We start from the raw sequence: 115,343 nt of genomic DNA, 5'->3' as shown, positions 1-115,343 counted from the left end.
ACCCCAGGATGGTCGGCGATATATCGCTCCAGTTCGCACAGGTAACTGCGGAAGTTGAGCTGGGTCTTGATTCGCTGCCCGTGACCATCGAGCACCCAATGCCTGGCTGCACCGAGTTGCGGCCCGAGGTCACCGTCGCCCCAACCGGCATGGGTCTTGTCACCGGGGAAGGCGAAGTCGGCACCGAACAGGGTAATGTGCGCCGCGCCGATTTTCACCGCCAGGTCCACTGCCGGATGGATGACACTGCCACCATGATGGAGCTGGCCTCGTGGCAACTGGTGACGCAATGACTGGTACATCGGGCTGGCGGAATACGCGGCATACCGTTTGCCCTGCCAGGCCTCCACTACCTGCGGATCGACCATGGGCATATAAACCAAGCGGATATCCGACGTGCCTTCGGACGGCAGATGCCGAGCCGAGATGCGCTGATCGATGCTGACCACGATGTCGGGGTGAATCCCGTGGTTAAGCAGCGGTCGGTAGGCGGTATCGACACAGATAAACAAAGGTCGCTTCGCCTGATTGCGCAGTGCCTGTAATGCTTCGAAATGCAGCTCCAGGCTCGGCCCGGTGGCGATGACGAATACGTCCTGGCCTTGCCACGTACCGAACAGTTCAGCCACATCGCCATCGGTCGGCAGTCGTTTCAGGCTGGCCTGCAAACGCTCGACGATCTCCGGCGCCTGGGGGGCGAATTCACGATTATTGAAGGTCAGGTGAGTTTCGCTGATCAACCGGTCGCGAATCTTGGCATTGAAGTCATCCGCCAGCACCAGCTCTGATGGCAAGGCGAAATAGGGCAACTGAATCTCGGGAAGATCCCCGGCAAAAAGCAGTTCCACCCGAGGATCACTGAGCCAGGGCTGCTGATCGATCAGTTGCAGCACCAGCGAAAACACCGCGCCATTGAGGATGTGCACATATAAACGTTCGAGCCCGGTACGCTGCAGCAAATCCATGGGCAGATCGCCCAAACCGGTGCCGTAGACGTGCAGCACCTGGCTGTCGGCCGGCAGGCTGTCGGCCTGAAGCCTGGCCTCACGGGTACGGTCATGACGGCTGGTCAGCTGGATCCCGTTGATGCTCAGGGTCGAGCCCAGGCCCTCTACCAGATCAGCCTGCAACGCATTCGTGTCTTCAATCAGCAAACGCGCATACAGTGCCGGCCAGCGGCGCTGTATGACTTGTGCGTTGCGCTCAAAGAACTCGCTCATGGGGCCTCGCTTTTCATTGGGGCAAAAAAATAGCGCTCAAGGTACACCTTGAACGCTTTTTTTTGTGCCTGATTTTTATGACCGGGATGCGAGTGGCTCAGGGGCGATAGATGATCGCCGAACCCCATGACAACCCGACACCGAAACCACTGATCGCAATGCGATTCCAGTTGGAGTCCAGCACGTGCTTCTCCAACAGCAGCGGGATGCTCGACGACACCGTGTTGCCCGTCTCGACCATGTCTTTGACAAACTTGGCAGGGTCGCCTTCGAAGCGGCGCGCCACGGCATCGACGATCGCCGCACTGCCCTGGTGAATGCAGAAGGCATCGATATCGTCAGGGTTCAGCCCCGAATCGTCGAGCAATTGGTGCAAGTGCGCCGGGACTTTAAGCAGCGCGAAGTTGAAAACCTGACGGCCGTTCATGTAGAACACCCCGTCCGTGACTTTCAGGTGCGGCGCACCGGAACCGTCGGTGCCGAACTTGGCCTTGCCCAGTTCCCACACAGGCTGTTCGCCCATCCAGGTCACCGTGGCGGCATCGCCAAACAGCATGGTGGTGTTGCGATCTTCCGGGTCGACGATCTTGGAGTAGGGATCGGCGGTGATCAGCAAGCCATTTTTCAGGCCTGCTGCCTCCATGAAGCCTTTGAGCGCGTAAATGCCATAGACGTAGCCGGAGCAGCCCAGGGAAATATCGAACGCCGCCACGGTCGTTGGCAGGCCCAGTTTGTCCTGAACGATGGCCGCGGTGTGCGGCAGGCCTTCTTCGTCGCCGTTCTGGGTGACGACGATCAGCGCGTCAATGGATTCACGTTTCAAATCGGGATTGTTGGCGAACAGCGCGTTGACTGCTTCGACACACAGGTCCGAGGTTTCCTGCCCGGCGTCCTTGCGCGGCAGGAAGGCCGAACCGATCTTGCCCAGGATGAATTCTTCATCCTTTTCGAATTTTGCACCTTGTGCGTAATTGTCCACGCCGGCTACAGGAACGTAGCTCGCAATGCTTTTTATGCCAATCATTACGGCTTCCCAATAATAAACAGCCCAATACCACCGCTCGCAAGGAATCGAGGGGCGCCGACAAACAGAGAAAAGCGTCGCCCCCAAGGCAGCGACAACGGGAAGAATAAAAGGCCATCACTGGGCCAAACAGGCACCAGGCGCCACCTTCCCGAGCAATACAATACAGTGAAGATGCCCGTTATGACTCGCAGGTCACTCTATTTTGCCGAATCAACCCCGAATGGGGTTATTCGACAAGGGGCCAATCCAGCGGCGTGCCACGCTTGATGGCGTGGCGGGCGCGGCGTCCCAGAAGGGTTTGCGCGTGCTTGGGGGCCAATCCCAGGCCTGGACGGATAGCACGCAGGTTCTCCGGGGTGAAGGGCTCGCCGGCTGCCATGTCCCGTGTGACGTACAGCGAACGGCGAAATACCAGGGACTTGCGTTCGGCTTCGGTAGCGCCGTACTGCACCTGCCCCATGGCCTGCCAGGCTCGCTCGGTTTCAATCACCAGGCTGGCCATTTGCTCAGGTTCCAGCGAGAAACTGGCATCCACACCGCCGGCTGAACGGTCGAGGGTGAAATGCTTCTCGACCACCGTCGCCCCCAACGCTACCGCCGCCACCGACACCCCGACGCCCATGGAGTGGTCGGACAGCCCCACCTGACAGCCAAACAAATCGCGCAGATGTGGAATCGTGCGCACATTGCTGTTGGCCGGCGTTGCCGGGTAAGTGCTGGTGCATTTGAGCAACACCAGATCCTTGCACCCGGCCTCACGGGCGGCACGCACGGTTTCGTCGAGTTCGGCGATGCTGGCCATGCCAGTGGAGATAATCAAGGGTTTACCGGTCGCAGCGACCCGGCGAATCAAGGGCAAGTCAGTGTTTTCAAAACTGGCGATTTTGTACGCCGGCACGTCCAGGCTCTCGAGGAAATCCACCGCGCTGTCATCGAATGGCGTGGAGAACGCCACCATGCCCAACGCCTTGGCGCGGGCGAAAATCGGAGCGTGCCATTCCCATGGCGTGTAGGCCTTTTCGTACAGCGCGTACAACGAAGTACCCGACCAAAGGCTGTCTGGATCCTTGATGAAGAATTCGCCTTCGCACAGGTCCAGCGTCATGGTCTCGGCGGTATAGGTCTGCAGCTTCAACGCATGCGCGCCGGCCTTGGCCGCAGCTTCGACGATCTGCAACGCCACCTCCAGGGACTGATTATGGTTGCCACTCATCTCGGCAATGATGAACGGCGGCGCGTCAGCACCGATCAAGCGGTTGCCGATCTTGAAACTGGTCATGGGCGGTGATCCTTCAATACGCGCGTGAACGCGCAAACACTCTGGGTGAAACCGGCTTCGCGAAAGGTCTTCAGCGACGGCTGGTTGGTCGGCAGAATCTCGGCGGCAAGGGTGTCCAGTTGCGGCCAGCGGGCGGTGACAAAGTCTTCGCCCCGTGACAGCAGTGCGCGGCCCCAGCCCAGCCCGAAACGGCCTTCGAACAGATAAATTGAAACCCTGGCTTCATGACCATCAATGTCATAGCGCAACACACCGATCGGGCCGTCATCGGCTTCGGCGATCAGCAACAGGCGCTGGTCATTTTTCAAACTCGCGGCCAGCCAGGTTTGGTGCGCCGGCCAGTCAATGACGCCGGAGTCCAGTGATGAATGCCGCACCGCCTCTGCATTGCGCCCTTCGAACAACAACTGCGCATCCTCAAGCTTTGCCGGGCGCAGTTGCAAAACCGCCCCGACCAGCGCCGCAGCCACACGTTGTGCACCACGGCCATCAACCAGTTGCCGTGAACGATCGGCCAGGCTCTGGCGAAGCCCCTGATTGCCCGCTATAAAAGCGACGGCCTGACGCAACTGCTCGACGCTGACGTACTCGCGCGCTCCGAGGAACACATGGGCCCCGCAAGCGCCCATCACCTCACCGTTGGCCTGCTGGTTGTTCGACACCGCAATGCAGATCGTCGGCAGCCCCATGGCCGCCCTCTCCCAACTGGTTCCACCACCGGCACCGATAAACAAATCCGCTTCGGTCATCAGCCTGTAGAAGTCGCTGACAAAACTGTGCAGGCGCCAGTTGGGACGGTCGGCCGCCAACACCTGCATCTGTTCCCAGGCCGGATTGTCGGCACCGGCGACGAAATCGACCTCCAGCTCATGGAAATCAGCCATTGCCAACATCGCGTGGTGGGTCTGCATCGCCACATCGAACCCGCCGAAATTGACCAGTACCCGCCTGACCCGAGGCTTGATCTCGATGGCTGGGCAGCGAAACTCATCGCGCAGCATGGCAAAGCGTGGGCCCAACAGCGTCCGGCAACCCGATGGCAACAACGAGCCATAGGCCTGTGGCGTGCCTGACAGGTTCTGATTGAGCAACAGATCGACGTCGTACCGACGGGTCGCGAGATCATCCACCGCAGCGATGCGAGGCGCCAGGCGACGCGCAGCCGTTTGCCAGTGATGGTCGAGGCCATAGTGATCGACCAGTATCCAGTCGAACGCCGCATGATTTTCCAGCAGATGAGCCAATGCCTCGATGTCCGCCTGCCAGGGCAGTAAGGATTCGATGGCCTGTTGCGGGTCTTCATCAGGGTAGCGATCGGGTAGCGCGAAGGTTTCAAAGCCTTCGGCTGCCAGACTGTCCAGCCGATGCCCCGGTAACCGGCGACAGGCGAAAGCCACATGAGCCCCGTGTTTGCGCAAGGCTCTGGCCAGTGGCAAACAGCGGGCGATGTGGCCACTGCCAATGGTCGGCGAGGCATCGGAGCGAATCAGCACTCTCATTGCAGTTCACCGCCTCTTTTCAGCGCGTCATACAGGTATTCGGCGCGCGTCCAGTCTTCTGCGGTGTCGATGTCTTGCACCAGGTGACGCGGCAGAATCACCGGCAGGCTCGCGGGCGAAAACAATGCGTCGCCGCGCAACCAGGCTTCGCTGCGCCCCCAATAGAACTGCCCGGCGTCCTGATACGCCTCGCACAGATCCTGGGAACGGGTGTTGCGAAACTCCGGATAGAGCGCGGTCAAGGCGCCTTGCGCATCGAGGGTCAGGGCACGTTGCACCGGGAAGCCAAACCCGGCCACGGAAAACGCGAATGACTTGTCAGGATGCTGCATCAGCAACTCATACCCCTGACGCAGATAACGTGCCTGCAACAGTGGCGCGGTGGCGTAGAGGCAACAGGCAAAATCGAACGTCTCGAGCTGCTGCAAGGCATGGGCGATCACCGCCGCCGTACCGGTGAAATCATCGGACAACGACGCCGGCCGCATAAAGGGCACCTCGGCACCGTGGGCCCGCGCCACCTCGGCGATCTCGGCGTCGTCAGTGCTGACGATCACCCGGTCGAACAGCGCCGACTCCAGCGCTGTGCGGATCGAACGGACGATCATCGGCACGCCGTCGAACGGTTTGAGGTTTTTGCGCGGAATTCGTTTGCTACCGCCCCGGGCCGGAATAATCGCAACGCAGCTCAAGACTCTTTACTCCTCAAGGACCAGCCGACGCAGGTGCTCGACCACGTGGTCCTGTTGTTCATCGCTCAGCAACGGAAACAGCGGCAGGCTGATGGCCTGCGCGTAATAACGCTCGGCCTGTGGGAAATCACCCTCGGCAAAACCCTGCTCGCGATAGTACGGCTGTAGATGCACCGGAATATAGTGCAGGTTCACCCCGACGCCGGCCGCCCGCAAGCCTTCGAATACCTGGCGATGACTCAAGTTGATGGCATCCAGATGCAACCGCACGACATACAGATGCCACGCCGATTCGGCTTCGGACTGAGCGCCGGGAAGGGTCAATGGCAGATCCGCCAGCAACCGGTCGTAACGCGCCGCCAGTTCGCGACGACGCTCGATGAAGCCCTCAAGCTTACCCAATTGCGACAAGCCAAGGGCCGCTTGCAGGTCGGTGATGCGGTAATTGAAACCCAATTCCACCTGCTGGTAGTACCACGGGCCGTGGCTGGCCTCGGTCATTTGCTGCGAATCGCGGGTCATGCCGTGGCTGCGCAAACGTTGCAGACGCTCGGCCAGCTCCGGCCGATTGGTCAACACCATGCCGCCTTCGGCACTGGTGATGATCTTCACCGGATGGAAACTGAACACGGTCATCGCCGCGAATTCGCCACAACCCACCGGCCGCCCGGCATAGGACGCACCGACGGCGTGGGACGCGTCTTCAATCACGGTAAAACCATAGCGCTCGGCCAGTTCGGCAATGCGGCGCATGTCGCAGCTCTGCCCCGAGAACGCCACGGCCACCAGCACTTTGGGCAAGGTCCCGTCGCGCTCGGACTGCTCCAGCTTCAACGCCAGTGCATTGGCGTCGAGGTTCCAGGTGAGTGGATCGATGTCGACAAAATCCACGTCGGCACCGCAGTAACGACCGCAGTTGGCCGAGGCCAGAAAGGTGTTCGGCGTGGTCCACAAACGGTCGCCCGGCCCCAGTCCGGCGGCCAGACAAGCAATGTGCAGCGCCGCCGTGGCGTTGCACACCGCCACGGCAAAATCCGCCTCGCAACGTTCGGCCATCGCCTGTTCGAAACGCTCGATGGTCGGCCCCTGGGTCAACCAGTCGGACTGCAACACGGCAACCACCGCATCGATGTCTGCCTGATCGAGGCTTTGCCGACCGTAGGGAATCATGCCGACAGCCCCGCATGCAGCTCGGCGATCTGGCCGACCGAGAGAAACTTCGGATTGGTATCGGAGCGATACTCGAAGTCCTCGCTGACAGGTCGGCCCCGCTCGCCCAGCTTGTCCACGGCAAAATCCACGTCGACGCTGGTGAAACGGATCGACGGCTGAATCGTGTAGTGATCGGCGAACTCCAGGGTCATGCGCGCGTCATCCAGCGGCACCATCAGTTCATGGAGCTTTTCTCCCGGACGAATGCCAACGTGTTTATGCGGCAGATGCTCGGCCATGCCCAGGGCCAGATCGACAATGCGAATCGACGGGATCTTTGGCACGAACACTTCGCCACCGTGCATGCGGGCGAAGCTGTCGAGCACGAACTGCACACCGTGGTCCAGGGTGATCCAGAAGCGGGTCATGCGCTCATCGGTGATCGGCAACTCTTTCGCGCCCTGCGCAATCAGATGGCTGAAGAACGGCACCACCGACCCCCGCGAGCCGGCGACGTTGCCGTAGCGAACCACGGAAAACCGGGTTTGCTGTTCACCGGCAATATTGTTGGCGGCGACGAACAGTTTGTCCGAAAGCAGCTTGGTCGCGCCGTACAGATTGATCGGGCTGGCGGCCTTGTCGGTGGACAGTGCCACGACTTTCTTCACGCCGTTGTCGATGGCGGCGGCGATGATGTTTTCCGCGCCATTGACGTTGGTGCGAATGCACTCGGTCGGGTTGTACTCCGCCGCCGGCACTTGCTTGAGCGCAGCGGCGTGCACCACATAATCGATGCCCCGCATGGCCTGGCGCAAACGCTCGGCATCGCGCACGTCACCCAGGAAGTAACGCATGCACGGTGCATTGAACGTCTGCTGCATCTCGTACTGTTTGAGCTCATCGCGGGAGAACACCACCACGCGCTTGGGCTGGTATTGCTCCAGCAAACGGCGGATGAAGTTACGCCCGAACGAGCCGGTGCCGCCGCTGATGAAAATGGATTTACCGTTGAACATGCCTTGAGTCCTATTACCTGTCAGCCAGGCTTAAGCGAGCAACTGCGCCCAGTTCACACTGGAAGCTTCGCGAAGGGTAAAGCCCTTGCCGGTCAGGGCCAGGTTCTGGTTGTAGGCGGCATCCTGTGCAAAGCGTGCCTGCCATTTATCACGCAGGGCTGCGGCCAATTGAGGTTCATCTGGCAACAGTCCCGGATGGAGCAGCTGGGCTTGCGGGCACCACACGGTCAGGTAGCCGGCGTCGGCGACTTTCAGGCACAGGTCGATATCGGCAAACGCCTCGTCGAAATGTTCTTCGTCCAGACCACCTACGGCCTGGTACACATCCTTGCGGATCATCAGGCAGGCACCGGACACCGCCGAATAGTTCTGCTCCACCTGATGGCCGAACAGATAGCCCTTGGCGTCTTTGCGTTCGCCGACAAACGCCGAGCCAGCCACGCCATTGAGACCCAGAATCAAACCGGCCTGGGTCGTCACACCACGAATATCCATCAGCTTGGCGCCGACGATACCGACCTCCGGACGCTGCGCCTGGTTAAGCAGGGCGTCGAGCCAGTTGGCGTTGAACACTTCGGCCTCGGCCGACAGCAACACCAGGTATTCACCCTTGGCTTCGTTGACCGCCAGGTTGTGCAGCGCCGAAGTGCTGAGGCGCTGACCGCTGCGCAAGATACGAATACGCTCGCCCTTGCCTTCCAGGCTGCTCAACCAGGCCAGCAGCTCAGGTGACTGGCTGTGGTTGTCGGCGATCAATACTTCATGACGCTGGTATCGGGTGCGTTGCAGCACGCTGACCAGGGCCCGTTGCAGAGGCTCCAGATTGTCCTGGCTGTGCAGGATGATCGAGACCTGCGGACGCTCGGCGTGCTGGTAATCGATTTGCCAGGTCTGCGGCAACGTCGAGCTGACTTGACCGCGGTAACCACGGTTCGCCAGATGGCGCGTGAGCACACGGCGCTCCTCGCTGTTCTCCTCTTCGACCGGCGCATTGGCTATCAGCAATGGCTCGGCCAGGTGCGCCAGACCGTTCAGGCCACCGTCTTCAATCAAACGCAGCAAAAGGTCGAACTCCAGCGCGGCAGGGAACTCTGGCGAGTAACCTTTGGCTTGAACCAGCACATCACGCTTGATCAACCAGTGCCGTGCCATCAAGGACGGGACGGTTTGCAGCAAATCGAGGTTCACCCCCGGACGGAATACATCCGTCAGGGCACCATTGGCCTTGCGCTGGATTTCGTCCATGGCCACTGCGCGGATACCTTCTGCCCCGAGCAATTCAAGGCTGGCACGCAGCAAGCCGCTGGGGGTCAGTTGATCACCGGCCTCAGCCAGCAGGATCCAGTCGGCGCTCGACTGATTCACCACCTGGTTGATGCGCTCTACATAGTTGGTGGTGCTGACTTTGACAAAGTGCACGGTGTCGCGCACGGACGTGGAGGCCGGCAACTCGCCCGTGGTGAAGACCATGACCTTGAAGGCCCGGCAATGACCATTGACCAGGCTGTCGAACGTCGCCTGCAACTTGAACATGTCCGCTTCCAGGTCCAGCAGCAAGATACCGAACTGCGGCCCGCCATTGTGCGCGGCCAAGTGGCTGGCAATCGCCGGTAACTGCCCGGCTTCGGGATTGCGTGCGTCGAGCCAGTCGAGCAGGCGGCCGGACGGCATCTTCTTGAACAGCGCGCGCTCGTCCTGCCTTGGCAACGAATCCAGACGCTCGGCCCAGGCCTGCAGCTTGATCCCTTCGGCCTCTTCCTCGGTCCCCATCAATGATTGGGCAAGACCCTTGACCACCGAACGGTTGAACCGGTTGAGTCCGTAGGCCTCCCACAGACGGGCACGCAGCGTGCGTTCATTGTCATTGGGCTGGACCCGCATCAGCTCGGTCTGGCGAAGCAGGATGCCTTCCAGCTCCTGGAGCTGCAAACGACCGGCGGGCATGGCGTGCAGCAAAAATTCGAACTCGGTCAGCAGGTCGAACATCGGCTTGTTGTAGAACGGCATTTCGACGAACTGCTCGGGCCCGAACGTACGAACGGGCTCACGCCCCGGCTCGGTCCACACTGATCGGAAAATCATATTGCCTTTGAGCGAGCGGCCTTCGAGCAGGCATTCGGCCATGGCGGCAAAACTGTCCAGCGCAATCTGTTTGACCCGGGCCGGATCCTGATCGCCCAGTTGCGTCGGCAAGGACGCCAGGAACTCGGCAAACTGGTCACGCTCGGCAACCGATTTTGCATCCTTGTAGGTCAGCACGGTCAAGACGTTGGTGTTGTGTTCCGAGGCGCCATAGTTGATCTCGCGCACGGCAAAAGGAATCGGTAGCACCCGCGCCTTGGCACAAGCCAGCAGGAAGTACGTATGGCCAATTTCCTGCCACTCGAAACTGGTGCCGGCCGGTAACAGGCTGTACCACTGTTGCAGCAGATCGGTGCGCGTCACCGCATAGAACGGCGGCAGGAACTGGCCCATGAATTCCATGAGCCGAACCTCAGGCTGCTGCGCGTTGTAGTCTTCCTGGACGCGCTTGTCGCGACGGTAGTAATTCACTTCCGTGGCGCGTGCCAGGTACATCATCCCGTAGCCATGACACAGGCCGTAATCCGGGTTGGCTTCGAGAAACTCCAGCGACTCGGTCAACGCACCGTGCAACAGGAAATCGTCATCGGCGGCAAACACCATATAGGGCGTGGTGACCTGATTGACGCCGTAGGTGATTTTGTCCTGGAAGCCCTTGTAGGTGTACTGCGGCAAATGGCGATAGTCGACCGACGGGAAGTCCTCGGCCATGTGCTCGTCGCCTTCGACCGAGGAGTCCAGCACCAGCACCGTGCAGGGATAGTTGCTGTAGTACTGCAAGGTACGTCGCAGGAACGCGTTCCGGTTGTGGGAAATCACCACCACCGTCAACCGCTCGTCCAGCGGCGCGACATTGTTTTGAGTACTGTTTTGCACTTGCATCTGTCTATCCCCACAACCGGCCAATCGCCAGGAACCTGAACTGTTTTTGATTAACGAACGCGACGCAGGTAGCCGTCCGGCGCCACGGAGATCAGCAGCTTGTTTTGCATTTGCTGGTCGATTTCGAAGTCCTTGTTTTCCTCCAGGTACTTCCACACCGCCGTCTTCGGGTTATCGCCCGGGCCCCATGGACGGTCCGGAAAGAAGTCGGCCGGCATGTCTTCAACCACGGTGTCCATCACCACGCAGTAGCTGTCCACCGAAACCAGGGGTGCGTAGAGGCGCAACTCTTCCAGCACGTGGTCGTGGGTGTGGTTGGAGTCGAGTACCAGGATGACTTTCTTGCCTTCGGCGGCGGCGCGCACCTGGGCGGCAATGGCAGGGTCGATGCTCGAGCCTTCGATCATCTTGATGCGCTTGCTCATCGGGTGGCTTTCGATGGCTTCGCGGTTGTGTGCACGGATGTCCAGGTCAATACCCAGTACTTCGCCGTGACCTTGCAGCTCCAACAGCGAGGCGTAGTAGATGATCGAGCCGCCATGGGCGATGCCGCATTCAATCACCAGGTCCGGTTTGACCTGCCAGATGATTTCCTGCATCGCCATCATGTCTTGCGGCAACTGAATGATCGGCCGCCCCATCCACGAGAAGTGGTAGCTGTATTTGTGTTTGGCCGATTCGTTGAAGAAATCCTTGGCCAGACCCACGAGTTTCTGGTCGTCGCCCTGACGGGCGATTTCTGCCTGGCACTCGGCTTCGAAGGCTTTATTGATGGTGTTGTCGGTCATTTTAGAATCTCAATAGTCACTGGAACGAAGCGCTGTCGACGGCGTGATAGACGTAGCGTCCATCGGTCATCCGCCTGATTTCTTCGAGGTAGTTGGAATTCATCACAAACAGGTTGGCACCTTCAGGCAAGGCGTCCATGGCCTCTTGCGGCGAAGACACGCGCACGCCGCTCAAGGGCAGGTAGCGCCCTTGCTTGGCCGGGTTGATATCCACGACGCGATCCACCGCCACACCAGCCCGTTGCAGAAACAGCGAATAGATCACGCCTTTGGACGACGCCCCCCAAATCGCCGAACCCTGCCCGGGTGCGGCCTGGATGATCTGCACCGCACGCTCGAGGCTGGCGGTGAAACCCTCGGGCAACACCAGGCGTGACACCGGTTGTTCGGGGGTCAGGCGCAGTGTCGCCAGGTCGGCGACGACGTACAGGTACTGGCCGCCAAACAGGTGGCCGGCCTCATGTACCGTGCCGAACATCCGGCGCAGATCATCGAGGCGGAAATAGTTGACGTGCTCGTAAAACAGGTCGAACCAGGCTCGGTGTTCAACGATCCAGTCCAGGCAAGGCACTTCGATGTAGATCTGCCCGCCCTGATTGGCCTCGGCCATCTGGGCCAGAAAGCCCACCGGGTCCTGGATGTGCTCCAGTACATGACGCAGCACGATGGCGTCCGCCGCCAGACCGAGGCCACGGGTGAAGGGCGCCTTGATCACATCGGCGTTATCGCCTTCGTAGGCCGGATCGATACCGGTGATGGCATACCCCAGGTCCTTCAGCAGCTCCAGGAAATAGCCTTTGCCGCAGCCGACTTCGATCAGTTCCTGGCCCTTGAAGTGCCGGGCAATGATGCCTTCGACATCGCTCAGGTGTTTCTGGAACTGGCCGGAGTGCGCCTGCTCGTTCTGATAGTCGGCATCGTAGCTGAGCTTGTCGGCGTCGAACGCCGCGTTGAAGATCAGACCGCTGCGCTCATCCTGCACCAGCAACATGTCGGCACTGGCCGACGCCTTGGCCGATTCCGGATCGGCAAAGGTGCGGTTCTGCAACACCGGCAGGTCGGTGACCCGATACAACTCGTGCCTCATTGCTCTGCTCCCAATAACTGTTGCAAGCGCTCGGTCACCGCCCAGAACGCCAGCGGTTCGTGGGTCGGATACGGGTAGTGGCCGAGGTTCAGGCCGATAGTCGCGCCGCGTTCGCGCAAGCGCTGTTCGACCAGCGCCCGCACCGAAACCGGTTGGCCGCTGGCGCAGTTGATCGTGCCGTCGAAATCACGCTTGTGCAGGATCGCGGCGAGGTGCGCGGTGGCCGTTTCAATCGCCAGGAAGTCCCGCAGCTGTTCACCCGCCGACATGTTGAACGTCACGTCGCCGGCGTCGATCGCCCGGTCCAACGCCGCCAACAGGCTGTTGGGGTTCTGCCCGGCGCCGTGCAGATAAAACAGCCGCGCCCACTGCAGCGTGAACGGATGCGCCTGCTGCAGGTTTTGCAAAAACAGGTGCAGGGTGTGTTTGGCCAGACCGTAGGGATTGGCCGGCTGCGCTTCGTTCTGCTCGCTCAGCGGACCACTCTGCATGCCGTACTCGAAGCAGGTTCCGGTCACCAGCACCTGCTTCACGCACGCCTCTACCGCCCCTTTGATGAAGCGGTAGTCGGCCATCAGGTTGTGCTCGAAATGGAACAGTGCCCGATAGTTCGGCAACCCCGGCCATGCCAGGTGCGCCAGTGCATCGACGCCCTCGGTCAGCGCGCCGATATCCAGACTCGCCGCGTGAATATCCGCGCTCACGAACTCGACGTCATTGATCCACGGCATGCTCGCGGCGGTTTGCACATTGCGCGCGACCGCTCGCACCGTGCAGCCACGGGCCAACAATGCCGCAACCAAATGGCGACCGACAAACCCGGTGGCCCCGGTGACCAGAACCTTCACAGCACGGTCAACTCAGGCACGGCAATCACGAAACGGCCATCCCACTGCCGTACCTGCGCGAGCTGCTGGCTGACTTCGTGCAACAGGTTCCACGGCAGCACCAGGACGTAGTCCGGTTTTTCGATTTCGATCTGCGCGGGCGAAACGATTGGAATGCGGCTGCCCGGCAAATATTTGCCCTGCTTGTGCGGGTTGGCATCGGCGACCCAGGCCAGCAGGTCCGGCTTGACCCCGGCGTAGTTGAGCAAGGTGTTGCCCTTGGCGGCGGCGCCGTAGCCGACCACACGCTTGCCATCGGCCTTGGCCTGCAACAGGAAGCGCAGCAGCTCGTGCTTGATGCGCTCGGCGGCCGGCGCGAGGCTTGTGTAGTACTCGGGGGTCTTCACCCCGGCGGCGAGTTCGGCCTGCAACTGTTGCCAGACCGCCGGTTGCACTTGACGACGTTCGCCATCCTGACGCTGGACGAAAACCCGCAGCGAACCGCCGTGGGTCGAGAGCTGACTGACGTCGAATACTTCCAGGCCATTACGCTCGCACAACGTTTGCACGGCGGTCAGTGACAGATAGGAATAGTGCTCGTGATACAGCGTGTCGAATTGCTGTCCGGCCATCAGCGTCAGCAGTTGCGGGAACTCGAATGTCGCCACACCCGTCGATTTGAGCAGGGTCGCGAAACCGCCAAGGAAATCATTGATGTCTGGCACATGCGCCAACACGTTATTGGCGGCCATCAGGTCGGCGCCCCAGCCTTCGCTATTCAACTGCGCGGCGGTGTCGCGACCGAAAAACAGCTCGCGAATCTCCAGGCCTTTTTCCCGTGCCGCTTGTGCGGTGCTGCGGGTCGGCTCGACACCCAGGCAAGGAATGCCGCGCCCGGCGACGTACTGCAACAGGTAACCGTCGTTGGCGGCAACTTCCACCACACGGCTGTCGGCGGTCAGGCCGAAACGCTCGACCATCTCGGCCACATACTGCTCGGCATGGGCCAGCCAGGTGCTGGAGAACGAACTGAAATAGGCGTACTCGGCATCGAACAGGCTGTCGGCGCGGGTGTAATCCTCGGTCTGCACCAGCCAGCACTGCTGACACACCGCGACCTTCAAGGGCACCCACTGCTCGGCTTGCTCCAGCTGATCGGCACGCACGTAGGCGTTGGACGGCGGCGAGGTGCCGAGATCGATCAGCGGCAAGGTCAACGGAGTCCCGCAACCACGGCAATTCATACACGCACTCCAGCAAAGTGTTCATCGAGCAAGGGATGGCTGGAATCCCGCGCCGACAGATTATTGACAGGCAACGGCCAGGCAATCGCCAGCCGCGGATCGTTCACCGACAACCCGCCTTCGTGCGCAGGCGTGTAATCGTTGCTGTGCAGATAAAGCAGCTCGGCATCGGCACTGAGGGTCTGGAAGCCGTGGGCGAACCCGGCCGGGATCAGCAGGCTGCGCCCATCACCGGCGCGCAGGTGCTCGGCGTGCCAGTGCAGGAAGGTGTCGGAGTCGGGGCGCAAATCCACCGCCACGTCCCACACTTCACCGCGCAGGCACGTGATCAACTTGGCTTCCGGCGCATGGGCGTTCTGGTAATGCAGGCCGCGCACCGTGCCGCGTTCGCGGGTGCAGGAATGGTTGATCTGGCGGATGTGAAACGCCTGACCGAAGGCGCTCAGGCTGCCCTCGCAAAACAGCCGGGCGAATTGCCCGCGCTCGTCTTCGAAGCGTTTGTGCTGCACGCTGAACAGCCCGTCCAGTGGCAATGCCTTCAACAGAAATTCGCTCACAACGCGCCTCGGTACAGATTCAACTGGCTCAAGGTGATGGCGCGCATGTCATCGCCGTTCTGCCACGCCAGATGCCAATCCAGGGTCTGGGTCAGGCATTGCTGCAACGACCAGCGAGGTTGCCAGGCCAGCAATTGACGGGCGCGACTGCTGTCCAGGCGCAGCAGGCCGGCTTCATGTAAGTCGCTCGGCTCGATGCGCAGCCCGCGGGCTTGCGGCCAGCGATGGGCGAGCAACTCGACGACTTCGCCGACGCTGCACATATCCGCCTCACTCGGGCCGAAGTTCCACGCACCCGCGAAGTGCGGGCCTTGCTCATACAGGCCGGCAGCCAGTTGCAGATAACCGGCCAGTGGCTCAAGCGCGTGTTGCCATGGACGCACGGCGTGGGGGAAACGCAGGGTCACGGGCTCGTTCGCCGACCAGGCCTTGAGCACGTCGGGAATCAAACGCTCCGGCGCGAAATCACCACCGCCCAGCACGTTGCCCGCGCGGGCCGTGGCCAGGGCCAGGCCGTGCTCGGCATGACGCTCGGCCGGGAAGAACGAGGCCGCGTAAGACTGTGCCAGCAACTCGCAGCAAGCCTTGCTGCTGCTATAAGGATCGTGTCCGCCCAGTGCTTCGTTTTCGCGGTACGGCCACAGCCATTCCTGATTGGCGTAGACCTTGTCGGTGGTCACCAGCACACAGGCACGGACGCCGCCGACCTGGCGGATGGCTTCCAGCAGGTTGAGGGTCCCCATGACGTTGCTGGAGTAAGTCCCCAACGGGTCGCGATAACCCTCGCGCACCAGTGGCTGGGCCGCCAGGTGCAGAACGATTTCCGGCTGGGTCTCGGCGATCAGTTCCAGCAAGGCGCCGAGGTCACGCAGGTCGCCTCGCTGATCGTTGATGCCTTCGTGCACGCGCGCCAGTTCGAACAGGCTCGGTTCGGTGGACGGATCGAGGGCAAACCCGCTGACCTCGGCCCCCAGGCTCTGCAACCACAACGTCAACCAACTGCCCTTGAAACCGGTGTGGCCGGTGACCAGAACCCGCTTGCCGCGCCAGAACTGCGGGCTCAGTCCCATTGCTTCCATGGGGCCTCCCCGCTCTGCCACAACGACTCCAGGTGGTTCTTGTCACGCAGGGTGTCCATCGGGTGCCAGAAGCCTTCGTGCTGGAAGGCCTGCAACTGTTGTTCGCTGGCCAGCTTCGTCAGCGGTTCGGCTTCCCATGAGGTGTGATCGGCGGCGATGTAAGGCAAGACCTTTGGCGAAAGGACGAAGAAGCCGCCGTTGATCCAGCCGCCGTCGCCACGCGGTTTCTCGGTGAAACCCAAGACCCTGTCGCCATCGCGCTCCAGGGCGCCATAGCGTCCCGGCGGTTGTACCGCAGTCACGGTGGCGAGCTTGCCATGGCTCAGGTGGAAGTCGACCAGGGCACCGATGTTGAGGTCCGAAACGCCGTCACCGTAGGTGAAACAGAACGCTTGCTCGTTTTCCAGATAACGCGAAGCGCGACGCAAACGCCCGCCGGTCATGGTTTCTTCCCCGGTGTCGATCAGCGTGACGCGCCATGGCTCGCTGTAGTTCTGGTGAACATCCATGCGGTTGTTGCACATGTCGAAAGTGACGTCGGAGGTGTGCAGGAAGTAGTTGGCAAAGAAGTCCTTGATCGCATAGCCCTTGTAGCCAAGGCAGATCACGAAATCATGAATCCCGTGAGCGGAGTACTGCTTCATGATGTGCCAAAGAATTGGCTTGCCGCCGATTTCAATCATTGGCTTAGGCTTGAGGTGCGACTCTTCGCTGATCCGCGTACCGAGACCACCTGCCAGAATTACTGCCTTCATCCTCTCCCCTCTTGTTCGTCACAGGGCTCAACCAAGCTTGATCAAGCTTTTGCAGGCCGCCGGGCTAAAACATTGGCCGTGTCCGGCGCGCGCGGGCTGGCCGCAAGCGCTCGTTTTATGGCGATATAGGGACGACTTGCAGGAAGCGCGCCAGCTCTTGAGGCAGGCGGCCAGGCAGGGTACAGGCGGCGCTCTTGATGCACCTTCGGGCATAAAAAAACGCAGCCGAGGATGAGTCGACTGCGTTTTGTTGTGCGCTGCCTGAAAGGATCAGTCCGGCAACCACCCCCACAACCAATGCTGGAGGTTATCGCCGCGCAGCATGAAATCGCGGTGCACTGCCTCGCGCAGTTCATCGCCCATGCGATAGCTCGCATCGGGATCGGCCAGGTGCATGCGGATCGCCTGCAGCCATTCCTCGGTGCTGTTGCTGTAGACCCTGGTGCACGGCAAGTGGCCGCGATAGGCCGCAGTGTCGGTGCAGATCACCGGGTAACCGCAGGCACCGTACTCCAGCAGGCGCAGGTTGCTCTTGCAGTCGTTGAAGATGTGGAACTCCAGCGGCGCCAGTGCCAGGTCGAGGTTCAGGCTCGCCAATTTGTACGGGTAGCCTTGAAAGCCCGTGGTGGAATGAAACTCGTGAATGTACGGCCGCAACGCCTCCGGGCACATGCCGAAAAAGACCCACTCGACTTCATTCGCCAATTCACGCACGACCTCGGCAATGATTTCCAGGTCACCGGTGTGGCTGGTGCCGCCGCCCCAGCCGACACGCGGCTTGCCAGACGTTCGGCGCCGACTGGTCAACGTGGCCCAAGGGACCGGCGAGAGCATGTTGGGCACCACGCGAATATCACTGTGCATGCTCGACAGGGCATCGGCCAGCGGCTGGGTAGTGACCACCACGCGATCGCACAAAGCGATGCCTTCGCGCAGCATCTGCTCGGTGTTCACCGGCTTGTTACGGGCATGGGTATTCTTTTTCGGCGCGCTGACAACGTAGTCGTCGAGCTCGAAAATCCGCAGGGCGCCGGAGTATTTCTTCATGCGCAGAATGTCACCTGCCGCGCCTTCGCTGTAGCGCCCTTGCAACACGATGGTGTCCGGCGACAAGCGCTCGATCTCCACGGTCGACGGCGACTCGTAAGCCACTCTGGCGATCACCCGGCCCGCCGCCTGAAGTTCTTCCAGCGGTGCAGTCACCCGGTAAATGCCAACCGCCGTGCTGTTCACCGGCAGGCCCAGGACCAGCGGCAAGGCGCGGGTGCAAAACGGGTTCCAGTTGTGGCGCAGCGAAGCCTCCAGACTGAAACTCGAAACGCCAAGGCTGAGTGCCGGACTGTAGGCCGGATCCCTGGCGATTTTCGGCAGCCACTTGCAGTAGAACGCTTCCTGCTCCCGCTCTTGCTCCCGCTCCAGCAACGCTTGCGACGAGCGCCGGGCCGGCACAGCCTCGTGGGGCATCAGCACGACACTGGCATAAGGGGTCCAGACCACCAGGTAACCGGCCTTGCTCGCCCGCAAACACAGATCGACGTGGCTCAAATCCAGGCTGAACGTCCTGTCGTCAAAGCCTCCCACTTCGTCGAGTGCCTGCTTGCGCAGCATCAGGCAGTGATTGCTCACTGCACTCCAGTTCTGAGTGACATGCAGGCGCTGCATGTAGCCACGGGACCCGGCCGCCTCGCCCTGGAACGGCGAACCCACGGGGCCCGCCAGCCCGAGGATCAAACCGGCACTGACAATCGTGCCCTCGGGGCTGAGAATCCGCGCACCGACCACGCCCACTTCAGGACGCCGGGCATGATTGAGCAATTCGTCCAGCCAGTCGCCGTCGCCAATCACCGCTTGCGCACTGAGCAGCAACAGGTACTCGCCACGCGCCTGCTCCGCGGCAAAATTGTGAATGGCGGCGTCATTGTCATCACCGGCGTAACGCAGTACCCGCAACATCGCGGCACCCATTTGCGCCATCGCCGCCAGCCAGTCGAGCATGGCCTGGTCATCGGTCCCGCTTTCGACGATCAGGATTTCGTACTGGGTGTAAGCGGTGCGCTCGATCACGCTTTCAATGCAACGCTGCAAGGCGTAGAGCGAATCCGCTGTGCGCACGATGATCGACACCAGGGGCCGGGCGCCGTGCGAATAATCGATGCGATTGATCAACGGCAGCTCTTCATGCCGGATAGCATGGGCCACGCCCAAACGGTCCAGGTGCGCACTGACCATCCCGGCATTGCGATCGATCACAGCGGGCAATGACAACCAGTTGGCGTAGGTCAGGCTCGATTCAACTTGTATTTCGGCGATGTGCTCGATGGTCTGCGGACCGGCTTCCTCCACCAGACGCCACAACAGGTCATGGGGCGCCAATTCGCCATGGGCCGGATCGAACCCGCCCAGCGCCATGAAGCGCTGACGTTCGAATGCCAAGGTGCGCCCGACGTAGGGATAAGCACGCATCAGATCGAGGTTGAAGTCCGGCTTGAACACCGGATCGATGGACTCCCCGTCGAACAGCGCACCCTCGTCGCTGTAGGCACACAGGATGCCTGGAGAACCGGCAACCCGTTCGGCCAGAATCAATAGCGCAGACTCGCGCAAGGTGTCGCCGGCCCGAAGCAGATAAAACCAGTGGGCGCCCTCCAGTTGCGGCACGACAGCATTGAGCTGCTGTGCCCACTCGGCCTGCCAGGGCAACTGCACCACGCGTTCACCGGCGACATCACTCGCGTCGGACAGCACGACCACCGCTTGCGGCGCATAGAGCTGGGATTCGATGCTCTTCAGCGTCGTTTTCAGTGCCGCACTGTCGGCATCACTGTCGATCACGATCGGCACGATTTGGGGCTTGAACGCCCAGGTGTCGACACGTTGCGGCATCAAGCGCCGCTCGACGTCCGAGAACCTGCGGACCGCCAGCCATTCACGGTAGAAATCGGCGTAACTGCCACTCTCCCCACCCACCCGGCCATTCACCACGGTGTTGCGGTTGCCCAGAATTCGCACGACGCACAACTCTTCCCAGGCATGGGGCTGATCGCTGATTTTCGCCAGATCGATGAAACGCACCCAACCCGAAGCCGGCGCCGACTCGCCACTGCGAGCCGCCAGCATCTGAGTCAACCAGCTCCACTCCTGGAGGGTGGCCTTGACCATCTCCGGGGTTTTGCTCAGACGCTCCGGGTACAAGCGCTCTGTACTGAGCACGGTATTGAGCGAAACCAGATTGCCGCGGCGCATCAGGCACACGAACAAGGCGAAATCGAGCATGGCCACAAACCCGGCGCCTTCCTGGATCAGCGCTGGCAACAGCTCCAGCACATCGGCGCGGCGCATCAGGGTCGAGCTGAAATTGCCGATGAAATTCTTCGGCGTGCCTTCGAAGATCGCCAACATGTCCTCACCTTTGAACAAGGCGTCATTTGGCGAGAACCGGCAGTTGTCGACCCGCGATGGCAGGATGAAGTTGCCGGCGTCACTGAACATGCGCAGAGCGAGCACCAGATTGACATCGGCATGATCGATCAACACCTGCGCCTGCAAGGCGATGCTGGGCGAAAACAGGCGATCGTCGTCGCACAAGACCTTGATGAACTCGCCCCGAGCCTCTTGCACGCAACGCAGTACGTTTTTCTGCAGGCCCAGACGCTGAGGATTGCGCAGGTAGCGAACCGGGTGAGCCTGCTCGGTAAACGACTCGACGATATCGCGAATCTCATCACCCACGGAGTCGTCACACACGACGATTTCGATGGGCTGATAAGTCTGCGCGAGCGCACTCTCGAGCGCCTGGCTGAAAAAACGCGGGTTGAACGCAGGAATAACGATGCTGACGAGGGGATGTTGATTCACGGCGAGAAACTCTCGAGCGGCGGGTTTCTACCCTTTCGGGCAGAAACTCCGGAACCGCTTAGGAAAAGACGGCTGGCAACTCGACAGGCGCAAACTCAGACTTTGTTGAACAAGCCCAACTGAGCAATCTTGCTGAAGGCCAGTTGCGAGGCCTGCAACATGGTCTGCTGCAACGTCAGGCGGGTCATCACTGCGGCGGGATCGGAGTCGCGAATCGCCGATTGGGTCTGGGTGTTGGCCAGCACCAGGCTCTGGTTGGTGTCCATCTGATTCTCCAGCGCCTGGCCACGACCACCGACCGAACTCAAGGCGCTGGACAGCTGATCGGTGCCGCTCGCCAGGTTGGCGATGCCCGAGGCCAGCGAGGCTTGCAGCTTCTGGGTGGCAATCGCGTTGCCGTTGGTGGGCGTATTCAACGCCGTTTTCAACTGGCTCACGGTATCCAGAATGTTCTGGGTTTCGTGCGTGTTGACGGCCACACTGAACTGATCGCCGGTATCAGGCACAGGGGCGGCGGTGAAGGTGAAACTCACGCCCGACGCCGTGGCAACGCTACCGGCCATGGTGCCACTGGACACCGGCTTGCTGTTGGCGGTCAGGGGGGCTGCGTACAGATCGAAGTCGGTCGCCGAAGTGAACTTGATCACCGCTGCCCCCGACGGAAAACTGGCGTGGTAGTCGGTGGCGTTGGTGATGCTGCTGGTGGTCACCTGTGCGGCCGTCGGGTTGCCCGGGCTGCGGGTGGCCGTGAACGTGTCAGGCTTGGCGGCCAGGGTAAAGGAGTGCCCTGGCAGCACCGCACCAGGTACGTCACCGGCGCCCAGGTTGATATTCAGCGTCAGGTCGACACCACGGAAACTCACACTTTGCCCGGTCTTGCTGGTCGGATCGAACGCGCCGCCCTGGCTGGCTTCGGCCGTCACATCATTGCCGGCAGCGTCGGTGATCTTCAGTTGCGTGCCGCTGACGAAGTCCACGGTGTAGGGCTCGCCACTACGGAATTTGTTGTTGTAGCTCACGTTCGACGACACCTGGCCATTGGACAGGGTCACGCGCCCGTCATCCACGGGCGGCGAAGTCATGGTGACCTGGCTGCGACTGGTGTTGAGTGCCTGCTGGAACGCGTCCCAGCCTGTACTGTTGGTGGCCATCGACATCGTATCGCCAACGGCCAGGTCAAGGGTCACCTGGTCGCCGTTGTAGCTGTAGGTGCCATCGTTGTTGCGCGTGAATGGCACGGTATCGCCCTTGGAACCGGCGAAGATGTATTTGCCATTCTCATCCTTGCTGTTCATCAGGCTGAGCAGTTGCTCTTCGATCTGCCCCAGTTCCGAAGCGTTGGCCTTGCGGTCCTCATCGGTGTAACCGGCGTTACCGGCACTGACGGCCAGTTCCTTGGCGCGCTGCAGCACATTGTTGATGCTGGTCATCACCGCTTCGGTCGCCCCCAGGGTCCCCTTGATGGTGGTGGCATTGGCCTGGTACTGATCAAGCATCGAAGCCTGCTGGCCCAACTGCAGCAGGCGCGAGGCACCCACCGGATCATCGGCGGCGGTATTGACGCGAACGAGGCTGCTGGCCTCTTCGCTGCTCTTGACCACGTTGGCGAAGTTACGCTGGTAGTTCGCAGCCGAGGACTCGTAAAACTGGGCGGTAGAAATGCGCATGGGCTACGACTCCTTAAAGACTGTTGATCAGTGTGCTGAAGATTTCCTGCGCAGCCTTGATGATCTGCGAAGACGCGGTGTAGTACTGCTGATACTTGACCAGGTTGCCGGTTTCTTCGTCGAGATCGACACCCGACAGCGAATCGCGAGCGCTCTTGGCGTTCGCCAGGATGGCGTCGGTCGCCGCGCTGTCGAGCTTGCCCTGAGCAGCCTTGGCACCGACACCCTCGACCAGTTTGCCGTAGGCATCGGTCAGGGAAATGCCCTTGCTGGCGGAACCGGTGTCCACGGTCTGCGCGGTTTGCAGGCCCGCCAGTGCGGTGCCGTTACGGTTGTCCAGCGTGCCCGGCTGACTGAGCGAGACGTTGATCGCGGCGCCTTTGAGAGGCGCGCCGGCGATGGTCATGTCGAAGTTCGCGGTGTACTGGGTCGCGGGCGCCGGCGGGATCGGTGCACCCGTGGCATCCTTGAGCGGTATGCTCAGGCTCAGGGTGTTGTTCTCGCCGGGCTTGATGGTGCCACTGCTGATGACGCCGCCGTTGGCATCCAGGAACTGATAGGTCTGGCTGGTACCGTCGGCAGATACGTCACCAAACACCACCTTGGTCGGCGTGGAGTTTTTCAGGCCGTTCTGCATCGCGGTGGTGGTGGCCGGGTCGTAGATGTCGAACTTGGTGGTCAGGGTCGGTTGACCGCTGGCCGGAATCGTCAGCGTGCCGCTGGAGCCCGGCGCAATCGCTGCGCCCAGGGGTGCCGCGATGGCCAGGCGCTTGGAGTCGGTCATCTCGGTCTTGATGTTCGTCGCCGCATTGCGGGTCGGGGTGATCTTGAAGGTATCGCCGGCGGCGGCGGTGTCGCCGGGAGCGGGAGTGCCACCCGTCAGCGTCAGGGAGAAACCGTCAATGACCGGCGGCGGTGTCGTCGTCGTGTTGAAGGCGCCCATGGGCGTGTTGTCCGGCAGGCGCTGAACGGTGTAGTCGGTGGCGCTGGTGAACGTGACCTTGTAATCATTGATGGTCAGTTTCCCGCTGTCCTCGATGCTCACGTTGAAGTTGCCGGTACCCGGCGAGTTGCCGATGGTCGCGATACTGCGCTGAGAGATCTGGGCCGCACTGTTGATGCTGTTGAACAGCGTCGAACCGAAGTCACCGTTCTTGTCGATGCCCTGGGCCTGAAGGGTGTTCATCTGATCGGCAACGACCAGCGCCACGCGCCCCAATTCGTTCATGGCCGGGTCCAGCACGGTGCTGCGATAACGCAACAGACCGCCAATCTCACCACCGGTCATGATCGCCGTGATGTCAATGGTGCTCGAGCCGCGATTGAGCTGCAGCGCCAGGCGACCCGGATCGTCCTTGCTCGGCACCGCCTCGAGTTTGTTTACCGTGTTGCCCATGACCAGCGGCTGTCCGCTGCCCAGGTAAATGTCGAGGCTGCCTTCACGCTCCACCACTTGCGCACCGGTGAAGGTCGACAGTTGGCGCACGGTTTCGTTACGGGCGTCGAGCAGCTCGTTCGGCATGCCGCCGGTACTGGAAACTTCGGAGATCTTCTGGTTCAACTGCGCCACGGTTGCGGCCAGTTTGTTGACCTGATCCGCCATGTTCGTCAGGTTGCCGTTGATATTGGCATTCTGCTGGGACAGCTGCGCGGACATCGAATTGAAGCGGTTGCTCAAGGCCTGGGCATCGCTGAGCAGCAATTGACGGGAAGCGTCGTCACCGGGTTTGGCATTGACGTTCTGCACCGAAGCAAAAAACTTGGTCAGTGCGCCGTTCAAGCCGGTGCCACTGTCCGAAAGCAGTTTGTCCAGCGGCGTCACCTGGCCCAGGTACGCGGCCGAGTCACTGTTGAGCGAAGTGGTGGTCTGCAACTGCGCATCGAGGTAGCTGTTGTACACCCGACGCACATCGGCCAGCGTGGTGCCGGTGCCGATGTACACATTGCCGAACTGCTGCGAGGCCTTGGTGCCCTGCACTGTTTGCTGGCGTGAGTACCCGGCGGTGTCGACGTTGGCAATGTTGTTGCCGGTGGTCATCAACGAGGATTGGCCAGCGGCCAGACCCGACATTCCGATGTTGAGCAAACTCATGGTTCAGACCTTATACCTTGTGTCTATAAAGGCGTCGTGGAAGCGCCCGCCGCGGCGTAGTTCTGGTAGCTCGTCATTTGCCGGGCTATCTGCGAAATCTTGCTTGCGTAGTTCGGGTCGGTTGCGTAACCGGCCTTTTGCAACTCGCGTACAAACTGTTCCGGGTTATCGGCCGACTTCACGACATCTTGATAACGATTGTTCGATTGCAGCAGCGTCACCAGGTCGTGGAAGCTGTCCTTGTAAGAGGCGTAGGAACGGAACTCGGCCGTCTCCTTGACCATCTCGCCGTTCCTGAATTCGCTGGTGATCGCCCGCGCCGAATCGCCCTGCCAACTGCTGCCGGTCTTGATGCCGAACAGGTTGTGACTGCTGCTGCCATCCTGGGCGCGCATGACCGATTTACCCCAACCGGTTTCCAGGGCAGCCTGGGCCACCAGGTAACGCGGATCGACGCCGATGCGGTCGGCAGCTTCCTTGGCCATCGGTAGCATGGTGTTGACGAATTCGTCGGCGGAACTGAAGGCTTTCTTCGCCGGCGCCAGGGGAATCTGGGCGATGGCGCGACCGTGAATCTGCAAGCCACCGCCGGCAGCGACCTGGGCATTCGCCAGCCAGTCGCCGTTGAACAGAGGGCCCGTACCGGTCGGCGTGGTGCGCTCCGGCAATGGGGTCTTGTTGACCGCCGCGACCGCCGCCGTGGTCGCCGGCGTGGCGGAAGGCACCAGGCCTGCCAGCAGCCGATCCGCCAGTTTCGGCGGCAATGCCAGGCGACGCTGATTGATCATTGCCATGTCATTGCGGTGCGTGCCCTCGCCTGTCGGTGCCTTGACCGAACGCGAAGCCCACAGCGGACGCTCGCCATTGACCCGCGACAGCGGGCCATTGGTGGCCACCGTACCGGCGGCCACTGGCGTTTGCGCGGCGGCCTTGGCAGCCTCCTGCTTGGCGGCAGACAAGGCGGCCGCCTCACCCGGCGCCAGCGGCTTGTTCTTCGACATCTGGCGCATCAGCACGTCCGCCAGGCCAATACCACCGCCCTCGCGGGACATGGAAACGGCCAGTTGCTGGTCGTACATTTCCTGATACTGCTTGGCTTCAGGCGTGTTGAGGGGGTTGTCCTTTCCCAGCGCTTCGGTGGCCGAGCGCATGGACTTGAGCATCTCGCCGAGGAACAGCGATTCGAATTCCTGCGCGACCTTGCGCATGTTCGCGTCACTGTTCTTGTCGCCGACCTTGAGCTGATTCAGCCGGTTCAGGTCGGAAAACGCACCCGAATCGCTGCTGCTGACCCGACCGCTCTTGTACATATCCATGTTCGCCGTCCTCAGATCACGATCAGGTCGGCCTGCAAGGCGCCGGCCTGTTTCAGTGCTTCGAGAATGGCCATCAAGTCACCCGGCGCTGCGCCGACCTGGTTCACCGCACGCACGATTTCGTCGAGGGTGGTGCCCGGACCGAACTTGAACATCGGCTTGGCTTCCTGCTGGGCGTTGACCCGCGAGCGCGGCACGACCGCCGTCTGGCCATTGGACAGAGGCCCGGGCTGGCTGACGATCGGGTCTTCGGTGATGGTTACGGTCAGGCTGCCGTGGGTGACGGCGGCCGGGGATACCTTGACGTTCTGCCCGATCACGATGGTGCCGGTGCGGGAGTTGATGATGACTTTCGCCACCGCCTGGCCCGGATCGATTTCAAGGTTCTCGAGAATCGACAGGTAGTCGACACGCTGGCTCGGGTCCAGTGGCGCGGTGACACGAACCGAACCGCCATCGATGGCCTGGGCCACGCCCGGGCCGAGCATGTCGTTGATCTTGTCGACGATGCGCTTGGCCGTGGTGAAGTCGGAACGGTTGAGGTTCAGGGTCAGGCTGTTGCCCTGGTTGAAACCGCTCGGCACCGCTCGCTCGACCGAAGCACCACCCGGGATGCGTCCGGCCGACGGAACGTTGACCGTAATCTTCGAACCGTCACGCCCTTCGGCATCGAAACCGCCGACCACCAGGTTGCCCTGGGCCACTGCATAGACGTTGCCGTCGATACCCTTGAGCGGCGTCAACAACAACGTACCGCCGCGCAGGCTCTTGGAGTTACCGATGGACGAAACCGTGATGTCGACCTGCTGACCCGGCTTGGCGAACGCCGGCAGATCGGCACTGATCGACACCGCCGCGACGTTCTTCAACTGCACGTTGCCCGAACCTGGCGGCACCTTGATGCCGAACTGCGAGAGCATGTTGTTGAAGGTCTGCAGGGTGAAGGGCGTCTGGGTCGTCTGGTCGCCGGTACCGTTAAGCCCGACCACCAGGCCGTAACCGATCAACTGGTTGGAGCGCACGCCGGAAATGCTGGCGATATCCTTCAGGCGCTCGGCTTGAGCGTTGAAAGCCGCGGACAGCATCAAAGCGGCAACGATGAGACTTCTGAAATTCAACGTAGCCACCTAGAAAGGGAACAGCGGGCTGAGGAAGAAACGGTCGAACCAGCCTGGCTGACTCGCATCGGCAAACGAACCGGTGCCCGAGTAGGTGATGCGCGCATCGGCGACACGGGTCGACGACACGGTGTTGTCGGTAGAGATGTCATCGGCGCGAACCAGGCCGGCAATCCGCACCAGCTCATCGCCGGTGTTGAGGGTCATCCACTTCTCGCCGCGCACCGCGATAATGCCGTTGGGCAACACATCGGCAACGGTCACGGTGATCGAGCCCGTCAGGGTATTGCCCTGCGCCGCCTTGCTGTCGCCCTTGGTCGCGCGGTCGCCTTCATACGCGGCGTTCAGGCTCAGGTCGCCATCACCGAACGGGTTGTTGGTGTTGGGCGTGGAGCCGAACAGCGAGGTCAGGCCGATGCTGGTCTTGCTGTTCTTGCCAATTTGCGAGTTGGCGTTTTTGCTGGCCTGGGTCTTCTCGTTCAGGGTGATGGTGATGATGTCACCGACCCGGAACGCCTTACGGTCGCTGTACAGGTTCTGTTCGAAACCGGCCTGATAGATCGAGCCGTTGTTCGCCGCCGCCGGCAACGGCGTGCGCGGCAACACCGGGGCGTAGTAAGGGTCATTGGGCTTGGGTGTCGCAGGCACGCAACCTGCGAGCGCGGCTATCCCACTCAGTGCCAGAACAGATACATAGCGTTTCATGACCCTACCTCACGGTGTTGCAGGCGGCCTCATGGCCGCCTCATAGACTTGATTACAGATTCTGCGTTACGAACGAGAGCATCTGGTCGGCGGTGGAAATCACCTTGGAGTTCATCTCGTAGGCACGCTGAGTGGTGATCATGTTGACCATCTCCTCAACGGTGCTGACGTTGGAGGTTTCCAGGGTGTTCTGCAGCGTGGTACCGAAACCGGCCAGGCCAGGGGTGCCGACTTGCGGTGCGCCACTGGCGGCGGTTTCCAGGAACAGGTTGTTACCCACCGCTTGCAGGCCGGCCGGGTTGATGAAGTCGGCGGTTTGCAGGTTGCCGATCACCTGGGCAGCAGGGTTGCCGGCCACGGTGATGGACACGGTGCCGTCGCGGCCGACGGTGAAGGTCTGGGCGTCGTTCGGAATGACGATGGCCGGCTCCAGGGCGAAGCCGCTGGCGTTGACGATCTGGCCGTTGGAGTCCAGGTGGAACGTACCGTCACGGGTGTAGGCCGTGGTGCCGTCCGGTTGCAGGATCTGGAAGAAACCACGACCGTCGACGGCCATGTCCAGTGGCTGATCGGTGGTTTGCAGGCTGCCGGCGGTGAAGTTTTTCTGGGTGCCGACGATGCGCACACCGGTACCCAGTTGCAGACCCGACGGCAGCTCGCTGTCCTGGGTCGACTGGGCGCCTGGCTGACGCTTGATCTGGTAGAGCAGGTCCTGGAACTCGGCACGGTCACGTTTGAAACCCGTGGTCGACACGTTGGCCAGGTTGTTGGAAATGGTGGTCAGGTTGGTGTCCTGGGCGGACAGACCGGTTTTGGCAACCCATAGAGCCGGAAGCATTCGATTCTCCTCGTGCGCCTGTTTTACGGCGCGACGTTATGGTAATTAGCTGATCTGCAAGACCCGAGCCATGGCCTGGTCGTCTTCTTTGGCGGTGTTCATCATCTTGATGTGCAGCTCGAACTGCTTGGACAAAGCCAGTACCGAGGTCATTTCGTCCACGGCATTGACGTTGCTCGACTCAAGGAAACCGGACACCAGCTTGACGTTGGCATCGGCTTGCGCCGGCTTGCCGTCCTTGGTGTGGATCGATCCGTCCAGGCCCTTGGTCATGTTCTTGATGTCCGGGTTGACCAGCTTGATGCGGTCGACTTCCGCCATGACGCGGGGACCTTCGCCCATCGCCCGGATGCTGATGGTGCCGTCCTCGCCCACTTCGATCTGCTGCTCGGGCGGCACGGCGATCGGGCCGCCATTGCCGATCACCGGCATGCCGTTGCCGGCGCGCAGCACACCCAGGGCGTCCACCACCAGGCTGCCGGTGCGCACGTAGCTTTCACCGCCATCAGGGTTCTGCACGGCCAGCCAGCCGTTGCCTTGCACGGCGACATCGAGGTCGCGGCCGGTTTCCACCAGGGCGCCCGGGGAGAAGTCGGTGGCCGGACGTTCAGACATGGCAAACGCACGCGCCGGAAAGCTGTCACCGAACACCGGCATCGAACGCGCCTGCTCCAGATCTTTCTGGAAACCATTGGTGGAGATGTTCGCGAGGTTGTTGGCATGAGCCTTTTGCGCCAGTGCATTCTGGCTGGCGCCGGTCATTGCCACGTAAAGGTACTTGTCCACACTCTTTCCTCTGCCTGCCGGACGTTTGCCGCCCACTGCTGTACTGATCAGCCACAAGCAATTTGCAGACCAATTTGATTTCGGCGATGCGAGACCCCGTAAACAAAGGACTTGAGGGGTTCTGAGGGGATCAGGGGAATTGTGTCGGAGACGAAAAACCGGCGGTGTCATGCCGGTGGGTGGCAAGGCTTGACCTGGGTGATGGCCACTACCGCTATCGCGAGCAGGCTCGCTCCTACAGTTGGATCGCGTATTCCCTGTAGGAGCGAGCCTGCTCGCGATGAGGCCGGCATTAATAAAGTAAGCCCTCGGCTATGACTCGCTCTTGCCAACCTCATACTCGCGCAACTTGTTGGCAATGGTGGTATGGGATACCCCCAACCGCTTGCCCAACTGCCGGCTGCTTGGATGCTCGGAATACAACCGCTCCAGCACCGCTTTTTCAAAGCGTCCGACAATCTCGTCCAGCCCACCCTCCAGGGAAAAATCCCCCAGCGGCTGGCGCACGCCATAGTCCGGCAAGCGAATGTGTTCTGCCTTGACCGTGCCGCCGTCGCACAGGGAAACGGCCTGGAACAGCACGTTCTCCAGTTGCCGCACGTTGCCCGGCCAATGGTAATGACTGAGCCGATCCATGGCCGCCGGGGCCAGTTTGGGCAGCGGACAACCAATCTGTCGGCTGGCCTGATCGAGGAAGTGCTCCACCAGCGGCGGCAAACCGTCGAGGCATTCACGCAGTGGCGGGATGTGCAGCGACAGCACATTCAAGCGGTGATACAGGTCCTGACGAAACTCGCCACGGGCGCACAATTCGGACAAGTCGACCTGGGTCGCACAGATCACCCGCACATCGAGGTAAACCTCTTCATCGCTGCCCACACGACGGAAGCAGCCGTCCTGCAAAAAGCGCAGCAGTTTCACCTGCAACCGAGGACTCATTTCGCCGACGCCATCGAGAAACAGCGTACCGCCCGCCGTCAGCTCCAGCAGCCCAAGCTTGCCTTCGGCCCGCGCGCCCTCGAAGGCACCGGGGCCGTAGCCGAACAATTCAGTCTCGGCCATCGACTCCGGCAGACCCGCACAATTGAGCGCCATCAACGGCGATTGCCCACGTGGGCTGGCCAGATGGCAAGCCCGCGCCAGCAACTCTTTGCCGGTGCCGGTTTCGCCTTCTATCAAAAGCGGCGCATCCAGTGGCGCCATGCGTCGTGCTTCACGCACTACCGCAGCCATCACTTTCGAGCTTTGAAAGATGCTGTCGAAGCCGCGCAGTTCCTGTTTGCGCACGTTGTAGATGCGCTCGCCCACCCGGTCGGCGCGGTGCAGCGTCAACACCGCACCGGCCATGGCCTCGCTGTCATCGTGCTCCGATTGCAATGGCGCGATGTCGGCCAGAAACACATCACCCTTGACCTTGACCCGCAGCCCGTTGATCCGCGACTTGTTGGCACGCACCAGTTCCGGCAAATCGAAATCTTCGGCATAGCGCGACAACGGAATCCCTGGCACTTCATCGACACGTACGCCGAGCAACTGCGCCGCTGCGCGATTCGCCGCGACGATGGAGCCACCCATATCAATCGACAGCACCGGGAACTCCAGGGCGCCGAGCAAAGCGTTGAGCTCCATGTGCCGACGCTCGCTGGGCATCAACCCTACGCGCTTGACACCGAAGACCCCGGCAATCGCCTCGAACTTCGGGCGCAACGCCTGGAACTGGATGTTGATCAGGTTGGGACAGTGCAGGTAGATCGCATTGCCGTGCTCGCCCCCCACCTCGCCGCGGGCGACGTTGATGCCGTACTCCACCAACAGATTGAGAATGTCGCGCAGGATGCCGATGCGGTTCTGGCAGTGGACTTTGATACGCATATAAAGGCCCGAAAAAACGGTGAGATTGGTGTGCAACCTTGTAGGAGCGAGCCTGCTCGCGATGGACGTTAACGAAAACGCGTTCTTCCTGAATAAACGCGGTTCCCTCGACTCCATCGCGAGCAGGCTCGCTCCTTCAGTGATTATTTTCTGCTGAGGCGCTCAGATAGTCGTCAAGATTATGTGACAGTTGAACGGCTTTTCCCACCTGCCAATCTCAACATCTGCGCGACAACCGGCGATACGTAACGAAAACTTTACGATTAATAAGGCGTTTTCCTGCGCAAGAGGCGGAACACCGGCTGCAAAGCGGCGAACAATGGATTATTCCTAGGTCCATAGCAGTACATAACAAGAACGAATCCCCCTAGCAGGAGAGCAGCATGAAGCAGACGCAATACGTGGCTCGCGAGCCCGATGCGCATGGTTTTATCGACTACACCGCCGAAGAACACGCGGTGTGGAACACGCTGATCACCCGCCAACTGAAGGTGATCGAAGGGCGTGCGTGCCAGGAATACCTGGACGGTATCGAAAAACTCGGTCTGCCCCACGACCGCATTCCGCAACTGGGCGAGATCAACAAGGTTCTCGGTGAAACCACCGGCTGGCAGGTTGCGCGCGTTCCCGCGCTGATCCCTTTCCAGACCTTTTTTGAATTGCTCGCCAGCAAGCAGTTTCCAGTGGCGACCTTTATTCGCACCCGCGAAGAGCTGGACTACTTGCAGGAGCCGGACATTTTCCATGAGATCTTCGGCCACTGTCCGCTGCTGACCAATCCATGGTTCGCTGAATTCACCCACACCTACGGCAAACTTGGCCTGCAGGCTTCCAAGGAAGAACGCGTGTACCTGGCGCGCCTGTACTGGATGACCATCGAATTCGGCCTGCTCGATACCCCGCAAGGCCAGCGCATCTACGGTGGCGGCATCCTGTCTTCGCCGAAAGAAACCGTGTACTGCCTGTCCGGCGAACCTGAGCATCAGGCGTTCGATCCACTGGAATGCATGCGCACGCCGTACCGCATCGACATCCTGCAGCCCCTGTACTTTGTCTTGCCGAATCTCAAGCGCCTGTTCGACCTGGCCCACGAAGACATCATGGGCATGGTCAAGCAAGCCATGCAGATGGGTTTGCACGCACCGAAGTTTCCGCCAAAACCAAAAGCCGCCTGAACCGCTGCTTTTACGATCAAGTGAGTCTGTCAGTAATTTGCGCTTTGCTTTAGCGTGAGCACACTGGCGACCGATTTCCATTTTTTCGATTTCAGGAATTCATCATGTCCACATTGAACCAAGCCCACTGCGAAGCCTGCCGCGCCGATGCCCCACAAGTCAGCGACGAAGAACTGCCGATCCTGATCAAGCAGATCCCGGACTGGAACATCGAAGTACGCGACAGCATCATGCAACTGGAAAAAGTCTTCCTGTTCAAAAACTTCAAACACGCACTGGCGTTCACCAACGCTGTCGGCGAAATCTCCGAAGCCGAAGGTCACCACCCTGGCCTGCTGACCGAGTGGGGCAAAGTCACCGTGACCTGGTGGAGCCACTCGATCAAAGGCCTGCACCGCAACGACTTCATCATGGCTGCACGCACTGACGAAGTGGCCAAGACAGCAGAAGGACGCAAGTAATGCACTTCGACGCCATCGGCCGGGTGCCCGGCGATCCGATCCTCGGCCTGATGGAGGCCTATGCGCAGGATCCGAACCCGCGCAAGTTCGACCTTGGCGTCGGTGTCTACAAGGATGCCCAGGGCCTGACGCCGATTCTTGAGTCGGTGAAGCTGGCCGAGGCGCGGCTGGTGGATGGCCAAAGCACCAAGACCTACATTGGCGGCCATGGCGAACCCGCGTTCGGCAAGGTCATCAATGAATTGGTGCTCGGCGCTGACTCAACGCTGATCCGCGACAAACGTGCCGGCGCCACCCAGACGCCGGGCGGCACCGGTGCGTTGCGCCTGAGCGCCGACTTCATCGCCCAGTGCCTGCCCGGCCGCGGCGTGTGGTTGAGCAATCCAACCTGGCCTATCCACGAAACCATTTTCGCCACGGCCGGGGTCAAGGTCAGTCACTACCCGTACGTCGGCAGCGACAACCGTCTCGACGTCGAGGCGATGCTGGCTGTGCTCGACCAGGCGCCCAAGGGCGATGTGGTGCTGCTGCACGCCTGCTGCCATAACCCGACGGGGTTCGATCTGTCCCATGACGATTGGCGTCGGGTGCTGGACGTCGTGCGTCGGCGCGAACTGTTGCCGCTGATCGACTTCGCCTACCAGGGCTTTGGCGATGGCCTGGAACAGGACGCCTGGTCGACCCGGCTGTTTGCCGCCGAGTTGCCGGAGGTGTTGATCACCAGTTCCTGCTCGAAGAACTTCGGCCTGTACCGCGATCGCACCGGTGCCTTGATTGTCTGTGCAAAAAACGCGGACAAACTGGTGGACATTCGCAGTCAGCTGGCCAACATCGCCCGCAACCTGTGGTCGACGCCGCCGGACCATGGCGCTGCCGTGGTGGCGACCATTCTTGGCGATCCGCAGCTGAAACAGCTGTGGACCGACGAAGTGGAAACCATGCGCTTGCGGATTGCCCAGCTACGCAGCGGTCTGCTGGAAGCGCTTGAACCCCATGGGTTGCGCGAACGCTTTGCACACATCGGCGTGCAGCGCGGAATGTTTTCCTACACCGGATTGACGCCGGATCAGGTCAAGCAACTGCGCGATCACCACAGTGTGTACATGGTCGGCACAGGCCGGGCGAACGTGGCCGGGATTGATGCCACGCGTCTGGATCTGCTGGCGGAGGCGATCGCCAAGGTCTGCATATAACCCTGTAGGAGCGAGCCTGCTCGCGATGGACGCCAGAACACCGCGGGGTGTCAAACACCCTGCGTTATCGTTGACGTTTTTCGCGAGCAAGCTCGCTCCTACAGTTATTTCGACCTGTCTATACAAGCCCATCCGTCGAAACAAATGGATATAAAAGTCTATTTGTCATTTCCCGTGCTGTATCCTTAGCAAGCTTTCTAAAAGCGCGGATCTACCAGATCTGTCAACAGACTTAGCGAGGAGCGCGACTATGCACGAGATTCCTAATCTCCCCTTCCCAAGCCTGCACGTACCTGAGCAGACAACCACGCAACAAGCCGGTGCCCAAAAGCCCCAGCCGAAAGAAGCCACTGACAGCCGCCAGGCTGACAGCGAAGACTGAAACACCCGCCGTACAGACCGTGTGGAAAGCGCTAACATGCGCTTTCCACACTGCCTGAACCGTGAGCCCTCCCCCATGACCGATGAATTCAGCGAAGAGCAAGCCAGCGTTCTGATCGGCACCGCCGAGAAAATGATCGAGATCTGGAACCGCCTCTCTCCCGAAAAACAAGCTGCGTTACTCGCCCGCTTCGGCAGCGAAGAAAATGCGCTCGCCGCCCTGGTCACCACGCAACTGGTAGCGCCCGCCAAGCCCTGACGGATCCGTCAGGCAAATAGTTTTACTTTTTACCCTCCACGAACGTTTGCACCGTTATCATAAGCAGCCTATCTAATCCTGCTTTCCCGTGGACTTCTCCCCATGTCAGAAAACCAGCGCCCCCTGGCGGTCACGCTGCAAGTTGTCTCCATCGTCCTGTTCACCTTTATCGGCTACCTGAATATCGGCATTCCCCTGGCGGTATTGCCCGGCTACGTCCACAGCGACCTGGGCTTCGGCGCGGTGATTGCGGGGCTGGTGATCAGCGTGCAATACCTCGCCACCCTGCTCAGCCGTCCCTACGCCGGGAAGATCATCGATAACAAGGGCAGCAAACTGGCAGTGATGTATGGCCTGGCCGGTTGCGGTTTGAGCGGCGTGTTCATGCTGATTTCGGCATGGACCCACAACCTTCCCATGCTGAGCCTGCTCAGCCTGCTGCTCGGCCGCCTGGTGCTCGGCAGCGCGGAAAGCCTGGTGGGTTCCGGCTCCATTGGCTGGGGCATCGGCCGGGTCGGTCCGGCGAACACCGCCAAGGTCATCTCCTGGAACGGCATCGCCAGCTACGGCGCACTGGCGGTCGGCGCTCCGCTGGGCGTATGGCTGGTCGGTCAACTGGGCTTGTGGAGCATGGGCGTGAGCATTGTGCTGCTGGCCATGCTCGGGCTGCTGCTGGCCTGGCCAAAAACCGCCGCGCCCATCGTGGTCGGTGAACGCTTGCCGTTCATGCACGTGCTTGGGCGGGTGCTGCCCCACGGTTGCGGCCTGGCGTTGGGCTCCATCGGTTTCGGCACCATCGCCACGTTCATCACCCTGTATTACGCCACCCGGCACTGGGATAACGCGGTGTTGTGCCTGAGCCTGTTCGGCGCCAGCTTCATCGGCGCGCGGCTGTTGTTTGGCAACCTGATCAATCGCCTGGGAGGCTTTCGCGTGGCGATTGCCTGCCTGTCGGTGGAAACCCTGGGCCTGTTGCTGCTGTGGCTGGCACCCGATGCCCACTGGGCACTGGCGGGCGCGGCGTTGAGCGGCTTTGGCTTCTCCCTGGTGTTTCCGGCGCTGGGGGTGGAAGCGGTCAATCTGGTGCCCGCGTCGAGTCGTGGTGCGGCCGTCGGCGCTTATTCACTGTTCATTGATTTGTCGTTGGGGATCACCGGGCCATTGGCCGGCGCGGTGGCGGCGGGGTTCGGTTTTGCGTCGATCTTCCTGTTCGCCGCGCTGGCCGCGATCAGCAGCCTGATGCTCTGCATTTACCTGTACCGGCAGGCGCCGAAGCATCGCGAAGCCCGCGGCTAGAAATCAACCTTGCCGCGCCCGGCCTTGATGTTGCCGCGTTTGCTCTTGGATTCGAGCCGACGGGTCTTCGAACCGAGGGTCGGCTTGGTCGGGCGGCGCTTCTTTTCGACCTTGGTGGCACTGAGTATCAACTCGACCAGACGCTCCAGCGCATCGGCGCGGTTCTGCTCCTGGGTACGATATTGCTGGGCCTTGATGATCAACACCCCTTCGCTGGTGATGCGACTGTCGCGCAACGCCAGCAGCCGCTCCTTGTAGAACTCGGGCAAGGACGAGGCCGGGATATCGAAGCGCAGGTGCACGGCGCTGGAGACCTTGTTGACGTTCTGCCCACCGGCGCCCTGGGCGCGGATGGCCGTCAACTCGATCTCGGCATCCGGCAACTGCACGTTGTTGGAAATCACCAGCATGGCAAATCACTACCTCAGGTCTATGCGTCATCTAAACAAAAATGCCCGTATCTGGCGATACGGGCATTTTTTGTTTAGCCAGGGTGCTTATTCAGCAGCCGGCTCTTGCGGCTTGCGGCGCTTGAGCGGGGCCATGCCGTCCTTGCTGACCAGCGACGGCGCTTCGGCCTTCGGACGGTTGGCGCTCTTGCGCTTGGTCGGTGTCTTGGCGGCGACTTTTTTCTTGTCGCCCTTGGCGTCGGTCTTTTTCTTCTTCACACCGACAGCCTTGCCCGAGGCCTTGACCTTCTTCGGTCCGCCGTAGGTGCCTTTGACTTCCTTGATGGTGCGGCGCTCGAAGCTTTGCTTGAGGTAGCGCTCGATGCTCGACATCAGGTTCCAGTCGCCGTGGCAGATCAGCGAGATCGCCAGGCCATCGTTGCCGGCGCGGCCGGTACGACCGATACGGTGGACGTATTCGTCACCGCTGCGTGGCATGTCGAAGTTGATCACCAGGTCCAGGCCATCGACGTCCAGGCCGCGAGCCGCAACGTCGGTCGCCACGAGGATCTTCACCCCGCCCTGCTTCAGACGGTCGATCGCCAGTTTGCGATCTTTCTGGTCCTTGTCGCCGTGCAGCACGAATGCCTTGTATTCCTGTGCCACCAGGCGCCCGTAGATACGGTCAGCCATGGCCCGGGTGTTGGTGAAGACGATGGCCTTCTGATAGGTCTCGTTGGCCAGCAACCAGTTGACGATCTGTTCTTTGTGCTGGTTGTGGTCGGCGGTGATGATTTGCTGACGGGTGGTTTCGTTCAGCTGGCTGACCGCGTTGAGCTGCAGGTGCTCGGGGTTGTTCAATACCTTGGCGACCATCTCGCGCAGGCCCGAACCACCGGTGGTGGCGGAAAACAGCATGGTCTGCTGACGATTGGTGCACTCGTCCACCAGACGCTGCACGTCTTCGGCGAAGCCCATGTCGAGCATGCGGTCGGCTTCGTCGAGCACCAGCACTTCGACTTCCTTGAGGTCAAGGTTGCCGGCGTTCAGTTGCTCGATCATCCGGCCCGGCGTACCGATCAGGATGTCCGGCACCTTGCGCAGCATGGCGGCCTGGACCTTGAAGTCTTCACCGCCGGTAATCAGGCCGGACTTGATGAAGGTGAACTGCGAGAAGCGCTCAACTTCTTTCAAGGTCTGCTGGGCCAGTTCGCGGGTTGGCAGCAGGATCAGGGTCTTGATGCTGACGCGGATTTTGGCCGGGCCGATCAGGCGGTTGAGGATCGGCAAAACGAAGGCGGCGGTTTTGCCGCTGCCGGTTTGCGCTGTCACCCGCAGGTCACGTCCCTGGAGCGCCAGCGGAATAGCCGCTGCTTGCACAGGCGTTGGCTCGACAAATTTCAGTTCGGCCACGGCTTTGAGCAGGCGTTCGTGCAGGGCGAATTCGGAAAACACGGGTGCTACCTCGAAGAAATACAAAAAATCAGCTGCATAGGGTAACGGTTTCGAGCGCGTAGGCCGAGTTTCTTTATGCAATCGACAGCAAACAGTGGCTTTTTTGTTGCCTGATTTGTCCCGGAACGTAATACAAAGCGTCTTAAATGCTCTAATCGCCCGTCGCGCCTTACAGAAGAATCGTTTCTCCCATGGATATCAAACAGCTCTGGCTCAACGCCCAAGACCTTTGGGGTGCCCTCGATCAGCACCCGCTCCTGCATGCCAGCCTGGTATTGGTCGTGCTTTTGGTGATCGCCCTGGTGCTCGGACGAGTGGCACGCTATCTGATTCTGCATGCCAGCCGAATGCTCGGTCGTCAGCCTGCCTTGCACTGGATCAACGACTTTCGCCACAACAAGGTGTTCCAGCGCCTGGCACAGATGACGCCGTCGCTGGTGATCCAGTTCGGCCTGCACCTGGTGCCGGAGCTGAGCAAAACCGCGATGATCTTTCTCGGCAACGTGGCGCTGGCGTTCACCATCCTGTTCCTGATGCTGGCGGTGAGCGCGCTGCTCAGTGCCTTGCTCGACATCTACGCCCGCACTGAGCACGCGCGCACCCGCTCGATCAAAGGCTACGTGCAACTGACCAAGATGGTCTTGTATGTGTTCGGGGCAATCATCATCGTCGCCACCCTGATCGACCGCTCGCCGTTGTTGTTGCTGTCGGGTCTGGGTGCCATGTCGGCAGTGATTCTATTGGTCTACAAGGACACCCTGCTGTCCTTCGTTGCCAGCGTGCAATTGACCAGCAACGACATGCTGCGGGTCGGCGACTGGATCGAAATGCCACAGGTCGGCGCCGATGGCGATGTGGTGGACATCACCCTGCACACGGTGAAGGTGCAGAACTTCGACAAGACCATCGTTTCCATCCCGACCTGGCGCCTGATGTCCGAGTCGTTCAAGAACTGGCGTGGCATGCAGCAATCCGGTGGTCGACGGATCAAGCGCAGCCTGTTCATCGACGCCAGCGGTGTGCGATTCATCCGCGATGACGAAGAGCAGAAACTGTCCCAGGTGCATTTGCTGACGGACTACATCAGCCGCAAACAGGCTGAACTCAAGGCCTGGAATGAAGCCCAGGGCAACGTCGCAGCCATGTCGGCCAACCGTCGGCGCATGACCAACATCGGGACATTTCGCGCCTATGCCCTGGCGTACCTGAAGAGTCACCCGGAGGTCCAGCCGAACATGACCTGCATGGTTCGGCAGATGCAGACCACAGCCCAGGGCATTCCGCTGGAAATCTACTGTTTCACCCGCACCACGGCATGGGCCGATTACGAGCGAATCCAGGGGGATATTTTCGACTACCTGCTGGCGGTGCTGCCAGAGTTCGGGTTAAGCCTCTATCAGCAGCCCAGCGGCACGGATTTACGCGCCGGCTTGTTGCCGGCAGTGCTGGGTGCCAGCCATATTCCCGAGCCGGAAAAACACATCATGTAGCACCCGTCTTGCGGCGCGCATCATCAATGGCGCCGTTGCGGTCATAATTTATCGAGCACCCACTGTTGAACGGCGGCTGTATCGTTTATATCCCCGTCAAAAATGAACCGGGGATCATAACTTTGATTATTGCCTCGCGTTCGGCCTCTCCATACCTTTAACGGTAGCCAGAACCGGGCGCCACTCGGCAACGTTTGAGCGCCAATATCGATATAAAGCGTATCGGCGCTCGTGGGTAAACCAAAATGAATAACCCCCGGAACAGCAAGCACGACGTCCGCAAAATCGAGACAGGCACTTGCGCAAAATGAGTCAGTCACCAGTGCAAGCTGACCGTTGAAACCCTGGTCATTGGCGCCTCTCGCGCCCTCTTGATCAACCGAAGAAGTGCCCGGCTGTCGCAACCAGTCTTTTTTCTGGTGAAGGGCAGATTCCATCGATCGGGTTAAACCGAAAACAAACCTATACGGCTCACTGTTTTTCCCATAGTCGCTTTCCATGGCAGTGAGCGCTTTATTGAGCGTTGAGAGCGCAAAAGGCGAAACACGCCACATCGCATACGCATGAGAAGACTCATCCAGGCTTTTTACCCGCTGCGAGCCTAATAGAGCAGACAGTATTTCAGCCCCCACCAAACTGTTACCGCCGCGATTACCTCGTGTATCAAGCACCACCACCCTGGCATCATCGATACGCTTGATGGCTTCGAGCATTTTATCGAGGGAAGCATTCTCGGCGGCTGACGGCATGAAGTTTGATGCCTGTATCCAATACCGCCCGCCTCCCAGATCCTGGAGGGTTTGGGGTGGTTGTGGCTGACGCAGTAAAGCTTCCAACTGCCCGTGATCTTCTTGCCATAACAGAGAAAAGTGTTGCCTTGTTCCATTAGGGTGAACAACCAGACAACTTTTTGACAAGACCCTCGCCAGCACGGGGTAACTGGCATCATCGACCGTTAACTGTTTGGCCAAATGCATCCAGGTCGACGTTAGGTTCAGTCTGCGATCAACATAAGGCGATATATCGCTCTCCAGCATCTCGCGGACTGGTTTGTTATCACAGGCTATAACCCTGGAACCTAGCGGCGGTAACGGCACAGGCCAATTTTTAGCGACGTGCTTTACGACGAAATTCTGCCCCTGTATATCCAGAAGAAAGCCAGCCCAGGAAGAATTCCCTGAATTGTTTTGACTCAGGCCAAGGTGTCCGTCCTTGAAGCCGGCAATGTAAAAATCAAGTACGGCTTGGGAGTCTTTCCTTGAATTGACACGTTTGGACAGCTCACTCGCTTCCACAAAGCCCTGTTCAACCCAGTCTGTAAACGCCTGGTTATTACTGTCCAAGACGCCAGGATGAGCAGTGACGACCAGTTGCCGCATGACCAGAAGGTCATTGATCGTTGATTGCTTCCAATCTTTTGTACCCGCTTGTTCAGCCAACACAGCTTCTGGAATTGACACCATCAAGCCAGCCCACAGGCAGACACCCACAGCCATTGTTTTGCACGCATATTTCATGCTGCCATTCCCTTGGTTCTTCCGCTGTCCATGGCTTACCAGCCTGCTTGCGGGTCCAACTGCCGCACCCTGCGGCAGCGCCTACACGAATTTGGCTACGCGCCGGATGCCCAAACGACTGATCCACACCGCCAGCAGAATCACACCACCGCCAAGGAGCAACCGTCCCAGTTCTTCATGCTGATTCCAGATCAGCAGATTGATCAGCAATCCGACCGGCACATGCAGGTTGTTCATCACTGCCAATGTTCCGCCATTGACCAGGCACGCGCCTTTGTTCCACCAGTACAACCCCAAGGCAGTCGAGACCAGGCCGAGGAACAGCAGCACGCCCCATTGCAGCGGTGCTTCAGGCAGGAAGTTCTGTTTGCCGAACAACAGAAATGCCGGCAATGCCACCGCCAGCGCGCCCAGATAGAAGTAGCCGAAGCGCCGATAATGCGGCAGGTCGCTCGGGTGCCGCGCCACCAGATGCTTGTAGAGCACCTGCCCGGCGGCATAGGTGAAGTTGGCCAGCTGCAGCAACAGAAAGCCCATGAAGAAATCCGGGTTGATCCGGTCATATCGAATCACCGCCGCGCCCGCGACCGCCACCAGTGCAGCGATCAATGCCCAGGGATTGAAGCGGCGATTGAGCGCATCTTCGATCAGGGTTACGTGCAACGGCGTGAGGATGGTGAACAACAACACTTCCGGCACCGTCAACACACGGAAACTCAAGTACAGGCAAACGTAAGTCACACCAAACTGCAACGCGCCGATCAGCAACATGCCGCGCATGAAGGCCGGTTCCACCGAGCGCCAGCGCGTCAGTGGAATGAACACCAGCCCGGCCAGCAGCACGCGCACCAGTACCGCGAAGTAACTGTCGACATGACCGGCAAGGTATTCGCCGATCAGACTGAAGGAAAACGCCTGGATCAGCGTGACAAAAAGTAGATAGCCCATGCTCGCCTCGTTTCGAATGGCGGCGACGATAGCGGTTTTTGTCTTTCACTGCGAATCATCAGGCAACACACAAATTCCCTTGTGGGAGCGAGCCTGCTCGCGAAGAGGGAGTGTCAGTTGACATCATTGTTGCCTGACCCACCGCATTCGCGAGCAGGCTCGCTCCCACAGGGGTGAAGTGGATACTCCGTAAATCCCGGGCAAAAAAAAGCCCGATCTCGCTAAAGCGTTCAATCGGGCCAGGGCACTCAGGAGCAATAAGTGCAAAGGGAGGTTCGATGCGCGTACAGGCTTGAAGGGTTGCGCCAGGTCACTAGACCATCCAGTGATTATCTGGCGATTAACCGGTCAGGCCACCTGCGAAAGCTTGGCATTGGCCTGGTTCAGGCCCTTTTCCTGGAAGCCACCGCCCAGGTTCATGCCTTCGGCGTGAATGAACGTGACGTCGTGGATGCCGATGAAGCCCATGACCTGACGCAGGTAGGGTTCCTGGTGATCCGATGGCGCGCCGGCATGGATGCCGCCGCGAGCGGTCAGCACATAGGCGCGCTTGCCATTGAGCAAACCCTGGGGACCGGTTTCGGTGTACTTGAAGGTCACGCCGGCACGCAGCACATGATCGAGCCAGGCTTTGAGGGTGCTCGGAATGGCGAAGTTGTACATCGGTGCGGCCATGACCAGCACGTCGGCGGCCAGCAATTCGTCGGTCAACTGGTTGGAGCGTTCCAGGGACAGTTGTTCGATGTCACTGCGCTGATCGGCAGGTTTCATCCAGCCACCCAGCAGATTGATGTCCAGGTGCGGCACCGGGTTGACGGCCAGGTCACGAACGGTGATCTGGTCCTGAGGATGCGCGGCTTTCCACTGGTTGATGAAGGTCTGGGTCAGTTGACGGGAAACCGAGTCTTGCTGACGGGCACTGCTTTCGATGATCAGAACGCGGGACATGGGATGTAGGCTCCATCTGAGAATGCTGTAAGTCGATGGAGTGAAGGTTAAACAGAGTCATATCGATGAAAAAGCGCAAATAACTGCTATAACCCATCAATAAATTCGTTTATAAGCGGAGCATAGCCAGCTGGCCTGCTCCGCTGGAGGTCATTTCGGCTTGCAGGTCATGCTGATGTACAGCTTGATGATTTTGCGATTGAACTTGGCTGACAGGTCGGCGCTTTTGCCGGCATCCAGATTGACCCTGCGCGTCTTTGGCGATTCGGGGCCATTGCGGAACACCACCGCGCATTCGGCAGGGATCTCACCATAGTTGTTCACGGTGATCGAACCCAGATCGTAATCGGAGGCGTAAGTGGTGTAGTCGATCTTCAGGCCATTGAGTTCTTTTTGTACATCGATCGGATAAGCAAACGCAGTCAGCGGCAACATCGCCAGCAGCACAAAGCCTGATTTAAAAAAAAACAGTTTTTTCATTCAGCAGTCTCCAATAAGAACTGCGCAGCTTAGGACAAGAGGAGCTCCACATGAAAGCGCCCCGCGTGACCCTTGATCAATGGCGAACGCTTCAGGCCGTGGTCGACCACGGTGGTTTCGCCCAGGCCGCCGAAGCGCTGCACCGCTCGCAATCGTCAGTCAGTTACACCGTGGCGCGCATGCAGGACCAGCTCGGCGTGCCGCTGTTGCGCATCGACGGGCGCAAAGCGGTGCTCACCGAAGCCGGTGGCGTGCTGTTGCGCCGATCCCGGCAACTGGTGAAACAGGCCAGCCAGCTGGAAGACCTGGCCCACCACATGGAACAAGGCTGGGAAGCCGAAGTGCGCCTGGTGGTCGACGCCGCGTACCCCAACGCCCGCCTCGTCCGCGCGCTGACCGCGTTCATGCCGCAAAGCCGCGGCTGCCGGGTGCGTCTGCGCGAAGAGGTGTTGTCAGGCGTCGAGGAAGTATTACTGGAAGGCGTAGCCGATCTGGCCATCACTGGCTTTAGCATTCCGGGCTATCTTGGCGCGGAATTGAGCGACGTCGAATTCGTCGCGGTCGCCCACCCCGAACATCCCCTGCACCGCCTGAACCGTGAACTGAATTTCCAGGACCTGGAAAGCCAGATGCAGGTGGTGATCCGCGACTCCGGTCGCCAGCAACCGCGAGATGTCGGCTGGCTCGGCGCCGAACAACGCTGGACCGTCGGCAGCCTGGCCACCGCCGCCACCTTCGTCAGCAGTGGCTTGGGGTTCGCCTGGTTGCCCAGGCACATGATTGAACGCGAACTTCGAGAAGGCACGCTCAAGCTGCTACCGTTGGATCAGGGCGGGAGCCGCAACCCGAGTTTTTACCTGTATTCGAACAAGGACAAACCGCTCGGGCCGGCAACCCAGATCCTCATCGAACTGCTGCGCACTTTCGACACTGCGCCGCTGGACGCACCTTTCGCGGCCCCTGAACAAGCCTGACACGGAGTGTACCCATGGCCTATTTCGAACACGAAGGTTGTAACCTGCACTATGAGGAATATGGCCACGGCACGCCGTTGCTGCTGGTCCACGGCCTGGGTTCCAGCACGCTGGACTGGGAAAAACAGATCCCCGCGCTGGCGACGCGCTACCGGGTGATCGTCCCCGATGTACGCGGTCACGGTCGCTCCGACAAACCTCGCGAGCGCTACAGCATCGCCGGGTTCAGCGCCGATCTCGTCGCACTGATCGAGCATCTGAATCTCGGCCCGACCCATTACGTGGGCTTGTCCATGGGCGGCATGATCGGCTTTCAACTGGCCGTGGATCAGCCGCAATTGCTCAAGAGCCTGTGCATCGTCAACAGCGCGCCCGAAGTCAAACTGCGCAGCCGCGATGATTACTGGCAGTGGTTCAAACGCTGGAGCCTCATGCGCGTCCTCAGCCTGCGCACCATTGGCGAGGCGCTGGGCGGCAAATTGTTCCCCAAGCCCGAGCAGGCGGATTTGCGACAAAAGATGGCCGACCGCTGGGCAAAAAACGACAAACATGCTTATCTCGCCAGCTTCGATGCAATCGTTGGCTGGGGGGTTCAGGAACGACTGTCGAAGGTGTCCTGTCCAACCCTCATCGTCAGCGCCGACCGTGACTACACACCGGTCTCGCTGAAGGAAAACTACACAAGACTGCTGCCCGATGCGCGGCTGGTGGTGATCGCCGATTCCCGTCACGCCACGCCGCTGGACCAGCCCGAACGCTTCAACCAGACACTGCTCGAGTTTCTCACCGCAGTCGATACCACCCCACTCAGGATCACTGACCCATGCTGAAAAAAATCGCCCTCGCCGCCGGCTCCGTTCTGTTTGCCGCCAACCTGATGGCGGCAACGCCTGCCACGGCGCCGCATGTCCTGCTGGAAACCACCAATGGCCCAATCGAAATCGAACTGGACCCGGTCAAGGCCCCGATCAGTACCAAGAACTTTCTTGATTACGTGGACAGCGGCTTCTACAACAACACGATTTTCCACCGCGTGATTCCGGGCTTCATGGTCCAGGGCGGCGGCTTCACCCAACAAATGCAGCAAAAAGACACCAAGGCGCCGATCAAGAACGAGCACAAGAACGGCCTGGCCAACGTTCGCGGCACCTTGTCCATGGCCCGTACCTCGGTGCCGGATTCGGCCACCAGCCAGTTCTTCATCAACGTCAAGGACAACGATTTCCTCGATCAGGGTGACGGCTACGCGGTGTTCGGCAAAGTGGTCAAAGGCATGGATGTGGTCGACATCATCGTCAATACGCCCACCACCATGCGTGGCGGCATGAAGGATGTGCCGGCCGACCCGGTGTTCATCAAGTCGGCCAAACGCATCGACTAAGACTAAGCTGGACAAGGATGTCCGAGCTTTTGCCGGTTTAACCGGCAAGGCTCAAACCGTTTAAAGGAGTGCCCGTTCGCGGGTGGAAAACCGATGCTTTATCGCCGTTTTGAAAAACTGATCGACATCTTTCGCGATGCCCCGACAGCCGCTCCCCCGGACCGGGTCCTGCCCTTCTATACCTATTACCTCAAGCAGGTCTGGCCGAGTTTCGTGGCCCTGCTGATCGTCGGCCTGTTCGCCGCGCTGATCGAAGTGGCGCTGTTCAGCTACCTGAGCCGCATCATCGACCTGGCACAGGGCACCCCAAACGCCAACCTTTTCAAGGAACACGGCGTTGAACTGGCCTGGATGGTGGTGGTGGCGCTGATCCTGCGTCCGGTGTTCGTCGGGCTGCATGACTTGCTGGTGCACCAGACCCTGAGCCCCAGCATGACCAGCCTGATCCGCTGGCAAAACCACAGTTACGTGCTCAAGCAGAGCCTGAATTTTTTCCAGAACGACTTCGCCGGGCGCATCGCTCAACGCATCATGCAGACCGGCAACTCCCTGCGCGATTCGGCCGTGCAAGCGGTGGATGCGCTGTGGCACGTGCTGATCTATGCCATCAGCTCGCTGGTGCTGTTCGCCGAAGCCGACTGGCGCCTGATGATCCCGTTGCTGACCTGGATCGTTACCTTTATCAGCGCCCTCTACTACTTCGTACCCCGGGTCAAGGATCGCTCGGTGGTCGCTTCCGATGCTCGTTCCAAACTCATGGGGCGGATCGTCGATGGCTACACCAACATCACCACCCTGAAGCTGTTCGCCCACACCCATTTCGAGCAGCAATACGCCCGCGAAGCGATCAAGGAACAAACCGAAAAAGCCCAACTCGCCGGCCGTGTCGTCACCAGCATGGACGTGGTCATCACCAGCATGAACGGCCTGTTGATCGTCTGTACCACCGGGCTGGCCCTGTGGCTGTGGACACAGTCACTGATCACCGTGGGCGCGATTGCCCTGGCCACCGGACTGGTGATTCGTATCGTCAACATGTCCGGGTGGATCATGTGGGTGGTCACCGGCATCTTCGAAAACATCGGCATGGTCCAGGACGGTTTGCAGAGTATTTCGCAACCGGTCAGCGTGACCGACCGCGACCAGGCCAAACCGCTAAACGTGGCCCGTGGCGAAGTGCGCTTCGAGGACGTGGACTTTCACTACGGCAAGCAGAGCGGGATCATCGGCGGGCTCAACCTGACGATCAAACCCGGTGAAAAGATCGGCCTGATCGGTCCGTCGGGCGCCGGCAAGTCGACACTGGTCAACCTGCTGCTGCGCCTCTACGACGTGGAAGGCGGGAAGATTCTCATCGATGGCCAGAACATCGCCGACGTCAGCCAGGAAAGCCTGCGCGAACGCATCGGCATGATCACCCAGGACACGTCCCTGCTGCATCGCTCGATCCGCGACAACCTGCTTTACGGCAAACCCGACGCCACCGATATCGAACTCTGGGAGGCGGTGCACAAGGCGCGGGCCGATGGCTTCATTCCCACCTTGTCGGATGCCGAAGGCCGCATCGGTTTCGATGCCCATGTCGGTGAGCGGGGGGTGAAACTCTCCGGCGGCCAGCGTCAGCGGATCGCCATCGCCCGTGTGCTGCTCAAGGACGCGCCGATCCTGATCATGGACGAAGCCACCTCGGCACTGGATTCGGAAGTCGAAGCGGCGATCCAGGAAAGCCTGGAAACCCTGATGCAGGGCAAAACCGTGATTGCCATCGCCCACCGGCTCTCGACCATCGCCCGGATGGACCGCCTGGTGGTATTGGAAAACGGCAAGATCGCCGAAACCGGCAACCATGCCGAACTGCTGGCCCTGGGCGGTTTGTATGCGCGGTTGTGGCAGCACCAGACGGGTGGGTTTGTCGGGATCGATTAACTATCACCAATAACCCTGTGGGAGCGAGCCTGCTCGCGAAAGCGGTGTATCAGTCGACAAACTTGCTGTCTGACACTCCGTCTTCGCGAGCAGGCTCGCTCCTACAATGGTTTGTGTGAAATTCAGCCCTGCCGATATGGCAACGCCATCCGCGCATCCTCGGCATAGGCCAGCACACCCACCCGTTCCTGATGCAGGAAATCTTTGACCGCGGCTTTCAAGCCTGGATGACGCAGGTAATGCCATGAATGGGTGATCACCGGTTCGAAGCCGCGAATCAACTTATGCTCACCCTGGGCGCCGGCGTCGAAGCGCTGGAAGCCGTTGGCAATCGCGTAGTCCATGCCCTGGTAGAAACAGGTTTCAAAGTGCAGGCGATCGAACTCCGCCAGGCAGCCCCAATAACGGCCATAAAAACTGTCACCCCCCACCAGACTGAACGCCATCGCCACCGGCCGAGCACCCTGTTTGGCCAATACCACGCGTATCGACTGCGGCATGCGCTCGGCCAGCAAGCTGAAAAACGCTCGTGTCAGATAGGGTCGTTGCCGACGCACTGCGTAGGTATTGGCGTAGCAGGCATAGACAAAATCCCACTGCACCTGGGTCAGTTGCCGACCTTCAAGCCATTCGAACTCAAACCCCTGCCCCGCCACTTGCTCGCGCTCTTTGCGCATCTGTTTGCGTTTGCGTGAACTCAGGGCATCGAGGAAATCCTGGAAGTCCCGATAGCCGCGATTGTGCCAGTGATACTGACAGCCGATGCGTTGCAACCAACCCGGTTGTTCGGCCAATGCGGCATCGGTGAACGGGTCGGTGAAATTGATGTGGGCGCTGGAGAGTTGTTCAATCTCCAGATAGCCCGGCAGGCTTTTCAATAATTCAAAACCGTCTTCCACGCTCGCTGCCAGCAAACGCGGACCGCTGACCGGGCTGAACGGCACGGCGGTCAGGAGCTTGGGGTAGTAATCAATGCCGGCGCGCTCACAGGCATCGGCCCAGGCGTGGTCAAACACGTACTCGCCGTAGGAGTGCCATTTACGGTAGCTGGGCAATGCCGCGATCAGTCGATCGCCTTCGACATGCAGCAAATGTTCAGGCTGCCAGCCGGAATGAGGGCCCACGCTGCCGCTGTCTTCCAGTGCGCTCAGGAACGCGTGACACAGAAACGGCTGAGTCTCGGGCACCAGGGCGTCCCACGTGTGCGGGTCGATTTCGGACAGATTTTGCAGGCGTTGCAACGGCATCACCATCCTCACTTATTCGTGGTGTGAAAGCCCCGCGAGTATCGCCTATCGCCATCCTTTGCACACGATCAAATCGACGACAGCGCTCTAGCTCAATAGTTCGGGACGACTTTGTATCGTCATCGACATGCCATCACATTGCCACCGCTCTGTCATAAACCATCGCGATACTGGCGCCTGTTTTTAGAGCGCCGGGTTATACCCGGTCACTGTTTTCCGTCCATCAATGGTCGGTTGTGCCCTGGATGGCTCAGTCATCCACTCTCATCTTCGGAGATTGATATGCGTCTTGCTTCCACGAAAACTGCGGCGGCCCTGTGTGGTGGCCTGCTGCTGGCCATGAGTGTTCCGGCCAGCGCCGCAGTCGACGCCAAACTGCTCGACATGCTTAAGGCTAACGGCTCGATTACCAACGCGCAGTACAGCGAACTGCAAGCCGAGCTGGCCAGGGACCAAAAAGACCAGCAAATCGCCCGCCAGGCTCAGCAAGAGACCAATGAGCAGATCGCGGCAACCGCGAAGAAAACCAATGAGCTGAGCACCTTCGACCAGAAACTGGCCTGGGCTGCCAAGACCCAATTCAAGGGCGACGTGCGTTTCCGTCAGGAGACCGTCAAGAACGATGGCGTTCCCAACAACAAAGACCAGGATCGCCAACGCATTCGTGTCCGCCTGGGCGCCTACAGCGAAATCAACCCGCAAGTCGATACCGGTATCCGTATCGCCACCGGCAACAACGACGACCCTCGCTCCACCAACCAGAGCCTGGACAACTACTTCGACAAGAAGCAGATCTGGCTGGACCAGGGTTACGTGGATTACCACCCAGACGCCATCAAAAACCTGCACGTGGTTGGCGGCAAGATGCCACAGCAATGGGTGAGCATGGGCGACGTCATCTGGGATAGCGACATCAGCCCGGAAGGTCTGTCGCTGTCGTACAAGTACCCGCTGAGCGGCAGCACCGAGCTGTTCGGTAGCGCCGGTCACTACACCCTCAAGGACAACGTCGACGGCGAGGGCGTGCAGTTCAAACACGACCTGCGTCTGTATGCGGGTCAGTTGGGTGCGCGCTTCGCCCTCACCGACAACCTGAAGTTCACCTTGGGTGGCAGCATCTACAGCTACGACAACGACGACAACATCACCCCGGTCCCAGGCGTCATCCCAGGTCAGTTGGCTATCAACGGCAACAGCCCGAACGAACAGTTCAAGCTGTACGAAGGTTTTGGTCAGCTCGACATCGGCGGCCTGCCAGTACCGCTGTCGCTGTACGGTCAGTACGTCGACAACAAAGATGCCAGCAACGATCAGGACACCGCCTGGCTGGCCGGCGTCAAGACCAAGTTCTACGGTTTCGCAGTGGACTACAACTACCGCGACGTACAGCGTAACTCTGTAGTTGGCGCCTTCACCGACTCCGACTTCGCCAACGGCTTTACCGGTTCGCGCGGCAGCAAGCTGAAAGTGAGCTACGAGCTGGACAAGAACTTCGCCCTGGGTGCCACGTACTTCATGGCGACCTCCGACCAGACCAACGCCAACATCAACAAGAAAGATTCGGACATCAACACCCTGCAACTGGATGCCGAAGCGAAATTCTGATTTCCCGCTATACGGCTCGGGCAAGGAAGCCCGAGTCGCTTTTACAGCCTGGCGTTGGTCTGACGGTCCCCATCATCCGTCCGCCGGATCAACGCGAGTCTGTTTTCTTCTTCCCCTGCGTAATCCTTCCTGACTCAGCGACGGTCTTCGACCCGGGCCTGACTCTTGCTCCAGTCGGTCAACAAGCTGTACGCCACCGCCAGCAACGTCGGACCAATGAACAGACCGATGAAGCCGAATGCAATCAACCCGCCAAACACCCCCAGCAGCACGATCACCAACGGCAAATTCCCGCCGCGGCTGATCAGGTAGGGCTTGAGGACGTTGTCCACGCCGCTGATGATGAATGTGCCCCAAATGCCGAGGAACACCGCCAGCCCGTACTCCCCTTTCCAGACCAGCCATGCCGTGGCCGGAATCCACACCAGTGGTGGCCCCATGGGAATCAGGCTGAGCAGGAACGTGGCGATGCCGAGCACCAGCGCCCCCGGCACTCCGGCAATCAGGAATCCGATCAGCGCCAGCACCGCCTGGGCCGCAGCCGTGCCGATCACTCCGTTGACCACCCGTTGCACCGTGCCCGCCACCAACTCGATGTAATAACCGGCACGGTGACCGATCAGGCGCTCCAGCAAGCTATGAACAAACGCCGCCAGCCGTGGCCCGTCGCGGTAGAAAAAGAACACGAAGACAATGCTCAAGGTCAGTTCGAGAATACCGCCGCCAATCTGCGCACTGCGCGCCAGCAACCAGTTCCCGACCTGCCCGAAATAGGGCTTGAGCGACACTATCATCGCCGCGCCCTGCTGATCGACACTGTTCCAGATCCCCACCAGACGCCCGCCCACCAACGGAACGCTGCCCAGCCAGACCGGGGCCTCTGGCAGGCCATCGACCTGCACATCCTTGATGAACGCCACGGCATCGCGGACATGATCCGCCAGGTTGAACCCCAGCCACACCAGTGGTGCCGCCACCAACACCATCCAGCCCACAGTCAACAGCGCTGCCGCCAGGGATTCGCGGCCATTGAGCCAACGGGTCAGCAGGCGCATCAACGGCCAACTGGCAAACGCCAGCACCGCGCCCCAGAACAACGCAGACCAGAACGGCGCCATCACCCAGAAACTCGCACCGAACAGCACCACGAGCAGGATCTGCACCAACAGCCGATCGTTATTGATCATTGGAAATCTCGAATAAATCAGTCAGCAAAAGAGTAGGCGAACGCTTCGACAAGCGTTCACCTGATAAAGCTTATCGCAGCAGTTCAATGTGCAGGCCAGAGCCTTCGACACGACCGGTTTCCGTCCGCGCCGCACGCACGCCCTGGTCGATCAACGCCTGACGCCAGGCTTCGGCATTCGGTCCGGAAACACTGACCCGTAGCGTCGTGTCCAGATTCAGGCCTCGGGAGATCAGGCGCAACCAGGTGTCATCAGGCGCCTGGGTCAGGTTGGGGAAATCGAGTTCGCCCGTGCTTTTGAGTTCACGCAGCAAGGTCGCGGAGGTCGGCAGCAGAACACCCAGCGGTGCGGCAGCGTCGAATTGCTCAACGTGCAGGTAGGCTTTGCGATTGCCGCGGGTGATGCTGTAAAGCGCCACCAGTGTGTTGTCTTTCGGTGCCGCCAGGCGCAACAGCAGGTACGCCTGTTCGTTGTCCGAGCCGTAGAGTTTGGCGTTGCCGAACACCTCGTTGGCCCACAGGCTGCTCTCGCCGCAATCACGGGCCTGGCACCAGAACAGCAACTGGGCGTCCTGCTTCTGCAACGCTTCGCGAGCAGCGGTGAAGGCGTCGATGGATGAATGTTCCGGCGGCAACTCATAGGTTACCGACGTGGTGCTGCCACGGGCACTGACCTGGCCATCGAAGCGTAACTGGCCGCTGATCTTGCGGATCGAACCGAGCGGATAAATCCGTTCAAGTTCGGCCGCCGGGCGATAGTCGATGATCTGTGCATCGGCCATGCGGGGCAGGATCGGCAGGTCCTGACTGCCAGGTAGATCAGCGGCAAACAACAGGGGACTGAAACTGCACAGCACCAGCAGATTGAGGGAACGCATCGATAGACTCATCGGATCAGCATGGCCTGGGCACCCTTGACGACGCTGGCGTCATCGGTGCGTTCAGGAATCAGCAAACCACGCTGCACCGCTGGCCGCGCTTCCAGGGTCGCCATCCAGCGTTGCAACGCCATCAGTCCATCCACCGGAACACCGGACCACTCGTAGCCTCGTACCCAGGGGAACGTCGCAATGTCGGCGATGCTGTACTCGCCGGCCAGAAACTCGACGGTTTGCAGGCGCGTATCGAGCACTTCGTAGAGGCGTCGGGTTTCATGCTGATAGCGATCGATGGCGCCCTGGAGTTTTTCCGGAAAGTAACGGAAAAACACGTTGGCCTGGCCCTGCATCGGGCCGATACCGCCCATCTGGAACATCAGCCACTGCAACGCGACCGAGCGCCCCTTGGGGTCGGCGGGCAATAATTTGCCAGTCATTTCAGCGAGGTAAATCAGGATGGCGCCGGATTCGAACACGGCGAAATCGCCGTTGGCGCGATCGACAATCGCCGGGATCCGGCCATTGGGGTTGATCTTGAGGAAGTCCGGGGACTTCTGTTCCTTCTTGTCGAAACTCAAGGCATGCACAGTGTAAGGCAGGCCGAGTTCCTCGAGCACGATAGAGACCTTGTGGCCATTCGGGGTCGCAGCGGTGTACAGATCTATCATGGTTGTCTCCCATTTCAACCCGCCCAGCCTCGACAGTTGCCCGGTGCAAGTCAAGGAATGGCGAAGAACCGATTGAAACAGTCTGCGACAAGATCGGCACCGGGCTCGTCATTCAGGTGCAAATGATGGCCGCCTGGCAGCTGTTCACGGCTAAAGGGTAGACGCTCCAGCAATTCGGGATGTTTGGCGAGCATGCCATCGGCGGCAACCACCAGTTTTGCAGGGCACGCGACGCGTTGGACGAAGGCCATGGCCTGCTCGGTGGTCAGCCGCAGTGGCGATGGCAGCGTGAGGCGATTGTCGGTGCGCCAGGTGTAACCGCCCGGCACCGGCATCAAGCCACGCCGGGCCAGCAACTCGGCGGCTTCGCGGCTGACCGCCACCAATCCCTTCATGCGTGCCTCGATGGCCCGTTCGAGGGTGCTGTAGACCGGTTTGCTCTTCTCCCGCAGATCCAGTTGCGCCTGCAGGGCCATGCCCATGCGCTCGGCAGCATTTTCGCCTTTGTCGGTAGGAGGAATGACGCCGTCGATCAACGCCAGATGCGTGACACGCTCCGGCAATGACCCGGCAATGATCAGCGAAGCGATCGCCCCCATGGAATGCCCCATCAGTGCAAACCGTTTCAAGCCCAGCTGTTCGGCGACTTGCAACACATCGTGGGCATAGTCCCACATGGCATAGCCGGCACCGGCCGGGCGATGCCCGGAGTGACCGTGGCCGGCCATGTCCAGGGCAATGATGCGCAGGCCTTTGAGCTTCGGCGCCAGCCGGGCGAAGCTATTGGCATTGTCGAGCCAGCCGTGCAGGGCAATCACCGGCAACCCGTCTTCGGGGCCGAACAGGTGTGCCGCCAACTCGATGTGCGGCAGGCTCAGGCGGATTTCTTCGACGACGTTGCTCATGCGCAATCCTGCTGGCGACCGTCCCAGCGACTGAACAGGTTTTTCAGCATCGCGGCAGTGTCCTGAGGCCGTTCAAGGGGAAACATGTGGCCCCCGGGCATGGTCAGGGTTTCGCCCAGCGGCATGCGCCCAACGGAACTGGCTTGATAGCGCATCACCACCCGGCTCTTGCGGCCGCGAACCAGTGCCAGTGGCACTTTCAATTGCCCGGTTCGGCCAGGGCTGGTGTGGGGCACGCCACGGTAAATGCTGATTTCCGTGGCCGGGTCAAAACGCAGGCGCAACTTGTCGCCGACCTGCTGCAAACCGTATTGCAGATAGGCGTCGAAACACTCCGGGTCGAAACCGCGAAACAGGGTTTTGCCGGCGAAATAACGACGGGCGCTTTCGAGATCGGCGAACTCTTCGCGTCGCCCCAGGGTACGGCCAGCGGGCGTCAGTTTGTCGATGAAACCGAATCGCTTGGCTGCGCGGATCACCCATTGGTCGGCACGGGACAGTACCGGCGAGTCGAGCATGACCACGCCGCGATACAACTCGGGGCAACGCAACGCTGCGTGCAGATGCAGTACACCGCCGAAGGAATGGCCAACGCCCCAGACCGGCTCGGCCTGTTGCTGCACGTGATGGATCAACTCATCCACCAGGTTGTACCAGTTGTCATCCGCCGGGAACCGCGGGTCATGGGCATGCTGCTCCAGATGCGACACCTGATACTCGGGCGCCAGCGCCGCGAACAATTTGCCGTAGGTACCCGAAGGAAAACCATTGGCGTGGGCGAAAAATATCTGTTGCGACATAACCGGCAAATCCATGAGCGAGATCAGGCGTTGATTGTCCGTAAGACCGCGTACTACAGCAATGACCGTAACTGACAGGAATGATGACAGTCCGGCCATGGTGATGCCCCCTGTAGGAGCGAGCTCGCTCGCGATGAACTAAAGAACGCCGCGGGGTGTCAGGCTCTCAGCGTTTTCGTTAACGACCATCGCGAGCAAGCTTGCTCCTACAGGTGCGGGTCAACGGGCAGGCGGATTTTCACCCAACGGCACCACCGCCATGGTCAACCTCGACACGCAACTGGCCTTGCCCTCGTCGCTGGTCAAACGGATATCCCAGACATGGGTCGTGCGACCGATGTGAATCGGCCTGGCCACTGCCGTCACCCGCCCGCTGCGCAAGCCACGCAGGTGGTTGGCGTTGATTTCCAGGCCCACGCAGTAAAACTTGCTGGCGTCGATGCACAGGTAGCTGGCCATGGAGCCGACAGTTTCCGCCAGTACCACCGAAGCGCCGCCATGCAGCAAGCCGTAAGGCTGGTGGGTGCGGTGGTCGATGACCATGCTCGCGGTCAGGGATTGATCATCGAAGGCTTCGAAGCGGATATCCAGCACTTCGCCGATGGTGTTTTTCTGGATTGCGTTCAACTGTTCGATGTTGGGAGTGGTACGCCACAGGCTCATCGCTGAATTTCCTTGTTGGTCTATGCGTGCCTCAATCCTGCCACAGCACCGCTTCGCTATGCTCGCTCCATTCTTCGAAGCGCGCGCCATAGGCGGCTTCGATCACGTTGCGCTTGATCTTCAGGGTCGGCGTGAGGAAGCCGTTCTCCACGGCCCAGCTGTCCTTGACCACCACCAGCCGCCGCAATCGCTCGTGCTTATCGAGGACCGCATTGACCTCTTCCAGCAGCTTTTCCAGGCTGGAGCGCAAGCCGGCGCGGGCTGCTTCCCCTGCATCCTGCTGCCCCACGGCCGAGAGCACGCACAAGCCCAGCGGCGCACTCAAGCCATCGCCCACCACGCACACCTGCTCGATGCGGGAATGCACCGCCAGGCGGTTTTCGATGGGCGCCGGCGCCACGTACTTGCCTTTGCTGGTCTTGAAGATTTCCTTCAGCCGTCCGGTCAGGCGCAGGTTGCCTTCGGCGTCTTCCTCGCCTTTGTCGCCAGTGCGCAGGAAGCCGTCCTCGGTCAGGGTATCGGCGGTTTTCTGCGGTTCCTTGAAATACCCAAGCATGGTGGCGCCGCTACGCACCAGCACCTCGCCCGACTCATCGATTCGAACCTCGACCTCCGGGCAGGGCTTGCCGATCCAGCCGGGTTTGTTCTGGCCGGGCAGACAAATGTGCGAGTAGCCACAGCTTTCCGTCATGCCATAGACCTCCAGCACGTCCAGCCCGAGTTTGCGATACCACAGCAGCAAGGTCTGCGGCACGGGAGCGGCGCCCGACAACGCCACGCGCAAGGCGTCGAGGCCCAGCCCGGCGAGCACCTTGTGCCCGACCCGCTTGCCGATGATCGGCAGGCCAAGCAGGAAGTCGAGGCGTTTTGCCGGGATCTTGCTGTAAACACCCATCTGGAATTTGGTCCAGATACGCGGTACGCCGAACAACGCCGTCGGCCGGGCGCGCCGCAGGTCGGTGAGGAAGGTATCGAGGCTTTCGGCAAAGAATACGGTCTGCCCGGTATAGATCGACGCCAGTTCGACGAACATCCGCTCGGCAACGTGACACAGTGGCAGATAGGAAAGCAGTCGATCCGACTCATTCAAGCCGAACAATTGCGTGCCGTGAGTGGTGGCGAATCCCAGATTGCCGAAGCTGTGCATCACCCCTTTGGGCATGCCCGTGGTGCCGGAGGTATAAATGATGGTCGCGAGTTGATCGGCGCCGGGTTTCGGGTCGTCCTGAATCGGCGAGCTGTGTTGCAGGTCGGCCCAGCTGAAATCGAAGTCCCCCGGCGGATGCAGCGGCAGGCTGATGGTTACAAGGTCCGGGTTGACCCCACGGGACATGCCGGGCCAGTCGTCGAGCTTACCGATAAAGGCCAGCGCCGCTTCGGAGTGCTCCAGCACCTGGGCCACCGACTCGGCCGTCAGGTTTGGGTACAAGGGCACTGAAACATGCCCGGCCATCCAGATCGCCAGGTCGGCAATGATCCAGTGCGCACAGTTTTTCGAGATCAGGGCGATGTGACTGCCTTGGGGCAATTCCCGCGCCCGTAGCCAGTGCGCCGCGCAGCGGGCCTGATAACCGACGTCGGCCCAGGTCAGAGTCTCGACCTGGCCGTCACCGACAGGCTGGACCAAAAAGCGCTGGCGCGGATGACGCGCCTCCCGCTCGTAGAACACCTCCAACGGCAAACGAAAAGCAGCAGACATGCGACTCGCTCCTTTATTTTTGTTGTGGAGCAAGCGTAGCCAACCAAGCAAGTGCTTGGTTAGCTATTTCATACATTTTTTCAGGCGAAGCAGTACCTGTAGGAGCAAGGCTTGCCCGCGATGGCGATCTTGAAGACGCCATCGCGGGCAAGTCGGATCGCCGCCCGCTTGCTCCTACAGGAATCAAAAGCAAAATCAGGTTACGGGTGCTTGATGCTGTTGAGCTTCATCGCCCCGATCAGCAGCTCATTGCTTTCAAGCTCGGCCAGGCCGGCGGTACTGACTTTTTCTGGCGGATGGCCGGTACCATGTTGCAGGTAACTGAGCAGATTCCCCACCAGTGGATTATGAGAAACCAGCAGCACATTGGTCACCGACTTCAGTTGATCGGTGACCCTGTCGGGATCGAAATCCGGGGTCAGCCACTCAACGGTGCGGATTTCCGGTTCGAAACCCAGGGCATCTTTTACCAGGTGCGCGGTCTGCTGCGCTCGCATATAAGGACTGGCATAAATCGCTGTCAGCGGCTGGCCAACCAGGTTGGCGGCGGTGCGCAGCACTTCTTCACGACCGTTGGCCGTCAGTTCCCGTTCCGAATCGTGGGGCTTGGAGCCGTGTGGTTCGGCTTCACCATGACGCAATACCCAGAGTTTCATAGCTTGGGTTCCTCATCTCGGGCCGGATGCGGGGCTGGCGCCACGACATGCGGTGCCTCACCTTCCGGCGTACGCGGCGTCGGCCAATCGGCGAACGGCCAAGGCTTCTGGTCGCTGTGAAAACTGCCGAAACGACCGATCTGCGCCAGGAACTGGCTCAGGCTGTCGCCGAAGTTCATCAGGCTGGCGCTCGGGGCGCCATAAATCAAACGATAGATCAACTGCACCAGCACCACAGCGCCAAGGATGAACTGCGCCACTTGCCAGACCAGCACAAAGACAACCATCCAAAGCACCCGCAGCAGGATGGACTCGTATTTGGCTTCTACTTTTTGATCGCTCATGTCTCGCTCCGTTCCTGTTGCGTTGAGGGCTCAGTTGAAGCCGCTGGTGGAAATAAAGTCGACGTCGGTCTTCGGTTCGCCGCGCATCAGCAGGCCGATCACCTGTTCAAGCGTGCGCCCTTCGAACAGGATAGCGTGCAGCCCGGCGACCAGCGGCATGTAAACGCCCACTTCCTGGGCCTTGGCCTTGAGCACCTTAAGGGTGTTCACGCCTTCGGCCACTTCACCCAAGCGGTTGACCGCTTCCTCCAGGCTCAAACCCTGGCCTAGGGCGAACCCGACCTGATAATTGCGACTCTTTGGCGACGAACAGGTGACGATCAAATCACCCACGCCCGCCAGGCCGAGGAAGGTCATCGGGTTGGCGCCCTGGTTCACAGCGAAACGGGTCATTTCCGCCAGAGCCCGGGTGATCAACATACTCTTGGTGTTCTCGCCCATGTCCAGCGCCACCGCCATGCCGGCGATGATCGCGTAGACGTTTTTCAACGCTCCGCCCAACTCGACGCCGAAACGGTCGCCACTGGCGTACACACGAAAGGTACGGCCATGCAGGACGGCTTGAACCCGTTCACAGAGTTCTTCGTCCTCACTGGCCACCACCGTGGCGGTCAACGCATGTTCGGCGATTTCACGGGCCAGGTTCGGCCCGGACAACACGCCGATACGCGCTTGTGGGGCGATCTCTTCGAGGATCTGGCTCATCAGTTTGAAGGTATGGGCTTCGATGCCCTTGGTCAGGCTCACCAGCAGCTTGCCCCGCAGCAATTCGGCGTGCGGCGCGAGCACCGAGCGCAACGCGCTGGAAGGCAATGCGACGAAACTCAGGTCGCAGGCTTCCAGGGTGGCTTGCAGGTCGGTAACCGCCGTCACGCCGGGCAGTATCTTGATACCTTTGAGGTAGCGCGGGTTCTCGCGATTGACCCGGATGGCCTCGGCCTGTTCGGGGTCACGCATCCACTGCAGGACTTGATGACCGTTTTCGGCCAGCAGGTTAGCCACGGCGGTACCAAAACTTCCGCCTCCCAGGACCGCAATCGGGCGCTGTTCAGTCATATGCAATCCGTTTATCCAATACCAGTGGCAATGTCGGCATTATACGGAGCCCCCCAGTGGCGGCCAGCCCCTGTGTCAATTACCCGCGCATGAGCAAAGAAGTCCGATAAAACCGAGGAAAGTGCTGACATCGTGACTGGAAAAGTCATCCGGCTCGGTTAACATGCGCGCCAATAATTAATAACAAGGACGTGTTGTGTCATTGGGCTCGCCTTCACCCCGCTCGCCACTGGTACTGGCGCTGGTCTTCAGTTCGCCATTGCTCGCTGACGACCTGTTCCTCGACAGCGATCCGTTGCCGCAGGTGCTCACGGCCACGCGCCTGAAACAGTCGCCGGCCGCGGTCCCGGGAAGCATGACGGTGATCGACAATGCCCTGATCACTGCCACCGGCGCCCGGGATATCAGCGAGGTGCTGCGCCTGGTGCCGGGCATGATGGTCGGCAATATCAGCGGCAATCAAGCGGTGGTGAACTATCACGGGACCAATGCCACCCAGGCACGGCGCATGCAGGTACTGATCGATGGCCGCTCGGTCTATCGTGCCGGACTGTCCATCGTGGACTGGAGCGACATCCCGGTGGCCATGGAAGATATTGAGCGCATCGAGGTATTCCGCGGTCCGAACACCGTCAGCTATGGCGCCAATGCCCTGATGGCGGTGGTCAATATCATCACGCGCCACCCGGCCGACAGCCACGGTACGCGAATGAAAGTCACGCGTGGCCAACGTGGCATCGACGACTTTTATGCCAGCCAGGGCGTAGGTTGGGATGACGGCGATTTGCGCCTGTCGTTGTCTGGCCAGCAGGACGATGGTTTCGACACCGATCGCAACGGCGCCGATTACCACGATAGCCGCCGATTGAACCGTTTCAGCCTGGACGTCAGCCAGGCACTCAGCGAACGGCAAAGCATCGATTGGCAGTTGAACGCCAAGGAAGGCAGCAACCAGCGGCCGTATACCTACCGCCCGGTGTTTTCCGGGATTACCAATTCTGGTAACAATTCCGACGCCACCGCCAAGGACTACGCCGGCTCGCTGCGCTGGAACCTCGACATCAATCCCGACCACAGACTGTACATCCAGGGCACGGCCCAACACTGGGACCGCCAGCAAACCTGGCGCGCCTGTGATGCCGAGGTCTCGTTCAGCCCGCAGTTGACTGAGCTCTGGCAACTCAACCCGAACTACACCGAACGCCTGGCACGCAACATCGAGCAATTCATCGGTCCCGGCGCGCCCGCCGGCGATCCTGCACAGCAGGCATTGGCCAACCAGGTACTCGACCAATGGCGCAGCGGTGCTCGACAGACGGTTTGCGGTGACATCGATCAAAGCACCCGGGAAACACGCTACGACCTCGAACTGCAAGACACCCTGAGCCTGTCCGATAGCCTGCGCCTGGTCAGCGGCCTGAACTATCGTTACGACCGGGCTGACTCCGAGACCTACTTCAATGGCACCCTCGATGACACTACCTGGCGGACATTCGGCCAACTCGAATGGCGTGCCAGCGAACACTGGCTATTGCAGGGCGGAGCCATGTTCGAAGACACCCGTTTGATCGGCAGTTCGCTGACCCCGCGCATGGCGGTCAATTACCTGATCAACCCGCGCCACGGTTTGCGTGCGGTGTACTCCGAGGCGATTCGTTCTCCGGACATGTTCGAGAACAGTGTCAACTGGAGTTACCAGGTCACCCAGCTGCAGCCCGGCGCGTTTGGACAGTCCAGTGCCCGCTATTTCGTCAAGACACGCGGCCCCGGCAACCTTGATCAGGAACACATGCGATCCCGTGAACTGGGCTACAACGGCTACTTTGCCGAATGGGGGATGGCCGTCGATGTGAAGCTGTTCCATGACGAAATCACCGGAATGATCAGCGAGCCGTTACGCAACAATCAGTACATTGCGAGCAATGCCAATTCGGCACGCTTTTCGGGAGCTGAAACCCAGTTCGACTGGAGAATCGACAATGCCGACCGACTGCGCCTGACCTATGCCTACGTCGATGCCGACGCGAGCAACCCGCTGGACGCACAACAGACCGCACGCAACAGCGGTTCCGCCGGTTGGCTGCGGGATTGGGGCCATGGCTGGAACAGCGCACTGTTCTACTATGGCGACGACGCCCTCAACGACTATCGCTTCGAACGTGTCGACACACGCATCGCAAAACGCATCGGCCTGGGCAAGGCGAGCCTGGAGCTGGCCGGCGTGATGCAGCAACGCCTCGACAACCAGCCCACCACTTTCGTCGACAACAATTACGATGAACGTCGGGTGATGTATTTCAGCGCGGAGCTGGTCTTTTAAGATGAATCATTGTCCGCCACGCAAGACGCCAGGTGTTGGCCACCTGCTGGCGATGCTGTGCCTGGTGATCAGTGGCTGGCTGGCTTGCCTGTCAGCCGGCGCCGCGGACATCCTGTTGACCGGCGCCGAAGACAGCCCGGGCGTGCAATCCTTCGTCCAGGCACTGCGCGCATTGCGCCCTGGCGATCGCGTACGGTTCCAGCCGCTGGCCGACCTGCCATCACCCGGAAAAATCGCGGACGATGTCCGTTTGATTCTGCTCGACCTGCCGAGCCTTGACTGGCGCCTGCAAGACGCCCAGGGCCCTGCGACACTGGTGCTGCGTATCAGCCGTTTGCAAGCGCGCCAACACCTGGGCGACAGCGTGCCCCCACACCTCAGCCTGTTGTGGAGCGACCCGCCGCTGGAGCGCCAATTGCGCCTGACCCGAACGCTCCTGCCCCAGGTCAAGCGTGTCGGTGTGCTATACGACAGTCACAGCGAATTTCTGTTGAAAGAGCTGCGCCGGGCCGCTTATCCGCTCGGGCTCGAGGTGGTCACCGAGCGCTGGGACAACATCCAGGACAGTCGTCCATTGCAAACCTTGCTCAATAGCAGTGACGTGCTGCTGGGCCTCGATGACCCCGATCTGTACAACCCGAAAACCGCAAAAAACCTGCTGCTCAGCAGTTATTCGCGACAACTGGCGCTGATCGGCCCCAACGCCGGGTTCGTCAGGGCCGGGAGCCTGGCCAGCACCTACAGCGATCAGAGCGATTGGCTGGCGATTCTCGATGAATTGCTCGACCAGCCACCCGCCACGTGGCCGCGTACGCACTACCCGCTTCGCTTCAAAGTCTCAAGCAACCCGCAGGTGGCACGTTCATTGGGTATTGAACAGATAAACGAAGCCTCTGTCGCAACACTGTTGGCTGAAAGAGAACGCCGTCCATGACCTTCCGTCGCCGTTGGGACATCAACACCCGCACGCAGTTGATTAGTCTGGGCCCTGCCCTTTTGCTGACCTTGCTGCTGATCAGCTTCTTTACCTTCGTGCGGATCCAGGACCTGCGCCAGGAACTCAACCACACCGGTCAACTCATCGCCAACCAATTGGCCCCGGCCACTGAATACGGGGTGATTTCCGGCAACAACGAGGTGCTGGAAAGTCTGCTCAAGGCCACCTTGGCAACGCCCAACGTACGTTTTCTGGAAATCCAGGACAATGACAACCGGATTCTGGTGTATGTCGAGCAACCGTCGGCCAGCCATACCCACCCGCATCAGGTCGAAGTGTTTCAGGCGCCGGTACGGCTGCAGCGGATCCCGCTGCACAATGATTTTTTCCAGGACAGCAAAATCGCCACCAGCGGCCCCGCCGAGGATTACCTGGGCCGGGTGATCGTCGGCCTGTCCAGCGATGCCTTCAGTCAACGCCAGCAGGAAATTCTATTCAAGGCCGCGATTCTGGCGCTGTTCGCCCTGCTGTTTACCTTCGTCCTCGCCCGACGCCTGGCGGGAAGCCTGTCGCAACCGATCCGCGACATCGGCAATGCGGTCAAGGCGATCCAGGACGGGGACTACAAAACGCCGTTGCCCATTGTGGACGACACCGAACTGGGCGCCTTGTCGCAACACATCAATAACCTGGCCAGCGGTCTCGAACAGGCCAGTCGCGAACAGCACCAGGCCATGGCGCAATTGATCCAGACCCGTGAAGAAGCGGAAAAAGCCAACAATGCCAAGTCCGACTTCCTTGCCATGATGAGCCATGAACTGCGCACACCGATGAATGGCGTGCTGGGCATGTTGCAGCTGCTGGAAACCACCGAAATGACCCCGGAGCAGGTCGAATACGCGGCGCTGGCGTCGGAGTCCACCGAGCATCTGCTCAAAGTCATCAACGATATTCTGGATTTCTCGCGCATCGAGCGCTCGGAACTGGAGCTCGAACACATTCCGTTCAACCTCGCCGACTTGATCGGCAGCTGCGCCCAGTCGTTCCAGCACAGCGCCGCGCAACGCGGGCTCGATCTGCAATTGCAGATCGCGCAAGACATGCGCGAGTTGCAGGTCCAGGGTGACCCGACGCGGATCCGGCAGATTCTGGTCAACCTGATCGGTAACGCACTGAAGTTCACCGAGCAGGGCCGTGTGTCTATCGAACCGCAGTGGCAGTCGCTGGATCATGAACTGGTGTGGTTCACCTGTACCGTGCGCGACAGCGGGATCGGCATTGCGACCGAAAACCTGGAATTGATGTTCAACGCGTTCCAGCAGGCCGACAGTTCTATTTCAAGACGTTACGGCGGCACCGGCCTGGGCCTGCCGATTGCGCGTACTCTCGCCGAGCGCATGGGCGGCACCCTGCGCGCCCAGAGCGAAGAAGGCCGTGGCTCGGTATTCACCCTGGAAATCCCGCTGGCACTTCATCAGCAGCCACTGCAGGTTCCAGCCCCGCGGGCACCGACAGGCAATGGGGATGGCGATGGCCGCAATGTGTTGCTGGTCGAAGACAATCCGGTCAATCAGACGGTCATCGAAGCCATGTTGCGCAGCCTGGGCTTTACTGTCAGCGTCGCCGCCGATGGCGCACAGGCGGTGCGCAGTGCCGAGAGCCTGATTTTCGAAGCGGTTCTGATGGACTGCCGATTACCGATCATCGATGGCTACGAGGCCACCCGACAGATTCGCCAACTGCCTGGTTGCACCGACTTGCCGATCATCGCCCTGACCGCCAATGCCTTGCAGGGCGATCGCGAAGCCTGTTTGTCGGCGGGGATGAACGATTATCTGGCCAAGCCCTTCAAACGCAATGATCTTCAGCAGATTCTGCAGCGCTGGGTGCAGTAGTACAGGCCTTTCGAGCATCTGCGACTGGCGTGAAAGGCGAAAGTGCGGCAGTCTTAGGCACCCGAACAGGCCCGAAAAGGGGCTTGAATAATAATTTCAGTGCACAAGTGTACATTCATGTCCTTGGTGCTGTGACTTTCACCACAACGCAATAGTCTATGAGTAGGCTGCCGGTTCGAGGCATGAACGCTTCGATCGGCCGGGAAGATTTGCCCCACCTGCCGCATGGGACTATTGAGGAGCTCGCATGACCAAACAAAACGCCTTTACCCGGGAAGACCTGCTGCGCTGCAGTCGCGGTGAGCTGTTCGGCCCAGGTAACGCGCAACTGCCCGCCCCGAACATGCTGATGGTCGATCGCATCACCCTGATCAGCGAAGAAGGTGGCAAGTACGGCAAAGGTGAATTGGTCGCCGAGCTGGATATCACTCCGGACCTGTGGTTCTTCGCCTGCCATTTCGAAGGTGATCCGGTGATGCCGGGCTGCCTGGGCCTCGACGCCATGTGGCAACTGGTCGGCTTCTTCCTCGGCTGGCAAGGCTTGCCGGGCCGTGGCCGCGCCCTGGGTTCGGGCGAAGTGAAGTTCTTCGGCCAGGTCCTGCCGACCGCCAAGAAAGTCACCTATAACATTCATATCAAGCGTGTCCTGAAGGGCAAGCTGAACCTGGCCATCGCCGACGGTTCGGTCACTGTCGACGGTCGCGAAATCTACACCGCCGAAGGCCTCCGGGTCGGCGTATTCACCTCCACTGACAACTTCTAAGGGTTATTCGCATGCGCCGCGTCGTTATCACTGGTCTGGGCATTGTTTCGTGCCTGGGCAATGACAAAGAGACCGTCTCCGCTAACCTGCGTGCAAGCCGCCCTGGCATCCGGTTCAACCCGGAATATGCCGAAATGGGTCTGCGTAGCCAGGTTTCCGGCTCCATTGACCTCAACCTTGAAGAATTGATCGATCGCAAGATTTATCGCTTCGTCGGCCACGCAGCGGCTTATGCCTACCTGGCCATGAAAGACGCCATTGCTGACTCCGGCCTGACCGAAGAGCAAGTGTCCAACCCGCGTACCGGCCTGATCGCCGGTTCCGGTGGCGCGTCCACGCTGAACCAGATGGAAGCGCTGGACATCCTGCGCGAAAAAGGCGTCAAGCGCGTCGGCCCATACCGTGTAACGCGGACCATGAGCAGCACCGTTTCCGCTTGCCTGGCCACCCCGTTCAAGATCAAGGGCCTGAACTACTCCATCGCGTCTGCCTGCGCCACCAGTGCTCACTGCATCGGTACCGCCATGGAACAGATCCAGATGGGCAAGCAGGACATCGTATTCGCCGGCGGCGGTGAAGAAGAGCACTGGAGCCAGTCGTTCCTGTTCGACGCCATGGGCGCCCTGTCCAGCAAGCGCAACGACACCCCGGAACAAGCCTCCCGCGCCTACGACGCCGACCGTGACGGCTTCGTCATCGCCGGTGGTGGCGGTATGGTCGTCGTCGAAGAGCTGGAGCACGCTCTGGCCCGTGGCGCGAAGATCTACGCGGAAATCGTCGGCTACGGCGCGACTTCCGACGGCTACGACATGGTTGCCCCAAGTGGCGAAGGCGCGATCCGCTGCATGCAGCAGGCGCTGTCCACCGTCGACACCCCGATCGACTACCTGAACACCCACGGCACTTCGACCCCGGTCGGCGACGTCGCGGAGATGAAAGGTGTGCGTGAAGTGTTCGGCGACAAGGCGCCGGCCATCAGCTCCACGAAGAGCCTGTCGGGTCACTCCTTGGGCGCCGCCGGCGTCCACGAAGCGATCTACTGCATGCTGATGATGGAAGGCAACTTCATTGCCGGCTCCGCCAACATCGACGAGCTGGACCCGGAAGTGGCCGACCTGCCGGTGCTGACCAAGACCCGCGAAAACGCCACCATCAACACCGTGATGAGCAACAGCTTCGGTTTCGGTGGCACCAACGCCACCCTGGTACTGAAGCGCTGGCAGGGCAAGTAATACCCCGCCGCTGAGCCGCACAAAAAAACGCCCCGACTGGTTCGGGGCGTTTTTTTTCGCCTGAAGAAAACCTCGCGGTAAATATAAACCCCTGTGGGAGCTGGCTTGCCAGCGATGACGTCGGCACAGCTAACATCACCATCGCCTGACACATCGAAATCGCTGGCAAGTCAGCTCCCACAGGGTCGAAGTCGCCTGCTCAACATGAAGCTTTTGTCATGAAACCCAACCCCCTGCGACTGAATGTCGCGGATTTCGCGGGCTGCAGGACTGTTGCCATTTTTGTAAAAAACCCTTTCCAATCCTTGGCATTTACTTAGCAGGCTAACAAAATTTATAAAAGAGTCCTGCACATGCCTTGCTGCAGATAACAGAGATTGGAGCTAGCAGATGACTGTAAAAGTAACTGAACGCGACGATTCACATAAATCCCATGAAGGCGTAGCCGCCGGTATCCGGATCTGGGATGTGTACCAACAAGACTTGCTGGTCGGGATGTTCCATTCAGAGAAAGACGCCTACAACTATAAGGCCGAGCTGGAAACCCAGGAGCAGCAACGGGAACGGCGCTCCGCATAAACAATGACCGCATTGAAAACGACAAACCCCGCCATGAGCGGGGTTTGTCGTTGTTACGGCCTCGAACGGCTTACCACATCAGATCATCCGGGATCTGATAGGCCGCGTACGGATCGTCTTCGGCAGCGACTTCTTCAGTCTTGACGTTCATCTGCACGATGCGCTGCGGATCGCGTTCCTGGATCTTCAGGGCCGCCTCCCGCGGGATGACTTCGTAACCGCCGGCATGGTGCACGATAGCCAGCAAACCGTTGCTGAGCTGGTTGCGCATCAGCGTGTTCACCGAGAGGCGCTTGACCTTCTTGTCGTCGACGAAGTTGTAGTAGTCCTCGGTCGTCAACTTCGGCAAGCGCGTGGCTTCGATCAATTGCTTGATCTGCGCGACACGGGCCTTGGCCTCGGCTTTTTCCTGCTGCTGGCGGTTGAGTTCCTGATCGCGCTTGACCTTCTCGGCCATGGCTTCTTGCGCCGCACGCTGCTGGGAATCATCGAGTTCGATCTGGCCCTTGTGGGCCAGGCGTTGTTGTTTCTGCTTGTCTTTGCTGACCTGCTTGGCCTGCTTCTGGTTGACCAGCCCTGCTTTGAGCAACTGGTCGCGAAGGGAAATGCTCATGGTGCTTATTACTCACTTAGGCAACTGCTCAACCGCAGCTGGGCACATTCTTTTCCTGACGTTTGGCTTCGCCCCATAAGGCGTCCAACTCTTCGAGGGTGCAATCTTCCATGGGACGGTGGGTGTCGCGCAATGCCTGTTCGATAAAACGGAAGCGTCGTTCGAACTTGCTGTTGGCGCCACGCAGCGCGGTTTCCGGGTCGACCTTGAGATGGCGCGCCAGGTTGACCACGGAAAACAGCAGATCGCCGACTTCATCGGCAATTGCCGCCGGGTCGTTGTCGGCCATCGCTTCGAGTATTTCATCGAGTTCTTCACGGACCTTGTCCAGCACGGGCAAGGCATCAGGCCAGTCGAAACCGACCTGCCCTGCGCGCTTTTGCAACTTGGCCGAACGGGACAACGCTGGCAACGCCGCTGGGACGTCATCGAGCAAGGACAGTTGTTGCGGGGCGTCGGACTTCTCCGCGCGCTCTTCGGCCTTGATCTCTTCCCAACGCTGCTTGACCTGCTCTTCACTCAGACGCGGGACATCCAGCGGCGCGTACAGGTCACCGGTGGGGAATACATGGGGATGACGACGGATCAGCTTGCGGGTGATGCTGTCGACCACGCCATCGAATTCGAAGCGCCCTTCTTCCCGGGCCAACTGGCTGTAATAAACCACCTGGAACAGCAGATCGCCCAGCTCACCCTGCAAGTGATCGAAGTCACCGCGCTCGATGGCATCGGCGACTTCGTAGGCTTCCTCCAGGGTGTGCGGGACGATGGTCGCGTAGGTCTGCCTGATGTCCCACGGGCAACCGTACTGCGGGTCGCGCAGGCGGTTCATCAAGTGCAGCAGGTCTTCAAGGCTGTACATTATTTATGTCTCACCACAAAACCCTGTGGGAGCGAGCCTGCTCGCGAAAGCGGTGCATCAGCCAACAAAGATGTCGACTGGAGTATCGCATTCGCGAGCAGGCTCGCTCCCACATTGGCCATCTTCAAGGCGTTCGGTTACGCCGCGTTTCGATGATGTTCGGCAATTGGGAAATCCGTCCCAGCAACCGCCCCAGTGCATCCAGCCCCGGAATCTCGATGGTCAGGGACATCAACGCCGTGTTGTCTTCCTTGTTCGAGCGGGTGTTGACCGCCAGCACGTTGATCCGCTCATTGAGCAGCACCTGGGAAACGTCACGCAGCAGCCCCGAACGGTCGTAGGCACGAATGACGATGTCCACCGGATAGGTGAGCACCGGCACTGGCCCCCAGCTGACCTGGATGATCCGCTCCGGCTCGCGTCCGGCCAGTTGCAGCACCGAGGCGCAATCCTGGCGATGAATACTCACGCCGCGGCCCTGAGTGATGTAACCGACAATCGCATCCCCCGGCAGCGGCTGGCAGCAGCCCGCCATCTGGGTCATCAGGTTGCCGACGCCCTGGATCTGGATGTCGCCGCGCTTGCCCGGTTTGTAGCCGGTGGCCTTGCGTGGAATCAGTTCCAGCTGTTCGTTGCCGCGTTCCGGCTCGACCAGTTGCTGCGCCAGGTTGACCAGTTGCGCCAGGCGCAAGTCGCCGGCACCGAGCGCGGCAAACATGTCCTCGGCGGTTTTCATGTTGGCCTTGTCGGCCAGCTTGTCGAAATCCACCGCCGGCAGGCCGAGGCGATTGAGCTCACGTTCAAGCAGGGTTTTACCGGCGGCGACGTTCTGATCGCGCGCCTGCAACTTGAACCAGTGAACAATCTTCGCCCGCGCCCGCGAAGTAGTAACGTAACCCAGGTTCGGGTTCAGCCAGTCGCGACTCGGGGTGCCGTGCTTGCTGGTGATGATCTCGACCTGTTCACCGGTTTGCAGGCTGTAGTTGAGCGGCACGATGCGCCCGTTGATCTTGGCGCCACGGCAGTTGTGACCGATTTCGGTGTGCACGCGGTAGGCGAAATCCAGCGGCGTCGCGCCCTTCGGCAGGTCGATGGCATGACCGTCCGGGGTGAAGATGTAGACGCGATCAGGCTCGATATCGACCCGCAGCTGTTCCGCCAGACCACCGATATCGCCCAGCTCTTCGTGCCATTCGAGGACCTGACGCAGCCAGGAGATTTTCTCTTCGTAGTGATTGGAGCCGGACTTGACGTCGGTGCCCTTGTAGCGCCAGTGCGCACAAACGCCAAGCTCTGCCTCTTCGTGCATCGCGTGGGTACGGATCTGCACTTCCAGCACCTTGCCCTCGGGCCCGATCACCGCAGTGTGCAGCGAGCGGTAGCCGTTTTCCTTGGGGTTGGCGATGTAGTCGTCGAACTCTTTCGGGATGTGTCGCCACAAGGTGTGGACGATGCCGAGCGCGGTGTAGCAGTCGCGCATTTCCGGCACCAGTACACGAACGGCGCGCACGTCGTAGATCTGGCTGAACTCCAGACCCTTGCGCTGCATTTTGCGCCAGATCGAATAGATGTGTTTGGCCCGGCCGCTGATGTCGGCGTCGACGCCGGTGGCCTGCAACTCGTTTTTCAGCTGGCTCATCACGTCGCTGATGAAGCGCTCGCGATCCAGTCGCCGCTCGTGGAGCAATTTGGCGATCTGCTTGTACTGGTCAGGCTCCAGGTAACGGAAGGACAAATCCTCCAGCTCCCACTTGATGTGACCGATACCCAGACGGTGAGCGAGCGGCGCGTAGATGTCGAACACTTCGCGGGCCACGCGGTTGCGCTTTTCGTCATCGGCGGTTTTCACCGCACGAATTGCGCAGGTGCGTTCGGCCAGTTTGATCAGGGCGACGCGAACGTCGTCGACCATGGCCACCAGCATCTTGCGCAGGTTTTCCACCTGCCCCTGGGTGCCCATCACCATGGATTTACGCGGGCTCAGGCTGTCACTGATCGCCGCCATGCGTTGCACGCCGTCGATAAGCTTGGCCACCACGGGACCGAAGCGCTGACTGACCGCCGGTAGCGGGATCTGGCCTTCGCGAACACCCCGGTACAGGACCGCGGCGACCAGCGAATCCTGATCCAGCTTGAGGTCGGCGAGAATCTCGGCGATTTCAAGGCCGGTGCGGAAACTCGAGTTGCCTTCTGACCACAAATTCTGCGCCGCATTGGCTTGTTGCTCAGCCTCGCGAGCGTACTCGCAGGCTTCTTTCAAGGCTTCGCGATCCAGTGCCAGATCGACACTGACCGCATGATCGAGCCAAGCCTCGAGATTGATACTGCCGTCGGTGTTGATCGGCTGGTGTGCTCTCACCTGTACCATCTTGCTTACCTTCCCTACGACGCAGATTCAATGCGTCAGAATCGCTGACCTTCGTTGCCCATGAGCCCACGTCGGGCTGGTGCGTGGCTGCACGGGCGGGCCAGTCGGACCAGACGAGCCTTCCTAGCTCGCTTCAAATAACGCCATGGCCTCGACATGTGCCGTTTGAGGAAACATATCGAGAATCCCGGCACGTTTTAACCGGTAGCCCTGCTTGATCAATTCGACCGTGTCGCGCGCCAGAGTTGCCGGGTTGCACGACACATACACCAACCGTTCGGCGCCCAGGGACTTGAGCTTGCGCACCACCTCGAAAGCACCGTCACGCGGTGGGTCCAAGAGTACCGCAGAAAAGCCTTCGCGCGCCCATTCGGCATCAGCCAGAGGCTGGGATAAATCGGCCTGAAAAAACTGCGCATTATTCAGATTGTTGCTGACAGCGTTTGCGGCTGCCCGCTCGACCATCACCTGCACACCTTCCACCGCCACCACCTCGCGAACGACCTGCGCCAGCGGCAAGGCAAAGTTACCCAAACCGCAGAACAGATCGAGCACTCGCTCATCCGCCGTCGGCTTCAACCATTCCAGAGCCTGGGCGACCATGGCTTCGTTGACCCCGGCGTTGACCTGGACGAAATCCCCGGGCCGATACGCCAGCTCCAGGTTCCACTGTTCCAAACGATAGCCCAAGGATTGACCGGCCTCGACCGGCTGCGGTTCACCGTCGCCGTGCAGCCACAACTGGGCTTCATGGAACGCGCAGAAATCCTTGAGGATCGTCAGGTCGGCCTCGGACAGCGGCGCCATGTGCCGCAGCAAAACCGCCAGCGATGAACCGCTGAACAACTCCACATGCCCGAGTGCCTGGGGTTTGCTCAAGCGCCGCAACATCTCCGGCAAGCGGGTCATGATCGGTTGCAAGGGCTGTACCAGCACCAGGCATTCATCGATAGCGACGATGTCCTGGCTGCCGGCGGCGCGGAAACCGACTTCGAGTTTCTTCGCCTTCATGTCCCAGCGCACCGCCACCCGGGCGCGACGGCGGTAAGCGAATTCCGGACCGCTCAAGGGCGTGGCCCATTCTTCGGGCTCGACACCGGCGACCCTGGTCAATTGCTCGGCGAGCATGCGCTGTTTCAGGGCGAGCTGTTCGCTGTGAGGCAGATGTTGCACGCTGCAGCCACCGCAGCGGCCGGCATGGGCGCACGGCGCCGGGCGGCGCAGTTCGCTGGCCTTGAACACCCGCTCGGTACGCGCCTCGACCACTTTACCGTGGGCACCGAGCACACGCGCCTCGACTTCCTCACCGGCCAATGCGCCGATGACGAACCAGGTGCGACCTTCGAAAAACGCGATACCGCGACCGTCATTGGCCAGGCGCTCGATGGTCAGGCGCTGCTTTTTGCCGGTCGGGACTTGCGGGGCCTTGCTGCCGCCCGTGGGCTGGAAGCGCAGGCCTCTCTCATGCTTGGCCATCAGTTGGGCGCGTCGAAAATGCCGGTCGACAGGTAACGGTCGCCACGGTCGCAGATGATCGCGACGATCACCGCGTTTTCAACTTCTTTGGACAGACGCAACATGGCTGCCACGGCACCACCCGACGACACGCCGCAGAAAATACCTTCCTCGCGGGCCAGACGACGGGTCACGTCCTCGGCTTCGCTTTGCGCCATGTCGACAATGCGATCAACGCGATCGGCCTGGTAGATCTTCGGCAGGTATTCCTGGGGCCAGCGACGGATGCCCGGAATCGCCGAGCCTTCCATGGGTTGCAGACCGATGATCTGCACGTTCTCGTTCTGCTCTTTCAAGTAGCGCGAGACGCCCATGATGGTGCCGGTGGTGCCCATGGAGCTGACGAAATGGGTGATGGTGCCCTCGGTCTGGCGCCAGATTTCCGGGCCCGTGCCGGTGTAGTGCGCCTCGGGGTTATCACCGTTGGCGAACTGGTCCAGCACCTTGCCGCGACCTTCCGCTTCCATGCGCTGGGCAAGGTCACGGGCGCCTTCCATGCCTTGCTCCTGGGTGACCAGAATCAGCTCGGCACCGTAGGCGGTCATGGCGGCTTTGCGTTCGGCACTGGAGTTGTCCGGCATGATCAGGATCATCTTGTAACCCTTGATCGCGGCGGCCATGGCCAGCGCAATCCCGGTATTACCCGAAGTTGCTTCGATCAGCGTATCGCCGGCGTGGATCTGCCCGCGCAACTCGGCGCGAGTGATCATCGACAGCGCCGGACGGTCCTTGACCGAACCCGCCGGGTTATTCCCTTCGAGCTTGAGCAAAAGGGTATTGCTGGTTTCGCCGGGCAGGCGCTGCAAACGGACCAGCGGAGTGTTGCCGACGCAATCGGCGATGGTTGGGTACTGCAAGGTCATGGCGTATTCGCAATCCAGACTGCGGGGGCGACTATCATACCGGCAAACCTTGGAAGGCCATATCACGCAAAGTGTGGTGCTTATGGTTTATGGGAATAAGCGGATCATTCAGCCCTCTTCTGTTTGTGCGACATTCAAGGCATAGAACTCATGCAGCTTGGCCTGCAACAACTGTTTGTCCGGCAGTTGGACCTGATACTCCGCGATCAGCGCGGGCGACAGGCTGCGGTTAAGGGCGTACTCGACGACTTCGTCATCCTTGCTGGCACAGAGCAAGACACCGATTGCAGGGTTTTCATGAGGTTTGCGTTCTTCGCGATCCAGGGCTTCCAGATAGAAGCCCAACTTGCCCAGATACTCCGGTTCAAAACGCCCGACCTTGAGCTCGATGGCCACCAGGCAGTTGAGACCCCGATGAAAGAACAGCAAATCCAGCGCAAAATCACGCCCGCCGACTTGAACCGGGTATTGGGAGCCGACAAAGCAGAAATCGCGGCCCAGTTCGCTCAAACAGCGCCGCCTTGAACTGGCGCTCCACCTCCCGCTTGGACCATTTCTCCTGAACGGCCATTCGCAGATAGAACTCGCGTTCTTCCGGCCGTTTGCATTGGCCGAAGATGATCAAATTGTGTGACCAGGATAATTGTCGCGCCAGTGGTGCGACTTTTAATTCGGTGCGGTAGGTCTCATAGAACTGGCGCATGCGGAACAGGTTCGACCGAGTAAAACCACGCAGCCCGGTTGAGTCTGGGCCAGATGCTCGGCCAATTGACCAACCACGGAATCACCCCATTCGGCTTTCTCCAGCTTGCGGCTGATATAAGCCCCCACCTGCCAGTACAACTCTATCAACTGGGTATTGACCGCCTGCAGGGCCTGCCGCCTGGCACTTTGAATCAGGGCAAGCACTTCATTGAAACGGTCGTCGGTTGTACTGCAGGGCACCTGGGATGCGGTCATGCATGACTCCTTGGACATGAGTAAAAGCGTGAGCTTAAACCGCCAAGGACGCTTGAAATGACCGGTGATACCCTTTGGGAAAAATCGTACAGAATCTCGGGAACGCTCTGGAAAATTCACAGTGTTCGTTGTTGGGAGGGCCTATTAGAGAGCAGGCTCGCTCCTACATTTAATCCTGGTTGTTCACATCATCTGTGGTCGGCACTGACTCACTGTGGGAGCGAGCCTGCTCGCGATGGCGTCGTCATTGTCACCGCCATCATCCGCCACCAACCGCATATTCATCCGCAACCCCGCCCCAGTGTTCTGCGCCCAAAGCTTCCCGCCCTGCCGCTGCACCGCATTCCTGGCAATACTCAACCCCAACCCAAACCCGCCATCCCCCGGTCGCGAACCATCGAGGCGGGTAAACGGCAGGAAGATCCGCTCCAGATCCGCTTCCGCGACACCACCACCCTGATCCTCCAGCCACAGATGCCAATAGTTGCCGTCACGTCGCCCACCTAGCGTGACCACGCCGCCCTCGGGGGAATGGCGAATCGCATTGCGCAGCATGTTTTCCAGCGCCTGAGCCAGCGTATTGAGGTGACCACGCACCCAGCAGGATGAGTCCACCGAGCACTGCAATTGCCCACCCGGCCAGCAGCTTTCATAGCAGGCATTTTCCGTGAGCATCTCCCACAGCGCCTGGACCTGGATCGCTTCGTCGGGCAAGCGGGTGCGCTCGGTGTCGAGCCAGGCCAGTTGCAGGGTGTCTTCCACCAGCCGCTGCATGCCGTCGACTTCGCGGCCGATACGTTCGCGCAAGGCGTCCAACCCTTGCTCGCTTTCACTGGCGACTCGCAGGCGACTCAGCGGCGTGCGCAATTCGTGGGACAGGTCGCGCAGCAATTGCTGCTGCAAGGCCACGGTACTTTGCAGGCGTTCGGCCATGTGATCGAACGCCCTGCCCAACTCGCCCAACTCATCCGAACGATTGGTGGTCCGACTCGACAAGCGGACATTCAGTTGATCGGCGCGCCAGGCGTTGGCCTGCGCACGCAGGTGATTGAGCGGCACGACCAGTACGCGGTACAGCCCAACGCACAACAATAAAGTGAACAGCCCTGGAATGACCCCATTAGTAATCACGCGCCAGAACACCTGGTAGCGCCCAGGTATAAAACGTTCGGGGAGTTCGATCACCAGGCTGCCGGCAGACGGATCGCGGGGAAATGGCACGCGCATCCAGGGCCGGCCCTTCTTGTGGATGGGCCAGTCCAGGCCGCGCAGGTAGGTCAGGTGCTCGATTTCCTTTTCCGTCAGCGGTCGGCTGCTCAAGGATTGCAAATCCCCGCCGATGACACCGACCCAACTCTTTTCGCGCTGCTGCATGCTTTGCAGCCAGCGATCGACGCCCTCGCGCTGGCGCTGCCGCCATGCCCGGTCGGCTTCGGCGGCATAGCGTGTCAGGGTGCCGCGAGCCTCATCCGACAGGAACTGGTTGCGCTCTTCCATGTACCGGCCCCAGGACCAGCTCAACCAGATCATCAGCAGACAGAACGCCACCAGCAGGCAGGCCAGCTTCCAGAACAGCGAGTGCCGCCCCGGCAACTTACATTTCATCGCCGGCACTCAGGATGTAGCCCTTGCCCCACACCGTGCGCACTTCGCGTTCGGTGTAGCCGATGGCCTTGAGCTTGCGACGGATCTGGCTGATGTGCATGTCCAGGCTGCGGTCATGGGCCGCGTAGCCTCGTTGCAGCACATGCTGATAAAGGAAGGCCTTGCTCAAGACCTCATCGCCGTTGCGGTTCAGGGTTTCCAGCAACCGGTATTCACTGCGGGTCAGGCCAGCAGCTAGTTCGCCGTAGAACACCTCGAACAGTTCATCGTCGAAACGCAGGCTGTCCGCCACCGGGACCATCGCGGACGGTGTCGGCCGACGGTCCAGTGCAACCCGGCGCAGTATCGCTTCGATGCGCACTCGCAATTCGACCATGCTGAAAGGCTTGGGCAGGTAATCATCGGCCCCCAGGCGAAAACCGCTGACGCGATCCGCCTCGGCACCCAGCGCCGACATCAGCAACACCGGCGTGGAATGACTCTGACGCAGTTGAGTCAGCACCGAGAGCCCGTCCAGGCCGGGGAGCAGAATGTCCATCAGCACCACGTCGAAAGGTTGCTGAAGTGCAGCGTCCAGTCCTTCCCGGCCGTTCTGGCACCAGGTCACCTGAAAGCCGCTACGGCCCAGATGCTCGTGAACATAGGCGCCGAGTACGAGGTCGTCTTCGATGGAGAGGATACGGGGATGGCCGGACGTGATGGGAGTCATGAGTATCTGCAAATAATTCTCAGTTGATAATTATTCAAGATTGCGCCGCACAGGGCAACCCACGGCTTTGCCTCGCACTCAAAAGTGCCGAGCCGACCGATGAATGACGACGTCAATTTTACGAGGATTGACCGCCTGCAAATCGCTACACTGCCCAAGTGACGCGTGCCGGACGCACGTGCGGGTCTATAAATAGCTGGATGCGGGAGAGAGGCGTGCTCAAGAACCTGGGAATTAAAGGCCGCGTGCTGTTGCTGACCCTGTTGCCAACCAGCCTGATGGCATTGGTGCTGGGGGGCTATTTTACCTGGATGCAGCAATCCGACCTGCAAGCCCAACTCATGCAGCGCGGCGAGATGATCGCCGAGCAACTGGCGCCGCTGGTGGCACCGGCCATGGGGCACAGAAACACCGAGTTGCTGGAGCGGATTGCCACCGAATCCCTGGAACAACCGGACGTGCGTGCCGTGACCTTCCTCGCGCCTGACCGCACGCCGCTGGCCCATGCCGGTCCCATCATGCTCAATCAGGCTCCCATGGGCGAAGGTTCGCAGATGTTGCGCCGCAGTGGCAGTGATGCGACCCGTTATTTGCTGCCCGTGTTCGGCAAACACCGCAACCTGGCCGGTGACGTGATTCCCGATGAAGCCGACCGCCTGCTGGGCTGGGTCGAACTCGAACTGTCCCACAACGGCATGCTGCTGCGCGGCTACCGCAGCCTGTTTGCCAGCCTGATGATGATCGCTGCGGGCCTTGGGGGAGCGGCGCTGTTGGCATTGCGCATGGGGCGCACGATCAATCGACCCTTGAGCCAGATCAAGCAAGCCGTGGCCCAGCTCAAGGACGGTCATCTGGAAACCCGCCTGCCGCCCCTCGGCAGCCAGGAGCTGGATGAGCTGGCGTCCGGCATCAACCGCATGGCCGGCACCCTGCAGAACGCCCGGGAAGAATTGCAGCACAGCATCGACCAGGCCACCGAAGACGTGCGCCAGAACCTGGAAACCATCGAGATCCAGAACATCGAGCTCGATCTGGCGCGCAAGGAAGCCCTGGAGGCGAGCCGGATCAAGTCCGAGTTCCTCGCCAACATGAGCCATGAAATCCGCACGCCGCTCAACGGCATTCTCGGTTTTACCCACCTGCTGCAAAAAAGCGAGCTGACACCGCGCCAGCTCGACTACCTGGGCACCATCGAAAAATCCGCCGACAGCCTGTTGGGGATCATCAACGAAATCCTCGACTTCTCGAAAATCGAGGCCGGCAAACTGGTGCTCGACCATATTCCGTTCAACCTGCGCGACCTGCTGCAGGACACGCTGACCATCCTCGCCCCCGCCGCCCACGCCAAGCAGTTGGAGCTGGTGAGCCTGGTTTACCGCGACACGCCGCTGTCGCTGGTGGGCGATCCGCTGCGCCTCAAACAGATTCTCACCAACCTGGTCAGCAACGCGATCAAGTTCACCCGCGAAGGCACCATCGTTGCCCGCGCCATGCTGGAAGATGAAAACGAAGACAGTGTGCAACTGCGCATCAGCATTCAGGACACCGGCATCGGCTTGTCGAACCAGGACGTGCGGGCGTTGTTCCAGGCGTTCAGCCAGGCCGACAACTCGCTGTCCCGACAGCCCGGTGGCACGGGCCTGGGGCTGGTGATTTCCAAGCGGTTGATCGAACAAATGGGCGGCGAAATCGGCGTCGACAGTACGCCTGGCGAAGGTTCGGAATTCTGGATCAGCCTGAGCCTGCCGAAAACCCGCGACGACGCCGAAGACTTGCCCGGCCCGCCGTTGTCCGGTCGCCGCGTGGCGGTGCTGGAAAATCACGAGCTGGCCCGCCAGGCGCTACAGCATCAACTGGAAGATTGCGGTCTGGCCGTCACCCCGTTCACTAACCTGGAAAGCCTGACCAACGGCGTGACCGTCGCGCATCAGACTGACCAGGCAATCGACCTGGCGGTACTGGGCGTCACCAGCAACGACATGCCGCCGGAGCGCCTCAACCAGTACATCTGGGACCTCGAACACCTGGGTTGCAAAGTATTGGTGCTGTGCCCGACCACGGAACAGACGCTGTTCCACCTCTCGGTGCCCAACCCTCACAGTCAGCTCCAGGCCAAACCGGCCTGCACCCGCAAGCTGCGGCGGGCGCTTTCCGATCTGGTCAATCCGCGCCAGACCCGCAGCGAACCCGGTGAACCGGTCTCCAGCCGCGCACCGAAAGTGCTGTGCGTCGACGACAACCCGGCCAACCTGCTGCTGGTGCAGACCCTGCTCGAAGACATGGGGGCCAAAGTGCTGGCAGTGGAAAGCGGATACGCCGCCGTCAGGGCCGTTCAGGTCGAGACGTTCGATCTGGTGCTGATGGACGTGCAGATGCCCGGCATGGACGGACGCCAGAGCACCGAGGCAATCCGCCAGTGGGAAAGCGAGCGGCATTGCACACCCTTGCCGATCGTCGCCCTCACCGCCCACGCCATGGCCAACGAGAAACGTGCGCTGCTGCAAAGCGGCATGGACGACTACCTGACCAAACCGATCAGCGAGCGGCAACTGGCACAAGTGGTGTTGAAGTGGAGTGGCCTGGCGCTGCGCAACCAGAGCCCGGAACGCTCCGGCGACAGCCACGGCGGCGCCTATGAGCTGCAGGTGCTGGATCACGAAGAAGGTTTGCGCCTGGCCGCCGGCAAGGCCGATCTGGCTGCGGACATGCTCGCCATGCTGCTGGCATCGCTGGAAGCAGACCGCGAAGCCATCCGCCAGGCGCAGGAAAGCCACGACCACAATGCCCTGATCGAACGGGTTCACCGCCTGCATGGCGCCACCCGTTATTGCGGCGTACCGCAACTGCGCGCGGCCTGCCAGCGCAGCGAAACCCTGCTCAAGCAAAAGGACCCGAAGGCCTTTGGCGCCCTCGAAGAACTCGACCGCGCGATCAACCGACTGGCCGCCCAGGCGCGTATCAATGCCTGACGCAGCGCAATTGGACTGTGAATCCTGAACGCTAAACTAATCGCACCCCTTGTAGGAGCTGGCTTGCCAGCGAAGGCAACCTTGAGAACAACGCAAAATTTGAGGCCGCCTTCGCTGGCAAGCCAGCTCCTACAGGATCGGGGTAGGCAGCAAAACGTGAGTTTTCCAGGAGGACAGCATGCGCACGATTCTTTTCAGCAGCCAGACCTACGACCGCGACAGTTTCCTCGCCGCCGACCTGCCGGCCGGTATCGAATTGCACTTTCAAGCAGCGCGACTGAGCCTCGATACGGCGGCGCTGGCCGAACATCACGAGGTGGTCTGCGCCTTCATCAATGACGACCTCGGCGCCCCGGTGCTCGAACGCCTGGCTGCCGGCGGCACACGCCTGATCGCCCTGCGCTCGGCCGGTTACAACCATGTCGACCTGGCAGCGGCGAAACGCCTGGGAATGGCGATTGTGCGCGTACCGGCCTATTCGCCCCATGCCGTGGCCGAGCACGCGGTGGCGCTGATCCTGGCGCTGAACCGCCGTTTGCACCGCGCCTACAACCGTACCCGCGAAGGCGATTTCAGCCTGCACGGGCTGACCGGTTTCGACTTGGCAGGCAAGACCGTCGGCGTGGTCGGCACCGGGCAGATCGGCGCAACCTTTGCCAGGATCATGCACGGGTTCGGCTGCCAACTGCTGGCCTACGACCCATACCCCAACCCACAGGTCGAAGCCTTGGGGGCCCGCTACCTGGGCTTGCCGCAACTGCTGGCCGAATCGCAGATCATCAGCCTGCATTGCCCGCTCAACGAACAGAGCAAGCATTTGATCAATCGCGAATCGCTGGCGCACATGCAACCGGGTGCGATGCTGATCAATACCGGCCGCGGCGGCCTGGTGGACACGCCTGCGCTGATCGACGCATTGAAGGAGGGCCGGCTGGGTTATCTGGGGCTGGACGTCTACGAAGAGGAGGCGCAGCTGTTCTTCGAGGACCGTTCCGACTTGCCTTTGCAAGACGATGTACTGGCGCGGCTACTGACCTTCCCCAACGTGATCGTCACCGCGCACCAGGCTTTCCTGACCCGCGAAGCCCTGGGCGCGATAGCCGCGACCACCTTGGACAATATCGCGGCCTGGAGGGCGGGCAAGCCCGAGAATCGTGTCGAGGGCGACTGAACCTGATCGAAGGTCATCTGCCCGCGCCATGCTGCGCGTATGCCCGTGCTAGCATATCGCGCATATTTGGAGGACCCATGGTCGAACACGATTTCCGCTACAGCCTGATGAACCCGCAACACACCCTCACCGAATGCCGCGCCCTGGTGCCGGGGCGTTATCAAGTCACCGGCAACGGCGGCTCGATTCGCAACAATGACGTGCTGGTCGTGACCCTCAAAGGTGCCAAGGACTTGTCCATGCGCCTGACCGTCGAAACGGTTCGCCACTTGATCAATCCGCCCGGCCAATGGGTCGCGGTGGCCAGTGGTCCGGTGTTCGGCGAACTGGCGATCCATACCTGGCAAGTGAATTGCGACAGCTGCGCCAAGGAGTTGAGCTTCGAGTTCGCGGTCGACGCCAAACTGGGCAACAAGGCTGAAAAACCTGCTGCCACTGCGCGGATTGCCGAATTGGGCTGGAAGTCCGTTGGCGAGAAACACCTTTGCCCGAAATGCCAGGAGCCTGCGTGATGAAACGCCTCGCTCTGGCCGGTATGGTCGGTGCAAGCCTGCTGGGTTGCGCCGCCGAGCCTGTGCAATTGCAACAAAACCGCAGCTACATCCTGGAGTGGATCGGCGAACGGCCATTGATGGATTACAGCCACCTGACCATCACCCTCGGTGAAGATGGTCGCGCCTACGGCAACGGCGGCTGCAACCACTGGTTTGCGCCCTACACCCTGGAAGGCAATAAACTGAGCTTCGGCAAGATCGGCAGCACGCGCAAACTCTGCGCGCCGGCGCTGATGGAGCAGGAAAAGCGGTTCCTTCAGGCCCTGGAAAACGTGCAGCGCTGGGACGTCTCCTCGATCGAGCAGATGCGCTTCTGGCCTGCCGAAGGCAAGCCGCTGCGCTGGTGGCTGGAAGAGGGTTGATCCCCGATTCATGTGGGAGCACAGCTTGCTGGCGATGGCGTCCCTGAGATCGCTATCGCGGGCAAGCCTTGCTCCCACAGACTCTCAATTCTTGGCCTGCAACGCCTCCAGCTTCGCCATCACCCCCGCCGCCGTCTGCTCGCCCACCAACTGTTCCCGCACCTTGCCCTTGTTATCGATGATGTAGGTCACCGGCAATGCCTCACTGCGGGGCAGTTCGAACAACTCGGCAGGGTCCTGCGCCAGCACGGTGAATTGGATGCCGAGTTTCTCGCTGGCGCTTTTCAGCTCTTCGCCCTGCACATTGTCGAAGTTGACCCCGAACACACCGATCTTCTTGTCCTTGAGCTGACCGGCCAGGGTGTTCAATTCCGGGATCTCGGTGCGGCACGGGCCGCACCATTCGGCCCAGTAGTTGAGCACCAGCCATTGTTTGTCCAGGCGCTCGGAGGCGACCTTCTGCCCGTTCTGATCGATCCCGTAGTCGTTACCGCAGCCCCCCAGCATCAACGCCCCGATGATCGCCAATGCCGCTGCCAGTCGCCTTGTCATGTCGTGATCCTTGTCGAAAAAAGAATACTGCCGCGACCCATTGCCACCCAAGGTTCTGGATTACGCGTTGCACAGTTAGAATAGCCGCCACCTCACACAAGATGCGACCCGCTCATGACCGATCTGACGCTTTATCACAATCCGCGCTGCTCGAAATCCCGCGGTGCGCTCGAACTGCTGGAAAACCGTGGCCTGACCCCGACCGTGGTGCGCTATCTGGAAACCCCGCTGGACGCCGCGCAAATCCAGCGCCTGCTGACCAAACTGGGCATCAGCGCCCGGCAACTGCTGCGCACCGGCGAGGACGAGTACAAGACCCTCAACCTGGCCGACAGAAGCCTGAGCGAGGCGCAATTGATCGCCGCCCTCGCCGCCCACCCAAAACTCATGGAGCGACCGATTCTCGAGGTCGGCGACAAAGCCGTCATCGGCCGGCCGCCGGAGCAGATCCTGGAGCTGCTGCCGTGAGTGCGCCATATATTCTGGTGCTGTATTACAGCCGCAGCGGCTCGACCAACGAAATGGCCCGGCAGATTGCCCGTGGCGTCGAACAGGCCGGCCTTGAAGCGCGCCTGCGCACGGTGCCGGCGATTTCCACCGAATGCGAAGCCGTGGCCCCGGACATTCCGGACGAGGGCGCGCTCTACGCCAGCCTCGACGACCTGAAAAACTGCGCTGGCCTGGCCCTGGGCAGTCCGACCCGATTCGGCAACATGGCGGCGCCCCTCAAGTACTTCCTCGACGGTACCAGCAACCTGTGGCTGACCGGCGCCCTGGTGGGCAAACCGGCCGGCGTGTTCACGTCCACCGCAAGCCTGCACGGCGGCCAGGAAACCACCTTGCTGTCGATGATGTTGCCGTTGCTGCACCACGGCATGCTGATCACCGGCCTGCCCTACAGCGAGTCAGCGCTCCTGGAAACCCAGGGCGGTGGCACGCCATACGGCGCCAGCCACCACGCCGGGGCTGATGGTAAAAGCGGTCTGGACGGGCACGAAGTGGCGCTGTGTCGCGCACTCGGCATGCGCCTGGCCAAGACGGCACAGAAGCTGGAGGGCTGAGGGTGGCCAAGAAGCCGAAAATCCTGCCCGCCATCGAATGGCTCGAACCCCGTGTTCGGGCCATGCGTGTCATCAGTCTGTTGTGTTTTTTCGGTCTGGTGGGGTTGCTGTGTATCTACTACCTGCTGGTAGCCGACCTGCACGGCGCCCGGCCCTGGGTGATTTTGCTGATCGAGCTGGTGCCGCTGCTGCTGTTGGCGCCCGGCATGGTGGTCGGTAGCCCGCGCGGGCATTCATGGATGTGTTTTGTGGTGAACCTGTATTTCATCAAGGGCGCCCTGGCCGCGTACGACCCGAACCGGCAGATGTTCGGTTTGCTGGAAATGGGCGCGAGCCTGGCGGTGTTCTGCTCGGCCTTGCTGTATGTGCGCTGGCGGTATCAGTTGAATCGCAAGTTGGCTGGCGAGGGCGAGATTTCCGTCGCCTGATAGACCGCTTTCGCGAGCAGGCTCGCTCCCACAGGGGATTTGTGAACGGCACAGATCCAATGTGGGAGCGAGCCTGCTCGCGAATGAGGCGACTCGGATTCAATGATTCACTGTGTAAGCCAGCATCATCGAGATCTGGCTCATCGGCCGTCCGCCGCTTTCTTCATGCCACCGGTTGAACACCTGCTGCACCAGCGCCAGGTCGCGCAGGCTGCTCGGCACCTTGTCGATGATGCCCTGTGCATTCAACGCTGCCACCACGTCATAGCTCGGCACGAACGTGTCCTTGCCGACCATCCGCAGAAAACGCGGCGCCGACAGACCGCCCAATTGATGGCCGCGTTTCTTCAGGAACGTCCACAACCCGACGATATCAGTCACCGGCCAATCGGCGATCATCGCGCCGAAGCTGCCCTTTTCATGGGCCACGTCCAGTACGAACTGCGCATTGCGCGGCACGCTCTTGAGCTTGCCCAGGTGGCGGATGATCCGCGCGTCCTGCATCAGGCGCTCCAGGTGTTCGGCGCTCATCAGCACGACTTTTTCCGGGTCGAACCTGAAGAACACTTCTTCGAAGGCCGGCCACTTGGCATCCACCAGGCTGTGCTTGAGGCCCGCGCGAAACACACGCAGCGCCATGGTCGACAGGTAACGATCGTCAGTGATGTCGCGCAACTGTGCCGGGGTCTTGGGAACGGGCAGATGGGCGTCCAGTTCGGCGGCCGAACCGAAACGGTTCAAGCAGTATTCGTTCAGCCACTTGTAGTCGCGCATGCCCTCTCCCGGGAAATAGAAGTAAAAACGGTGGGAGCGAGCCTGCTCGCGAAAGCGGTGTGTCATTCAACATTGATGTCGACTGACCGGACGCCTTCGCGAGCAGGCTCGCTCCCACAGTGATGGTGCTTAAAGGTTTACGACGTTGACGAAGCGCGAAGCCGCTGTCTCGTCGATCTTGAGGCTGGTGAAGTCGAACAGGTTGCGATCCGCCAGTTGCGACGGGATCACGTTCTGCAGGCTGCGGAAGATGCTTTCGGTACGGCCCGGGGTCTTGCGTTCCCAGTCCTGCAGCATTTCCTTGACCACCTGGCGTTGCAGGTTTTCCTGGGAACCACAGAGATTGCACGGGATAATCGGGAATTGCTTGAGATCCGAATAAGCCTGGATGTCCTTTTCGCTGCAGTACGCCAGCGGGCGGATCACCACATTGCGACCATCGTCGGCCCGCAGTTTCGGTGGCATGGCCTTGAGCGAACCGTTAAAGAACATGTTCAAAAAGAAGGTCTCGACAATGTCGTCGCGATGATGCCCCAGGGCCATCTTGGTCGCGCCGATTTCATCGGCAAAGGTGTAGAGCGTGCCACGACGCAGGCGCGAGCAGAGCGAGCAAGTGGTCTTGCCCTCAGGAACAAGCTCCTTGACCACCGAGTAGGTGTCTTTCTCGACAATGTGGTACTCGATGCCCAGCTCCTTGAGATAGGCCGGCAAGACATGCTCGGGGAACCCCGGCTGCTTCTGGTCCATGTTCACGGCCACGATATCGAACTTGATCGGTGCGACCTTCTGCAGATGCATCAGCACATCGAGCATGGTGTAGCTGTCCTTGCCGCCGGACAGGCAGACCATGACCTTGTCGCCGTCTTCAATCATGTTGAAATCGGCGACAGCCTCACCGGCCTGGCGGCGAAGGCGCTTTTGCAGTTTGTTCTGGTTGACCGTAAGAGTGCCCATGACGCGAAATCCGTGAGGTGTGACGAAAGGCGGGCATTTTACGCAAAAACCCCGCCAGGGCGAAGTGCCCCCTATCCCCCTGTGGGAGCGAGCCTGCTCGCGATTGCGGTGCGTCAGCCAATAAAGATGTCGACTGACATATCGCATTCGCGAGCAGGCTCGCTCCCACAAAGAACCGCTGACAGTCCCAGCAGCGATTAACAACAAGGTTTACAGCGCAATTTGCTCTAAGCCCCTTCACCTTGTAAGGGAAACTCCTTCCTATACTGCGTCATAAGGTCGCATTCAAATCCAGACCTATTACTTACTTGGCCGCATTGGCCCGTAGGCGCTCCACTGGGGGGCGACGGTAAAAACAAGAGGAGTGACTGGCATGATCCATCACGTAGTGGGGCTCTTCACCCACCCTGACCAGGAATGGAAAGAAATCCGTGGCGACCAGGAGGAAAGCATCAGCCACATGTACCTGACCCACACGCTGATTCTGGCGGCAATCCCGGCAATATCGGCGTTTATCGGCACCACGCAAGTCGGTTGGGTCATCGGCAGTCGGGCGCCAGTGATGTTGACGATGGAAAGTGCACTATGGATGTCGATCATGTCGTACGTGGCGATGCTTGGCGGCGTTGCGGTAATGGGTGCGTTCATCCACTGGATGGCCCGCACCTATGACGCCAACCCGAGCCTGGCCCGCTGCGTTGCATTTGCAACCTATACCGCGACACCGCTGTTCATCGGAGGTCTGGCGGCACTGTATCCACACTTGTGGCTGGGGATGATCATCGGCACCGCAGCGATCTGCTACACGGTCTACCTGCTGTATGTCGGGCTACCGACGTTCATGAACATACCAACTGACGAGGGCTTCCTGTTTTCCAGTTCTGTACTCGCCGTAGGCCTTGTGGTGCTGGTGGCCATCATGGCGTTCACCGTAATTGTCTGGGGACTCGGCGTGGGGCCGGTCTACACCAATTAATATCACGTCACCTAAAACTAGATCTGCCAACACAGGCCGCCGCAAGGCGGCCTTTTAATGCTTGAACAACTGGAACGGCTACGACCATTCGGCGCTTGAGCGATTCGCAAGGCCTGGGGGTTGCGGCATACTCGACGTCTCTGGAGATCCATCAAGCATGCCCGAGCAACTCAATTCCCGCGTCGAAGACTGTTTCCAACAAGCCGAATCCTTTTTCAAACGACCTTTCAAACGCCCCGTGGTGAGCCTCAAGCTGCGCGGACAAAAAGCCGGCGTCGCGCATTTGCACGAGAACCTGCTGCGCTTCAACCCGCAGTTGTACCGGGAAAACACCGAAGATTTCCTCAAGCAGACCGTGGCCCACGAAGTCGCGCACCTGATCGCCCATCAATTGTTTGGCGACCGCATCCAGCCCCATGGCGAAGAATGGCAATTGATCATGCGTGGTGTGTATGAACTCCCCCCCAATCGTTGCCACACCTACGACGTCAAACGCCGCAGCGTGACCCGCTACATCTACAAATGCCCGTGCGCCGACAGCGATTTCCCGTTTTCGGCACAGCGCCATAGCCTGGTGAGACAGGGGCGGCGCTATTTGTGCCGGCGCTGCCGCAGTACGTTGGTGTTCAGTGGGGAAATGCGGGTCGAGTAGTTGGGTGACTGCGCTGGCCTCATCGCGGGCAAGCCTTGCTCCCACAGGTTTCATTGTCGTTCACAAATTTTGTGATCAAAGCTGATCCCTGTGGGAGCAAGGCTTGCCCGCGATGAGGCCGGTATAGGCGCTAGAGAATCACCCTGGCACGCCGCAACTCATCAATCCGCTCAACGCTGAACCCCAACTCCCCCAACACCTGATCCGTGTGTTCCCCCAACGCCGCACCAATATGCCTGGGCTCCGGCAATCCATCCGAAAACTTCAACGGACAAGCCATCTGCGCCTGAGTCGAACCATCGCCCCGCGGCACTGCAGTCACCAGCTCCCGCGCCCGCAATTGCGGATGCCGCACCGCTTCGCGCAGGCTCAATACCGGCTCGACACAGGCGTCCAGCTCGGCAAACAACGCACACAGCTCGGTAAAGTCATGTTTTTCAAACTCGACCTTCAACGCATCCTTGAGCTTCTTCTGCTGCGCCGGCTGCGGCGACAGGCCCAGGCTCGCCAGCTCCTCGAGCCCCAACGCCACACACAACTGCTTCATGAAGTCCGGCTCCAGGCTGCCCACCGATAACCAGCGCCCGTCCCGCGAGCGGTAGTAATCGTAGAAGCTGCCGCCATTGAGCATCTGGTCTTCCCGCCCCGGCTCGACGCCACAGGCCAGGTACCCGGCACCGGCCATGGCGTTCAGGCTGAATGCGCAGTCGGTCATGCTCACATCCAGATGTTGCCCCTGCCCGGTGTGCTGCCGGGCGATCACTGCCGCCAACAGACCGACCACGCCGTGCAGCGAACCACCGGCGATATCCGCCACCTGCGCGCCCAAGGGCAGCGGTCCGCTGTCGGCGCGGCCGGTGTAGTTCGCCAGCCCGGCCAGCGCCAGATAATTAATGTCGTGGCCGGCGCGATCCTTGTAGGGGCCGGTCTGGCCATAACCGGTGATCGACACATAGATGAGCTTCGGATTGATCGCCTTCAAGGCTTCATAGCCCAGCCCCAGGCGCTCCATGACACCGGGACGAAACTGCTCCAGCACGATGTCGTAGTCCTTGAGCAATTGCTTGATGACGTCCAGCGCCTCAGGCTGCTTGAGGTCCAGGGCCAGGCTGCGTTTATTGCGATTGAGGTAGGCGTGGCTGGCCGATACCCCGTGATCGTGGGGTGGCAGCACGCGCAACAGGTCCATGCGGGTCGGCGATTCGATGCGCAGCACCTCGGCGCCCATATCCGCCAACAACAACGAGGCGAAGGGGCCCGGCAGCAGGGTCGAGAAATCCAGTACCTTGAGTGAAGCCAGTGGACCGAGCATGAATATTCTCCTTATATGATGCCCCTCAGACTAGGCAGCCGAACGTGACGGAGCAATCACCTTATGCGCCAGTGACGCTGACAGTTGCGCTCAAGTCGCAGGCAATAAAAAACCCGCCGAAGCGGGTTTTTCATTACAACAAGACTTACTTGGCGTTAGTCGGGGTCGCCCCTTTGACATGGCCCAGAACATCGTCTTTAGGCTCGTCAGCAATGCCGCGACCGCCGGAAGCCAGTTCAGCGTGCATCACGTCGGTGTCCAGTTCCTTGACCCACTTGGCCACCACCAGGGTGGCAACGGCATTACCGATCAGGTTGGTCAGGGCACGGGCTTCGGACATGAAGCGGTCGATGCCGAGGATCAGCGCCAGGCCGGCAACCGGGAGATGACCCACCGCGGACAGGGTGGCCGCCAGTACGATGAACCCGCTACCGGTCACGCCCGCAGCCCCCTTGGAGGACAGCAGCAACACCACCAGCAGGGTGATCTGATGCGTGATGTCCATGTGGGCGTCAGTGGCCTGGGCAATGAACACGGCCGCCATGGTCAAGTAGATCGCCGTGCCGTCGAGGTTGAACGAGTAACCGGTCGGGATCACCAGACCCACGACGGATTTCTGCGCGCCCAGACGCTCCATCTTGATCAGCATGCGTGGCAACACCGATTCCGAGGAGGAGGTGCCCAGCACGATCAGCAGTTCTTCACGGATATAGCGGATCACTTTCAGCACGCTGAAACCGTGCGCGCGGGCAATACCGCCGAGCACGATCAGGATGAACAGTACGCAAGTGATGTAGAAGCAGGCCATCAGTTGGCCCAGCTGCACCAGCGAGCCGACACCGTAGGCACCGATGGTGAACGCCATGGCACCGAACGCACCGATTGGCGCGAGCTTCATGATCATGTTGATGATGTTGAACATCACGTGGGCGAAGCGATCGATGAAGTCCAGCAGCGGCTTGCCATAGGCACCCAGGCGATGCAGGGCGAAACCGAAGATCACCGAGAACATCAGCACTTGCAGGATGTCGCCCGTGGCGAACGCACCGACAATGGTGGCCGGGATGATATTCATCAGGAAGCCGATAACGCTCTGGTCAGCGCCTTGTGCCACGTAGGTCGCCACTTTCGAGGCATCCAGGGTGCTCACATCGATGTGCATGCCAGCGCCCGGCTGCACGATGTTGACCACGACCAGGCCCACCAGCAACGCAATGGTCGATACGATTTCGAAGTACAGCAGCGCGTAACCGCCAGTCTTGCCAACCGACTTCATGTCCTGCATGCCCGCGATACCGCTGACGACGGTGCAGAAGATGATCGGCGCGATGATCATTTTGATCAGCTTGATGAACCCGTCACCCAGCGGCTTAACGGCCACACCGAGCTGTGGATAGTAGTGACCGAGCAAAATACCGATGACAATTGCAACGATCACCTGGAAATACAGGGATTTGTACAGTGGCTGACGAGTCGTCATTGCAAAGTTCCTCAAGAGTGCGCGGGGACAACATCCATCCGTTGCCCACGACACCTCATTTGCGAACCCTCCTGCACCGGAGGGATTTGTTTTTTCGAGCTGCGCGACGGCAGGCATCTGCCGGTTGTATCGCAAAGCCCGTGCCACCTTCCGTGAATCCTCCTACAAGCCTTTTGATATCAGGCATTGCAGGTTCTTCTTGACTGGCTAGCGGTTGCGCCGCAGTGGCGGATTTCCGCCCATTGACCAAATCGGGTCGTACAATCTGGCGGATATCCGCCTTGTTCATCCGTTGCAACCGCAGCTACCATCCATCGCTCAATGGACGGATTTGCCTGCTATGCGCGAACGCACCATCGCCAGTCATTTCGCCCGTGCGGTCCTGCGCGGCGCGCAACGGCACGGCTACGACTATTCGGACCTGTTGCAGCAATTGGGGATCAACCCCGAGTTGCTCGAAGAGCCGCGGGCGCGTATTGGTCCGGAGCCATTCACCCGACTGATACAGGCTCTGTGGCTGGCACTGGACAACGAATACCTCGGGTTTGGGAAAGCGCCGAGCAAACCCGGGAGCTTCGCGATGATGTGCCATGCCGTGATTCATTGCCGCAATCTGGAGAAGGCACTCAACCGCGGCTTATTGTTTTATAGCCTATTCCCTGACGCCCCGCGCCTGACCCTGACGCGCGAAGACGAAATGATTCGCCTGAGCCTGGATGATTCGCAGCTCTGGGATCCGGACCATTTTCTCACCGAATACCTACTGGTGGTCTGGCACCGGTTCGGCAGTTGGCTGATCGGTCAGCGCATTCGCCTGGAGCAGGCGACGTTCAGTTACCCGCGACCGGAACACGGAGCCGAGTACGATTTGCTGTTCTCTTGTGCACTGAGCTTTTCAACCGCAAAGAGCGCGGCACAAAAGAGCAGCGGGGCCCAAAGCAGCCTGCTGTTCCACAGTCGTTACTTGAACATGCCGTTGCTACAGGACGAACGTACCCTCAAGCATTTCCTTGAACGCTCGCCTGCCGACCTGCTGGCGCGCCCGGATGATGGCCATAGCCTGACCAGCCAGTTGCGGCGCTTGCTCAGCCGCGACAGTGCTCGCTGGCCGGACCTCGACGCCGTGGCCACGCACCTGCACATCAGCCCGCAGACGCTACGTCGGCATTTGCGCGAGGAAGGCACCAGCTTTCAAGAGTTGAAGGACCAGTTGCGCCGCGACATTGCGATCTATCACCTGAGCCGCAACGATCTGCCCTTGCAGCAGATCGCCGAACAGCTGGGGTTTTCCGAGCCTTCGGCGTTTCATCGGGCGTTCAAGAAGTGGACGGGGCTGACGCCTGGGGCTTACCGGGCGCAGGAAAGTTGAGATTTGCGGTGGATTGAATGGCCTCTTCGTGAGCAAGCCCGCTCCTACAGGGGATGTTCAGTGCGTCATAGATCCATTGTGGGAGCGAGCCTGCTCGCGATGGCGCCCGCAAGAGCAACACTAAACCACCGGAAACTGAATCCTGAACGCCGCCCCGCCCATGGGTGAATCCCCCAGCGTCAGTTTGGCGCTGTAGCTTTCAATGATGTCCTTGACCACCGCCAGGCCAATGCCCTGCCCCGGATGCTGTCGATCCAGGCGTTCACCGCGTTGCAGGATTCGTGCGCGCTGATCGGGCGGCACGCCGGGACCGTCGTCCTCAACGCACAATTCGATACCACCCAGGGTCTGCCGCACGCTGATGCGCACTTCACCCAGGCACAGGCGATAGGCGTTCTCCAGCAAGTTGCCCATCATCTCCAGCAAGGCCCCCCGCTCGATCGGCACGTAGCACTCTGGCGGCAGGTCCAGGGTCACCCGCACGCGCTTGTCGCGGTAGACCTTGTCCAGCGTGTCGCAGAGACTTTGCAGCACCGGACGCAGTTGAACCTGATGCCGCACCAGACCGCTTTTACGCAGGCTGGCGCGCTGCAATTGATAGCTGATCTGCTGGCTCATGCGCTCGATCTGGGTTTGCAGCACCCGGGCCTGATCGCGATTTTGGGGGCGTTGCGCCATGTCCTCGCTGACGCCTTGCAGCACCGCCAGCGGTGTTTTCAGGCTGTGCGCCAGATCGTCGAGGGAATCGCGGTAACGGCTGCGCTGTTCGCGCTCGCTGTGCAGCAAGCGGTTCAGGGAACCCGTCAGGCGCAAGAGTTCGCGGGGATGTTGTTCGCTGAGGCTTTCGCGGGCGCCACTTTCGATTTCGTCCAGTTCCTGGCTGAGCCGGCGCAATGCCTGCAAGCCCCAGGTCAGGCCGATCCACAGCAACGCCAGCAGCACCAGCAAGGCCGCGCCGAAGCCCAGGTAGAGGTTTTCCCGCAGGCCTTCGAGGGTCAGCTCGTATTCGCGTACCGGTTGCAGCGCGACAATGCTGAACGCCGCGCTCTTGCCCCCCAGCAACTTGACCTCGACGTCATAGACGAAGAACTCCTGGCCATTGGCTTCTCTGATCCTGGCGAACTCATTGCCGCGCCCGTCATAGCGCGGTTTGTAATTGAGCATCTCTTCCTGAGTGGCCCTGGAGCGCCAGACCAGGTGACCTTCGCGGTCGTAGATATAACCGAGCAAACGGCTGTCGGTCAGGTTGAAGCGCTCGTCGGGCAATTGCGCCGGCATCTGCAAGCGGTTGTTCTCCACCCGTGCGGCGGAGATCAGTGTCGTCACGTCGGAGGCCAGGCGTTGTTCAATGGAGTCTTGCAGCGCCAGGCTGAACGCACCTTGCATCGCCGGCAGCAGCGCCAGCATGAACAACACCGCCAGCAGTGTGGCGGCGAGCATCAAGCGGACACGAAGGGAACGAATCAAGTGCAGCGCTCATTGAACAGGTAGCCGAGGCCGCGAACGGTATCGATCGGCTTGAACCCGACCGGCCCTTCCAGTTTGCGGCGCAGACGGCCGACCAGCACTTCGATCACATTCGGATCGCGCTCGTCGTCATCCGGGTACAACTGTTCCATCAGGCGGTCCTTGGCCACTACTTGCTGGTGATGGCGCATCAGGTACTCGAGGATGCGGTACTCGTAGGCCGTCAGCGCCAGCGGCTGATCGTCCAGGGATGCCTGCTTGCGATTGAGGTCGAGCACCAATGGCCCGGCGACGATGGTCGACTGGGTGAAACCGCTGGAGCGGCGCAACAAGGCATTGAGCCGGGCGTCGAGTTCTTCGAACTGGAACGGCTTGACCACATAGTCGTCGGCGCCAGCCGCCAGGCCTTCGACCTTGTCCTGCCAATTGCCGCGCGCCGTGAGGATCAGGATCGGAAAGGTCTTGCCCCGCGAGCGCAACTGGCGGATCAGATCGAGGCCGCTCATGCCCGGCAGGCCGAGATCGATCACCGCCAGGTCATGGTTGAATTGCTCGGTCTGATACAAGGCCTCCTCGGCATTGGCCACGGACTCGACCACATGCCCGCTTTCCGTCAGGCGGGTTTGCAGGTGATGGCGCAACAGCGCTTCATCTTCGACGACCAGCAATTTCATAACGTTCTCCTGCTGATCAACAGCTCCAGAGGCACAACCTTCAATAAAGGCACGTGTTGCGATGGCTGATATCACGACGGCTTGCTGATAGTCGTCAAATCGTAGCGGCCCATGAGGTCCTCCTGACGAAGTTTAATGCCATTGTGCGAGACCGACACGTTGTCATACGTGGCGTAGTCACTATTCTGTCTGCCTTGCCGGGCCAGATGCACGCTCCAGGCACTGTCATTGCCGACCACACCGCCCACGCTCGAATAATTCAGGACACCGGACTTTTTGACCTTGTCGCTGGTCTGTCCAGAAGTAAGCCTGGTGAAATTATCGTCGGTCGCATGGGCGGCAGCACTGACGCCCAGGACGGTGAACGCCAGAAGCAGGTTTTTCAAGCCAGTCATAGGGAGTTTCCTCATGCGCTGTTCGCTTTTTGGTAGCGGCAAGGTTACTGATCCCGCCCTGAACTCCCCCTGAACGCAATCTGAACCTAAGCTGAATCAACCCGATCCGGGTGCTTCGATGAGAGTGTCCCGATAATTTTCGACAGGAGATTAACCATGCGCATGTTCCTCGCTGTCCTCTTGCTGGCCTTTAGCGGGCTCAGCCACGCCGCCATCAAGACCCAGGAAATCCCCTACCAGAGCGCCGACGGCACGAAACTGATCGGCTATTACGCCTATGACGACGCGATCAAGGGCCCGCGCCCCGGCGTCGTTGTGGTGCATGAATGGTGGGGGCTCAACGATTACACCAAACGCCGCGCCCGCGACCTCGCCGGCCTCGGCTACAGCGCCCTGGCCATCGACATGTATGGCGACGGCAAAAACACCGAACACCCCAAGGACGCCATGGCGTTCATGCAGGCGGCGACGAAAGACAGCGCGGCGTCCAGTGCGCGCTTTCAGGCCGGGCTCGACTTGCTGAAGAAACAAGCGCAAACCGACCCGAATAAAGTGGCTGCCATCGGCTACTGCTTCGGTGGCGGCGTGGTACTCAATGCTGCGCGTCAGGGTATGCCGCTGGCCGGCGTGGTGAGTTTCCACGGCGCATTGGCGACTAAAACGCCGGCGACACCCGGTAGCGTGAAAGCGAAAGTCCTGGTCGAACACGGCGCGCTGGACAGCATGGTGACGCCCGATAACGTGGCTGCCTTCAAAGCCGAGATGGACAAGGCTGGCGCCGACTACAAGTTCGTCAGCCTCGACGGCGCCAAGCACGGCTTCAGCAATCCTGACGCCGATCGCCTGAGTCATGGCGATCACGGCGGGCCGGACATTGGTTACAACAAGGCGGCGGATGAAAAGTCGTGGGCGGATATGCAGGCGTTTTTCAAGAAGATATTTGGGTAATCAGGTAGACCGCGGTGCGGCTTTCGCGAGCAGGCTCGCTCCCACATTGGATTTGTGTCTCACCGTCGATCCTGTGGGAGCGAGCCTGCTCGCGAATGGCCGCACCGCCGATCTGAACCTTTGCACTACCCAGTTTCAGGGCAACCCGGCAAAATGCCCGACATGAATCCAGTCCCCGCCCTGCCCGCCTGCTGCACGCCCCTCGATGCCCACTGGCCGCTGCCGTTTGTGCTGCCGGATGCGGTGCTGTTGAGCACCCACTTCAATCCTTCGCAACTGCTCAGCGATGATTTCCAGCGCAGCGCCATCGACGTGCCGGCGAGTATCCAGCGCTCCGTCGCGAAACGGCAGGCGGAGTTTCTCGCCGGACGGATCTGCGCGCGGGCCGCCTTGCAACAACTGGAAGGCCTGAGCGTCAGCCCGGCCATCGGCGAAGACCGGGCACCGGTCTGGCCGGCGCATATCACCGGCTCCATTACCCACAGTACCGGCCGGGCCGCGGCAATTGTCGCCAGGAAAAACCATTGGCGCGGCTTGGGCATGGACCTGGAAAACCTGCTCAATGCCGAACGCGCCGAACGCCTGGCCGCGGAAATTCTCACCCCGCCCGAGCTCCATCGCATGGCCGCCGGGCATCGCGATCAACTGGCGTTGCTGGTGACCCTGACCTTTTCGGTAAAGGAGAGCCTGTTCAAGGCGCTCTATCCGATCGTCCAGCAGCGTTTCTACTTTGAACACGCCGAGGTGCTGGAGTGGACCGAGGCGGGTGAAGTGCGGTTGCGGCTGTTGACGGACCTGTCGAGTGAATGGCGCAACGGCACCGAGCTGGATGCGCAGTTTGGGGTCAAGGATGGGCAGTTGTTGAGTCTGGTCAGCATCAGGGCCTGAAGTGTTTCGGCGCCTGTCGGGCCGCCATCGCGAGCAAGCTTTGCTCCCACAGGTTTAGTTTGACCGGCACAAAACCTGTGGGAGCAAAGCTTGCTCGCGATGGGGCCCGAACAGACAACAAATAACTCAGCGCTTCTCCTGATTCCTCGGCCAACTCAAACTGAAACAGGCACCGCCCAGGCTTTTGCTCTTGCCGATCAATGCCCGCCCGTCATGCCAATGAATGATGCGCCGCACAATCGACAGGCCCAAGCCATGCCCGCCTGATGCACGGGTCCGGCTGTCATCGAGGCGCAGGAACGGGGTGAAGATTTTCTCCCAGGCCAATTCCGGCACGCCCGGCCCATCATCCTCGACATCCACCCGACAACGTTGCTGCCCCACCTGATAACTGATGGTTACCCGTGATTGCGCATGACGCATGGCATTGCTGACAAGGTTCTGCAGTGCCCGATGCAAATAGCGCGGCTCGGCCTCGACCCAGGCATCGTCGCAGTCGGCGGCCGACAGGCACAAGCCACGCTGAACCGTGACATCGGCACGCAACGGCGCCAGCTCCCCAATCACCTGATTGACCAGGGCATCCAGGTCGACGCGTTGAAAATTCAGTGCTGGCGAGCCTTGCTCCAGCCGCGCATAGGTCAACATCTCGTCCACCAGACGGTCGAGGTCCTCGATGTCGTGATCCATGCCCTCGCAATATTTTTCCAGGGCTTGCGGCGTGGTCGCCGAACCAATCATTTCCAGGCCAAAACGCAAGCGCGCTACCGGCGTGCGCAGTTCGTGGGACACGGCGCGCACCAGTTCCCGCTGGATTGCCAGCAGTTGCTGCAAGTGCTCTGCCATGCCGTTGAACGCCGACGCCAGCCGCCCCACCGAGTCCGCGCCGCGCGCCGGTACGCGGGTTTCCAGGCTGCCCTTGGCGATGCGCGTGGCGGCGGCTTCCAGTCCACGCAAGCGACGCTCCAGTTGCCGCACCAGCAGGTAGACGATCAAGCCGATCAGGGTCAGGCCCAGCGCCGCGATCAGCACCAACCACTCCGGCGGATAAGGATTCATCTGATACAAGGGCCCGATTTCCAGCACCCACGGCGTGCCGACCATGCCGGCGAACACCCGGACCGAATCGCCGCCCTTGCCCAGCGCCATCACCGTGTCGCCTTCGGATACCCGGCGGCTCTGGTCCTCATCCATGTCGGCATCTTCCACCGTGACCAGCCGCAAGTCGAAACCAAAGCCCTTGTCCTGCTTCAATTGCGCCAGGCGCACCGGTTGCTCGCCCACCGGGTAGCGCACCAATTCATCGGTCAACAGGTAAATCGTCGCCCGGGCCAATTGCTCACTGATCTGCTGGACCTCACCGGTGAGCACCAGCTGTTCCTTGTCACTGACCAGGCGGTAAACCTTTGCCGCATGCGGGCCGGTCTGCTCCACCAACGCCTGGCCATGCAGCACGCGGGTACGCTGCGTGAGATCGAGGTCGGTCTGGTTGAAGGTTTTCAGCGCCAGCGGAATCCCCAGCAGCCGCTCCCACACCACTAGCGCCCGGTGGCGCTCGGTTTCGTTCATCGGTTGCAGGTTGTCGGCCATCAGCGAAAACGTGCCATGGGCCAGGCGTTCGCGATATTGCTCGCCGCGCACCTGGTTGAGCATGTGCAGCGCCAGCACACCGAGCACTGCCACCAGAATCAACGCGGCGCACATGCCGCCATAGATGCGCAGGAAGATCGAGTTCACAGGGACGAATCTACGCAGGCCTCGGGAACGAACAGGTAACCTTTGCTGCGGACAGTCTTGATCAGGCGCGGATGCTCCGGGTCATCGCCGATTTTCGGCCGGATACGCGAGATGCGCACGTCGATGGAGCGGTCCTGTCCGTCATAGCCGATACCGCGCAGCGCGGTGAAGATTTCTTCCCGGGAGAGAATGCGGCCGGCGTTGGCCACCAACAACCAGAGCAAATCGAACTCGGCGCTGGTCAGCTCGATGCCGTTGTCATTCAGCCAGGCCTCACGCAACGCGTTGTCCACCACCAATGGGCCGAATTGCAGCCGGCGCTGTTTTTCCGGGACGACCTCGGGTGTTTCACTGCGTCGCAACAACGCCTGGATGCGCGCCAGCAGCAAGCGCGGACGCACCGGTTTGCATACGTAATCGTCTGCGCCAAGGTCCAGGCCGAGGATCTGGTCGGTGTCGTCGGTACGCGCGGTGAGCATCAGGATCGGGCCGTCATAGCGGTCGCGAACCTTGCGACAAATACTCAGGCCATCTTCGCCAGGGAGCATCAGGTCAAGGATCACCAGGTCCGGCTGCTCCTTGATGATGCGCGCCGCCGCCAGGGCGCCATTCCCCTCGATCGACACACGCAGGCCATTGGCTTCCAGGTAATCGCGAGTCAGTTCGGCCAGACGCTGGTCGTCCTCGACAATCAATACCTGCCAGGCTTCTTGCTCCACGGGTGACCTCTACTTGCCAATTTCTCTAATAAGGAAGGATCCACCCTCTTTTTGTAATGATGGGGGTGGATAAATTGCCTGCATGCTGGCCGATTGTATAAACGTCGCCCGCACAGAACACAAGCTGGTAAATGCGTTCGGACAAGACGTTTTTTTGTGATAGGGTTCGCGCCCTTAAAAATCCGAATGGCTGTTTTCAGTCGCTGAAAATGAGTGAAAAACAGTCCGCTCCAGCTACTTCGCGGCCTACACGCCCGCGCCATCTTTCACACACAATTTACGCACAGGTTTATCCACAGGTAGTACGTTGCAACACCCTCCAAAACGCATTATCTTGTAGCTCGGCGCTAAAAAAACCCTACATGTAGGGTTTTAGCTTAAAAGCCCAACCACATTTCAGACCCTGAACTCAAGCGCTTTATTGCCTGTTCAGGGTTGAACCAAGCACGATTTTACAAGCCCAAACCGCAGCTGCGGATGGCACCGTTTATTTCAGGCCCGAATGGCCGGAACGGTACGGGTGTTGCAGTCATAACTGGCACCCCTGAAAGGAATCCGGCATCGAGCTCAGGCTCGCTGCCAAAGACTTCGGCAAGGAAGCGGCATCATTAGCCTTTTTCCTACTGTCCCGAAGTTGTTATACCCGACGCCACGTCGGTTGTAGTGCTTCAGGACAGAACGGTGGGCATCGTCAAGGTGCCCAAACAAACATAGAGAATGTGGAGACAACCCCCCATGCAAACCGACACAACTCGCGAGAACCCGCAGGGCACCTTGCCGCAGGCCGCTGATTCGAATTCGGATCTGTCCGCCACTGCGCCTGGCCAACTGCGCGTGATCAAGCGTAACGGCACTGTCGTTCCTTACACCGATGACAAGATCACCGTCGCCATCACCAAAGCGTTCCTCGCAGTTGAGGGCGGTACCGCTGCCGCTTCGTCGCGAATCCACGACACCGTTGCCCGCCTGACCGAACAGGTCACTGCCACCTTCAAGCGTCGCATGCCATCGGGCGGCACCATCCACATCGAAGAAATCCAGGACCAGGTCGAACTGGCCCTGATGCGCGCCGGCGAGCAGAAAGTCGCTCGCGACTACGTGATCTACCGTGACTCCCGCGCCAAAGAGCGCGCTTCGCACGCTCCAGCCGAGGAAGCGGTCAACGCTCACCCGTCCATCCGTATCACCCGCGCCGACGGCAGCCTTGCGCCACTGGACATGGGCCGCCTGAACACCATCGTCACCGAAGCGTGCGAAGGCCTGGAAGAAGTCGACGGCGACCTGATCCAGCGCGAAACCCTGAAAAACCTGTACGACGGCGTGGCCCTGAACGACGTCAACACCGCTCTGGTGATGACTGCCCGTACCCTGGTTGAACGCGAGCCGAACTACTCGTTCGTCACCGCTCGCCTGCTGATGGACACCCTGCGTGCCGAAGGCCTGGGCTTCCTCGGTGTGGCCGAGAGCGCCACTCACCACGAAATGGCCGACCTGTACGCCAAGGCCCTGCCTGCCTATGTCGCCAAGGGTATCGAATACGAATTGCTGAACCCGGTTCTGGCCGAATTCGACCTGGAGAAACTGGGTAAGGCGATCAATCACGAGCGCGACCAGCAGTTCACCTACCTGGGCCTGCAAACCCTGTACGACCGTTACTTCATCCACAAGGATGGCGTGCGTTTCGAACTGCCGCAGATCTTCTTCATGCGCGTGGCCATGGGCCTGGCAATCGAAGAGAAAGACCGCGAAGCCCGCGCCATCGAGTTCTACAACCTGCTGTCGTCCTTCGACTACATGGCATCGACGCCGACCCTGTTCAACGCCGGTACCCTGCGTCCACAGCTGTCGAGCTGCTACCTGACCACCGTGCCGGATGACCTGTCGGGCATCTACCACGCGATCCACGACAACGCCATGCTGTCGAAATTCGCCGGTGGCCTGGGCAACGACTGGACGCCGGTTCGTGCGCTGGGTTCGTACATCAAGGGCACCAACGGCAAATCCCAGGGCGTCGTGCCGTTCCTGAAAGTTGTGAACGACACCGCCGTCGCCGTTAACCAGGGTGGCAAGCGCAAGGGCGCTGTCTGTGCCTACCTGGAAACCTGGCACATGGACATCGAAGAGTTCATCGAGCTGCGCAAGAACACCGGTGATGATCGTCGTCGTACCCACGACATGAACACCGCCAACTGGATCCCTGACCTGTTCATGAAGCGTGTCTTCGATGACGGCAAGTGGACCCTGTTCTCGCCATCGGAAGTACCGGACCTGCACGACCTGACCGGCAAGGCCTTCGAAGAGCGCTACGAGTACTACGAAGCCCTGACCGAGTACCCGGGCAAGGTCAAGCTGTTCAAGACCATCCAGGCCAAAGACCTGTGGCGCAAGATGCTGTCCATGCTGTTCGAAACCGGCCACCCATGGCTGACCTTCAAGGACCCGTGCAACCTGCGCAGCCCGCAGCAGCACGTCGGCGTGGTCCACAGCTCGAACCTGTGCACCGAGATCACCTTGAACACCAACAAGGACGAGATCGCCGTTTGCAACCTGGGCTCGATCAACCTGCCGAACCACATCGTGGGCGGCAAGCTCGACACCGCCAAGCTGCAACGCACCGTGAACACCGCCGTGCGCATGCTCGATAACGTGATCGACATCAACTACTACTCGGTGCCGCAAGCGAAGAACTCCAACTTCAAGCACCGTCCGGTCGGTCTGGGCATCATGGGCTTCCAGGACGCGCTGTACCTGCAACACATCCCTTACGGTTCCGACGCTGCCGTCGAGTTCGCCGACAAGTCGATGGAAGCGGTCAGCTACTACGCGATCCAGGCTTCCTGCGACCTGGCCGATGAGCGCGGCGCGTACGAGACCTTCCAGGGTTCGCTGTGGTCCAAGGGCATCCTGCCACTGGACTCGCAACAGATCCTGATCGAAGCCCGTGGCCAGAAGTACATCGACGTTGACCTGAACGAAACCCTGGACTGGGCACCTGTGCGCGCCCGTGTGCAGAAAGGTATCCGTAACTCCAACATCATGGCCATCGCACCGACCGCGACCATCGCCAACATCACCGGCGTTTCGCAGTCGATCGAACCGACCTACCAGAACCTGTATGTGAAATCGAACCTGTCGGGCGAATTCACCGTGATCAACCCGTACCTGGTTCGCGACCTCAAGGCTCGCGGTCTGTGGGATTCGGTCATGATCAACGACCTGAAGTACTACGACGGTTCCGTGCAACAGATCGAGCGCATCCCGCAAGAACTCAAAGAGCTCTACGCGACCGCCTTCGAAGTGGACACCAAGTGGATCGTTGACGCGGCAAGCCGTCGTCAGAAGTGGATCGACCAGGCTCAGTCGCTGAACCTGTACATCGCCGGCGCTTCGGGCAAGAAGCTGGACGTGACCTACCGCATGGCCTGGTACCGTGGTCTGAAAACCACTTACTACCTCCGTGCCCTGGCCGCAACCAGCACCGAGAAGTCGACCATCAACACCGGCAAGCTGAACGCTGTTTCCAGCGGCGGCAACCACGGTGACGATTCGGTCCTGGCAGCACCTGCCGGTCCTGCTCCAGTGCCGAAGGCTTGCGCCATCGACGAGCCGGATTGCGAAGCTTGCCAATAAGCTGAGCCGGTAGGCGCTCAAAGGCGCTTACCTGAAACCCCCGATTAGTCCTCTGGATTGGTCGGGGGTTTTCTTTTGCCTCAAGGAAATGTGGTGACCTGTTTGACGCTTTCGCGAGCAGGCTCGCTCCCCCAGTGGATTTGCGGCGCTCAGACGTTCTAATGTGGGAGCGAGCCTGCTCGCGAAGGCGTCAGTACAGACAACCAGAACCTTGGCCCCTGACAAAAACACAGCCATAAAAAACCCCTCTTGCGAGGGGTTCTTTTTGCAGCAATCAGCCAACCAGTATCAGGTCATCTGAATAATGGTCTGCATGATGGTGCTCTGGGTGGAGATGGTCTTGGCGTTCGCCTGGTAGTTGCTCTGCGCCTTGATCAGGTCGACCAGTTCACTGGTCAGGTTGACGTTGGACTCTTCCAGAGAGTTCGATTGGATCTGCCCCAGGGTACCGGTGTTCGGTGCATCGTAGCCCGGGATACCCGACGAGTAGGTTTCTTTCCAACTGGTGCCACCTACAGGCTGCAAACCCTGTTCGTTGGTGAAACTGGCGAGCGAAATCTGGCCGATGGCCTTGGTCTGGCTGTTGCTGAAGTTGGCGAGCATCACACCGCTGGTGTCGATGGTCAGGTTGGTGATCTGACCCGTCGCGTAACCGTTCTGCACAGGAATCGAACGCGCGGTGTCGGCGTTGAACTGTGTGGTATTGCTCATGGAAATCGTCACACCGGCCGGGTCGGCGGCGGCGCCGTTGGGTGCCCACACGCCATTGGTCACGGTACCGGGAATCCAGCCGGAGACCTTCAGGTCAGGGCTGACGATCGGCACAGGGAGCGCAGGAGTGGTCACCGAAACCAGCTTGCCGGAGGTGTCGAATACCATGTCCGAAGGAACCGGCGGCGAAGCTGCAAGCGTAGGGTCACTGCCATCCGGGTTACGACCATCGATCAGGGTGTAGGTTTTCCAGGTGTTCGCACCGGTCTTGACCATGAATTGATCCATGGTGTGCTGGTTACCCTGAGTGTCGTAAATCGGGGTGCTGAACTGCTTGGTGAAGGACGCCTGCTTGCTCGGGTCGAACGGATTGGCAACCTGGTCGATGTCCGGTGCCGTGGAATTGAGGTTAATCGTCGACGAAACGCTGGTGGTGGTTTTCGGCGCCAGGTTCGACGTGTCAATGCGCAGATCGGTCAATACGCCATTGAGGATCTTGCCATTGGCATCCACACCATAACCCTGCAGACGCGCAGAGCCATCGGTGTTGGTGACGTAACCGTCCTTGTCGACCTTGAACGTACCGGCACGGGTGTAGGACAGCGAGCCATTGCTGTTCAGCACGAAGAAACCGGAACCGTTGATACCCATGTCCAGCACGTTGCCCGTGTTGTTGATATCACCCTGGGTGAACTGTTGCGAAACGTTGGCCAGGCGCACGCCGTTACCGGTGGTTTTACTGCCGGAGCCCAGTTTGGTGGCCGAGTAAACGTCTTCGAATTCTGCACGGGACGATTTGAAACCGGTGGTCGCAACGTTGGCGATGTTGTTGCCGGTCACGTCCAGTTGTTTGTTGGATGCATAGAGACCGCTAAGGCCGATATTGAAAGACATATTCCACTCCTTTGTGCCGTGTTAGTCGGCCCTACATACCAATGGTTTGTACTTTGGACAGGGCGATGCTGCCCAGCCCGGCGAGGTTGAGCATCAATTCACCGCCGGTCTGGCTGATGGTCACGCTGCTGACGGTCGCCGGCAGGTTCGTCACCAGGGAGGTCGCCTTGCCGTCGTAGGTCGCGGTGGCGTTGAAGGTGTACGTACCGGCCTTGGCCACTTCACCGGCATCGTTCTTGCCATCCCAGATGAAACTGGCGTTGCCGGCTTGTTGAGAGCCCAGGTTGATGGTGCGGATAACCTTACCGTCGGTATCGGTGATCTTGAGGGAGACCGGGTCTGCCGACGCCGGTACCGCGATAGTGCCGTTGAGGCTCTTGGCGGTATCGACCACAGCCTTGTCGCCCGGCGCGATGACCGAACGCCCGACCAGCGACGAAGCCTGCAACGCCTGGGACGAGTTGTAGTTGCCGGCGATGCCCGACACGGTGCTATTGAGCGTGGTAATGCCTTCCAGACTGCTGAACTGTGCCAATTGGGCAACGAATGCACCGTTGTCCTGTGGCTCCAGCGGGTTCTGGTTTTTCAGCTGCGTCACCAGCAGTTGCAGGAACGCATCCTTGCCCAGGGACTTATTGCCGGTGGCGCTGTTCGTCGCGGACGCCAGGCCGTCGGCACTGGTGTTGGTCTTGATCGAAGAGTTGGCAAGGATATCTTTGAGGCTAAGGCTGCTGGTGGTATCGGTAACACTCATCTGAGTCGCCCCTTATCACTGACCGAGGGTCAGGACCTTCTGCATCATGGTTTTGGCGGTGTTCATCATTTCGGCGTTGGTCTGGAACGAACGACTCGCGGAAATCATGTCGGCCATCTCTTCCACCACGTTGACGTTCGGGTAATAGACATAGCCCTTGGCATCGGCAGCCGGATGGTTCGGCTCGTAGCGCGCCTCAAGGTTGCTCTGGTCTTCGACCACGCCCAGCACTTGTACGCCTTGCCCGGCGGCTTCCTGGTTCTGGAACAGCGAATCGCTGCCGCCGCTCTGGCCGCCCTGGAACATGGTGGCGAACACCGGATGACGCGCACGGTAGGTCTGGTCGATGCTCGACGAGACCGTCTCGGCGTTGGCGATGTTCGAAGCGACGGTGTTCAAACGCGTGGTCTGGGCACTCATGCCGCTACCGGCAATGTTGAAAACACTGGATAGGGACATGACTTACTCTCCGCGCAGGGCTGACACCAGCCCTTTGAACTTGCTATTGAGCAGGGTGAAGCTGGCCTGGAAGTTGACCGCGTTTTCCGCGTAGTTCGACTGCTCCAGTTGGGCGTCCACGGTGTTCTGGTCAATCGACGGTTGCATCGGCGTGCGGTACATCAGCGATTCTTCGCCGTTGCCCAGGCCTTCGGCTTCGATATGACGGCTGTTGGTCATGTTCAAGGCGAACGTGCCGTTTTTGGCTTTATCGTTCTGCGCCTCGAGCACTTTCGAGAACTCCAGATCCCGCGCCTTGTAGTTCGGGGTATCGGCGTTGGCAATGTTGTTGGCCAGGACTTCGGCACGCTGGGCGCGGAAGCCCAATGCCTTTTCGTGAATGCCGAGCGCTTTATCGAAGCTGATGCTCATGTCGGGAAACCTTCGGGTGACCTGATTTTTCGTACGATGAACTTAGCAAGCGTCATGCCAATTCAAAAAAGCCCGTAAACCGGGGCTTTGCGGGCAGTGGCAACGCGGCAATGCCAGAAAAGCGGCAACCGGTTTCCGCTGGATGCCGCTTTTCTGCCGCTTGGCTACCTTTTCAAGAACACCCGCTCCCACAGGGAATATCAACAGACATAAAAAAACGGGAGTCCCTGAGGACTCCCGCTTTTCGATACCGCCAATGCATCACTTCGCCTGGTAAATGATCCCCGGACTGCACTGGACCATCTGGTAATGATCCGGCAACCCGTTCAACGCTTCGGAAGCACCGAGGAACAGATAACCGCCCGGCTTCAACGTGCTGTGAATGCGCAACAGGATGTCCTTCTTCACTTCAGCAGAGAAGTAGATCAGCACGTTGCGGCAGAACACGATATCGAACTTGCCGAGGCTCGCGTAACTGTCCAGCAGGTTGAACGAACGGAATTCCACCCGGCTCTTGATCGGCGCCTTGATGGCCCAGCGCCCCGGCCCCTTGGGGTCGAAATAGCGCTGCAGCCGCTCGGGCGACAGACCGCGACCGATGGCCAGGCTGTCGTATTCGCCGGTCTTGCAGTTGGTCAGCATGGTGCCGGACAGATCGGTGGCCACAATCTGCGCACCCATCTTCAATTGCCCGACATTGCTGCGCTCGAACTCGTCGATGGACATCGACAGCGAGTACGGCTCCTGACCTGACGAACACGCCGCCGACCAGATTCGCAGCCGCTGACCGGGACTGGCCTTGATTGCTTCAGGCAGCACCTTGTTCTTCAAGACTTCAAATGGATAGGTGTCACGAAACCACAGGGTTTCGTTGGTCGTCATCGCGTCCACCACCATCTCGCGCAACCCGCTGCGCGGTTGGGTCTGGATGCGTTGAACCAACTCACCCAGGGACTTGATGCCTTGCTGCTCCATCAGTTTGTTGAGACGGCTCGAGACCAGATACTGCTTGTTTTCACCGAGCAAAATGCCACAGGCTTTTTCCAGGAATACCCGGAACTGTTCGAAATCCAAATTACCCGTAGACAATGCTGCCGCCTCTTAAATCGTGTTGACTGCCAGGGGCCCGACGCCCCTAGCTGATATCTGCTGCTTTGATCCGGTCGACTACCCGGGATGCCAGGTCATCAGGACGGAATTTGGCCAGGAAGTCATCGGCACCGACTTTCTTGACCATCGCCTGATTGAACACGCCCGACAACGAAGTATGCAGGATGATATGAAGCTTTTGCATGCGAGGGTCGTTGCGGATCTCCGCCGTCAGGGTGTACCCGTCCATCTCCGGCATCTCGATGTCGGAGATCATCATCAGGAACTCTTCTTCCGGCTTCTTGCCCTCGTCGACCAGTTTGCGCAGGTAATCCAGCGCTTGCCGGCCATCGTTCAACGCCACCACTTCGACACCGACTGTTTGCAGACAACGCGTGACCTGCTTGCGCGCCACCGACGAATCGTCGACCGTCAGCACGCGCAACGAAAGCGCCTTGTGCTGTGTTTCGACATCCACCACGCCGACGGAAATCGCTTCCGGTGTCGGCGCCACTTCCGCCAGCACCTTCTCGACGTCGATGATTTCGACCAACTGATTGTCGACCCGCGTCACCGCCGTCAGGTAGTGATCGCGACCGGTCCCCTTGGGTGGCGGATGAATCTCCTCCCAGTTCATGTTGACGATGCGCTCCACCGAGCGGACCAGGAACCCTTGGGTCTTGGTGTTGTACTCCGTAATGATCACGAAGGGATTGTTCTTGTCCTTCAATGCACCGGAGCCGGTCGCCATTGCCAGATCAAGGATCGGAATGGTCGCCCCCCGAATGTTCGCCACGCCGCACACGACAGGACTGGACTTGGGCATCAGCGTCAGTTTGGGGCATTGCAACACCTCCCGAACCTTGAATACGTTGATCCCGTACAGCTGTTGGCCGTCGAGACGGAACAACAACAGCTCAAGGCGATTCTGCCCCACCAGTTGCGTGCGCTGGTTCACCGAATCCATTACACCAGCCATGCCCAGACTCCTACACCAACGCCAAGTGTTGTTGCGACGCACCTTCATCACTAAACGGCACGGCGCTTGCTTTTTTAATCGTTATGAACACAGAACCGACATTTTTTCGACGCCTGACCACACCCTGCCGCAAATTGCTCGGCGTGTTAGCGGCTGTTTGCCTGTTCAACGCTGGCAGCCCTGCCCTTGCTGACGCGGTTACCTTGCCTGACATGCTTATCGGCGTCACTCAGGGCTTTCTTGAATTCACCGTAGAAGACTATCTGGCCACCAGTCAAACGGAAGGTCGTTACGAAATTCAGGTCAACCAACTCGACCCGCGCCTGCGCATGCCGATGTGCGACAAGGAATTGACAGCCTCGCTGGAGAGTCCGGCCAAGCCGTTGGGGCGGGTCACGGTCAAGGTGCGTTGCGAGGGCGCATCCCCCTGGACAGTCTTCGTACCCGCTCAAGTCCGCCTGTTTCGCGATGTCGTGACCACCACCCGCCCCTTGCGGCGCGCCGGCATTGTCGAGCCTGGGGATGTCATTTTGCGCGAGCGGGACATCAGTGCGATCAACCAGGGTTACCTGACCTCCATGGACCAGGCAGTCGGGCAACGGCTTACCCGACCAATGGTCGCCGACCAGGTCATCACACTGGTACACCTCGAACAGGCGGAAGTCATTCGCAAGGGTGATCAAGTGGTCATTACCGCCCGCAGTGGCACGCTCAGCGTGCGCATGCCTGGCGAAGCACTGTCCAACGGCGGTATGAGCGAACAGATCCGGGTGAAAAACCTCAACTCCCAACGCGTTATCAAGGCGCAGGTCACCGCGCCGGGCCAGGTGGAGGTTTCAATGTAAGCGGCCATGCTGGGCTCTTTGTTCGTGAAGATGTGGCGCTGGCCATGGCTGTTCCCTAAACTGTGCTCCATGCAGGGCAAGCGCTGGCGCGCGCGAGCTCTATTGATAATTGGGCCTAAAGTTTTACGGGGAATGGCCGAAAACATGGCAAGCGTCCAAATTCCCAGAGGTTTTTTATCATGGTCATCGATTTCAGCCGTTTGAACAGCTCCTCGTCACTGACGGGCAGTACTCGTACCAGCGCTGCCAAGGACACTGCCGATACCGGCAAATCCGCGCCGCTGAATACCCAGGCCGAGCAGGCCGGTACGGCTACAGTCGGGGAATCGGTACATCTCAGCAATGAGGCTCAACAGTTGCAGAAGGTCACTGATACGCTGCGCGATCAGCCTGCCGTCGACAAAGCCCGTGTGGCCGAGTTGAAAGCAGCGATTGCCGATGGCAGCTATAAAGTCGACAGCAACCGTGTAGCCAGCAAACTGCTCAACTTCGAAGCCCAGCGCTAGGCCACGGCCCGCGCCAGGCTTTTGGACGCTTAAAACCCAAGGCCAGCCATGCACGACACCAATTTGCTGCAACTGATCACCGACGATTTTGCTCCAGCGCAACAACTGCTGGAGTTACTGCGTACCGAATCCCTCGCCTTGCATGGTCGCGACATGTACCTGCTTGAGGAGATCCTGGCGCAAAAGCAGGCCTTGATCATTTTGCTTGAGCAGCATGGCCGCAAGCGCAGCGAAATCCTCGCCAGCCTCAACCTGCCCACCAATCGTAGCGGTCTGGAGCAACTGGCCAGCCAGTCGAGCGTCGGCCCGGCGCTGCTGGCGCAAAGCGATGTGCTGACCGACCTGTTGGCCCAATGCCAAGCCATCAATGTCAACAACGGCCAGTCGATACTGGTGCAGCAGGCCGCCACGGCCAATCAGCTGAAGATCCTTACCGGCGGTGAACCTCCAGCGCTGTATGACGCCAGCGGATCATTTTCCAAGCTTGTGAAACCGCGCACGCTCAGTCAGGCTTGAGCCTGTCGATGAGCACGCTCTATCAAGACGCGAAACATGCTGGCAAAATGCTGGCCAGCCGTAGTCAAAATTTGTCTGGAGATTGATTAACCGTGTCCAATGCCTTAAATGCGGACGATGCTCCGCAGCCACCCAAGGTGCTCAGCACGCCCCTGGAAATCTCCGGCAACCTTCGCCAGCTGCAAGAAAGCCATGACCCGCTGATCATCACGTTCCATGAGCGCAGCCAGCGCTTCCAGAGCTATCTGGTGGACGTCGACCGTGATCGCAACATGATCGCTCTGGACGAAATGATTCCCCGCGATGGCGAACGCTACCTGCTGGCCGGCGAGCCGTTCAAGGTCGAAGGCTTCCATGAGGGTGTGCGCATTGCCTGGGAAAGCAATGGCCCGTTGACCATCGACGAATCCGGTGGCAGTCGTTGCTACCGTGGCACGCTGCCCGACGAAGTGGTCTATCACCAGCGCCGCAATGCGTTCCGTGCAGCGCTGAAGCTGGCGCAACTGGTCGACGTCGACCTGGATGGCGAGAAACTCAAGGCACCGATCAGCGGCAAGTTACTGGACATCTCGGCCACCGGTTGCAAATTGCGCTTCGCCGGCGACATCACCGGCAACCTGCAGCTGGGCCAGGTCTATGATCGTTTCATGGCTGCCCTGCCCTTCGGCAAGATGACCGCGCCGGTCGAACTGCGCTACCTGCACTTCGAAGAAAGAATCTCCACCACCTTCGCCGGTGTACGCTTCCATAACATGAGCGGCCTGGTGCAGCGGCAGGTCGAGCGGTTCGTCTATCAGCTGCAACGCGAAGCACGGCGCTTCGACAAAGACGACTTCTGATATAACGTGCCAACAAAAACGGGCAGCCCCTTTGCGGTGACTGCCCGTTTTTTATGCCTGAGTGTTATGGCCTGGCCTCGGTGAAACTTTGCTCCCTTCCCGAATCCGGTTCCTCTGGAGGTGCATCGGTTTGCGGCTGCGGCTCGGAAGTCGGTTCAGAAGGCGGATTCTGCATCTGATCCTGCACCACTTGCTCATCGACCCGCGGATCAAGGCAAGCCACCAGTGGCGAACTCGACATACTGTCCGGCATGGCGACGTGATGCAGTGGCGCATCGTCCACCTGATGCAGATTGGTCACTGCTTTCGGGCGAATTCGCCACACGAGTACCAAGGCGAAGAAACTGAAGAAGGCATAGAGCATCTGGCTGCCGAACAGCTTCATCAGCACACCCGCCGCCAGCGGCCCGATACTGGCACCCACGCCATAGGTGACCAGTAACATTGCCGTGAGCGACACCCGGCGATCGGCCTCGACATGGTCATTGGAGAATGCAACTGCCAGCGGATACAAGCAGAACTTCACCAGTGAGCAGAGGAAGCCGGCAATAAACAGAACCTCCAGCGGGACCTGCTTGAGTATCGCCAATGGCAACGCTGCAAGTGCCAGAACGAAAGCAAAACAGCGGATCAACAGCGCCCGGTCATAACGGTCGGACAGCCAGCCCAACGGCCACTGCACCACCAGGCCGGCGAAAATGCAGCTACCCATGAACAGACCGACCTGCTCGGTGGACAACCCCTGCTGCGAGGCATACAGCGGCGCCAGACCGTAGAACGAACCGATGATCAACCCCGCTCCCAGTACCGTGCTCAGCGACTGAGGCACGCGTTTGATGAAGAATCTGGGCTCCATGGGTGCCGGGTGCAGCGGCGCCGGGTGAATCCGTCGGGTCAGGGCCACTGGCACCAGACACAAGGCAAAGCACAAGGCGACCAGCATCAACAGTTCCAGACCCAGGCCCGGGTGCATGACCAGAATCAGTTGCCCCAACACCAGCCCCAGGTACGAGGCGATCATATAACCACTGAAAACCGTACCGCGCTGTGAGGCTTCGGCCTGCTCGTTAAGCCAGCTCTCGATGACCATGTACTGGCACATCATGCCCAGGCCGACGATGACCCGCAGAAATATCCAGGCCGGCAGCCAGTCCACCAAACCGTGCCCAAGCACCGCTGCACCGACGATCCCGGCACACGCCGAATAGGCGCGAATATGCCCGACACGGGCAATCAAGCGGTGGCCAATCTTGCCGCCCAACACCAGGCCGAAATAGTTGGCCGCCATTAACGCACCGACCCACAGACTGTCGACATGGTCGGCCGCCAGGCGCAAGCCCAGGTAAGTACTCAGCAAGCCTGAGCCGATCAACATCATCAGCGAGGCGAAATAAAGCGCTCGAAAGGGTTTCCAGATTTGGCGCATCGGCGTTCCGAGCGGCTCCTTGCAGTGAGAATCGGACTACCGAAACGATAGCCCGATATAGACGGTGCGTCAGGCCTGGGCTGCTAGTACACGCCGTTCCCAGGGGGTAATTTCATCAAGGAAGCTGGTCAGCTCCATGGTCTTCGAAGCGATGTAGCCTTCGATGAATTCCTTGCCGAACAGTTCCTTCGCCAATTGGCTACGTTTGAGACGCTCAAGTGCTGCATGCAAGGTACACGGCAATGAAAGATTGTCCGGTACCTGAAATTCACCCTGGATCGGCTCGCTCGGTTCCAGTTTGTGCTCAATGCCATATAACCCGGCAGCCAGGCTGGCGGCAATCGCCAGATACGGGTTGGTATCGGCGCCCGGCAAGCGGTTCTCGACCCGCCGAGCGACCGGCGAACTGGCCGGAATGCGCAACCCCGCCGCCCGGTTGTCATGGGACCAGCAGGCATTATTCGGTGATGCGTAGGGATGGCACAAGCGCTGATACGAATTCACATTCGGCGCAAACAGGGCGGTGAAGTCCAGCATGCAGGCCTGCTGACCCGCGATGAAATGACGGAAGGTTGCGGTCGGCTGACCCGCCTCATCACTGAACACATTACGTCCCGTGTCGGCCTCGACGATGCTCTGGTGAATATGCATCGAACTGCCCGGCGTATGTGCCAAGGGCTTGGCCATGCAAACCACGGTGAGGTCGTGCTTGAGTGCGACTTCCTTTAACAAATGCTTGAACAGGAACGTCTGGTCGGCCAGTAGCAATGGATCGCCATGCAGCAGGTTGATCTCGAACTGGCTGATGCCCATCTCGTGCATGAAGGTATCGCGAGGCAAGCCCAAAGCGGCCATGCACTTATAGACTTCAGTGAAAAACGGCCGCAAGCCGTTATTGGAACTGACGCTGAATGCCGAATGGCCGTCTTCGCGTCGACCGTCCAGGCCAACAGGTGGTTGAAAAGGCTGAGTCGGGTCGGTGTTGCGCGCGAAGACAAAAAACTCCAGCTCGGTTGCAACCACCGGTGACAAGCCAAGGGCCTTGTATCGCTTGATAACAGCCTTGAGGTGTCCGCGGGTCGAGAGATTGGAGCTTTCGCCAGTCAGTTCGTCCGCATCGCAAATGGCGAACGCTCGCGGTTGCTCGCTCCAGGGCAAGCGATGGATTTGCGCAGGATCTGCAACCAGTGCAAGGTCGCCGTCATCGCTGCCGTAAAAACGCGCTGGCGGATATCCACCCATGATGCATTGCAGCAGCACCCCCCGTGCCATCTGCAAACGCCGTCCCTCGAGGAAACCCTCGCAGGTCATCACTTTACCCCGTGGCACGCCATTCAAATCCGGCGTGACACATTCAATCTCATCAATGCCCGTCAATCGCTGAGCGAGTGAACTCAGGCCATCGGTTGTCATGACGCAATCCTTGTTATTGTGCGAGCCGCGAACGGCAACCTGTACAAAATAGGCTCCGCGTGTTCGGAATATCAAGCAGCGTCAAACAAAAAGCTTCAAGCCCAGGGGAGAAGTTCAAGGCAGATAGAGACTGAAGACGCCCCCACCCAGCGGGCCGCCGTTGCTGATTTCGGTACGGCCACCGACGCCATTGCGTTGATGCAACGCCGCAATCCTTCCGGCAAAGTACAGCCCCAGGCCAGTGCTGCCGCTGCTGTGATTGATGCCCTGCACATAGTCCGCCTGGCGCTCGATCATCTCGACCGGATAGCCTTCACCGTCGTCATTGATGGTCAGGACCAGTTGTCCGGCTTCGTCGCTGACGCTGATCAACACCGCATGCCGGGCATAACGAATGGCATTGTTGATGCTGTTGGCGAGAACCGAGGCGATCAGCTCTCGATCGAAAAAACCCAGAGGGCTCAAGGGATCGACCTCGAAGGTCGCTGCAATACCGCGACTGGCAAATACGTCCTGATGACAGGCCAACTGCGCCTCAATGAAGTCATCCAGTTCGTGGTAGGCCGGTTGCAAGGGCATCTGATTCACACCGAGCTTATACAAACCCAGTAACTGCACGAGCATTCCGTTGAGGTGGGCGAACTCGAACTCGATTACGCCCTGCTCCGGAGTATGCCGCGCCGGGTCGGGCAGGTTCGCCAACCATTGGCTGTGCGCCTGCATCAACATGGCCAACGAGTTCTTCATGTCGTGTACGGTCGAAGCGATTACCGTAGAAAAATCCAGGGACTGTTGGTTGTCGTTCATTCGCCAAACGCCTTGCTTTTAAGCTTCTGATAACGCGGATAACGCGCATCGGTATCAGGCATCAAACCGACCATTTTCAGGCAGCTCCGACATTCTTCGAGTTCGGCCGAGGGCACGCTGGTATCGGTGCCATGCAGCAGGGCCTGTGCCAAGTTCAACGCGATACTGATGTTCTTCGGTTGCAGCACCAGGGCTTTGCGGAACACTTCCCGGGCTTCCACCAGGTTACCGGTCTTGTACACGCGAACACCTTGTCGGTTGAGATCAGCGGCGGCGTTGCCGGAATTGAGGATAGTCGGGTCATCCGTGAGTTTGGCGATGTCCTTCATGACCGCCGGATCGTCACCGTAGATTTCCACACAGTTTTTCAACATCGACGTGCCGGCCTCTGCCTGACCGAGCATCTGCAATTGCTTGGCCACCAATAACGCAGCCTCCGCACTCATGAACTGCTCCATGCCATCGAGACGCATCAACGCTTGCTCAGTGAGCTTTTCCGCGGTCTCGGCATCGTTGAGCAACAGACTGGTGGCCTTCATCAACCGTGCACGGATCTGCAGGCCGGGGTCGGACGGATTCTCCTTGGCCACCGCGCTCAGCGTTGTATTGATTTCCAGCCGGGTCCGGGTATCCAGGCCTTTTTCACTGCCTTTGCTGATCAAGGCGTGGGCCAGTCCAAGGTTACTTTCAGCATCCTTGAAACGTGATTGAGCGCCTTGGTTAACAGCCTGGCGGTAGGCTTTGGACGCCGTGTCAAAATCTTCGTTGGTCATCGCCAATTTGCCCAACTGTGCCTGGCGACGCACTGCCAAGGGTGACAGGCGAATCGCTTCTTCCAATACTCGTTGAGCTGACTTGGTATCCCCCTCCGCGACCAGCACGTCCGCCATGCCGTCGTAGAGGGCCGGCATCATTGGAAAGACTTTCAGCGCCTTTTCGTAGACGCCTTTGGCCTGAGCCACCTGGCCACGCTTGAACAGCAACTTACCCAAGCCCGCAAATGCCCAAGGCAATGGCCGATCGGCAATGATGCTGTCGTAAAGACGCTCGAGGGCTTCGTTCTGATTCAAGTCGCGCAGCGCATCTGCGCGGTAACGCAGGCACAAAGGCGAATAGCGGATATCTTGCTTGCACAGGGCAATGCAGGCGTTAAGCACCTCAACCGGTTTTCCCCGGTCGAGGGCCTGCAGAATTGGCTTGAGCAGGGTCTTGCGCTGCTCCAGGCGCTCAAGGCGTTGGGCCAGGCCGGAACGGTTGAAAGGCTTGGTCAGATAAGCATCGGGTTCGTGCTCCAGCGCGCTGAGCACCATGGCCTGACTGGTTTCTGCGGTCACCATGACAAATACACTTTCATGGCTGATCAGCTTCTCAATCATCAGGTCTTCGAGCACCTGCTGACCGTTCTTTTTACCATCGCCCAGATGGAAATCCTGCAGGATGAAATCGTAGGATTTCTGCGAGCACATCTTCAATGCCTGCTCGCCGGTGTCGGCTGTATCCACATCCTTGACGCCCAACTCCCGCAGCATTGACCTGACGGAACTGCGGAAGTCCGAAAAATCATCGACGATCAGAAAACTCTTTTGGTGATACGACAACATCGAAGATTTCCAGGCAATTTAAGAGGAAGAACCGAAAGGCAGATACATGAACCAGATCAGCTTCACCGCCCCTTTCAGCGCGCAGATGATAGCTAGTAGCCATAGGCTATCAAGCGATTTCTCTTTGGCAGCCGTAACGATTGGAAGCTGCAAAAATTGAAGATCGCTGTGATCCCATGGTTATCGGCCGGTGGTAGCGTTCTCTTGAAGCATCAGACGTGCATTCGCGGTTTTGCTCGGCAAAAAATCGAGATCGTTGGTGGTGTGGAAACGGGAATTTCCGTCACGCCACTTTCCTGCGGACAAAACAAAACCCCTACCTGCATACGCAGATAGGGGTTTCGGAATTTAATCTTGACGATGACCTACTCTCACATGGGGAAAC

General features: G+C 60.0%; 101 protein-coding genes and 3 pseudogenes (1 of these 104 running past the window's edge). 35 read left to right on the top strand and 69 right to left on the bottom strand.

Annotated features, from left to right (window positions below; genetic code table 11):
• From BJ917_RS27365 to BJ917_RS27250, 24 genes are all read right to left on the bottom strand, one after another.
• On the bottom strand, positions 1-1,220 hold the 5' portion of the coding sequence (locus tag BJ917_RS27365) for a motility associated factor glycosyltransferase family protein (protein WP_121105550.1). It extends 73 nt beyond the left edge of the window; 1,220 of the gene's 1,293 nt are visible here — the first part of the coding sequence; it begins with the start codon at positions 1,218-1,220; the stop codon falls past the left edge of the window.
• Positions 1,221-1,317: 97 nt separating this feature from the next.
• Positions 1,318-2,244, bottom strand: coding sequence for a ketoacyl-ACP synthase III (locus tag BJ917_RS27360; protein WP_096509551.1), 927 nt, complete (start codon positions 2,242-2,244; stop codon positions 1,318-1,320).
• 229 nt (positions 2,245-2,473) lie between these two features.
• Complete coding sequence (gene pseI / locus BJ917_RS27355; protein WP_096509550.1) at positions 2,474-3,526, bottom strand: pseudaminic acid synthase; 1,053 nt, start codon at positions 3,524-3,526, stop codon at positions 2,474-2,476.
• Positions 3,523-5,025: a UDP-2,4-diacetamido-2,4,6-trideoxy-beta-L-altropyranose hydrolase gene (gene pseG, locus BJ917_RS27350; protein ID WP_121105548.1), complete on the bottom strand. Its 1,503-nt coding sequence runs from the start codon at positions 5,023-5,025 to the stop codon at positions 3,523-3,525. Before pseG ends, pseI begins: the two co-directional genes overlap by 4 nt.
• On the bottom strand, positions 5,022-5,717 hold the full coding sequence (pseF, locus tag BJ917_RS27345; RefSeq protein ID WP_096509548.1) for a pseudaminic acid cytidylyltransferase: 696 nt from the start codon (positions 5,715-5,717) through the stop codon (positions 5,022-5,024). Before pseF ends, pseG begins: the two co-directional genes overlap by 4 nt.
• Before the next feature lie 6 nt (positions 5,718-5,723).
• A complete protein-coding gene (pseC, locus tag BJ917_RS27340; protein ID WP_121105547.1) occupies positions 5,724-6,887 on the bottom strand; it encodes a UDP-4-amino-4,6-dideoxy-N-acetyl-beta-L-altrosamine transaminase in 1,164 nt (387 codons plus the stop codon).
• The gene (pseB, locus tag BJ917_RS27335; protein WP_121105545.1) at positions 6,884-7,885 is read right to left on the bottom strand and encodes a UDP-N-acetylglucosamine 4,6-dehydratase (inverting); all 1,002 of its coding nucleotides are present in this window, start codon (positions 7,883-7,885) and stop codon (positions 6,884-6,886) included. The genes pseC and pseB overlap by 4 nt, the downstream gene beginning before the upstream one ends.
• Before the next feature lie 30 nt (positions 7,886-7,915).
• Positions 7,916-10,849 (bottom strand): TIGR00180 family glycosyltransferase, encoded by a 2,934-nt coding sequence (locus tag BJ917_RS27330; protein ID WP_121105543.1) that lies wholly within the window; start codon positions 10,847-10,849, stop codon positions 7,916-7,918.
• A 50-nt stretch (positions 10,850-10,899) separates the two neighbouring features.
• Positions 10,900-11,637, bottom strand: coding sequence for a cephalosporin hydroxylase family protein (locus BJ917_RS27325; RefSeq protein ID WP_096509544.1), 738 nt, complete (start codon positions 11,635-11,637; stop codon positions 10,900-10,902).
• Between the two features lie 16 nt (positions 11,638-11,653).
• Complete coding sequence (locus BJ917_RS27320) at positions 11,654-12,724, bottom strand: class I SAM-dependent methyltransferase (protein WP_121105541.1); 1,071 nt, start codon at positions 12,722-12,724, stop codon at positions 11,654-11,656.
• Positions 12,721-13,572, bottom strand: a complete 852-nt coding sequence (locus BJ917_RS27315; protein WP_121105539.1) for an NAD(P)-dependent oxidoreductase — start codon at positions 13,570-13,572, stop codon at positions 12,721-12,723. The genes BJ917_RS27320 and BJ917_RS27315 overlap by 4 nt, the downstream gene beginning before the upstream one ends.
• The gene (locus BJ917_RS27310) at positions 13,569-14,795 is read right to left on the bottom strand and encodes a class I SAM-dependent methyltransferase (protein WP_121105537.1); all 1,227 of its coding nucleotides are present in this window, start codon (positions 14,793-14,795) and stop codon (positions 13,569-13,571) included. The genes BJ917_RS27315 and BJ917_RS27310 overlap by 4 nt, the downstream gene beginning before the upstream one ends.
• Positions 14,792-15,352, bottom strand: coding sequence for a dTDP-4-dehydrorhamnose 3,5-epimerase family protein (locus BJ917_RS27305; protein WP_121105535.1), 561 nt, complete (start codon positions 15,350-15,352; stop codon positions 14,792-14,794). Before BJ917_RS27305 ends, BJ917_RS27310 begins: the two co-directional genes overlap by 4 nt.
• Positions 15,349-16,431: a CDP-glucose 4,6-dehydratase gene (gene rfbG / locus BJ917_RS27300; protein WP_121105533.1), complete on the bottom strand. Its 1,083-nt coding sequence runs from the start codon at positions 16,429-16,431 to the stop codon at positions 15,349-15,351. The genes BJ917_RS27305 and rfbG overlap by 4 nt, the downstream gene beginning before the upstream one ends.
• Positions 16,413-17,186, bottom strand: a complete 774-nt coding sequence (rfbF, locus tag BJ917_RS27295) for a glucose-1-phosphate cytidylyltransferase (RefSeq protein ID WP_096509538.1) — start codon at positions 17,184-17,186, stop codon at positions 16,413-16,415. The genes rfbG and rfbF overlap by 19 nt, the downstream gene beginning before the upstream one ends.
• A 270-nt stretch (positions 17,187-17,456) precedes the next feature.
• The gene (locus BJ917_RS27290) at positions 17,457-21,041 is read right to left on the bottom strand and encodes a glycosyltransferase (protein WP_121105531.1); all 3,585 of its coding nucleotides are present in this window, start codon (positions 21,039-21,041) and stop codon (positions 17,457-17,459) included.
• 95 nt (positions 21,042-21,136) lie between these two features.
• Complete coding sequence (locus BJ917_RS27285) at positions 21,137-22,708, bottom strand: flagellar hook-associated protein 3 (RefSeq protein WP_096509536.1); 1,572 nt, start codon at positions 22,706-22,708, stop codon at positions 21,137-21,139.
• A 13-nt stretch (positions 22,709-22,721) separates the two neighbouring features.
• Positions 22,722-24,800, bottom strand: coding sequence for a flagellar hook-associated protein FlgK (gene flgK / locus BJ917_RS27280; RefSeq protein ID WP_121105529.1), 2,079 nt, complete (start codon positions 24,798-24,800; stop codon positions 22,722-22,724).
• A gap of 23 nt (positions 24,801-24,823) precedes the next feature.
• The gene (gene flgJ / locus BJ917_RS27275; protein ID WP_096509534.1) at positions 24,824-26,116 is read right to left on the bottom strand and encodes a flagellar assembly peptidoglycan hydrolase FlgJ; all 1,293 of its coding nucleotides are present in this window, start codon (positions 26,114-26,116) and stop codon (positions 24,824-24,826) included.
• Between the two features lie 11 nt (positions 26,117-26,127).
• Positions 26,128-27,201, bottom strand: a complete 1,074-nt coding sequence (locus tag BJ917_RS27270) for a flagellar basal body P-ring protein FlgI (RefSeq protein WP_172901659.1) — start codon at positions 27,199-27,201, stop codon at positions 26,128-26,130.
• Positions 27,202-27,243: 42 nt separating this feature from the next.
• The gene (gene flgH / locus BJ917_RS27265; protein ID WP_096509532.1) at positions 27,244-27,939 is read right to left on the bottom strand and encodes a flagellar basal body L-ring protein FlgH; all 696 of its coding nucleotides are present in this window, start codon (positions 27,937-27,939) and stop codon (positions 27,244-27,246) included.
• Between the two features lie 52 nt (positions 27,940-27,991).
• Complete coding sequence (gene flgG, locus BJ917_RS27260; protein ID WP_096509531.1) at positions 27,992-28,777, bottom strand: flagellar basal-body rod protein FlgG; 786 nt, start codon at positions 28,775-28,777, stop codon at positions 27,992-27,994.
• Positions 28,778-28,822: 45 nt separating this feature from the next.
• Complete coding sequence (locus tag BJ917_RS27255; protein ID WP_096509530.1) at positions 28,823-29,563, bottom strand: flagellar basal body rod protein FlgF; 741 nt, start codon at positions 29,561-29,563, stop codon at positions 28,823-28,825.
• Between the two features lie 312 nt (positions 29,564-29,875).
• Positions 29,876-31,435: a sigma-54-dependent transcriptional regulator gene (locus tag BJ917_RS27250; protein WP_096509529.1), complete on the bottom strand. Its 1,560-nt coding sequence runs from the start codon at positions 31,433-31,435 to the stop codon at positions 29,876-29,878.
• A 383-nt stretch (positions 31,436-31,818) separates the two neighbouring features.
• On the opposite strand from BJ917_RS27250, the gene phhA reads away from it, so the two are divergent.
• The 6 genes from phhA to BJ917_RS27225 all read left to right on the top strand — a co-directional run bounded on the left by phhA (position 31,819) and on the right by BJ917_RS27225 (position 36,200).
• Entirely contained in the window at positions 31,819-32,610 is a 792-nt protein-coding gene (gene phhA / locus BJ917_RS27245; protein ID WP_121105527.1) for a phenylalanine 4-monooxygenase, read from the top strand.
• A gap of 104 nt (positions 32,611-32,714) precedes the next feature.
• Complete coding sequence (locus BJ917_RS27240; protein WP_003222798.1) at positions 32,715-33,071, top strand: 4a-hydroxytetrahydrobiopterin dehydratase; 357 nt, start codon at positions 32,715-32,717, stop codon at positions 33,069-33,071.
• Positions 33,071-34,264, top strand: coding sequence for an amino acid aminotransferase (locus BJ917_RS27235; protein ID WP_121105525.1), 1,194 nt, complete (start codon positions 33,071-33,073; stop codon positions 34,262-34,264). Before BJ917_RS27240 ends, BJ917_RS27235 begins: the two co-directional genes overlap by 1 nt.
• Positions 34,265-34,514: 250 nt before the next feature.
• On the top strand, positions 34,515-34,646 hold the full coding sequence (locus BJ917_RS32435; protein ID WP_256658579.1) for a hypothetical protein: 132 nt from the start codon (positions 34,515-34,517) through the stop codon (positions 34,644-34,646).
• Positions 34,647-34,721: 75 nt separating this feature from the next.
• Positions 34,722-34,904 (top strand): hypothetical protein, encoded by a 183-nt coding sequence (locus BJ917_RS27230; protein ID WP_096509527.1) that lies wholly within the window; start codon positions 34,722-34,724, stop codon positions 34,902-34,904.
• A gap of 102 nt (positions 34,905-35,006) precedes the next feature.
• Positions 35,007-36,200 (top strand): MFS transporter, encoded by a 1,194-nt coding sequence (locus BJ917_RS27225; RefSeq protein ID WP_121105523.1) that lies wholly within the window; start codon positions 35,007-35,009, stop codon positions 36,198-36,200.
• Here BJ917_RS27225 and arfB read toward each other — a convergent pair.
• Entirely contained in the window at positions 36,197-36,610 is a 414-nt protein-coding gene (arfB, locus tag BJ917_RS27220; protein ID WP_096509525.1) for an alternative ribosome rescue aminoacyl-tRNA hydrolase ArfB, read from the bottom strand. The genes BJ917_RS27225 and arfB overlap by 4 nt on opposite strands.
• Positions 36,611-36,697: 87 nt before the next feature.
• Positions 36,698-38,044, bottom strand: a complete 1,347-nt coding sequence (locus tag BJ917_RS27215) for a DEAD/DEAH box helicase (RefSeq protein WP_096509524.1) — start codon at positions 38,042-38,044, stop codon at positions 36,698-36,700.
• A 191-nt stretch (positions 38,045-38,235) separates the two neighbouring features.
• Between BJ917_RS27215 and BJ917_RS27210 the strand changes: the two genes are divergently transcribed.
• Positions 38,236-39,534 (top strand): mechanosensitive ion channel family protein, encoded by a 1,299-nt coding sequence (locus tag BJ917_RS27210; protein WP_121105521.1) that lies wholly within the window; start codon positions 38,236-38,238, stop codon positions 39,532-39,534.
• A gap of 41 nt (positions 39,535-39,575) precedes the next feature.
• Here BJ917_RS27210 and BJ917_RS27205 read toward each other — a convergent pair whose 3' ends face one another.
• The 4 genes from BJ917_RS27205 to BJ917_RS27190 all read right to left on the bottom strand — a co-directional run bounded on the left by BJ917_RS27205 (position 39,576) and on the right by BJ917_RS27190 (position 43,427).
• Positions 39,576-41,051 (bottom strand): S41 family peptidase, encoded by a 1,476-nt coding sequence (locus BJ917_RS27205; RefSeq protein WP_121105519.1) that lies wholly within the window; start codon positions 41,049-41,051, stop codon positions 39,576-39,578.
• Between the two features lie 81 nt (positions 41,052-41,132).
• On the bottom strand, positions 41,133-41,999 hold the full coding sequence (locus BJ917_RS27200) for a carboxylate/amino acid/amine transporter (protein ID WP_096509521.1): 867 nt from the start codon (positions 41,997-41,999) through the stop codon (positions 41,133-41,135).
• Positions 42,000-42,347: 348 nt separating this feature from the next.
• Positions 42,348-42,947, bottom strand: a complete 600-nt coding sequence (locus BJ917_RS27195) for an FMN-dependent NADH-azoreductase (protein WP_096509520.1) — start codon at positions 42,945-42,947, stop codon at positions 42,348-42,350.
• A 150-nt stretch (positions 42,948-43,097) separates the two neighbouring features.
• Positions 43,098-43,427: a 3-phosphoglycerate kinase gene (locus tag BJ917_RS27190; RefSeq protein ID WP_096509519.1), complete on the bottom strand. Its 330-nt coding sequence runs from the start codon at positions 43,425-43,427 to the stop codon at positions 43,098-43,100.
• Between the two features lie 50 nt (positions 43,428-43,477).
• Between BJ917_RS27190 and BJ917_RS27185 the strand changes: the two genes are divergently transcribed.
• The 4 genes and pseudogenes from BJ917_RS27185 to BJ917_RS27170 all read left to right on the top strand — a co-directional run bounded on the left by BJ917_RS27185 (position 43,478) and on the right by BJ917_RS27170 (position 47,708).
• Positions 43,478-44,401, top strand: a complete 924-nt coding sequence (locus tag BJ917_RS27185; RefSeq protein ID WP_121105518.1) for a LysR family transcriptional regulator — start codon at positions 43,478-43,480, stop codon at positions 44,399-44,401.
• 14 nt (positions 44,402-44,415) lie between these two features.
• Positions 44,416-45,221 (top strand): annotated as a pseudogene (locus BJ917_RS27180) (alpha/beta fold hydrolase).
• Between the two features lie 3 nt (positions 45,222-45,224).
• On the top strand, positions 45,225-45,782 hold the full coding sequence (locus BJ917_RS27175) for a peptidylprolyl isomerase (protein ID WP_096509516.1): 558 nt from the start codon (positions 45,225-45,227) through the stop codon (positions 45,780-45,782).
• 93 nt (positions 45,783-45,875) lie between these two features.
• Positions 45,876-47,708 carry an ABC transporter ATP-binding protein gene (locus tag BJ917_RS27170; RefSeq protein ID WP_096509515.1) on the top strand — a complete coding sequence of 611 codons (1,833 nt, stop codon included), beginning with the start codon at positions 45,876-45,878 and terminating at the stop codon, positions 47,706-47,708.
• 122 nt (positions 47,709-47,830) lie between these two features.
• Here the strand turns inward: BJ917_RS27170 and BJ917_RS27165 are convergent, their stop codons facing one another.
• The gene (locus tag BJ917_RS27165; RefSeq protein WP_096515222.1) at positions 47,831-48,955 is read right to left on the bottom strand and encodes a GNAT family N-acetyltransferase; all 1,125 of its coding nucleotides are present in this window, start codon (positions 48,953-48,955) and stop codon (positions 47,831-47,833) included.
• 282 nt (positions 48,956-49,237) lie between these two features.
• On the opposite strand from BJ917_RS27165, the gene BJ917_RS27160 reads away from it, so the two are divergent.
• Positions 49,238-50,560, top strand: coding sequence for a putative porin (locus BJ917_RS27160; RefSeq protein ID WP_096509514.1), 1,323 nt, complete (start codon positions 49,238-49,240; stop codon positions 50,558-50,560).
• Between the two features lie 134 nt (positions 50,561-50,694).
• Here BJ917_RS27160 and BJ917_RS27155 read toward each other — a convergent pair whose 3' ends face one another.
• From BJ917_RS27155 to BJ917_RS27110, 10 genes are all read right to left on the bottom strand, one after another.
• Positions 50,695-51,747: an AI-2E family transporter gene (locus tag BJ917_RS27155; RefSeq protein ID WP_121105516.1), complete on the bottom strand. Its 1,053-nt coding sequence runs from the start codon at positions 51,745-51,747 to the stop codon at positions 50,695-50,697.
• 70 nt (positions 51,748-51,817) lie between these two features.
• On the bottom strand, positions 51,818-52,624 hold the full coding sequence (locus BJ917_RS27150; protein WP_096509512.1) for a DUF4892 domain-containing protein: 807 nt from the start codon (positions 52,622-52,624) through the stop codon (positions 51,818-51,820).
• An 8-nt stretch (positions 52,625-52,632) separates the two neighbouring features.
• Positions 52,633-53,292 (bottom strand): glutathione S-transferase family protein, encoded by a 660-nt coding sequence (locus BJ917_RS27145; protein ID WP_121105514.1) that lies wholly within the window; start codon positions 53,290-53,292, stop codon positions 52,633-52,635.
• A 50-nt stretch (positions 53,293-53,342) separates the two neighbouring features.
• Positions 53,343-54,197 carry an alpha/beta hydrolase gene (locus tag BJ917_RS27140; protein WP_121105512.1) on the bottom strand — a complete coding sequence of 285 codons (855 nt, stop codon included), beginning with the start codon at positions 54,195-54,197 and terminating at the stop codon, positions 53,343-53,345.
• Positions 54,194-54,997, bottom strand: a complete 804-nt coding sequence (locus BJ917_RS27135; protein ID WP_096509509.1) for an alpha/beta fold hydrolase — start codon at positions 54,995-54,997, stop codon at positions 54,194-54,196. The genes BJ917_RS27140 and BJ917_RS27135 overlap by 4 nt, the downstream gene beginning before the upstream one ends.
• A 219-nt stretch (positions 54,998-55,216) precedes the next feature.
• Positions 55,217-55,660 (bottom strand): hotdog fold thioesterase, encoded by a 444-nt coding sequence (locus tag BJ917_RS27130; RefSeq protein WP_121105510.1) that lies wholly within the window; start codon positions 55,658-55,660, stop codon positions 55,217-55,219.
• 31 nt (positions 55,661-55,691) lie between these two features.
• On the bottom strand, positions 55,692-57,359 hold the full coding sequence (locus BJ917_RS27125; RefSeq protein WP_096509507.1) for an AMP-binding protein: 1,668 nt from the start codon (positions 57,357-57,359) through the stop codon (positions 55,692-55,694).
• Between the two features lie 200 nt (positions 57,360-57,559).
• On the bottom strand, positions 57,560-58,015 hold the full coding sequence (gene sixA, locus BJ917_RS27120) for a phosphohistidine phosphatase SixA (RefSeq protein ID WP_121105508.1): 456 nt from the start codon (positions 58,013-58,015) through the stop codon (positions 57,560-57,562).
• Positions 58,012-58,359, bottom strand: a complete 348-nt coding sequence (locus tag BJ917_RS27115; protein WP_096509505.1) for a DUF4389 domain-containing protein — start codon at positions 58,357-58,359, stop codon at positions 58,012-58,014. Before BJ917_RS27115 ends, sixA begins: the two co-directional genes overlap by 4 nt.
• A gap of 30 nt (positions 58,360-58,389) precedes the next feature.
• The gene (locus tag BJ917_RS27110) at positions 58,390-59,415 is read right to left on the bottom strand and encodes an NAD(P)H-dependent glycerol-3-phosphate dehydrogenase (protein WP_096509504.1); all 1,026 of its coding nucleotides are present in this window, start codon (positions 59,413-59,415) and stop codon (positions 58,390-58,392) included.
• Positions 59,416-59,611: 196 nt separating this feature from the next.
• On the opposite strand from BJ917_RS27110, the gene BJ917_RS27105 reads away from it, so the two are divergent.
• The 6 genes from BJ917_RS27105 to BJ917_RS27080 all read left to right on the top strand — a co-directional run bounded on the left by BJ917_RS27105 (position 59,612) and on the right by BJ917_RS27080 (position 67,141).
• Positions 59,612-61,735 carry a TonB-dependent siderophore receptor gene (locus BJ917_RS27105; RefSeq protein WP_121105506.1) on the top strand — a complete coding sequence of 708 codons (2,124 nt, stop codon included), beginning with the start codon at positions 59,612-59,614 and terminating at the stop codon, positions 61,733-61,735.
• Position 61,736: 1 nt separating this feature from the next.
• Positions 61,737-62,669, top strand: coding sequence for an ABC transporter substrate-binding protein (locus tag BJ917_RS27100; protein WP_121105504.1), 933 nt, complete (start codon positions 61,737-61,739; stop codon positions 62,667-62,669).
• The gene (locus tag BJ917_RS27095) at positions 62,666-64,567 is read left to right on the top strand and encodes an ATP-binding protein (protein WP_096509501.1); all 1,902 of its coding nucleotides are present in this window, start codon (positions 62,666-62,668) and stop codon (positions 64,565-64,567) included. The genes BJ917_RS27100 and BJ917_RS27095 overlap by 4 nt, the downstream gene beginning before the upstream one ends.
• 247 nt (positions 64,568-64,814) lie before the next feature.
• Complete coding sequence (gene fabA / locus BJ917_RS27090; protein ID WP_003179264.1) at positions 64,815-65,330, top strand: 3-hydroxyacyl-[acyl-carrier-protein] dehydratase FabA; 516 nt, start codon at positions 64,815-64,817, stop codon at positions 65,328-65,330.
• An 11-nt stretch (positions 65,331-65,341) separates the two neighbouring features.
• Positions 65,342-66,562: a beta-ketoacyl-ACP synthase I gene (gene fabB, locus BJ917_RS27085; protein ID WP_096509500.1), complete on the top strand. Its 1,221-nt coding sequence runs from the start codon at positions 65,342-65,344 to the stop codon at positions 66,560-66,562.
• 390 nt (positions 66,563-66,952) lie between these two features.
• Positions 66,953-67,141 carry a hypothetical protein gene (locus BJ917_RS27080; RefSeq protein ID WP_096509499.1) on the top strand — a complete coding sequence of 63 codons (189 nt, stop codon included), beginning with the start codon at positions 66,953-66,955 and terminating at the stop codon, positions 67,139-67,141.
• Positions 67,142-67,211: 70 nt separating this feature from the next.
• Here BJ917_RS27080 and BJ917_RS27075 read toward each other — a convergent pair whose 3' ends face one another.
• From BJ917_RS27075 to BJ917_RS27040, 8 genes and pseudogenes are all read right to left on the bottom strand, one after another.
• Entirely contained in the window at positions 67,212-67,754 is a 543-nt protein-coding gene (locus BJ917_RS27075) for a DUF2058 domain-containing protein (RefSeq protein WP_096509498.1), read from the bottom strand.
• 28 nt (positions 67,755-67,782) lie between these two features.
• Positions 67,783-68,616, bottom strand: coding sequence for a nucleoside triphosphate pyrophosphohydrolase (gene mazG, locus BJ917_RS27070; protein WP_121105502.1), 834 nt, complete (start codon positions 68,614-68,616; stop codon positions 67,783-67,785).
• A gap of 124 nt (positions 68,617-68,740) precedes the next feature.
• The gene (gene relA, locus BJ917_RS27065; protein ID WP_096509496.1) at positions 68,741-70,984 is read right to left on the bottom strand and encodes a GTP diphosphokinase; all 2,244 of its coding nucleotides are present in this window, start codon (positions 70,982-70,984) and stop codon (positions 68,741-68,743) included.
• A 123-nt stretch (positions 70,985-71,107) separates the two neighbouring features.
• Positions 71,108-72,460, bottom strand: coding sequence for a 23S rRNA (uracil(1939)-C(5))-methyltransferase RlmD (rlmD, locus tag BJ917_RS27060; protein ID WP_096509495.1), 1,353 nt, complete (start codon positions 72,458-72,460; stop codon positions 71,108-71,110).
• The gene (gene cysM / locus BJ917_RS27055) at positions 72,460-73,362 is read right to left on the bottom strand and encodes a cysteine synthase CysM (RefSeq protein ID WP_096509494.1); all 903 of its coding nucleotides are present in this window, start codon (positions 73,360-73,362) and stop codon (positions 72,460-72,462) included. The genes rlmD and cysM overlap by 1 nt, the downstream gene beginning before the upstream one ends.
• Positions 73,363-73,470: 108 nt before the next feature.
• Positions 73,471-74,322 (bottom strand): annotated as a pseudogene (locus BJ917_RS27050) (YhcG family protein).
• A gap of 183 nt (positions 74,323-74,505) precedes the next feature.
• Positions 74,506-75,927 (bottom strand): sensor histidine kinase, encoded by a 1,422-nt coding sequence (locus BJ917_RS27045; protein WP_121105500.1) that lies wholly within the window; start codon positions 75,925-75,927, stop codon positions 74,506-74,508.
• Positions 75,917-76,636 (bottom strand): response regulator transcription factor, encoded by a 720-nt coding sequence (locus BJ917_RS27040; protein WP_121105498.1) that lies wholly within the window; start codon positions 76,634-76,636, stop codon positions 75,917-75,919. Before BJ917_RS27040 ends, BJ917_RS27045 begins: the two co-directional genes overlap by 11 nt.
• A gap of 215 nt (positions 76,637-76,851) precedes the next feature.
• On the opposite strand from BJ917_RS27040, the gene BJ917_RS27035 reads away from it, so the two are divergent.
• The 4 genes from BJ917_RS27035 to BJ917_RS27020 all read left to right on the top strand — a co-directional run bounded on the left by BJ917_RS27035 (position 76,852) and on the right by BJ917_RS27020 (position 81,692).
• On the top strand, positions 76,852-79,605 hold the full coding sequence (locus tag BJ917_RS27035) for a response regulator (protein ID WP_096509491.1): 2,754 nt from the start codon (positions 76,852-76,854) through the stop codon (positions 79,603-79,605).
• A 178-nt stretch (positions 79,606-79,783) separates the two neighbouring features.
• Positions 79,784-80,776: a 2-hydroxyacid dehydrogenase gene (locus tag BJ917_RS27030; RefSeq protein ID WP_096509490.1), complete on the top strand. Its 993-nt coding sequence runs from the start codon at positions 79,784-79,786 to the stop codon at positions 80,774-80,776.
• A 77-nt stretch (positions 80,777-80,853) separates the two neighbouring features.
• A complete protein-coding gene (locus tag BJ917_RS27025; RefSeq protein WP_084321985.1) occupies positions 80,854-81,288 on the top strand; it encodes a hypothetical protein in 435 nt (144 codons plus the stop codon).
• Positions 81,288-81,692, top strand: a complete 405-nt coding sequence (locus tag BJ917_RS27020) for an META domain-containing protein (protein ID WP_121105496.1) — start codon at positions 81,288-81,290, stop codon at positions 81,690-81,692. The genes BJ917_RS27025 and BJ917_RS27020 overlap by 1 nt, the downstream gene beginning before the upstream one ends.
• 84 nt (positions 81,693-81,776) lie before the next feature.
• On the opposite strand, the gene BJ917_RS27015 is transcribed toward BJ917_RS27020, so the two are convergent.
• The gene (locus tag BJ917_RS27015) at positions 81,777-82,244 is read right to left on the bottom strand and encodes a TlpA disulfide reductase family protein (protein WP_096509488.1); all 468 of its coding nucleotides are present in this window, start codon (positions 82,242-82,244) and stop codon (positions 81,777-81,779) included.
• Positions 82,245-82,358: 114 nt separating this feature from the next.
• Between BJ917_RS27015 and arsC the strand changes: the two genes are divergently transcribed.
• The 3 genes from arsC to BJ917_RS27000 are packed head-to-tail and all read left to right on the top strand — an operon-like array spanning position 82,359 to position 83,733.
• Positions 82,359-82,712 (top strand): arsenate reductase (glutaredoxin), encoded by a 354-nt coding sequence (arsC, locus tag BJ917_RS27010; RefSeq protein WP_121105494.1) that lies wholly within the window; start codon positions 82,359-82,361, stop codon positions 82,710-82,712.
• Positions 82,709-83,305: an NAD(P)H:quinone oxidoreductase gene (gene wrbA / locus BJ917_RS27005; RefSeq protein ID WP_007937544.1), complete on the top strand. Its 597-nt coding sequence runs from the start codon at positions 82,709-82,711 to the stop codon at positions 83,303-83,305. Before arsC ends, wrbA begins: the two co-directional genes overlap by 4 nt.
• Before the next feature lie 2 nt (positions 83,306-83,307).
• The gene (locus BJ917_RS27000) at positions 83,308-83,733 is read left to right on the top strand and encodes a DUF2069 domain-containing protein (RefSeq protein ID WP_096509485.1); all 426 of its coding nucleotides are present in this window, start codon (positions 83,308-83,310) and stop codon (positions 83,731-83,733) included.
• A 99-nt stretch (positions 83,734-83,832) separates the two neighbouring features.
• On the opposite strand, the gene BJ917_RS26995 is transcribed toward BJ917_RS27000, so the two are convergent.
• Positions 83,833-84,507, bottom strand: coding sequence for a DNA-3-methyladenine glycosylase I (locus tag BJ917_RS26995; protein ID WP_096509484.1), 675 nt, complete (start codon positions 84,505-84,507; stop codon positions 83,833-83,835).
• 129 nt (positions 84,508-84,636) lie between these two features.
• A complete protein-coding gene (gene ttcA / locus BJ917_RS26985) occupies positions 84,637-85,461 on the bottom strand; it encodes a tRNA 2-thiocytidine(32) synthetase TtcA (RefSeq protein WP_096509482.1) in 825 nt (274 codons plus the stop codon).
• A gap of 373 nt (positions 85,462-85,834) precedes the next feature.
• Between ttcA and BJ917_RS26975 the strand changes: the two genes are divergently transcribed.
• Positions 85,835-86,437, top strand: a complete 603-nt coding sequence (locus BJ917_RS26975) for a Yip1 family protein (RefSeq protein WP_096509481.1) — start codon at positions 85,835-85,837, stop codon at positions 86,435-86,437.
• Between the two features lie 157 nt (positions 86,438-86,594).
• Entirely contained in the window at positions 86,595-87,089 is a 495-nt protein-coding gene (locus tag BJ917_RS26970) for a SprT family zinc-dependent metalloprotease (protein ID WP_096509480.1), read from the top strand.
• Between the two features lie 130 nt (positions 87,090-87,219).
• Here the strand turns inward: BJ917_RS26970 and BJ917_RS26965 are convergent, their stop codons facing one another.
• Positions 87,220-88,401 carry a CaiB/BaiF CoA-transferase family protein gene (locus tag BJ917_RS26965; protein ID WP_121105490.1) on the bottom strand — a complete coding sequence of 394 codons (1,182 nt, stop codon included), beginning with the start codon at positions 88,399-88,401 and terminating at the stop codon, positions 87,220-87,222.
• 145 nt (positions 88,402-88,546) lie between these two features.
• Entirely contained in the window at positions 88,547-89,881 is a 1,335-nt protein-coding gene (locus tag BJ917_RS26960; protein ID WP_096509478.1) for a dicarboxylate/amino acid:cation symporter, read from the bottom strand.
• 340 nt (positions 89,882-90,221) lie between these two features.
• Here BJ917_RS26960 and BJ917_RS26955 point away from each other — a divergent pair, with 340 nt between their 5' ends.
• Positions 90,222-91,250 carry an AraC family transcriptional regulator gene (locus tag BJ917_RS26955; protein WP_121105488.1) on the top strand — a complete coding sequence of 343 codons (1,029 nt, stop codon included), beginning with the start codon at positions 90,222-90,224 and terminating at the stop codon, positions 91,248-91,250.
• A 120-nt stretch (positions 91,251-91,370) separates the two neighbouring features.
• On the opposite strand, the gene BJ917_RS26950 is transcribed toward BJ917_RS26955, so the two are convergent.
• From BJ917_RS26950 to BJ917_RS26940, 3 genes and pseudogenes are all read right to left on the bottom strand, one after another.
• Complete coding sequence (locus tag BJ917_RS26950; protein ID WP_121105486.1) at positions 91,371-92,717, bottom strand: ATP-binding protein; 1,347 nt, start codon at positions 92,715-92,717, stop codon at positions 91,371-91,373.
• Positions 92,714-93,391 (bottom strand): response regulator transcription factor, encoded by a 678-nt coding sequence (locus tag BJ917_RS26945; protein WP_096509475.1) that lies wholly within the window; start codon positions 93,389-93,391, stop codon positions 92,714-92,716. The genes BJ917_RS26950 and BJ917_RS26945 overlap by 4 nt, the downstream gene beginning before the upstream one ends.
• 95 nt (positions 93,392-93,486) lie before the next feature.
• Positions 93,487-93,786, bottom strand: a pseudogene (locus BJ917_RS26940) (hypothetical protein); the annotation flags it as partial.
• Positions 93,787-93,942: 156 nt separating this feature from the next.
• On the opposite strand from BJ917_RS26940, the gene BJ917_RS26935 reads away from it, so the two are divergent.
• Positions 93,943-94,734 (top strand): dienelactone hydrolase family protein, encoded by a 792-nt coding sequence (locus BJ917_RS26935; RefSeq protein ID WP_121105482.1) that lies wholly within the window; start codon positions 93,943-93,945, stop codon positions 94,732-94,734.
• Positions 94,735-94,896: 162 nt separating this feature from the next.
• Positions 94,897-95,622 carry a 4'-phosphopantetheinyl transferase gene (locus BJ917_RS26930; protein ID WP_218570211.1) on the top strand — a complete coding sequence of 242 codons (726 nt, stop codon included), beginning with the start codon at positions 94,897-94,899 and terminating at the stop codon, positions 95,620-95,622.
• A 126-nt stretch (positions 95,623-95,748) separates the two neighbouring features.
• Here the strand turns inward: BJ917_RS26930 and BJ917_RS26925 are convergent, their stop codons facing one another.
• Both BJ917_RS26925 and BJ917_RS26920 read right to left on the bottom strand, forming a co-directional pair.
• A complete protein-coding gene (locus BJ917_RS26925; protein WP_096509471.1) occupies positions 95,749-97,359 on the bottom strand; it encodes an ATP-binding protein in 1,611 nt (536 codons plus the stop codon).
• The gene (locus BJ917_RS26920) at positions 97,356-98,078 is read right to left on the bottom strand and encodes a response regulator (protein ID WP_096509470.1); all 723 of its coding nucleotides are present in this window, start codon (positions 98,076-98,078) and stop codon (positions 97,356-97,358) included. The genes BJ917_RS26925 and BJ917_RS26920 overlap by 4 nt, the downstream gene beginning before the upstream one ends.
• A 735-nt stretch (positions 98,079-98,813) precedes the next feature.
• Between BJ917_RS26920 and BJ917_RS26915 the strand changes: the two genes are divergently transcribed.
• Positions 98,814-101,708 (top strand): ribonucleoside-diphosphate reductase subunit alpha, encoded by a 2,895-nt coding sequence (locus BJ917_RS26915; protein ID WP_096509469.1) that lies wholly within the window; start codon positions 98,814-98,816, stop codon positions 101,706-101,708.
• A gap of 288 nt (positions 101,709-101,996) precedes the next feature.
• Here BJ917_RS26915 and flgE read toward each other — a convergent pair whose 3' ends face one another.
• From flgE to BJ917_RS26885, 6 genes are all read right to left on the bottom strand, one after another.
• Entirely contained in the window at positions 101,997-103,313 is a 1,317-nt protein-coding gene (gene flgE / locus BJ917_RS26910) for a flagellar hook protein FlgE (protein WP_096509468.1), read from the bottom strand.
• Positions 103,314-103,344: 31 nt separating this feature from the next.
• On the bottom strand, positions 103,345-104,067 hold the full coding sequence (gene flgD, locus BJ917_RS26905; protein ID WP_096509467.1) for a flagellar hook assembly protein FlgD: 723 nt from the start codon (positions 104,065-104,067) through the stop codon (positions 103,345-103,347).
• 15 nt (positions 104,068-104,082) lie between these two features.
• On the bottom strand, positions 104,083-104,526 hold the full coding sequence (gene flgC, locus BJ917_RS26900) for a flagellar basal body rod protein FlgC (RefSeq protein WP_096509466.1): 444 nt from the start codon (positions 104,524-104,526) through the stop codon (positions 104,083-104,085).
• Between the two features lie 3 nt (positions 104,527-104,529).
• Positions 104,530-104,937, bottom strand: coding sequence for a flagellar basal body rod protein FlgB (gene flgB, locus BJ917_RS26895; RefSeq protein WP_121105478.1), 408 nt, complete (start codon positions 104,935-104,937; stop codon positions 104,530-104,532).
• 261 nt (positions 104,938-105,198) lie between these two features.
• A complete protein-coding gene (gene cheR, locus BJ917_RS26890) occupies positions 105,199-106,026 on the bottom strand; it encodes a protein-glutamate O-methyltransferase CheR (protein ID WP_096509464.1) in 828 nt (275 codons plus the stop codon).
• 46 nt (positions 106,027-106,072) lie between these two features.
• Positions 106,073-107,005, bottom strand: coding sequence for a chemotaxis protein CheV (locus BJ917_RS26885; protein WP_007980130.1), 933 nt, complete (start codon positions 107,003-107,005; stop codon positions 106,073-106,075).
• 83 nt (positions 107,006-107,088) lie between these two features.
• On the opposite strand from BJ917_RS26885, the gene flgA reads away from it, so the two are divergent.
• The 4 genes from flgA to BJ917_RS26865 all read left to right on the top strand — a co-directional run bounded on the left by flgA (position 107,089) and on the right by BJ917_RS26865 (position 109,711).
• Positions 107,089-107,850, top strand: a complete 762-nt coding sequence (gene flgA, locus BJ917_RS26880; RefSeq protein WP_096509463.1) for a flagellar basal body P-ring formation chaperone FlgA — start codon at positions 107,089-107,091, stop codon at positions 107,848-107,850.
• Between the two features lie 179 nt (positions 107,851-108,029).
• Positions 108,030-108,356 carry a flagellar biosynthesis anti-sigma factor FlgM gene (gene flgM / locus BJ917_RS26875; protein WP_096509462.1) on the top strand — a complete coding sequence of 109 codons (327 nt, stop codon included), beginning with the start codon at positions 108,030-108,032 and terminating at the stop codon, positions 108,354-108,356.
• Positions 108,357-108,404: 48 nt separating this feature from the next.
• Positions 108,405-108,872 (top strand): flagella synthesis protein FlgN, encoded by a 468-nt coding sequence (locus tag BJ917_RS26870; RefSeq protein ID WP_096509461.1) that lies wholly within the window; start codon positions 108,405-108,407, stop codon positions 108,870-108,872.
• Between the two features lie 92 nt (positions 108,873-108,964).
• A complete protein-coding gene (locus tag BJ917_RS26865) occupies positions 108,965-109,711 on the top strand; it encodes a flagellar brake protein (protein WP_121105476.1) in 747 nt (248 codons plus the stop codon).
• A 64-nt stretch (positions 109,712-109,775) separates the two neighbouring features.
• Here the strand turns inward: BJ917_RS26865 and BJ917_RS26860 are convergent, their stop codons facing one another.
• From BJ917_RS26860 to BJ917_RS26845, 4 genes are all read right to left on the bottom strand, one after another.
• On the bottom strand, positions 109,776-111,137 hold the full coding sequence (locus BJ917_RS26860) for an MFS transporter (RefSeq protein ID WP_096509459.1): 1,362 nt from the start codon (positions 111,135-111,137) through the stop codon (positions 109,776-109,778).
• A 69-nt stretch (positions 111,138-111,206) separates the two neighbouring features.
• Positions 111,207-112,448 (bottom strand): glutamine synthetase family protein, encoded by a 1,242-nt coding sequence (locus tag BJ917_RS26855; RefSeq protein ID WP_177435617.1) that lies wholly within the window; start codon positions 112,446-112,448, stop codon positions 111,207-111,209.
• Positions 112,449-112,664: 216 nt separating this feature from the next.
• A complete protein-coding gene (locus BJ917_RS26850) occupies positions 112,665-113,357 on the bottom strand; it encodes a sensor histidine kinase KdpD (protein ID WP_121105472.1) in 693 nt (230 codons plus the stop codon).
• Positions 113,354-114,958 (bottom strand): tetratricopeptide repeat-containing response regulator, encoded by a 1,605-nt coding sequence (locus tag BJ917_RS26845; protein ID WP_121105470.1) that lies wholly within the window; start codon positions 114,956-114,958, stop codon positions 113,354-113,356. Before BJ917_RS26845 ends, BJ917_RS26850 begins: the two co-directional genes overlap by 4 nt.
• Positions 114,959-115,343 lie beyond the last annotated feature (385 nt).

Source organism: Pseudomonas sp. WPR_5_2, from assembly GCF_003634475.1.
GTDB lineage: Bacteria > Pseudomonadota > Gammaproteobacteria > Pseudomonadales > Pseudomonadaceae > Aquipseudomonas > Aquipseudomonas izuensis.
The sequence above is the reverse complement of the archived record's forward strand: the minus strand, read 5'-3'. Positions and strand labels throughout refer to the sequence as shown.

Excerpts from the sequence above, each read along its gene's own strand:
- BJ917_RS27310 (WP_121105537.1), bottom strand. The coding sequence starts at position 14,795 with ATGAATTGCCGTGGTTGCGGGACTCCGTTGACCTTGCCGCTGATCGAT.
- relA (WP_096509496.1), bottom strand. The coding sequence starts at position 70,984 with ATGGTACAGGTGAGAGCACACCAGCCGATCAACACCGACGGCAGTATC.
- BJ917_RS27015 (WP_096509488.1), bottom strand. The coding sequence starts at position 82,244 with ATGACAAGGCGACTGGCAGCGGCATTGGCGATCATCGGGGCGTTGATG.
- flgE (WP_096509468.1), bottom strand. The coding sequence starts at position 103,313 with ATGTCTTTCAATATCGGCCTTAGCGGTCTCTATGCATCCAACAAACAA.
- BJ917_RS27250 (WP_096509529.1), bottom strand. The coding sequence starts at position 31,435 with ATGCGTATCAAAGTCCACTGCCAGAACCGCATCGGCATCCTGCGCGAC.
- cysM (WP_096509494.1), bottom strand. The coding sequence starts at position 73,362 with ATGACCTTGCAGTACCCAACCATCGCCGATTGCGTCGGCAACACTCCG.
- BJ917_RS27185 (WP_121105518.1), top strand. The coding sequence starts at position 43,478 with ATGAAAGCGCCCCGCGTGACCCTTGATCAATGGCGAACGCTTCAGGCC.
- BJ917_RS27130 (WP_121105510.1), bottom strand. The coding sequence starts at position 55,660 with ATGAGCCTGTGGCGTACCACTCCCAACATCGAACAGTTGAACGCAATC.
- pseG (WP_121105548.1), bottom strand. The coding sequence starts at position 5,025 with ATGAGAGTGCTGATTCGCTCCGATGCCTCGCCGACCATTGGCAGTGGC.
- BJ917_RS26955 (WP_121105488.1), top strand. The coding sequence starts at position 90,222 with ATGCGCGAACGCACCATCGCCAGTCATTTCGCCCGTGCGGTCCTGCGC.
- BJ917_RS27175 (WP_096509516.1), top strand. The coding sequence starts at position 45,225 with ATGCTGAAAAAAATCGCCCTCGCCGCCGGCTCCGTTCTGTTTGCCGCC.
- flgH (WP_096509532.1), bottom strand. The coding sequence starts at position 27,939 with ATGAAACGCTATGTATCTGTTCTGGCACTGAGTGGGATAGCCGCGCTC.
- BJ917_RS27095 (WP_096509501.1), top strand. The coding sequence starts at position 62,666 with ATGACCTTCCGTCGCCGTTGGGACATCAACACCCGCACGCAGTTGATT.
- arfB (WP_096509525.1), bottom strand. The coding sequence starts at position 36,610 with ATGCTGGTGATTTCCAACAACGTGCAGTTGCCGGATGCCGAGATCGAG.
- BJ917_RS27140 (WP_121105512.1), bottom strand. The coding sequence starts at position 54,197 with ATGAGCAACGTCGTCGAAGAAATCCGCCTGAGCCTGCCGCACATCGAG.
- BJ917_RS26850 (WP_121105472.1), bottom strand. The coding sequence starts at position 113,357 with ATGAACGACAACCAACAGTCCCTGGATTTTTCTACGGTAATCGCTTCG.
- BJ917_RS27330 (WP_121105543.1), bottom strand. The coding sequence starts at position 10,849 with ATGCAAGTGCAAAACAGTACTCAAAACAATGTCGCGCCGCTGGACGAG.
- BJ917_RS27195 (WP_096509520.1), bottom strand. The coding sequence starts at position 42,947 with ATGTCCCGCGTTCTGATCATCGAAAGCAGTGCCCGTCAGCAAGACTCG.
- BJ917_RS26860 (WP_096509459.1), bottom strand. The coding sequence starts at position 111,137 with ATGCGCCAAATCTGGAAACCCTTTCGAGCGCTTTATTTCGCCTCGCTG.
- BJ917_RS27320 (WP_121105541.1), bottom strand. The coding sequence starts at position 12,724 with ATGAGGCACGAGTTGTATCGGGTCACCGACCTGCCGGTGTTGCAGAAC.
- flgA (WP_096509463.1), top strand. The coding sequence starts at position 107,089 with ATGAACACAGAACCGACATTTTTTCGACGCCTGACCACACCCTGCCGC.
- mazG (WP_121105502.1), bottom strand. The coding sequence starts at position 68,616 with ATGTACAGCCTTGAAGACCTGCTGCACTTGATGAACCGCCTGCGCGAC.
- BJ917_RS26870 (WP_096509461.1), top strand. The coding sequence starts at position 108,405 with ATGCACGACACCAATTTGCTGCAACTGATCACCGACGATTTTGCTCCA.
- rfbF (WP_096509538.1), bottom strand. The coding sequence starts at position 17,186 with ATGAAGGCAGTAATTCTGGCAGGTGGTCTCGGTACGCGGATCAGCGAA.
- BJ917_RS27240 (WP_003222798.1), top strand. The coding sequence starts at position 32,715 with ATGTCCACATTGAACCAAGCCCACTGCGAAGCCTGCCGCGCCGATGCC.
- BJ917_RS27135 (WP_096509509.1), bottom strand. The coding sequence starts at position 54,997 with ATGTCGCAACAGATATTTTTCGCCCACGCCAATGGTTTTCCTTCGGGT.
- arsC (WP_121105494.1), top strand. The coding sequence starts at position 82,359 with ATGACCGATCTGACGCTTTATCACAATCCGCGCTGCTCGAAATCCCGC.
- BJ917_RS27155 (WP_121105516.1), bottom strand. The coding sequence starts at position 51,747 with ATGATCAATAACGATCGGCTGTTGGTGCAGATCCTGCTCGTGGTGCTG.
- rlmD (WP_096509495.1), bottom strand. The coding sequence starts at position 72,460 with ATGGCCAAGCATGAGAGAGGCCTGCGCTTCCAGCCCACGGGCGGCAGC.
- BJ917_RS27190 (WP_096509519.1), bottom strand. The coding sequence starts at position 43,427 with ATGAAAAAACTGTTTTTTTTTAAATCAGGCTTTGTGCTGCTGGCGATG.
- BJ917_RS27160 (WP_096509514.1), top strand. The coding sequence starts at position 49,238 with ATGCGTCTTGCTTCCACGAAAACTGCGGCGGCCCTGTGTGGTGGCCTG.
- BJ917_RS27075 (WP_096509498.1), bottom strand. The coding sequence starts at position 67,754 with ATGAGCATTTCCCTTCGCGACCAGTTGCTCAAAGCAGGGCTGGTCAAC.
- BJ917_RS27230 (WP_096509527.1), top strand. The coding sequence starts at position 34,722 with ATGACCGATGAATTCAGCGAAGAGCAAGCCAGCGTTCTGATCGGCACC.
- BJ917_RS27170 (WP_096509515.1), top strand. The coding sequence starts at position 45,876 with ATGCTTTATCGCCGTTTTGAAAAACTGATCGACATCTTTCGCGATGCC.
- BJ917_RS27030 (WP_096509490.1), top strand. The coding sequence starts at position 79,784 with ATGCGCACGATTCTTTTCAGCAGCCAGACCTACGACCGCGACAGTTTC.
- ttcA (WP_096509482.1), bottom strand. The coding sequence starts at position 85,461 with ATGGGCACTCTTACGGTCAACCAGAACAAACTGCAAAAGCGCCTTCGC.
- BJ917_RS26975 (WP_096509481.1), top strand. The coding sequence starts at position 85,835 with ATGATCCATCACGTAGTGGGGCTCTTCACCCACCCTGACCAGGAATGG.
- BJ917_RS27040 (WP_121105498.1), bottom strand. The coding sequence starts at position 76,636 with ATGACTCCCATCACGTCCGGCCATCCCCGTATCCTCTCCATCGAAGAC.
- phhA (WP_121105527.1), top strand. The coding sequence starts at position 31,819 with ATGAAGCAGACGCAATACGTGGCTCGCGAGCCCGATGCGCATGGTTTT.
- fabB (WP_096509500.1), top strand. The coding sequence starts at position 65,342 with ATGCGCCGCGTCGTTATCACTGGTCTGGGCATTGTTTCGTGCCTGGGC.
- BJ917_RS26915 (WP_096509469.1), top strand. The coding sequence starts at position 98,814 with ATGCAAACCGACACAACTCGCGAGAACCCGCAGGGCACCTTGCCGCAG.
- flgG (WP_096509531.1), bottom strand. The coding sequence starts at position 28,777 with ATGCTTCCGGCTCTATGGGTTGCCAAAACCGGTCTGTCCGCCCAGGAC.
- BJ917_RS27100 (WP_121105504.1), top strand. The coding sequence starts at position 61,737 with ATGAATCATTGTCCGCCACGCAAGACGCCAGGTGTTGGCCACCTGCTG.
- pseC (WP_121105547.1), bottom strand. The coding sequence starts at position 6,887 with ATGATTCCCTACGGTCGGCAAAGCCTCGATCAGGCAGACATCGATGCG.
- BJ917_RS26995 (WP_096509484.1), bottom strand. The coding sequence starts at position 84,507 with ATGCGCGACTACAAGTGGCTGAACGAATACTGCTTGAACCGTTTCGGT.
- flgJ (WP_096509534.1), bottom strand. The coding sequence starts at position 26,116 with ATGGATATGTACAAGAGCGGTCGGGTCAGCAGCAGCGATTCGGGTGCG.
- BJ917_RS27325 (WP_096509544.1), bottom strand. The coding sequence starts at position 11,637 with ATGACCGACAACACCATCAATAAAGCCTTCGAAGCCGAGTGCCAGGCA.
- BJ917_RS27110 (WP_096509504.1), bottom strand. The coding sequence starts at position 59,415 with ATGACTGAACAGCGCCCGATTGCGGTCCTGGGAGGCGGAAGTTTTGGT.
- flgM (WP_096509462.1), top strand. The coding sequence starts at position 108,030 with ATGGTCATCGATTTCAGCCGTTTGAACAGCTCCTCGTCACTGACGGGC.
- rfbG (WP_121105533.1), bottom strand. The coding sequence starts at position 16,431 with ATGGAAGCAATGGGACTGAGCCCGCAGTTCTGGCGCGGCAAGCGGGTT.
- flgB (WP_121105478.1), bottom strand. The coding sequence starts at position 104,937 with ATGAGCATCAGCTTCGATAAAGCGCTCGGCATTCACGAAAAGGCATTG.
- BJ917_RS27020 (WP_121105496.1), top strand. The coding sequence starts at position 81,288 with ATGAAACGCCTCGCTCTGGCCGGTATGGTCGGTGCAAGCCTGCTGGGT.
- BJ917_RS27235 (WP_121105525.1), top strand. The coding sequence starts at position 33,071 with ATGCACTTCGACGCCATCGGCCGGGTGCCCGGCGATCCGATCCTCGGC.
- pseB (WP_121105545.1), bottom strand. The coding sequence starts at position 7,885 with ATGTTCAACGGTAAATCCATTTTCATCAGCGGCGGCACCGGCTCGTTC.
- BJ917_RS26965 (WP_121105490.1), bottom strand. The coding sequence starts at position 88,401 with ATGCTCGGTCCACTGGCTTCACTCAAGGTACTGGATTTCTCGACCCTG.
- BJ917_RS26935 (WP_121105482.1), top strand. The coding sequence starts at position 93,943 with ATGCGCATGTTCCTCGCTGTCCTCTTGCTGGCCTTTAGCGGGCTCAGC.
- flgC (WP_096509466.1), bottom strand. The coding sequence starts at position 104,526 with ATGTCCCTATCCAGTGTTTTCAACATTGCCGGTAGCGGCATGAGTGCC.
- BJ917_RS27165 (WP_096515222.1), bottom strand. The coding sequence starts at position 48,955 with ATGCCGTTGCAACGCCTGCAAAATCTGTCCGAAATCGACCCGCACACG.
- flgD (WP_096509467.1), bottom strand. The coding sequence starts at position 104,067 with ATGAGTGTTACCGATACCACCAGCAGCCTTAGCCTCAAAGATATCCTT.
- BJ917_RS27045 (WP_121105500.1), bottom strand. The coding sequence starts at position 75,927 with ATGAAATGTAAGTTGCCGGGGCGGCACTCGCTGTTCTGGAAGCTGGCC.
- BJ917_RS27150 (WP_096509512.1), bottom strand. The coding sequence starts at position 52,624 with ATGCGTTCCCTCAATCTGCTGGTGCTGTGCAGTTTCAGTCCCCTGTTG.
- BJ917_RS27270 (WP_172901659.1), bottom strand. The coding sequence starts at position 27,201 with ATGCTGTCCGCGGCTTTCAACGCTCAAGCCGAGCGCCTGAAGGATATC.
- BJ917_RS27285 (WP_096509536.1), bottom strand. The coding sequence starts at position 22,708 with ATGCGCATTTCTACCGCCCAGTTTTACGAGTCCTCGGCTGCGAACTAC.
- BJ917_RS27115 (WP_096509505.1), bottom strand. The coding sequence starts at position 58,359 with ATGAGCGATCAAAAAGTAGAAGCCAAATACGAGTCCATCCTGCTGCGG.
- fabA (WP_003179264.1), top strand. The coding sequence starts at position 64,815 with ATGACCAAACAAAACGCCTTTACCCGGGAAGACCTGCTGCGCTGCAGT.
- BJ917_RS26855 (WP_177435617.1), bottom strand. The coding sequence starts at position 112,448 with ATGACCTGCGAGGGTTTCCTCGAGGGACGGCGTTTGCAGATGGCACGG.
- BJ917_RS26845 (WP_121105470.1), bottom strand. The coding sequence starts at position 114,958 with ATGTTGTCGTATCACCAAAAGAGTTTTCTGATCGTCGATGATTTTTCG.
- BJ917_RS27200 (WP_096509521.1), bottom strand. The coding sequence starts at position 41,999 with ATGGGCTATCTACTTTTTGTCACGCTGATCCAGGCGTTTTCCTTCAGT.
- BJ917_RS27025 (WP_084321985.1), top strand. The coding sequence starts at position 80,854 with ATGGTCGAACACGATTTCCGCTACAGCCTGATGAACCCGCAACACACC.
- BJ917_RS27360 (WP_096509551.1), bottom strand. The coding sequence starts at position 2,244 with ATGATTGGCATAAAAAGCATTGCGAGCTACGTTCCTGTAGCCGGCGTG.
- flgK (WP_121105529.1), bottom strand. The coding sequence starts at position 24,800 with ATGAGTTTGCTCAACATCGGAATGTCGGGTCTGGCCGCTGGCCAATCC.
- BJ917_RS27125 (WP_096509507.1), bottom strand. The coding sequence starts at position 57,359 with ATGTCTGCTGCTTTTCGTTTGCCGTTGGAGGTGTTCTACGAGCGGGAG.
- pseI (WP_096509550.1), bottom strand. The coding sequence starts at position 3,526 with ATGACCAGTTTCAAGATCGGCAACCGCTTGATCGGTGCTGACGCGCCG.
- BJ917_RS26930 (WP_218570211.1), top strand. The coding sequence starts at position 94,897 with ATGAATCCAGTCCCCGCCCTGCCCGCCTGCTGCACGCCCCTCGATGCC.
- BJ917_RS26945 (WP_096509475.1), bottom strand. The coding sequence starts at position 93,391 with ATGAAATTGCTGGTCGTCGAAGATGAAGCGCTGTTGCGCCATCACCTG.
- BJ917_RS32435 (WP_256658579.1), top strand. The coding sequence starts at position 34,515 with ATGCACGAGATTCCTAATCTCCCCTTCCCAAGCCTGCACGTACCTGAG.
- BJ917_RS27210 (WP_121105521.1), top strand. The coding sequence starts at position 38,236 with ATGGATATCAAACAGCTCTGGCTCAACGCCCAAGACCTTTGGGGTGCC.
- sixA (WP_121105508.1), bottom strand. The coding sequence starts at position 58,015 with ATGAAACTCTGGGTATTGCGTCATGGTGAAGCCGAACCACACGGCTCC.
- BJ917_RS26970 (WP_096509480.1), top strand. The coding sequence starts at position 86,595 with ATGCCCGAGCAACTCAATTCCCGCGTCGAAGACTGTTTCCAACAAGCC.
- BJ917_RS26885 (WP_007980130.1), bottom strand. The coding sequence starts at position 107,005 with ATGGCTGGTGTAATGGATTCGGTGAACCAGCGCACGCAACTGGTGGGG.
- BJ917_RS27145 (WP_121105514.1), bottom strand. The coding sequence starts at position 53,292 with ATGATAGATCTGTACACCGCTGCGACCCCGAATGGCCACAAGGTCTCT.
- BJ917_RS27205 (WP_121105519.1), bottom strand. The coding sequence starts at position 41,051 with ATGAAATATGCGTGCAAAACAATGGCTGTGGGTGTCTGCCTGTGGGCT.
- BJ917_RS27225 (WP_121105523.1), top strand. The coding sequence starts at position 35,007 with ATGTCAGAAAACCAGCGCCCCCTGGCGGTCACGCTGCAAGTTGTCTCC.
- BJ917_RS26960 (WP_096509478.1), bottom strand. The coding sequence starts at position 89,881 with ATGACGACTCGTCAGCCACTGTACAAATCCCTGTATTTCCAGGTGATC.
- BJ917_RS27080 (WP_096509499.1), top strand. The coding sequence starts at position 66,953 with ATGACTGTAAAAGTAACTGAACGCGACGATTCACATAAATCCCATGAA.